The organism is Methylobacterium sp. 142-1Y, from assembly GCF_057747795.1.
Map to the genome: position 1 here is coordinate 4,356,205 of NZ_CM173224.1, position 111,923 is coordinate 4,468,127.

The following is a 111,923-nucleotide window of genomic DNA, read 5'->3' on the forward strand; positions in this document are numbered from 1 at the left end:
GTGGCGGGCTGAAGGCGGCTTTTGCGGTTCTATGTGAGATGATGTGGGTCGGGGCGAGCGTCGAGCGCATCGCCTCGTTGTGCGTATGGTGACGCGACGCCGCCTGGAGAAGGAAAAGGCGCGGGGGCTTTCCTCTCCCCGCGGGTGGAAAGAGAGCTGTGTCCCCGCTCAGGAGACGCAGCAGGCGGAGGCGAAAGCGGCGGTGAGGGGGCCTCGACGGGCGAGGCTCCTCCGGACACCCCCTCGCCCTCGCCCTCGCCTTTTGCGCTTCCTGAGCCCTTCGGAACTCAGGCCTCTTCCCGCGACGAAGTCGCGCTTGCCCGACTTCGTCCATCGCTTGCCGATTCCCGGCAAGCCCGGGATCTGTCGGGGAGAGGAGAAGGGCTGCGCCTTCGTGATGGCACCAGCTATCCCGGCCGTCGGCTGAGAATAGCGTGTTCTGAATCGACAACGTCGACACGACGCTGCGAAAAACCGGCCCCGCAGGGCCCAGCGCCTCAGCGCGCCGCCGCGATCGCGGCGATCAGGGTGCGCTTGAGGTCCTGCTGGCTGAACGGCTTCTGCACCACCGGGCGGTCGCGAAACGGCTCGCGGATGCCGGCGCCGCCATAGCCGGTGGAGAAGACCAGCGGCAGGCCGCGGCGCACGATCGCCTCGGCGACGGGGTAGATCGGCTCGCCGGCGACGTTGACGTCGAGGATCGCGACCACGAAGCTCTCGCTCTCGGCCATCTCGAGCGCCTTGCTCAGCCGGGCCGCCGGACCCACGACCTCGCAGCCGAAATCGACCAGCATGTCCTCCAGCAGCATCGAGATTGCCGCCTCGTCCTCCACCACGAGGACGCGGGCACCATTCAGGAGGTCTTCGCTTGTTTCCGTGCCCACGCCGGAGTTCTTTCCCTCAACGCCCCGAATCGAGGCCCGACCGACCTGTCCCTGCCGCGGCTTTGTCCGCTCGACCGTCAGGGGTTTCATCCGCCCGCAACCCATGCGAGTCAGCGCCGGCAGCCAAGACCGATCCCGACCAAGACCTGCGCCGGTGAGCCGTCGCCCGGAACGCCAGACATGTCAAGCGCACGGACCTGGGACGCGATGCAGCGGCTTCACGATACTCCCCACCCCTTGAATCGGAGGGCCCTGATCGCAGGGGGACTCGTCGGATTGGCCCTCTCGTCGACGGCGGCGCTGGCCGACCGGCCGGTCGTCGTCGCCTCGAAGGTGGACGGGGAGGGCGCCCTGCTCGGCCACCTGATCGTGATGGTGCTGCGGCGGCTCGGCGTGCCGGTGACGGCCCGGCTCCAGCTCGGGCCGACCCGCATCGTGCGCACCGCGCTCACCGCCGGCGAGATCGACCTCTACCCGGAATATACCGGCAACGCCGCCTTCTTCTCCGGAACCGATGCCGATCCGGTCTGGCGCCGGGCGGAGACGGCCTACGCGGCGGCGAAGGCCTTCGACGCCAAGAACGGCCTCACCTGGCTCAAGGCGGCGCCGGCGAACAACACCTGGCAGATCGCCGTGCAGGGGCGCCTCGCCCGGGCCGAACGCCTCGCCACGATGGCGGATTTTGCCGGCGCGGTCCGCCGCGGCCTGATCGAGCTCTGCGCCTCGGCGGAGTTCGTCGAGAGCCCGGCCGCCCTGCCGTCCTTCGAGCGGGCCTACGATTTCGTGATGCCGCGGGAGCGGATCGTGATGCTGCCGGGCGGCGATACCGCCGTCACCTTGCGGGCGGCGGCGCAGGGGATCAGCGGGGTCAATGCCGGCATGGTCTACGGCACCGACGGGGCGATCGCGGCCCTCGACGTCGCGGTGATGAGCGATCCGGCCGGGGCGCAGATCGTCTACGAGCCGGCGCCGGTGATCCGCACGCCGGTCCTCGCCCTTCATCCGGAGATCGCCCCCGCCCTCGATCGCCTCTTCTCCGGCCTCGACCTCCCGACCCTGAGGCGGCTGAACGCCGAGGTGGCGGTGGAGGGCGACACCCCGGAGGCGGTCGCCCGCCGCTACCTCGGAACCCTCGCGCCATGACGATCGATTCCGTGAAACGGCCCACGGCTTGGCCGTCCCCGCCGTGGCTCGCCGTGGCGATAGCGGGTCTCGCCGTCGCGGCCCTTGCCGGACTACCGTTCCTCACCCTGGCGCCGAACCGCCTGGTCCCCGGCAGCCCCGTCGGAAGTGGCGTCGCCGGGATGGCGGCGGGCGGGCTCGCGGTCGGTGCGGTGATGCTGCTCGCCGGTCCGGCGCGGCCGTGGCGTGCCTGGGCCGCCCTGGCGGCGGCTCTGGCCGCCTGGTGCGTGCTGCTCCTCGGCCTCGGGCAGGGCGCCGCCGGGCTCCTCGCAGGCCAGAAGCCGGCCGCCCGCGCCGCCCTCGGCTCGGGCGGGTGGCTCGCCCTCCTGGCGGTGGCGGGGCTCGCCGGAGAGGCGGGGAGGGCCGTCCTGCCGCGCCGGGGCGGCCTCATCGCCGCCCTGCTGCTCCTTGGCTTCACCGTTCTCTTCGCAGCGGCGGGTGTCCTCGATTCGCTGTCGCTGGCGGTCGAGTACCGGGCGCGGGCGGGGGCCGTGGCGGCGGCTTCGTGGCAGCATCTCGGGCTCGCCGGAGCTTCGCTCCTCATCGCGCTCGCCGTTTCCGTACCCCTGGCGCTCCTGCGCCTGCGCGACGGGCCGGGCGCGCGCCTCGTCGACGGGCTGGTGAGCGGGATCCAGGTCGTGCCGGCGCTCGCACTCTTCGCTGCCCTGGTGGCGGGTCTGTCGGGCCTGCTCGCCCTCGTGCCGGCGCTGCGGAGCCTCGGCCTGTCGGCCATCGGTCCGGTGCCGGCGGTGCTCGGCACCGCCGCCTATCTCTGCCTGCCGCTGGTGAGCGGGCTCGCCGCCGGCCTCGCGGCGGCGGACGCGGACGTGCTCGCCGCCGCCCGGGCGATCGGCCTCAACCCCCGCGAGGTGCTGCTGCGGGTGCGCCTGCCCCTCGGCGCGCCGGTGCTGATCGGGGCATTGCGGGTCGCGGCGGTGCAGAGCGTCGGGCTCGCCACCCTCGGCGGCCTCGTCGGGGCCGGGGGACTCGGGGCGCTGGTCTTCGAGGGCATGGCGCAATTCGCCCAGGACCTGATCCTGCTTGGCGCCCTCCCGGTGATCGGCCTCGCTCTCGCGGTCGATGCCGGGCTCGCGCTCCTCGGCGGCACCCGGGAGATGCCGGCATGACCCGTCCCCGATTCGCCCGCGCGCTCGTGCCGTTCGGGGTGGCCCTGTGCCTCGCGGTGCTCAGCCTGCCGGAGGTCGCCGGATTCGTGGTCCGTCTCCTCGGCCTCCAGGCCGGCACGCCGGTGCCGGCCGGTCGCCTCGCCTGGCTCGCCCGGCAGCATCTCGTCCTGGCGCTCGGCGGTTTCGTCTTGGCGGGTGGGGCCGGGCTCGGCCTCGGCATCCTGGCGACCCGCGTCGCCGGTGCCTCGTTGCGCGCCACCCTCGACACCCTGGCCGCCGCCGCCCAGGCCGCCCCGCCGGTGGTGGTGGTGGCGCTCGCCCTGCCGGTGCTCGGCTTCGGCGCGCCGCCGATCCTCCTGGCGCTCGCCGCCTACGGGCTGATGCCGGTGATGCGCGGCACCGTCGGCGCGCTCGCCACCGTGCCGGAGGAGGTGCGCCGGGCGGCGATCGGGATGGGGCTCACGCCGACGCAGATCCTGATGCGGGTCGAGCTGCCGCTCGCTGCCGGGCCGATCCTGGAAGCCTTGCGGGTGGTGCTGGTGCTGGCGGTGGCGACCGCCGCGATCGGGGCGCTCGCCGGGGCCCAGACGCTGGGCTCGCCGATCGTGGTCGGGTTGCAGACCCAGAACACCCTGGCGCTGGTCCAGGGCGCGGCGGCCGCGGCGGCGCTCGCCTTCCTGGCGGATGCGGCTTGGCTCGCCGCAGCGGCGGGCGTGAGCCGGCTGTTGCGGCGATAGAGGGCGAACGGGTGGCCTCGCCGATCCCGGGCAGGACCGGGCCCGGCGAGGACTTCTGGCGTTACGCCGCCAGCCCGCGCTTGCGCAGCAGCGGCCCCGTGCTCGGCAGCCGGCCGCGGAAGGCCGTGTAGGCGCTGCGGGCATCGCGCAGGTTCCCGGCACCGTAGACGTAGGTGCGCAGCCGTTCCGCGGTGGCGGGATCGAAGATGTCGCCCGCTTCCCGGAAGGCGTCGAAGGCGTCGGCGTCCAGCACCTCGGACCAGAGATAGCTGTAATAGCCCGCCGCGTAGCCTTCCCCGGCGAAGATGTGCTGGAAATGCGGCGTGCGGTGGCGCATCGCGATCTCGCCCGGCATGCCGATGCGGCGCAGCGACTCGGCCTCGAAAGCGAGCGGATCGATGCCGCCCTCGGCCTCCGGCGACAGGTGCAGGTCGAGGTCGACGATGGCCGACGCCGTGTATTCCACCGTGGCGAAGCCCTGGTTGAAGGTCCGGGCGGCGAGCAGCCGGGCCAGCAGGTCCTCGGGCATCGGTTCGCCGGTGCGGTAGTGGCGGGCGTGCGACCGCAAAACCTCCGGCTGTTCCAGCCAGTGCTCGTAGAGCTGGGACGGCAATTCGACGAAGTCGCCCGCCACCGCCGTGCCGGCGAGCATCGGATAGATCACGTTCGACAAAAGCCCGTGCAGGGCGTGGCCGAATTCGTGGAACAGCGTGCGGGCATCGTCGAAGGACAGCAGGGACGGCTCGCCCTCGGCCCCCTTGGCGAAGTTCATCACGTTGACGATGATCGGCGTGATCTCGCCGGTCAGGCGCTCCTGCGAGCGGAAGCCGCTCATCCAGGCGCCCGAGCGCTTGCTCGGCCGCGCGAAGTAATCGCCGAGGAACAGGCCGATCACCCGCCCGTCCCGGTCGGCGACCTCCCAGGCCCGCACCTCGGGGTGGTAGCGCGGCACGTCCGGCAGTTCGGTGAAGGAGAGGCCGAACAGGCGGTGCGCCGTGTCGAAGGCCGCCTGGATCATGCCTTCCAGCGGGAGATACGGCTTGATCTCGCCCTCGTCGAGGTCGTGCTCGCGGCGGCGCAGGCGCTCGGCATAGTGGCGCCAGTCGTGAGGAGCGAGGTCGAAATCGTGGCCGTCCTCGCGGGCGAGCGCCTGGAGCCGGTCGCGCTCGGCTTCGGCCCGGCGGCGGGCCGGCGCCCAGACCTCCTCCAGCAGGCCGACCGCGGCGTCGGCGCTGCCCGCCATCGTGTCGTCGAGGCGGAAGGCGGCGTAGCTCGAATAACCCAGCAGGCGCGCCCGCTCGGCGCGCAGGCGCAGGGTCTCGGTGATGATCGCCCGGTTGTCGGTCTCACCCCCGTTCTCGCCCCGGCGGAGCCAGGCGGCATAGGCGCGCTCGCGCAAGTCGCGCCGCGTCGAGAAGACCAGGAACGGGTCGATCAGCGAGCGCGACAGGGTGACGACGTGGCTGTTCTTCAGCCCGCGCTCCTCGGCGGCCCGGCTCGCTGCGGCACGCAGGAAGGGCGGAAGGCCGGCAAGATCGTCCTCGCCGGTCAGTTCCAGCGTGAACGCGCCCTCGTCGGCGAGCAGGTTCTGGCTGAACTGGGTGCCGAGCTCGGCGAGCCGCGATGCGATGGCCGCCATGCGCTCCTTGGATTCGGCGTCGAGCTCGGCCCCGGCGCGGCGGAAGCGCAGGCGGTAGCGCTCGCGCACCCGCTTCTGCTCGTCGGACAGGCCGTCCTCGGCGATCCCCGAGACTCGCGCCCACAGGTCCGGATTGAGGTAGATCGCGCTGCCGTGGCGGGCGAGCCGCGGCGACACCGCCCGCTCGACCGCCTGAAGCTCGGGATTGGTGTGGCTGCCGGTGAGGTTGAAGAAGGTCGAGGAGACCCGGCGCAGGGCCTGGCCCGAGCGCTCCATCGCCTCGATCGTGTTGGCGAAGGTCGCGGGCTCCGGATTGCCGGCGATCGCCTCGATCTCGGCGACGTGCTGGGCCAGCGCCCGCTCGAAGGCCGGCTCGTAATGCGCGGGCACGATGCGCTCGAAAGGCGGCAGCCCGTGCGGGGTGGTCCAGGCCGGCTCGGAGAAGGGGTTGGGCTCGTGCTCCGCCGTGACGCCGCGCATGCTGATCCTCTCGCTCGAAGGGCGGGCGACGATAGACCCTGGGGCGCGGGGCGCAAGCGCGGCAGGGCGCGCGAGCAGCACGAGTCGGGGGAACGGCCACGCTTGCCCATCCGTTGAGGAGCGGAACTGGGGAGGGGCGCGATGCCGGGGACGACGATGGGGCGGATCCTCGCCGCGCTGATGGCAGGCGCGATCCTGGCCGGTCCGGCCGCCGCCCAGGCACCGGGCGGTGCGCCGCCTCTGAGCCGGGTCCCGGCCGATCAGGTGCCGTTGCCGCCGCCCCGGCCCGAGGAGAGCAAGGAGCCTGTGGCCAAGGAGCCGGCTTCCAAGGAGTCCGCCGTAAAGGACGCGGTTCCGAAGGAGACCGACAAGGACACGCCCGTCCCCGAGCCGACGCCGCTGCCGCCCGAGCGGCCCGCCGACCTGCCCTCCGGCCCGGCGCCCACCCCCGCCACCCTCGTGCCCGACGATACCGCCTGCCTGCGCCGGCTCGAACGCCTGGGCGTCAAGGCCGAGTCGGTGGCGCCCCTCGCCGACGGGCTGTGTGGCGCGGCCAAGCCCCTGCGGGTGACGGTGCTGCCCGACGGCGTCCCGCTCAGCCCCGCCGCCACCCTCACCTGCGTCGCCGCGGAGGCGCTCGGCCGCTGGAGCACCGAGGTGCGGGTGATCGCCGAGCGGACCCTCTCGACGGTGCCGAAGACCGTCCAGATCGGCGGCTCCTACGAGTGCCGCGGCCAGAACCACGACCCGAGCGCCAAGCTCAGCGAGCACGCCTATGCCAACGGGGTCGACGTGATGGGTTTCACCTTCGAGGGACGGGCGCCGGTGATGGTGGGCGCGGTGCGGGAGGGCACGCCCGAGGCGGCTTTCGAGAACGCCGTCAGGGCCCGCGCCTGCGGCTTCTTCCGCACCGTGCTCGGGCCGGGCTCGGATGCGGCGCATGCCAACCACCTCCACCTCGACGAGCGCGAGCGCAATGCCGGCCACCGCCTGTGCCAGTGAGCGCGAAAAATCCGGAACGGGAGGCGGCATCCGGCGCTTTTAGGCCTGGCTGACATCGTGTGCGGGAGAGGGGCGGATGCGGAAGGCGGCGAGGCTCGGGGCAGCTCTGCTGGTGATGGGGTTGTCCGGCGCGGCCGGCGCCGCGGAGGCTCCCCTGACCCTGGAGGCGATCAACCAGGCGCAGTTCGGCGCCGGTGCGCCGGACAAGGATCAGGAGAAGAAAGCCGGCAAGAAGGAGACGGCGAAGGCTGCCGAGAAAGGCGCCGACCCGCTGACGGTGCGGGTGCAGGTGCTGCTCGACAGGGCCGGCTTCTCCCCCGGCGCCATCGACGGGCGCGACGGCGACAATCTGCGTGGCGCGCTCGCCGGCTTCGCCAAGGCCAAGGGCCAGTCCTTCTCCGGACGCCTCGACGAGGCCCTGTGGCAGGCCCTGTCCGGCACCAGCCAGGATCCGGCGGTGACCGAGTATACGCTGACCGAGCAGGACGTCGCCGGCCCGTTCGTGGAGGAGATCCCGCCGAAGATGGAGGAGCAGGCCGATCTGAAGGCGTTGTCCTACACCTCGCCGGCCGAGATGCTGGCCGAGCGTTTCCACATGAGCAAGGACTTCCTCGAGGCCCTCAACCCCGGCAAGCCGCTGACCAAGGCCGGGACGGTGATCACGGTCGCGGCCGTGCCGCCGATGGAGACAGGGCGCATCCCCGGCAAGGAATTGCCCGAGACGCCGAAGGTCACCCGCATCGCGGTCGACAAGGGCGCGCTCCAGGTCCGGGCCTATGGCGAGGACGGGGCGCTGATCCACCTCTACCCGGCCTCGATCGGCAGCGAGGAGAAGCCGGCGCCGAGCGGCGTCCTCAAGGTCGAGGGGGTCGCCTTCGACCCGACCTATACCTACAACCCGAAATACGCATTCCAAGGCGTCGAGGCGAAGCGCAAGTTCACCATCAAGCCCGGCCCGAACAACCCGGTCGGCCTGGTCTGGATCGACCTGTCGGGTAACGACGGCTACGGCATCCACGGCACGCCCGAGCCCGAGAAGGTCGGCAAGACCGAATCGCATGGCTGCGTCCGGCTCACCAACTGGGACGCGCGGGATCTCGCGAAGCACGTCGAGCGGGGCGCGAAGGTGGATTTCGGGAAGTAGGTGGGCTTTATCAATCTAACGCCCGCGTCGACCATACGCGACCACATGAGGCTTTGCGGAAGCGGGAGCGACGGCTGCCGCGCGTGGACCCTACCCCCTCTGCGGGGGAGGATGGACCCTGCGTCAGCAGGGGCCGGGAGAGGGTCAGCGCGACGGTGATCCAGATGGTGCCCGTCAGCACGGCCGCGACCTCTCCGGAAACGGCGTCCCCTCTCCCGGCCTGCTCCGCAGAGGGGGGGAGGGTTCGTGCGCGGCAACCGTCGCTCCCGCACGGCGCAACGTGTTGTCCTGTGCTCCCATCATTCCTGGCTCCGCCGCGCGGCCTCGTAATTACGAAGTAGGCTCCAGACAGTCGACGCGGAGTCCATCATCCAAAACAAAAACGCCGTGTCTGCGAGCGGATTCGGCTCGCAGACACGGCGTTGTGCGTGAGGTGGGTGAAAGAGCCCGATCAGGCCCCCTCGACCTCCCCGCCATCCCCCTCGACGTCGACTTCCGCCTCGCCCTCGCCCTCGATGTGCTCGACCGACACGACCTTCTCGGTCTTGTCGGTGTTGAACACCGTGACGCCCTGCGAGGCGCGGCCGACGACGCGGATGTCGTCGACGGGCACGCGGATCAGCTTGCCGGCATCGGTGACCAGCATGATCTGGTCGCTGGTCTCGACCGGGAAGGAGGCGACGAGGCTGCCGTTGCGGGCATTGACCTCCATCGCCTTGATGCCCTTCCCCCCGCGGCCGGAGGTCCGGTACTCGAAGGACGAGGTGCGCTTGCCGTAGCCGCGCTCCGACAGGGTGAGGACGAACTGCTCCGCCGCCCCCATGGCGATGTAGCGGTCCTGCTCCAGGTCGATCGAGGCCGCGGCCTCCTCGGCCTCGGGCTCCGGAGCCGCCGGCAGCTCGATCGCCTCGCCGGTGGCGCGGCGATCGGCATTGGCGCGTTTCATGTAGGCCTGGCGCTCCTCGGGCGAAGCCTCGAAGTGGCGCAGGATCGTCATCGAGATGACCCGGTCGTCCTTGGCGAGGTTGATGCCGCGCACGCCGGTGGAATCTCTTCCCTTGAACACCCGCACGTCGGTGACCGGGAAGCGGATGCACTGGCCCGCGCCGGTGGTCAGCAGCACGTCGTCGGCTTCGGTGCAGATCTCGACATGGACGATGTGGTCGCCCTCGTCGAGCTTCATGGCGATCTTGCCGTTGCGGTTGACCTGCACGAAGTCGGACAGCTTGTTGCGCCGCACGCTGCCGCTGGCGGTCGCGAACATCACGTCGAGCGTTTCCCAGGACGCCTCGTCCTCGGGTAGCGGCATGATGGTGGTGATGCGCTCCTTGCCCTGGTCGAGGGGCAGGATGTTGACGAGCGCCTTACCGCGCGCGTTCGGCGCCGCGAGCGGCAGCCGCCACACCTTCTCCTTGTAGGCTTGGCCCTGCGAGGAGAAGAACAGCACCGGCGTGTGGGTGTTGGCGACGAAGAGGCGGGTGACGAAATCCTCGTCGCGCATCGACATGCCGGCCCGACCCTTGCCGCCGCGGCGCTGGGCCCGGTAGGTCGAGAGCGGGACGCGCTTGATGTAGCCGGCATGCGACACGGTCACGACCATGTCCTCGCGCTGGATCAGGTCCTCGTCCTCGACGCTGGAATCCCAGTCGAGGATCTCGGTCCTGCGCGGGGTGGCGTATTCGGCCCGGACTTCCGCCAGCTCGTGCTTGACGATGCCCATGATGCGGGCGCGCGAGCGCAGGATGTCGAGGTAATCGGCGATCTCGTCGGCCAGCCGCTTCAGCTCGTCGCCGATCTCGTCGCGGCCGAGCGCGGTCAGGCGCTGCAGCCGCAGGTCGAGGATGGCGCGGGCCTGGGTCTCGGACAGGCGGTAGGTGCCGTCCTCGCGCAGGCGATGGCGCGGATCGTCGACCAGTGCGATCAGCGGCGCGATGTCCTCGGCCGGCCAGTCGCGGGACATCAGGGCCTCGCGGGCCGAGTTCGGATCCGGCGAGGTGCGGATCAGCCGGATCACCTCGTCGATATTGGCGACCGCGATGGCGAGACCGCACAAGACGTGCGCCCGCTCGCGCGCCTTGTTCAAGAGGAACTTGGTGCGGCGGGAGACGACCTCCTCGCGGAAGTCGATGAAGGCCTGGATCAGGTCCTTGAGGTTCAGAAGCTCGGGCCGGCCGCCGTTGAGCGCCACCATGTTGCAGCCGAAGCTCGTCTGCAAAGGCGTGTAGCGGTAGAGCTGGTTCAGAACCACGTCGGCGACGGCGTCGCGCTTCAGCTCGACCACGATGCGCATGCCGTCACGGTCGGATTCGTCGCGGAGATCCGCGATGCCTTCGACGCGCTTCTCGCGCACCAGATCGGCGATCTTCTCGACCAGCGAGGCCTTGTTCACCTGATACGGGATCTCGGTGAAGATCAGGGCCTCGCGCTCCTTGCGCAGTTCCTCGATGTGGGACTTCGCCCGCATGATGACCGAGCCGCGGCCGGTCATGTAGGCCGAGCGGGTGCCCGAGCGCCCGAGGATCGAGCCGCCGGTCGGGAAGTCCGGGCCCGGGATGATGTCGTTCAGGCCCTCAATGGTGATCGCCGGATCGTCGATCAGCGCGATGCAGCCGTCGATCACCTCGCCCAGGTTGTGCGGCGGGATGTTGGTCGCCATGCCGACCGCGATGCCGCCGGCGCCGTTGACGAGGAGGTTGGGGAAGCGGGCGGGCAGGACCGCCGGCTCGTCCTTCGACTCGTCGTAGTTCGGGTTGAAGTCGACGGTGTCCTTGTCGATGTCCTCGAGGAGGGCCATCGAGGGCTTCGCCAGGCGCGATTCGGTGTAGCGCATCGCGGCCGGCGGATCGCCGTCGACCGAGCCGAAATTGCCCTGGCCGTCGACCAGCATCAGCCGCATGGCGAAATCCTGCGCCATGCGGACGAGGGCGTCGTAGATCGACTGGTCGCCGTGCGGGTGATACTGACCCATCACGTCGCCGACGATGCGCGCCGACTTCACGTACTTGCGGTCCGGCAGGTAGCCGTTCTCGTACATGGAGTACAGGATGCGGCGATGCACCGGCTTCAGGCCGTCGCGCGCATCCGGCAGGGCCCGGCTGACGATCACGCTCATCGCGTAGGCCAGGTAGGACTGGCGCATCTCGTCGGTGATCGAGACGGGCTTGATGTCGGTCGCGGGCGGGGGGGCGCCGGTCGGGTCGTTCTCTGCCAAGGTCTGTCTCTCGTCGCGGCCCGCGCGGGCTCACACTCTCTTGCCGGACGGCTTAGCCGATTTGCGCCACCGGCACCAGTGTGAAGCGCGGAAGGCGAAGCAAATCAGCATCTTAGATGGGTGTTCCGGGGATGTTCCACAAGCCCGCCGGACTCCTGTGGACGAGTGTCCCGCGAAGTCGTTAGAGATTGGCAAAGGATGCGGGCTTCGCCAATCGCGCCCGCTGCGGGAGGCCGCCGATGGACGTCGTGATCTACCATAACCCGGCCTGCGGCACGTCGCGCAACGTGCTGGCGATGATCCGCCATGCCGGCATCGAGCCGCACGTCGTCGAGTACCTGAAGACCCCGCCGACGCGTGAGCTCCTGCGCCGGCTCCTCGACCGGGCCGGCCTGACTTTGCGCGAGGTGCTGCGCAAGAAGGGGACTCCTTACGCCGAGCTCGGCCTCGACGATCCGGCCCTCACCGACGACCAGCTCCTCGACGCGATCGCGGCCCATCCGGTCCTGCTCGAACGTCCGCTCGTCGTGAGCCCGCGCGGCGTGCGCCTGTGCCGTCCCTCCGAGCAGGTGCTGGACCTGCTGCCGCCGCCGCAGGGCGAGTTCTTCAAGGAGGATGGCGAGCGCGTCATCGACGAGCACGGGCGCCGGGTCGCCACGGCCTGATGATCCCGCTGATCCCGCACCGGCGGTGGCCGGTCATCTCAGCCCTCGGCATCGTGCAGATCTTCGCCTGGGGCTGCAGCTACTACCTGCTGACGGTGCTCGGGCCGTCGATTGCGGCGGAGACCGGCTGGGGACTGCCCTGGATCTTCGGCAGCCTCACCGCCGGGATGCTGGTGGCGGGCGCCGTCGCGCCGACCGCCGGCCGGATGATCGGCCGTCACGGCGGGCGCCCGGTGCTGGCCGTCTCGACCGGGCTGCTCGCGGTCGGGCTCGCCCTGCTGGCGCTGGCGCCGAACCTGCCGGTCTTCGGCCTCGCCTGGCTGGTGATCGGCGCCGGAATGGGGTCGGGGCTCTACGACGCCGCCTTCGCGACCCTCGGGCGGCTCTACGGCGCCGATGCGCGGCCGGCGATCACCGCGCTCACCCTGTGGGGCGGCTTCTCCAGCACCCTGTGCTGGCCGCTCTCGGCCTTCCTGCTCGCCCATCTCGGCTGGCGCGGCACCTGCCTGACCTATGCGGCGCTCGAACTCGGCCTGTGCCTGCCGCTGATCCTGCGGCTGGTCCCGCCGGCCGCGCCGCGGCCCCAGGCCAGGGGCGGCCGGTCCGAGGCGGTGTCGCTCGATGCGGCCGAGCGTCCGGTCTTCCTGGTCCTCGCGGCTCTCGTGACCTGCACCGGCATCGCCACCTCGATCTTTTCCGTCCACCTGCTGACCCTGTTGCAGGATCGCGGTCTATCGCTGGCGGCGGCCGTGTCGCTCGGCACCCTGATCGGCCCGTCGCAGGTCGGGGCGCGGCTCCTGGAAGTCGCCAATCGCAGCCGGCATCATCCGATCAGGACGCTCACCGCCGCGGTGGTGCTGATGGCGTTCGGGCTCGTGCTGCTGTGGGCCGGTTTCCTGGCTCCCGTCGTCGTGCTGATGATCTTCGGTGCCGGCAACGGGCTCTACTCGATCGGCCGCGGCACCCTGCCGCTCGCCCTGTTCGGCCCCGAGCGCTACGCGGCGCTGCTCGGACGCCTGGCGAAGCCGAACCTCGCCGCCCAGGCCCTCGCGCCCTCCGCGGGCGCCTACCTGATCGCCCATGCGGGTGCGGACGCGACGCTCCTGGCGCTGGCGATCCTCGGGATGATCGACCTCGCCCTCGTCGTCCTCCTGTGGCGGGTCCGCCGCCGCGGCGGAATGCCGGTCCGGATCGTCGACGAAAAGCCCCTCCCGCAGGGCGGAAGGGGCTGAGGCCGGCTGCGGCGCGCGTCCGACAAGCTTTTTTAGTGCGTGGTGATGTTCTCGCCCGCCGCAGCGGCGCGGCGGCGACGCGGCGCCGGCTTCGCCACGGCCTCGGCGACCTCGGCCACCGTCTTCGCGGCGGCGCTCTTGGTGGCCGGCTTGCGGGCTGCCGGCTTGCGCACGGGCTTGGCAGCGACCGTCTCCACCGGCGCTTCGATCACGGTCGGACGCGCCTGCTCGGCGAGTTCCTGCTCGGCCATGCGCCAGTAATGCTCGTCGCGGCCCGGCGCGCGGCCGTCCCGCTCCCACAGGGCATAGGCCCGCTCACGGATGCTCGTCTGGAAGTGATCCATCCCGATCTCCTCGATGTTCATGTGAGCGAACCATCGCGGGTCGTGGTTAAGGAACACCTAACGAAAAAATCGACGGAAACAGGCAAAGCGCGGGCGTCCCTTCTGCCACACCGGAGAGGGGAGAACCTGTGCCTCTGCTTTTCGTCGATCCGCTTCGTGCCGAAGCGGGGCCGGCAGACCGAGGAGAGACGGGCAGCGGGCCGGGGCATCCCGCTCGCGCAGGAGAGTCCAGCCCGCCGGTGACGCCGTCCGAGCGGGAGCGGCAAGAACGGCGTGACGGCCGCGACCCTGGACTCAGCCTCCGGGCCCGTCGTCGACCCAGGTCCACCCCGCGGCAGAGTCCCGGCCCCATGCCATGTAACAATGTTGCATTCTCTCTCGTGCGAGCCTAGGTGAGGCGCATCGTCGAGCCGGGAGTTTTTCGCGATGGGCAGGCTGGGGATCGGGATGCTGCTGGTGGCTTTGGGCCTGGCATGGACTGCGCCGGCGCGGGCGCAAGAGCCCGTCCGGCAAGAGCCCCTCCGGCAAGAGCCCCTCCGGCAAGAGCCCGTCCGGGTGGTGGCGACCTTCTCGATCCTCGGCGACCTCGTGCGGCAGGTCGGAGGCGACCGGGTCGCCGTCTCGACCCTGGTCGGGCCGAACGGCGACGCGCACAGCTTCGTGCCGGCCCCGGCCGACGCGCAGGCGGTGGCGGCTTCGCGCCTCGTCGTCGTCAACGGCCTCGGCTTCGAGGGCTGGATCGACCGGCTGATCAAGGCCTCCGGCACCAAGGCCAAGGTCGTCGTCGCCTCGAAGGGCATCGTCCCGATCGAGGAGGCGGATGACGGCCACGGTCACGACCACGCCGTCGATCCGCATGCCTGGCAGAACGTCGCCAACACCAAGACCTACGTCGCCAATATCCGCGACGGCCTGGCGAGCGTCGATCCCGAGGGCAAGGCGGCCTACCAGGCCAATGCGACCGCCTATCTGGCGAAGCTCGACGCCCTCGACGGGGAGGTGCGCACGGCGCTCGCCGGCATCCCGGAGGCGCGCCGGCGCATCGTCACCACCCATGACGCCTTCGGGTATTTCGCGCGTGCCTACGGCATGCGGTTCCTCGCGCCGCAGGGCGTGTCGAGCCAGAGCGAGGCCACCGCCCGCGACGTCGCGGCGATCGTCCGGCAGGTCCGCCGCGACAAGATCCCGGCGGTCTTCCTCGAGAACGTCTCGGATCCGCGACTGATGCAGCAGATCGCCCGCGAGAGCGGCGCCAAGGCCGGAGGCCGGGTCTTCTCCGACGCCCTGTCCGAGCCCAACGGGCCGGCCCCGACCTATCTCGAGATGATGCACCACAACGTGAAGGAGTTCGCGGCGGCGCTCAGCGGTTGAGGCGGCGCCTCACCGCAGGTCGAGGGTCAGGCTTCGGAACCGCTTGCCGTCCTTCGACTCCTCGCACGGCTTGCCGTCGGAGCCGAGCGCCTCGCCGTCGTCGCTCAGCACCTGGACCCGGTCGCCGGCCGGGGAGACCACCAGCGCCTCGGGCTGGAAGTCGGGGATCGTCGCAAAGGCCGCCGCGGCGCCCTCGACCCGGACGGGTTTGTCGGCCGGCTTGCCCGACCAGCGGTAGAGGTCGAACGGCTCGCCGCCGCCGCCCGCGCCGCCCGCGAGGATCAGGTAGGCCTTGGTCTCCGGCACGATGGCGAGGTCGCGGATGCCGCGGCCCTTCAGGTCGAGGGCGACCGGCGTGCCGAGGCGCGGGGCGGCGCCACTGATCGCCTCGGCCGGGTTCTCCAGCGGGACCAGCAGAGCGTTCGCGTCGGTGTCGAGCGGGTTGCGCAGGCCGAGCCAGAGCGACGTGCCGTCCGGGCGCGGCGCCATCCCCTCGATGTTGAAGCCCTTGCGCTTGGGATCGAGATCGTCCCGGGCCGGCACGTCGAGGCCGATCCGCGACGCGAACAGGGGCGACAGGGCGGCGAAGGCCGGCAGCAGGCCTTTGACCGCGTGGCCCCTCTGTACGAGGCTGGGCACGCCGCCCGATTCCGTGACCGTGAAGGCCGCGAGGCGGCCGCGGCCCGGGCTCTGCTTTCCGCCATGCCGGCGGCTGTGCGAGCCGAGCAGGTAGAGGTCGGGCCCGAGCCAGGTCGCGGATTCGAGGTCGGCCTTGCGGTCGTCCGGGGAGAGGGCGAGCGCGCCCGCAATATCGGCGCCGCCGAGCGGCAGCGCGCCGCCGCCGGCACCGGCCCGGTAGAGACCCACCACCGTTGATCCGTCATCGACCACCAGGAACCGGTCACTGATGCTGCCGCGCGGATAGGCGACCGCGCCGGAGGCCTCGCAGATCCCGCGATGCTCCAGCAGCGGGCCGATCGTCACCGGCTCGGCGGAGGCGACGGAGGCGGTGAGGGAGGAGGCCAGGATCGCGAGGAGCGGCAGGGGGCGGGGCATTCGGGCACCTCTCAAGGCCGGTTCGACGAGCGAGGCGTAACCCAGTGGTCCTTTCGATCTCCCACCCGCGACCTCATCCTGAGGTGCGACCGAAGGGAGCCTCGAAGGAGGGCTCCAGATGCCACTGCGATCCCTGGAGCCCTCCTTCGAGGTCAGCCCATCTTCGATGGGCCAACACCTCAGGATGAGGTCGTAGGTCTGGATTTTTTTGAAAACAGAAAGAGCCCGCCTCACCCCCCGGTCATCGGCGGGAAGAACGCCACCTCGCTCGCCCCGGCGAGCGGCGTCTCGGGCTTGGCGTGGACCCGGTCGATTGCGGCGCGGACCACGCCCTCGGTCTCGAAGGCGTAGGCGTATTCCTCGCCCCGGCCCTTGAGCCAGGCGACGAGGTCGGCGACCGTGGCTAACTCCGGCGGCAGATCGAGGGTTTCCTCCGGGCGGCCGATCCGCTCGCGGACCCAGGCGAAATAGACGAGCTTCATGGGAAAACCGCTCATCTCTCGTCGTCGATGACGTGGCGGATGCCGGAGCGCATATAGTCGTAGCCGGTATAGAGCGTCAGCGCCGCGGCGAGCCACAGCAGCACGAGGCCCACCGTGCCGTTGCCGGGCAGCACCCGCTCGCCGGCCGGGCCGGCGATCAGCACGCCGAGGGCCACGAGCTGCACCGCGGTCTTCCACTTGGCGACCCGGCTCACCGGCACGCCGACCTTGAGCTCGGCCAGGTACTCGCGCAGGCCCGAGACCAGGATCTCGCGGCACAGGATCACGATCGCGGCCCACAGCGACCATCCGCGGATCGTCCCGTCGGCACAGAGCATCAGGAGGCTCGCGGCGACCAGCAGCTTGTCGGCGATCGGATCGAGCATCCGCCCGAGTGCCGAACTCTGGGAATAGGTGCGGGCGACGTAGCCGTCGAGATAGTCGGTGATCGCGGCCGCGACGAAGACCGCGACGGCGATCCAGCGGGCGGTGTCGTCCTGGGGCCAGAACAGCAGCGCGACCACCACCGGGACCGCGACCAGGCGGCCGTAGGTCAGGAGGTTGGCGAGGTTCAGAGCCGTCGAGCGGCGTCGGGGCACGGCCACATTCATCGCCATCGGTGAAACCACGCGGGGGGAGGGGGCGTCAACAGAGCTGGGCTCCGACTCAAGGCTCACGCATCGCCTCCAACTCACGCATCCGCATGAAAAAAGTCGTAGACGGCGCGGGCCGTCGCGGCGTTCACCCCCGGCGTCCTGGCGAGATCCTCGAGCGCGGCGCGCTGGATCGCCTTCACCGTCCCGAAATGGTGCAGGAGTGCGCGCTTGCGCGTCGGCCCGATGCCGGGAATCTCGTCGAGGGGGTTCTTCACCATCTCGCGCTTGCGCTTGGCCCGGTGCGCCCCGATGGCGAAGCGGTGGGCCTCGTCGCGCAGCCGCTGGACGAAGTAGAGCGTCGGGTCCCGCGGCGGCAGCCGGAACGGCGCCTGGCCGGGCACGAAGAAGGTCTCGCGCCCGGCATCGCGGTCGCGCCCCTTGGCGATGCCGACCAGCGGCACGTCGGTCACCCCGACCTCGTCGAGGGCCTTGCGCGCCGCCTCGAGCTGGCCGCGGCCGCCATCGACCAGCACGAGATCGGGCCAGGCCGGGAAGGCGTCCGAATCGGCCGGATCGGGCGCGGTTTCCGGCTCCGCGGCCCCGCCCGCGGCGGCGGCGCGATCGGCCTCGGCCCGGTTGCGCGGATGCTCCTTCACCAGCCGGCTGAAGCGCCGTTGCAGCACCTCGCGCATCATGCCGTAATCGTCGCCGGGCTTCACCGCCTCGGACTTGATGGTGAAGGTCCGGTAGTGCGTCTTCATGAAGCCGGTGGGACCGGCGACGATCATCGCCCCGACGGCGTTCGTCCCCATGATGTGCGAGTTGTCGTAGACCTCGATGCGCCGCGGCGCCGACGCGAGGTTGAACGACGTGCCTAAAGCCGCCAGCAGCTTGCCCTGCGAGGCGGTGTCGGCGAGGCGCCGGGCCAACGCCTCGCGGGCGTTGCGGGCGGCATACTCGACGAGGTTCTTGCGCTCGGCGCGCTTCGGGCAATGGATCTCGACCCGGTTCTCGCTCTTCGTCGACAGGGCGGCGGCCAGAAGCTCCGCATCCTCGATCTCGTGCGAGATCAGAACCAGCCGGGGCGCCGGCTTGTCGTCGTAGAACTGGGCCACGAACGAGGCCAGCACCTCGGCCGGGCTCATGCTGCGGTCGGCCTTCGGGAAGTAGGCCCGGTTGCCCCAGTTCTGCCAGTTGCGGAAGAAGAACACCTCGATGCAGAACTGGCCGGCCTGCTCGTCGAGGGCGAAGACGTCGGCCTCCTCGATGCCTTGCGTGTTCACGCCCTGCACGCCCTGGATGGCGGCGAGCGCGGCGATGCGGTCGCGGTAGCGCGCCGCCTTCTCGAACTCCCAGGCCTCGGCGGCGGCCTGCATCTCGGCGGCCATCCGCTCCTTGATCGCGTTGGACTTGCCCGAGAGAAAGCCCCGCGCCTCGGCCGCCAGCCCGGCATAATCCTCGACCGAGATCTCCTTGGTGCAGGGGCCCGAGCAGCGCTTGATCTGGTAGAGCAGGCACGGCCGCGTGCGATTCTCGAAGTAGCTGTCCGAGCAGGAGCGCAAGAGAAAGGCGCGCTGAAGCGCGTTGACCGTGCGGTTCACCGCCCACACGCTGGCGAAGGGGCCGTAATAATGCCCGGCCCGGCGCCGGGCGCCGCGATGCTTGACGAGCTGGGGCGCGTCGGAATCGGCGGTCAGCAGGATGTAGGGCAGGGACTTGTCGTCCCGCATCAGCACGTTGAAGCGGGGCTTCAACTGCTTGATGAGGTTGGCTTCCAGCAGCAGCGCCTCGGTCTCGGTCGCCGTGGTGACGAACTCCATCGAGGCCGTCTCGGCGATCATCCGGGCGATGCGGTTGGTATGCGCCTGGCCCCGCGCATAGGAGCCGACCCGGTTCTTCAGGTTCTTGGCCTTGCCGACGTAGAGCACGTCGCCCTTGGCGTCGAACATCCGGTAGACGCCCGGCGAGGTCGGGAGCGTGGTCCAGAACCGGCGGATCACCGCCGTGCCGGCCTGGATCGCGCCCGCGCCGGCATCGAGGTCGAAGTCGATCTCGGGCGAGGCGTCGAGGGCGTCCACCGCCTCGTCGTCGTCCTCGATCGTGTCGAGGGCGTCGGGCGGCACGTCGTTCCCAGGCTGTCGGCTCATGCTGGCGATGTAGGCGGCCTGACCCCCGCTGGAAAGACCGTGCCTGGGCGCTAAAAGGCCATCCTTGGAAGAAGTCCCTTGCCCGCGCCGAGGATCCGCCGCTTGACCCCGCTCGCCGCATGACGCTCCGCGCCTGCCGGACGCCCCGACCCCGCCCGCTCCGGCACGACCTGCCGGCCGTGCGGGTGATCGAGAACGTCCTCTACCTGCCGCACAGCGACGCGCGGGGCCAGCCCTCGGCCTTGTTCGATGCCGCGCGCCGCTTCGTGCCCGAAAGCGTGGATCTCCGCGGCACCGGCACCACGCCGTCCTGGCAGCGCACCGACTGGCCGGAGGAATGGGCGGCCGGCCTGCCCGCGAGCGTGCCCGAGGCGCCGGAGGAGACCTACCTGTTCCTCGGCGGTGCCCATCTGCATTACGGGCATTTCCTGGTCACCACCCTGCCGCGGTTCTGGCCGCTCCTGCGGGCGCGGTCGCGAGCGCCGATCCTGTGCTACGCCCCGACGCAAGAAAGCCTCTGGCAGCCTTACCGCTTCGCCATCGACATCCTGATGCGGCTCGGTCTCACGGTGCGCGACATCCACGCCTTCGACGCGCCGATGCGGCTGCGCCGCGCCATCGTGCCGGCCCCTTCCTTCCAGGAAGAGGCCTTCGCCCACACGGTGTTTCGCGACCTGTGCCTGGCGATCGGGGCCGGCTGCTACGCCCCGGAGGAGGTCGATGCCGAGGACCGGCCGGCCTACCTCGCCAAGACGCGGCTTGCGGGCGGGGTGCGCCGGTTCACCAACGAGGCGGCGGTGACCGAGATCCTGGCGCGGGAGGGCGTCGAGATCCTGCACCCGGAGGCCATGAGCTTCTCGGATCAGGTCCGGCTGTTCGCGCGGCGGCGCGTGGTCGCCGGCTCCCTCGGCTCGGCCCTGCACACCGCGCTCTTCGCCCCGCCCGGCCGCCGGGTGGTGGCGCTGAGCCCCGGGCCGGCGATCAACCCGACCTTCCTGCTCGTCGACGCCCTGTGCGGCAATGCGGTGTCCTACCTCCACCAGCCGGGCACGGCGGAGACGGGGCCCGGCCACTCCTTCGGAAGCCAGCAGGCGCTGGCCGACCCGAGGACGGTCGCCGAGGGCCTGTTGCGGCGCATGGAGCGGAGGGCGGCCGCGCCGGCCTTGGGCCAGGGGGTATTGTCGGCGGCGTGGGGGCGGCTTGGGCGGATGGTCGGGCGTGGACCCGTCTAGATTCCACGCATCTTCCCGCCCATGACCTCAGAGTCCGTTTGATCTGGCCAACCGCATTGAAACCCTCAATGTCATCCCGGGTTCTCGTCTTCGACGAGCCCCGGGATGAGGTCGAGAGATGTCGGACTGTGCGTCGGATCGATCGACGCAATCTCTCAGGCAAACTTTCAAGATCAGGTCGTGGATCGGAGAAGATCTCGCCCGTCAGTCGAACAGCGCGTCGATGTCGGTCTGGTCGACGTGGCCCGGATCCTCGTCGAGCTTCGGCCCGTTGAGCAGGCTGCTCTCGTCGTCGATGCTGACGCCGCCGGCGCTCTCGCCCATCAGGTCCTTGAACGCGTCGAGCCCGCCCCAGGCGTCGATCATCCGGTCGATGTGGTCCTCGACGAACTTCAGCACGCTGACGATCTTGCTGATGCGCTGGCCGGTCAGGTCCTGGAAGTTGCAGGCCTCGTAGAGCACCACGGTGCGGTCGAGGATCGCGTCGACGTCGGATTGGTCCTTCAGCCCGCCGGTCGAGCGCAGCACCGAGGCGTGGGTCTCGATGTCCTCGACGGCGGCCAGGATGGTGGTGGTCGCCCGCTCGGTGGCGTCGACCACGGCATCCAGCTCGCCGGCCGCCCGTCGCACGCCCTTGCCGTCGAAATCCTGCCGGTGCAGCACCGCGATCTCGTGCTTAGTCCGGCCGATCGCGGCCTTCATCACGTCGAGCTCGGTGCGCATGCCGTAGATTTCGGCCATCTCGCGCCGGCAGGCATCGATCACATCGCCGGTGGTGCTCTGGGTCAGCCGCTTCAACTCGTTGACCGTCGCCAGGATCTCGGAGATCCGGTCGTCGTTGGCCGAGGCCGGCGGCGGGGCCGCCTCGGTGGAAGCATAGGAAACGCCGAGACTGTCCTCGATGCGGAAGCGCTTGTTCTTCATGGGTCCGAGAGAGCCTGCAACGAGAGCCTGCAACCGCGGCCGCGTCGCACGGCCCACACGGGCCAATCTCGCGAAGATTGATTGCGATTTGCTGAATGCCGCGCGAAGCGCGCGACCGCGGTGACGAAGGATTCACGATGCGGCCGAATTAATGATTCGCCGCAAGGATTTAGCGAAGCGCTCACCACCTTCGTTCACCGTCCGGTCTCTGGGCCCTGCTCTCCTCGTGCCATCGCCGGCGGCTCGGCCGGGCTTCGAGGACGGGTACGATGGTGGTGCGCGGGATGGTGCTGGCCGGGGCGATCGCGGCCGCTCTCGGGACGATGCTCGGGGCCCGTCCGGCCCTGGCACAAAGCGCGCCCGGGGCCTATGGCGGCGGCTTCATCGAGTACCTGATGACGGGGCAGGACCCGGGCGCCGTCGCCCGCCCCTTACGTCCGATGCCGGTCGCCCCGGACGGCACGATCCTGACCGGCCGCGGCTACGCCGCCGACGTCTACGGGCAGCGGCCTGCCTATGCCCGCAGCGCCGGATATGCGGCCGCCGGGTATTCGGGCGCTCAGGTCGGCTATGCGCCGGCCGCGCCCGGACTCGCCCTGCATTCCGGCGACCCGGTGCCGTCGCAGGTCTATGGGTCCCAGGACGTCTACGGATCTCAGGCCTATGCCCGGCCTCGGCCGCAGGCTTATCCTCAACAGCAAGCCTACGCTCCGCCTCAATCCTACGCCTCGCAGCCCGACCCGCTCGAGGCGCCGCGTGCCCGCCAAGCGGCGCTACCGATGCAGGACCCCGCCCAGGCGGCCCGGGAGGAGGGGATCGGCCGGGCGATGGATCCGCGCTTCCAGCGCCAGGAGGTCGCCTATGACGGCGGCCAGCGGCCCGGCACCGTGGTGATCGATACGCCGTCGCGCTTCCTCTACCTGGTGCAGCCCGGGGGCCGGGCCCTGCGCTACGGCATCGGCGTCGGGCGGCCGGGCTTCACCTGGTCGGGAATGAAGACGGTCAGCGCCAAGCGCGAATGGCCGGACTGGACGCCCCCCGCCGAGATGCTGCGCCGCCGCCCCGACCTGCCCCGCCACATGGCCGGCGGCCCCGCCAACCCGCTCGGCGCCCGCGCGCTCTATCTCGGCTCGTCGCTCTACCGCATCCACGGCACCAACGAGCCGCACACGATCGGCCAGTCGGTCTCCTCGGGCTGCATCCGGATGATGAACGAGGACGTCATGGACCTCTACGAGCGCGTCCCGGTCGGCGCCCGCGTGCAGGTGATCTGACGAAACGACGACCCGACCAACGAAAAAGCCCCGCCGCGTCTCCGCGGCGGGGCCTTTCGGTCAGGACGACGCGACCGGTCAGACCCAGTCGTCGCTGCCGCTATCGCCCATGTCGCCGTCGTAGGAGGCGTCCTGGAAGCCGGCATCGTCGCCGCCGAGCGGTGCGCCGAAATCCTCGCTGCCGCCCTGGTTGCCGAAATAGTTGTTCTCGACCACGGTCTCGCCGCCGCCCATGCCGGCGCCGCCGAGGCCCGCCATGCTGCCGAGCGAGGAATGCCCGCCCGCGAAGGCGTTGCTCAGCGCGCTGCCGAGCAGCATGCCGCCCGCCGCGCCCGCCGCCATCGGCAGGGCGGTGGCGAGGAAGCCGCCGCCGGCACGCTGCGGCGCCTGCGGCTGGCCGCCCCAGGGACCGCCCTGCTGCGGGGCGTAGCCGCCCTGCTGCGGCGGATAGCCCTGCGGGGGAGCGCCGTAGCCGGGCTGCTGGCCGTAGCCGCCGCCCTGGTTGCCCCAGGCGCCGCCGCCACGCTGCGGCGGCTGCTGCGGCTCGGGCCGCGAGCCGCCGCCGAAGATGCTGGAGAAGAAGCCGCCCCCGCCGGAGCCCTGGCCCGCCCCCTGGCCGCCGCGCTGGGCCTCCGCCCGGGCCTGCTCGAGCTGCTGGTTGAGGCTCTTGATCGCCTCCTCCTGCACGTAGACGAGCTGCGCCATGGCGTAGGGAGCGTAGGGCTGGGCGCGGATCTTGTCGGCGATGAAGCGCTCCGCGTCGGCATCGCGGGGCTGCTGCGCGGCCTGCTCCAGTCGCTGGAATATGCCGTTGATGACGTCGCGTTCTTCGCTGTTCATGGAGCCGTACTCCTTCGGTTGCCGGCGGGCGGGCCCGGCCCGGCGCCCACGAGATGGGAGGGGGGCCGGCATTTGTCACGGGGAGGGAACGCTCGAGCGGAGCATTTTCGCCCATACACTGCATTACGTTTTCGACAGGTCGTCTCATCCCGGACTACGCGCCGGGGCGCTCGCCGGCAGAGCCCGCCCGCGAGGCCTGCGCTTCCGGCCTGCGCCGGCGCGCCGGCTTTCTGGCGCCCGCATCCCCTGTTAAGGGGAGCGCCGACGCGGCCCGTGCGGGGGCCTGCGGGAGGAAAGAACATGGATCGCAAGACGGTCGGTGGCGTGTCGGTGGCCCGAGTGCTGCACGATTTCGTGGTCGAGGAAGCCCTGCCGGGGACCGGGATCGCCCCGGAGGCGTTCTGGAACGGCCTCTCGGCCCTCGTGCGCGACTTAGGGCCCCGCAACCGCGCCCTGCTCGAGACCCGCGACGCGATCCAGGCCAAGATCGACGCCTATCACCGCGAGCGGGTCGGCAAGCCGGTGGACGAGGCGGCCTACAAGGCCTTCCTCACCGAGATCGGCTATCTCCTGCCCGATCCCGGCCCGGTCCAGGTGCGCACCGACAACGTCGACGACGAGATCGCCACCATCGCCGGCCCGCAGCTCGTGGTACCGACCTCGAACGCCCGCTACGCGCTCAACGCCGCCAATGCCCGCTGGGGCTCGCTCTACGACGCGCTCTACGGCACCGACGCGGTGTCGGAGGAGGGCGGCGCGACCCGCGGCGGCGGCTACAACCGCACCCGCGGCGCCCGGGTGGTGGCGCGTGCCCGCGCCTTCCTCGACCGGACCGTGCCGCTCGCCGGCGGCCGCCACGCCGACGTGGTGACCTACGCGGTCGAGGGCGGCCAGCTCGTCGGCAACATGAATACCGGCGACACCATCCCGCTCGCCCGGCCGGAGGCCTTCGCCGGCTATCGCGGCAAGGCGACGTCGCCGACCGCTTTGCTGCTGCGCCATCACGGCCTGCACGTCGAGATCGCCCTCGACCGCACCCACCGGATCGGCCGTTTCGACGCCTCGGGCGTCGCCGACGTGCTGGTCGAATCGGCGGTCTCGACCATCATGGACCTCGAGGATTCGGTCGCGGCGGTCGATGCCGACGACAAGGTCGTGGTCTACCGCAACTGGCTCGGCCTGATGAACGGCACCCTCTCGGCGGCGGTCGAGAAGGACGGTAAGCGCTTCGAGCGCAAGCTCAACCCCGACCGGGTCTACACCGCCCCCGACGGCGCGGGCGAGGTCAGCGTGCCCGGCCGCTCGCTGATGCTGGTGCGCAATGTCGGCCACCACATGTTCACCGACGCGGTGCTCGACGAGTCGGGCGCCGAGGTGCCGGAGGGCATCCTGGACGCCGCCGTGACCGCGCTCATCGCGATCCACGACCTCAAGAGCGATTCGGGCATCCGCAACAGCCGCCGCGGCTCAGTCTACATCGTCAAGCCGAAGATGCACGGCCCCGACGAGGTCGCCTTCGCGGTCGAGCTGTTCAGCCGCGTCGAGGCGATGCTGGGGCTGACGCCCAACACCCTCAAGATGGGCATCATGGACGAGGAGCGCCGCACCACGGTGAACCTCGCCGCCTGCATCAAGGCGGCGGCGGAGCGGGTGGTGTTCATCAATACCGGCTTCCTCGACCGCACCGGCGACGAGATCCACACCTCGATGGAGGCCGGGCCGGTCATCCGCAAGAACGACATGAAAGGCACGCCCTGGATCAAGGGCTACGAGGAGAACAACGTCGATGTCGGGCTGGCCTGCGGCCTGCTCGGCCGGGCGCAGATCGGCAAGGGCATGTGGGCGGCGCCCGACGCGATGGCCGACATGCTGATGCAGAAGGGGGCCCACCCGAAGGCCGGCGCCTCGACCGCCTGGGTGCCCTCGCCGACCGCCGCGACGCTCCACGCGCTGCACTACCACGAGACCGACGTGAAGGCCCGCCAGCAGGAACTGGCGCGCCGGCCGCGCTCGGCCCTCGACGAGATCCTGCAGATCCCGCTCGCCCGCTCGAACTTCGCCCCCGACGACGTGCAGCAGGAGATCGACAACAACGTCCAGAGCATTCTGGGCTACGTCGTGCGCTGGATCGACCAGGGCGTCGGCTGCTCCAAGGTGCCGGACATCCACGACGTGGCCCTCATGGAGGATCGCGCGACCTTGCGGATCTCGTCCCAGCACATCGCCAACTGGCTGCATCACGGCGTGGTGTCGGAGGCCGAGGTGATGGAGACGATGAAGCGCATGGCGAAGGTGGTCGACCGCCAGAATGCCGGCGACCCGCTCTACCGCCCGATGGCGCCCGGCTTCGACGGCCCGGCCTTCCAGGCCGCCTGCGATCTGGTGTTCAAGGGCCGCGTCCAGCCCAACGGCTACACCGAGTACGTGCTGCACGCCCGGCGCCGCGAGGCCAAGGCCGCGGGCGCGCCGGCCTGAGAGAGGGGAGGGCGCCTGCCGCGGAACGCGGCGGCGCCCTGCCTCCGCTGCCGGACCAGGGGTCAGCAGATCGCGCTGGCATTCGACATGACGTCGATCGCGTGTCCGCGATAGGACACGCCCGAGGGGCTGATATAGCTCTTGACGAAGGCCGGCAGCACGGACGTGTAGCTGCTGGTGACGACCACGGCGGCTCCGATGTCGCCGTCCCGCATGATGTTGCCGGCCGAGGCGAGCAGGTCGGCATCCGTCATGGTCGTCCGTGTGCCCGAGCAGACTTTGATCGATCCGTTGTTTTTCTGGATCATGTACATGTCGATCGCCGCATTGGGGTAACGGACGAGCGTATTGGCCCGGCGCGTGATGTAGGCGTCGATCAGGTTCGACATGCAGCTCGAGCTCTGGCAGGTCGACATCGCCCGCGCGATGACGACGGAAGCCCGGTCGACGTCCCGCTTCGTGCTGACCATGAAGACGATGTCGTGCGTTCCCGCCATCATCAGCAGGGCGAGGCTGCCGATGATGGCGAACTCCACCGAAGCCGTGCCTCGGCGGGAGCGCAGGAACGTGTCGAGGCGGGCCGGCATCGGGCTCACTCACAGCTCTATCGGCGGAAGATGACCGAGTCCTTCGCGACCAGTTCCGGGATCAGCGGGATGATCCTCGGGGCCGCCATCGTCGCACGCAGCAGGATGACGTCCTGGCTCGCCCCCGTGTCGAAGGTGCTTCCGGTGATCGCGGTCGCCGCCGTCGGCACGTTCGGGAGCTTCATCGCCTCGATCTTGATTCCGGTGGTCTGGCTCAGGCAGTTTTCGCTGAATGCGATCCTGGCACAGAACTTGGCAGTATATCCCGACTTGTCCTGCGTCAGAAGCTCCGGCTCCGGGTCCGACGCCGTCTGATAGAGCGCGTCGCTGACGGTTTGCTGCAGGTAGCAATAGATCACGAATTGCAGCAACCCGAGCACGAGCATCACCAACGGAAAGGCGATCAGGGCGAACTCGACCGCCGTCGCTCCGGATCTGCATTTCAGCATCCTGGCTGCGGGCGTCATCGCCTGTACTCGGCACGATGGAGGCGGCATTACGGGCATGAATTCTGGCAGAAGCGCAGGTAATCGATCAGCCCGCCGAAACTGTCGTCGAGCCCGGCCGCCCGCCAGGAGATTCGGTATTCCTGCTTCTTGGTCACGCTGAATTTATAGCTTCTCTCGATCCAGGTTTTCGACCAGATGCAGACATCGGCCATATATTGCTTTACGTAATCGGGATTCGACGCGGCGGTCAATGATTGATCGTCCGATTTATATTGGCTCGTCTTGGGTTCCACCCAGAGTTCGATACGTCTCGTCTGGCCATCGAGCGAGACGGTGCTCACGCCCGCCGCATTCTTTGCGACATCGCCGTCGCGCGTCAGGCCGTCGGTGTCCTGCGGGTTCGAGCAGATGACGGTGTCGTTCGGGTACTGATACGCGCCGACGTTCTTTCGGGCCGTATAGACGTAGCGGATTTCGTAGGACCCGACCGGTAGATCGAACGTCATGTTGATCGACGAGTTCGTCGTCTGGTTCTTCTGAGCGCAAGCGGTTTTCTGCGCCGCCGTCTGGGTGCCGACCCTGTTGCTGCAATCGCTGTCCAGTTCGGCGAAGGATTGGCCGTACTGGACGCCGTCGCCCGTCGCGATGGCCGAGAGCTGATCCACCTCGACGCCGGCATTCGTCGTTCCCCAGGACTGTCCCTGGCAGAGCGAACTGGGGCAGTTCGCCTTCGACATCGTGCCGAACACGCCCCAGCCCCCGACCAGTTGCCCGGCATAGCCCTCGAAGGATTCCGACATCAGAACCGTCGGGGGACCGGACGAGGACGTGGCCTGGACCGCGCAGTCGCGCATGACGGTGAAATCGAAGCTGTCCTTGTTGAGGAATGCCTTGAAGAACAGCCCGACCGAGCCGTTCGCCACGACGTGGATGTTGCCCGGGCGGACCGTCAGCGGCGGGACGGTGAGGATTGCGGAGGAGACGGTGGGCGTCGCGGTGATCTGCGCCGTCGCCGACAAGTTTCGTTCCGAACCGTTCCTGTCGGCGTAGGACTGGACCGTCGCGACGTAGCCGTTCGGCATGCTGAGGCCGTTCAGGCTCTCGACATAGACCTCGGCCTGTCGGCAGCTCAGATCGGCGGCCGAGATCAGCCGCTGCTTGTACTCGACGGCCCTGGCGAGCTCGATGCTGCCGCCGATGCCCACCATGAGGATTGGCAGCAGGATGCCGAACAGGACCGTCGTGATCCCCGTCCGGTCGTCGAGGAATCGCGAGCGGCTCCCGGGATCGAAACGCATCCTTGTCTCCGCGAGCCGCCCTGTCCGGGTGCGCTGAATTTATTCACACAATGTGTTTATAATTTCTAATCAAACATTAAAGCCTGTGCGCGTATTTCGATGATCTGCGTACAAATTGCGTCAGTCCGTATCAGCCGCCCCGCGAGGCCACCCGGCCCAACCGCGGATTCCGGTCAGGTTCGGCCGGATATGCTTTCCAGCAGATTACTTTCGGACACCATATCACCAGGCCGCGTCGGCGGAGCTTTGCTCCGCACACGCGAGCGGAACCGCTTTTTTGCGTGAAGAAGCGATCAAATCGAAAGCGTATGACGCAAAACAGCGCCCGGCCACATCGTGGCCGGGCGCTGCGCGTCGTTGTCGCTCGCTCGAGCGGCCGGCGGCGAACCGGAACCCGGCCCGCCGCGCAGGATACGATGACCTAGAGCATTCCCCGATCGCATCGCAATCGCGAAGCTCTCTAGGTTATTGATTTTGCCGCATTTTCCGACGAACTGGTATCCACTTCGTCGAAAAACGCTCTAGAACGGGATGTCGTCGTCGAGGTCGTCGTAGCGCTTCTGGTTGCCGCCGCTCGAGGACGGGGCCGGGCGCCGCTCGCCGCCGCCGGAGGACGAGCGTCCACCGCTGCTGCGTCCGCCACCGCCGCCGCCGTAATCGCCGCCGCGGCTGATCTGGCCGCCGCCCATGTCGTCGCCGCCCATCTCGGACATGCCGCCCTCGGCCCCGCCGCCGCGGCCGTCGAGGATGGTCAGCTCGCCGCGGAAGCGCTGCAGCACGATCTCGGTCGTGTACTTCTCGACGCCGGACTGGTCCTGCCACTTGCGGGTCTGGAGCTGGCCCTCGACATAGACCTTCGAGCCCTTGCGCAGGTATTGCTCGGCGACGCGGGCCAGGTTCTCGTTGTAGATCACGACCGAGTGCCACTCGGTCTTCTCCTTGCGCTCGCCGCTCGCCTTGTCCTTCCAGGACTCGGACGTGGCCAGGCGCAGGTTCACCACCGGATCGCCGGAGGCCAGCCGGCGGGTCTCGGGGTCGCGCCCGAGATTGCCCACCAGGATCACCTTGTTCACGCTGCCCGCCATCGCGCTCTCCTCTCGTTCCATCTCACTCGGGCGCAAGCCCGGCCGACGCCGCGGACCACCGCTTCGGTTCCGCGAGTTGGGCCGAACAGGCCGGGACCGGCAAGGGCAGGGGCGCCGTTTTGCCCACTACACACATGCCGACGGCCGGAGTGTGTTCTACATTTGTTCTGAGGATGAGGCAAGCGCCGTCCGGGGCTGATCCGGACGGCGCGGACGTTCAGTCGAGCGCGTCGAGCGACTGGGCCACGTCGGCGATCAGGTCCTCGATCGCTTCGAGGCCGATCGACAGCCGTACCGTGTCCGGGCCGACCCGGGCGGCCTCCTTGTCGGCGGCGGGGAGCTGGCGGTGGGTCGTGGTCGCCGGATGGATCGCCAGGGACTTGATCTCGCCGATATTGACGAGGTGCGAGATCAGGTTGAGCCCGGTGATGAATGTCTTTGCCGCCGTCTCGCCACCCTTGAAGCCGACGGTGAAGATCGAGCCGGCGCCCATCGGGGAATACCGGTTCGCCATTTCTTCCCCGGGCTGGCCCGGCAGGGACGGGTAGCTGACCCAGGCGACCTTCGGATGGTCCTTCAGGAAGGCCGCCACCGCGCGCGCGTTGGAACAATGGCGCTCCATGCGCAGGGGCAGGGTCTCGGTGCCGGTGAGCGTCAGGAAGGCGTTCATCGGCGACAGGCCGGGACCGAGGTCGCGCAGGCCGAACAGCCGGCAGGCGACCGCGAAGGCGGTCTCGGGGAAGCGCTCGGAGACGACGAGGCCGTCGTAATCCGGCCAGGGTTCGTTGATCAGGTTGTAGCGGCCGGTGCCCTTCCAGTCGAAGCGGCCGCCGTCGCAGACGAGGCCGCCGATCACCGTACCGGAGCCCGACAGGAACTTCGAGGTCGAGTGGACCACGATGTCGGCACCGTGCTCGATCGGCCGGATCAGGGCCGGGGAGGCCAGCGTGTTGTCGACGACGAGCGGCAGGCCGTGCCTGTGCGCCACCGCGGCGACCCCTTCGAGGTCGATCACCGTGCCGCAGGGATTGACGATCGATTCGCAGACGATCGCCCGGGTCCTGTCCGTGATCGCCGCCTCGAAATCCTCCGGCGTCAGGCCGCGGGTGAATTGCGGTACCAGCTCGTAGCGGCCCTCCAGCCGGCGCATCAGCCCGAGCGAGCCGCCGAACAGCCGCGACGAGGCGACGTAGGCGTCGCCCGACTGCATCAGGGTCATCAGCACGAGCAGCATCGCCGACTGGCCGGAGGCCACCGCCACCGCCGCCTTGGCGCTCTCCAGCGCGGCGACCCGGCGCTCCAGGGCCGCGACGGTCGGGTTCGAGCCGCGGGAATACGAGAAGCCGGTCGCCCGCATGGCGAAGATGTCGGCGGCCTGCTCGTTCGATTCGAACACGAAGCCGTTGGTGAAGTAGATCGGCTGCGCCCGGGCGCCGGTGGCCGGGTCCGGAGCGGTGCCGGCATGGACGGCCCGGGTGGCGAAATGCAGCTTGGTCGGATCGGTCATCGGGGTCGTCCGTCGATAAGGTCGCTCAGGCGGCGCGGCGCACGGTGTCGTGGAGGGTCCGCACCAGGGCCGAGGGCGCGTAAGGCTTGGGGATGAAGCGCGCGCCCGGCGGCATGTCGTGCGGGCCGGGGCTGCCCATGCCGGAGACCACCAACACGGGGATGCGCGGCCAGCGCCGCGACACCAGGCGGGCGAGGGCGAAGCCGTTCATCGAGCCGAGCGGCATGTCGACGTCGGTCATCAGCAGCTCGACGTCGGGGCGGCTCTCCAGCACCTTGAGCGCATGGTCGGCGTGGGGGGCCTCCAGCACGGTGAAGCCGGCCTCCGCCAGGGTGTCGGCGGCCTCCATCAGCAGTAATCCGTCATCTTCGACGAGGAGCACCACGGGCGCCGCGTCGCAAGGAGAGGCAGGCCCCTCCGGCGGCAGGTCGTGGGGCGTTCGGTCCGGATCAGATGTCATCGCGGCCAATGCGGGCGGGGGGCGAAAGGTTGCTGCCTATGGGGCCGCATGCCGGGGGTCAAGCGTGGCCGGACGCGTCGCCGGACCGTGCGTCAGGGTGCCCCGCTGCCGGAACCATTCTCGAACTTCCTCATAGAAGACCACTCTGCCCCGTTCCGGCGACTGCCAGGCAGGCCCGTTCAGGCGACCTTTACACGGTCCCGTCCTGGTGACGGCTACGCAGTCCCATCCTGCATCGCCGCGAGCGGCGCTTCGAGGTCCATCACGACGCCCTCGGGCGGGAAGCGCAGGCTGACCCGGCCGCCGAAGCTGTGCACCAGGCTGCGCTGGATCAGCCGCGAGCCGAACCCCCCGCGGGTCGGCGGCGCGACGGGCGGGCCGCCGCTCTCCTGCCAGCGCAGACGCAGGACGGTCCCGGCCTCCTCCACGAGGTTCCAGGTGACGGCGACGCGGCCCGCCGGGCTCGACAGGGCGCCGTATTTCGCCGCGTTGGTGGCGAGTTCGTGCAGCATCAGGGACAGGGTCAGGACCGAGCGCGGCCCGAGGCTGACGCCGGGCCCGGCGGCGGCGAAGCGGCCGGCCACCGCATCGATATGCGGTGCCATCACCCCCGCGACGACCGCCGCGAGGTCGGCTTCCGCCCAGGCACCGCGGATCAGCACGTCGTGGGCGTCGGAGAGCGCCATCAGCCGGCCGTTGAACGCCTCCATCGCCACGTCGAGGGTGGGGGCGCTGCGCAGGGTCTGGGCGGCGACCGCCTGGACCAGCGCCAGGGTGTTCTTCACCCGGTGCGCCATCTCCTGCATCAGTAGGGCCTGCTGCTCCTCGGCTCGTTGCGCCTCGGTCACGTCGCGGGCGACCGCCAGCAGGCGCTCCGGGGCGCCGTCGGGCCCGTGGATGGCCGAGACCACCACGTCCCACCAGCGCAGATCGCCGCCATGGCCGGACGGGGCGCGGAAGCGGCCGGTGCGCCCGGCCCGCGCGGCGGCGAGCGCCACCTCGGCGGTCGTGCGGTCCTCGGGGTTCGGCCACGAGGCGGCCCAGGGCGTGCCGATGACCGGCGCATCGGCCTTGTCCACGGCGATGCGGCCGCCCTCGCTCAGCCACTGCACGGTCCCGTCGAGGGCGAGCACCTGGATGCCGTCGCGGCTCGCCGCCAGGAGCCGGGCGGTGAAGGCCTCGCTCGCGCGCAGCCGCGCGTTCAGCTCCTCGGCGGTGGCGAGGCGCGCCTCCCACTCGGCCGGCGAGCCGGAAAAGCCGGGCTGTCCCCATGCCTTCCGGGCCGGCCGGACATCCGGGACCTGTCGCGGCTCGAAGTCCCGGGACTCGATATCCCGGGATTCCCGGAGCAGGGCGCGCAGGCGGGCCGTCTCCTCGCGGATCGCGCGCCGACGCGCGGCCTCGTCGCGGGAGGCGCGTTCGGCGTCGGCGTCGTGGGCGACCATCGCACCAGCCTCCAGACCCGCTCCGGGCGGCATGCGTCCCGACCGGCGCGGATCGGCTCACCCGGCGCCGAAACTGAACGTGCCCAATAGATCACGGGACCAGGCTTGGCCGCAATGCTTGCGGGAATTTTTCCCTGTCCGCGCTCCCACAACGGCAGGTGCGCCGGCCGCGTGCGATCGTCGCGGCCGGTCATCCGGTGTCCGATCGATCGCTCCGCGATGCGAAAACCGGATCCCTGGCGGCTCAGGCGAGCGCCTGGTCGAGATCGGCGATCAGGTCGCGCGGATCCTCGATGCCGACCGAGAGGCGCACCACCTCCGGCCCGGCGCCGGCCCGGGTCTTCTGCTCGTCGGTGAGCTGGCGGTGGGTGGTCGAGGCCGGGTGGATCACCAGCGAGCGGGTGTCGCCGATATTGGCCAGGTGGGAGAACAGCTTGAGGTTCGAGACGAGCGCCACGCCGGCCTCGTAGCCGCCCTTGAGGCCGAAGGTGAACACCGCGCCGGCGCCGTGCGGGCAGTACCGCTTGTGCAACTGATGGTAGCGGTCGCTCTCCAGGCCCGGATAGCTGACCCAGGCCACCGCCGGGTGGCGGCTCAGGTGCTCGGCCACCGTCTTGGCGTTGTCGGAATGGCGCTGCATGCGCAGCGGCAGGGTCTCGATGCCGTTGATGATCAGGAAGGCGTTGAACGGCGACAAGGCCGGGCCGAGGTCGCGCAGGCCCAGGACCCGCACGGCGATGGCGAAGCCGAAATTGCCGAAGGTCTCCGACAGGACCATGCCGGCATATTCCGGCCGCGGCTGCGACAGCATCGGGTAGCGGGCGTCGCCCGCCCAGGTGAACGAGCCGCCGTCGACGATCAGCCCGCCGATCGAGTTGCCGTGGCCGCCGAGGAACTTGGTGGCCGAGTGGACCACGATGTCGGCGCCGTGCTCGAACGGGCGGATCAGGTACGGCGTCGCCATGGTGTTGTCGACGATGAGCGGGATGTTGTGGCGCTTGGCGACCGCCGCGATCGCCGCGATGTCGGTGATGACGCCGCCCGGATTGGCGATCGATTCGATGAAGATCGCCTTGGTGCGCGGGGTGATCGCCGCCTCGAACGACGCCGGATCGTCGGTATCGGCCCAGACGACGGTCCAGCCGAAGTTCTTGTAGGAGTGGTTGAATTGGTTGATCGAGCCGCCATAGAGCTTGTTGGCCGCGATGAACTCGTCGCCCGGCTGCATCAGGGCGTGCATCACCAGGAACTCGGCGGCGTGGCCGGAGGCCACCGCGACGGCGGCGGTGCCGCCCTCGAGGGCGGCGATGCGCTCCTCCAGCACCGCGTTGGTCGGGTTGGTGATGCGGCTGTAGATGTTGCCGAAGGCCTGGAGCCCGAACAGCGAGGCGGCGTGGTCCACGTCGTCGAACACGAACGAGGTGGTCTGGTAGATCGGCGTCGCCCGGGCGCCGGTGGCGGCGTCCGGCGCCGCGCCGGCATGGATCGCGAGGGTGTTGAAGCCGGGCTGGCGGTCGGTCATGGCGTCCTCGGGCGTCGGTTGTTGCGACGTGCTTAGGACCGGGTGGGCCGGAGGGTCAAGCGCCGCCGCAGGCCCGCTCGCCTAGTAAAACCGAACTTTTTGCTGTGCTGGCGGGCTTCTCGACAACTCGGTAGAAGCAAAGTCCACAAATCGGATGACTTGAGAAAAATCGATCTCGCTCGACCCGAGTGCCGGGCGGACGACGACACCTCGCCCGCCCAGGCACCCCTCAGCGATAATGCCGATGCCGGCGATGATCGTGATGATGCCGGCCACGCAGGTTCGTGCGGTAGGCGCGCCGGCCCGGATCGATGCCGAGCACGCCATTGACGCCGCCGACGGCACCACCCACTGCGCCTCCGACGATGCCGCCGACCGGGCCGGCGACGCGGTTGCCCTCGCGGGCGCCGCGCTGCATCCCGCCGGGAATACCCTGCGCCTCGGCTGTGCCGGTGAGTGCGAATGTCGAGAGGGCGAGAGCGGCAAGCAGCGCGAGCTTCATGATCGTCACTCCGAGGCGGCCGGCGGAAGCCGGCCCTTCGAAGCGATAACGGCCGAGCGGGGCACAAGGTGGCGGACGCCTTGCGCGATCCGCCACCGTCGTTACCGAAACGTCACAGGGCCGACGAGCCCGCGCGGCCTCAATGGTGCTGGTGCCCGCCCGCGGCCTCCGGCGCCGAGGCGCCGATGGCGCCGACCGCGAAGCGCACCGGCACCGTCCCGGCGCGGGCGAAGGTGAGGGTGCCGTCGAGCGTGTCGCCGGCCTTCACCGGGCCGGTCAGGTCCATGAACATCAGGTGGTAGCCGCCGGGCTTGAGCACCACGGTCTCGCCGGGCTTGATGACGAGGCCGGATTCGACAGGCGCCATCTTCGCCACGCCCTTGTCCATCGCCATCTGGTGCACCTCGCCGCGGGGTGCCAGCGGGATCGAGGCCGAGAGCAGCCGGTCGGGCTCCTTGCCGGTATTGGTCACCTGCAGGTAGCCGCCCGCCACCTTGGCGCCGCCCGGGGTCGCGCGGATCCAGGGCTGCTCGATGGTGAGGTCGCCGGCCTTGATCGACGTGGTGGCGGGGGACATGGAGGCGGGAGCCGCCGGCGCGGCAGTCGCGGCGGCCGCGACGATGCGCACACCCGGCGCCGGGGAGGAGAGGTCGCGGGCCGCCTGGCCGGCGGCCGGCACCTGGCTCCAGTCGGCGGTCGTGCCGTCGCAATCCTGGCGCACCGGGAAGTAGACAATGCCGCCCGGCGCGACCGCATCGGTGAGGCGGGCCTGGAACACGAACTCGTCGTACTGGTCGTCGGGCAGCGAGCCGCCGGTCCAGGAGATCGTCTTCACGCCCTCCGACACGGTGCCGTGATAGGACGGATAGGCGCGGCTGTAGGCCCCCTTGGTGGTGGCGAGCTGCCAGCCCGGCTTCGGCATCGGCTTTGCCGCGATCACGCCCTCGGGAATCGTGACGGTGACGCCGGTGGTCGGCTTGCCGTCGCAGCCATGGCCGATCTGGACTACGCCGCGATAGGTCTGGTTCGGGCCCGCCTGTTTCACGCCGAGCACGGCATGGGCGAAGGCGGGAGCGGCAAGGAGGGAGAAGGCGGCGGCGAGGCCGGCGCGAAGCGGGAAGGTCATGGAATCGGGTCCGAATGAGTCGCGGGACGGGGAGGGGGCAGCAGTGCTTGCCCGATGGACGTCACGCGACGGGGGGACCGCGGGCGGAAGCGGGCCGGGCGGGCGACGCATGCGCCGGAGCCGTTCCCGCCAGGGACCACGACAGGACGACCGCGATCCGGGGCGGCCAGGCCTCCGCTGACGCGGGGGCCGGTGGGGCGAGGGGGGTCGGACAGGCGAGCGTGCAGCAGGAATGGACGCGACCGAGCGGCTCGCTTCCCGCCGGAGCCTGATGCGTCTGGCAGAGGATGCCGGCGCTCGCCGCAGCCGGGCCGGGTGCGAGGCCGGTCAGGAAGGCTTGCAGCACGAGACCGTAGAGCGACAGCATCGCGGCGAGCGCGCGCCAACGCGCCGTGCCTGCCAATCCGTGCCGGAGATCGCTCATCCGCCCGACATAGCCGAGCCGATGCGGTTCCGCCACTTTCCGCGAGCCTGCCGGCCAGCGCGTGCGTTGCACAATTACCGCAGTCCACAGCCGAGCTCTGGTCTCCACGACGGCGCCCGCCCGGCGCCACATTCTGGCCCGCTCCTCATAGTGTCTTAACCGCATCCCGGCACCGTCACGGGCCATAGAATGGGGCGCAACACGGCATCCACGTCCGATTTGCCGTCGTCAGCGTCCCGCGTCACAGGTTCGAGAGCAGAATTCCCATGCTGACACGCGTTTCCCTCACCGGTTCGCTCGGCCTGGCTCTCCTGGCCGCCACCGCCCTTCCGGCCCTGGCGCAGCAGGACCGGGGCGGCGGGCTGGCCCAGGCCGAGTGGGCGCAGAACTACGATTCCGCCGCCACGATGCGGGTGCAGCGCTCCAATACGCCGATCCTGTCGCCCCAGACCCTGGCGGCGACCGAGCAGATGGTCGAGCGCTACCGCGACATCGTGGCCCGCGGCGGCTGGCAGGCGGTGGCGGGTGCCGAGCGCCTGCGCGTCGGCTCGAAGAGCCCGGCGGTGACGGCGCTCCGCCAGCGCCTGATCGTCTCCGGCGACCTCGACCCGGCCGCCGGCTCCTCGCCGGTCTACGATTCTTACGTCGAGGCCGGCGTGCGCCGCTTCCAGGCCCGCCACGGCCTGAACCAGACCGGCGCGATGAACGTCACCACCGTCCAGGCGATGAACGTCCCGGCGGACGTGCGCCTGCGCCAGCTCGAGCTGAACGCGGTGCGCCTGCGCTCCTATTCGGGCAATCTCGGCGAGCGCTACGTCATCGTCAACATCCCGGCGGCCCTGGTCGAGACGGTCGATGGCGACCACGTCGCGACCCGCCACGCCGCCGGCGTCGGCAAGATCGACCGCCAGTCGCCGATCATGAACGCCAAGATCCAGGAGGTGAACTTCAACCCCTACTGGACCGTGCCGGCCTCGATCATCAAGAAGGACCTGATCCCGAAGATGCAGAAGGATCCGGCCTATTTGACCGACAACAAGATCCGCATCTTCAACGGCGACCGCGAGATCCCGCCGTCGCAGGTCAACTGGCACTCGGACGAGGCGACCCGCTACCGCTTCCGCCAGGATCCGGGCGTCGACCTGAACTCGATGGGCTTCGTGCGGATCAACATCCCGAACCCGCACGGCGTGTACATGCACGACACGCCGGCCAAGGGCATCTTCGGCGACGATTTCCGCTTCGTCTCCTCGGGCTGCGTGCGCGTGCAGAACGTGCGCGAATACGTCTCCTGGATCCTCCAGGGCACCCCGAACGCCAACCCGGACACGATCGAGGCGATCATCCAGGGCGGCCAGCGGGTCGATGCCAAGCCGGTGGCGCCGATCCCGGTCTACTGGACCTACATCACCGCCTGGTCGACCCCGGACGGCCTCGTGCAGTTCCGCGACGACATCTACAAGCGTGACGGCGCCGGCGCCCCGACCGCCTCGATGGCCGCCGCCGCCGCCGGCCCGCGCAACTTCAACCCCGACGCACCCGACGACGACCGGACCAACTGATCGCCGTTCGACAGTCTGAATCGACGACGGCCCGGGCTTCGCGCCCGGGCCGTTTTCGCGTGAGTGGACGCCTTCATGACCCCCGATTCCGAATCCCGCCTCGACGCGCTGGAGACCCGCATCGCCCACCAGGACGCGACGATCGAGGACCTGAACCGCATCGTCACCGAGCAGTGGAGCGCGATCGACATCCTGACGCGGCACGTCGCCGCCCTGCGCGAGCGGGTGCGCGAGATGGCCGAGCGCCCGGCCGCGACCGGGGACGAGCCGCCGCCGCCCCACTACTGAAGTACAGCCGAAAAGATTTGTGACGCTGCTTTCAGTTTTTCTGAATCGCCGAGCGCTTGACGCAAATTGCGCTCAATCCTAGCTTCCGACCAAGGTCGAGACGGAATTGTCGCCCGCTGTCGTCCTATCAGGGCCGTGCAGCGAAGTCCGTAATCTAGATGCATGAGTGCGAGACGCATGAAGGGGGCACCCGCTTCACGTCCTGCACGATCGATGCTTCCGGATTCCGGGCTCCGCTGCGCAGCCACGGACAGGCACAGCAGGTGTCGGCTCCTGCACGCCGGTTCGGTTTGTTTCGCGCCCGGGTCGCGAGGTCTATGCTTCGCGCTTGGAGGGCAATGCCACGCACTTGGGGCTTGCTGCGGGGTCTTGCCGCCGCGGTCTTGCCGCAAGGTCGCAGCCGGGGGCGGCAGCAGATGTCGCTCACGGACAAATGTCCGGCGCTCCGGCCTTGGACTCCCCCGTCGCCCGCGTGTAGAAGCTGGCCGATCCCGATCCTTTACTTCCGCACCGGCGCTCCGTCCGGGCGGCTCCCGAAGAACCTCGAGGCCAACATGAGCGTGGGCACCGTCGCCAACACCCGGTCCAATTCGTTCTTCTCCGCGTCGCTGGCCGATGCCGATCCGGAACTCGCCCGCGCCGTCGCGCAGGAACTCGGCCGCCAGCAGCACGAGATCGAGCTGATCGCCTCCGAGAACATCGTCTCGCGCGCCGTGCTCGAGGCGCAGGGCTCGGTGCTGACCAACAAGTACGCCGAGGGCTATCCGGGCCGGCGCTATTACGGCGGCTGCGAGTTCGTCGACATCGCCGAGAACCTCGCCATCGAGCGCGCCAAGCGCCTGTTCGGCTGCGAGTTCGCCAACGTGCAGCCGAATTCCGGCTCCCAGGCGAACCAGGGCGTGTTCATGGCCACCATGCAGCCCGGCGACACCTTCCTCGGCCTCGATCTCGCGGCCGGCGGCCACCTCACCCACGGCGCGCCCCCGAACGTCTCGGGCAAGTGGTTCAAGCCGGTCTCCTACACGGTGCGCCGCGAGGACCAGCGCATCGACATGGAGCAGGTCGAGCGCCTGGCCCAGGAGCACAAGCCGAAGGTGATCATCGCCGGCGGCTCGGGCTATCCGCGCCACTGGGACTTCGCCAAGTTCCGCGAGATCGCCGACAGCGTCGGCGCCATCTTCTTCGTCGACATGGCGCATTTCGCCGGCCTCGTCGCCGGTGGCGTGCACCCGTCGCCGTTCCCGCACGCCCACGTGGTCACCACCACCACCCACAAGACCCTGCGCGGCCCGCGTGGCGGCATGATCCTCACCAACGACGAGGCGCTTGCCAAGAAGCTCAACTCGGCGATCTTCCCGGGTCTCCAGGGCGGGCCCTTGATGCACGTCATCGCCGGCAAGGCGGTGGCCTTCGGCGAGGCTCTTCAGCCCGAGTTCAAGCTCTACGCCAAGCAGGTGGTGGAGAACGCCAAGGCTCTCGCCGACACGATCATCTCGGGCGGCTACGACATCACCTCGGGCGGCACCGACAACCACCTGATGCTGGTCGATCTGCGCGCCAAGGAGCTGACCGGCAAGGCGGCGGAAGCCGCGCTGACCCGCGCCGGCATCACCTGCAACAAGAACGGCGTGCCGTTCGATCCGCAGAAGCCGACCATCACTTCCGGCATCCGTCTCGGCACTCCGGCCGCGACCTCCCGCGGCTTCGGCGTCGCCGAGTTCAAGAAGGTCGGCGAGTTGATCGTGCAAGTTCTCGACGGCCTGCACCGCGCCGGCGAGGCGGGCGACGCGGCCGCCGAGGAGAAGGCCAAGAGCGAGGTCCACGCGCTGACCGACCGCTTCCCGATCTACGGCTGAAGCGTAAGAGCTTGATCTCCCGGCTTCCCCTTCCGCCGGGAGCGCTCTAGAACACGCCCCTTCCGGGGCCGGTCCCACGCGGGACCGGCCCTTTTTCGTACCAGAGGAACGGGCGACCGATGCGGTGCCCCTATTGCGGCGGCCTCGACACGCAGGTGAAGGATTCCCGGCCGAGCGACGACAGCTCGGCGATCCGGCGCCGGCGGATATGCCCGGATTGCGGCGGCCGCTTCACCACCTTCGAGCGGGTGCAGCTGCGCGAGCTGATCGTGGTCAAGCGCTCGGGCCGCAAGGTGCCGTTCGACCGCGACAAGCTCCAGCGCTCGGTCGAGACGGCGCTCCGCAAGCGCCCGGTCGAGGCCGAGCGGATCGAGCGCCTGGTGAGCGGCATCACCCGCCGGCTCGAGAGCACCGGCGAGGCCGAGGTGACCAGCGAGGCGATCGGCGAGGCGGTGATGGAGGGGCTGAAAGGTCTCGACGACGTCGCCTATGTGCGCTTCGCCTCGGTCTACAAGAATTTTCGCGAGGCCCGCGACTTCGAGGAATTGCTCGGCCACCTCGCCGCCGGCGCCGCCCAGGCGGCCTCCGCCGACGAGGCTCCGGCAACCGAAGAGCCGGTGCCGCCGGCCCGGCGCCCGCGGAGCCGCGCGTCGTGAGTACCCGAGATCACGCCCGGGAGGAGGCCGACCGGCGCTACATGCGCCTCGCCCTCGCTCTCGGCCGGCGTCATCTCGGCCAGGCCTGGCCGAACCCGTCGGTGGGCGCGGTGCTGGTCGGCGGCCCGCCGGGCTCCGAGCGGATTCTCGCCCAGGGCGTGACGCAAGCGGGCGGCCGGCCCCATGCCGAGCGGGTGGCGCTCGCGGCGGCCGGGGAGGCGGCGCGCGGCGCCACCCTCTACGTCACGCTCGAACCCTGCTCGCATCACGGCCGCACCTCGCCTTGCGCCGACGCCACCATCGCGGCAGGCGTCGCCCGGGTGGTGAGCGCCATGGACGATCCCGATCCCCGGGTCGCCGGCCGCGGCCATGCCCGGCTCGCCGAGGCCGGCATCAGTGTCTCGGTCGGGCTGATGGGACCTGAGGCCGCGCGCGACCAGCGCGGGCACGTGACCCGGATCCTGCAAGGCCGACCGGCCGTCTTCCTCAAGCTCGCCCGCACGGCGGACGGCTTTGCGGCGGGCGGAGAGGGCCGGCTGATGATCAGCGGGCCGCAGGCCAATGCCGAGATTCACCTCCAGCGGGCCCATTGCGACGCGATCATGGTCGGCGTCGGCACGGTGCTGGCGGACGATCCCCAGCTCACCGTGCGCCTGCCCGGGATGGCGGCCCGCTCGCCTCTGCGGATCGTCCTCGATCCGTCCCTGCGCACGCCGCCGAGTGCGGGACTGGTGCGCACCAGCGCGACCGTCCCGACCCTGATCTTGTGCGGCCCCGACGCTCCAGCCGTCGCGGAGGCGGCGCTGACCGCCGGCGGCGCGGAGGTGGAGCGGGTGCCGCTCACGCCTGAAGGCCGCATCGACCTGCCGCAGGCCCTGCGGGTCCTCGGCGCCCTCGGCCTGACCCGGATCTGCTCGGAGGGCGGGCCGACGCTGGCCGACGCGCTCGCCCGCGAAAACCTCGTCGACGAATGCCTGCTCGTCACCGGCGATTGCGTTCTCGGCCAGCCCGGCCTGCCGGCGGTCGGCCCGAACCTCGCCGCGCGCCTCGCCTCCGCGGAGTTCGCGGTCGCGGAGGAATATCGGATCGGCACCGATCTCTTCACCTGCCACGCACGGAGCCCGTAGATGTTCACCGGCCTCGTCTCGGATGTCGGCCGCGTCGCCGCGGTGTCCGGCGATTCCAAGCTGAAGCGCATCGCCATCGACTGCGCCTACGATCCCGCCGGCATCCTGATCGGCGCCTCGATCGCCTGCTCGGGTCCCTGCCTCACCGCCGTGACCGTGACCCCGCGCGAGGGCGGCTGCACCTTCGAGGTCGATGCCGCCGCCGAGACCCTGGCCCGCACTACCGTCGGGACGTGGGTTCCGGGCATGCGGGTGAACCTGGAGCGCTCGCTGAAGATCGGCGACGAGCTCGGCGGCCATCTCGTCACCGGCCATGTCGACGGCCTCGCCGAGATCGTCGCCCGCGAGCCGGTGACGGGGCAGGCCGGCGAGGCGTCCCAGGCGAGGGAGAGTTGGGCGCCGAGCGAGCGCTTCGTGCTCCGGGCGCCCCCGGGCCTCTCGCGCTTCATCGCCGAGAAGGGCTCGGTCTGCCTCGACGGCACCTCGCTCACCGTCAACGGCGTCGAGGGCGACACCTTCACGGTGCTGCTGATCCCCCACACGCTGGCCGTCACCACCTGGGGCGAGCGCCGGGTCGGCGACCGGCTCAACCTCGAGGTCGACCTGATCGCCCGCTACGCGGCGCGGCTGACGGAGGCAAGGGCGGCGGTCGGGCCGGGCTGACGTCCGAAATCGGAAATCACGTGCCCGCCCCCAGGTGCCCGCCCCCAGGCGGGACAGCCGCGCGGCGAAAAAATCCGCCACCGCCTCGACCTTCGGCGGCCGCGCCCGCGCGCTCGGCGTGACGAAGGAGCGCGCGCCGCCCGGCGCCAGTCCGGCGGCAGGGCCTCCGGGCGCCCGTCGGCGAGGTAATCGGCCGCGATGAAGTCCGGGAGTTCGGCGATGCCGAGCCCGTCGAGCGGCACCGCAAGCAGGGCGTCGGCATGCGTCACCCGCGAGGGCCCGGCGGGGACGACGCTCGCCTCGCCGCCGTCCGGTCCGGCGAGTGCCAGACGCCCGCGCCGGGCCCGGTAGGCGTAGCCGAGGCAATGCTCCGGCCGCAGGTCGTCCGGATGTGCCGGCCGTCCGTGGCGCGCCAAGTAGGCCGGTGCCGCCACGACGAGGGCCGTGACCGGCAGGAGCCGCCGCGCGACGAGCGCGGAATCGGCCAAGGCCGCGATACGCATGGCCGCATCGCATCCCTCGCCTCCCGGATTCCGATGGGCCGGGTCGGCGAGGCGGAGGAGATCGCCAAGGCGGCCCTGTTCCTGGCCTCGGACGATGCGAGCTTCGTCAACGGCATCGAGCTGTCGGTGGAGGGAGGGCAGGCGCAGATCTGACCCCGCGCCATTCGGGCGAAAAATTCGCTGGGGGCTGGAACCGGAACGCGGCGTCCGCGTTCCACACGCGCGAGGCCCGAATGGGCTTGCAGGTTGGGCGCCGGACGCGGGTGTCCGGCGGCCCGAAACGTCATCCGATCCAAATCATCACGTTGCTCCAAGGAGGATGTGGTCATGAGGACCTTCGACTTCGCGCCGCTGTATCGCTCCACCGTGGGCTTCGACCGGCTGTTCTCGATGCTGGACCAGGCCGCGCGGCTCGAGCCGTCGACGCAGCAATGGCCGCCCTACGACATCGAGAAGGCGGGCGAGGACGCCTACCGCATCACCATGGCGGTAGCCGGCTTCTCGCAGGACGAGATCGAGCTGACCCAGCACGACACGACCCTGCTCGTAGCCGGCCAGAAGAAGGACAGGGAGGCTGAGCGCGACTACCTGCACCGCGGCATCGCGGCCCGCGCCTTCCGCCAGACCTTCAGCCTCGCCGACCACGTGAAGGTCACGGGCGCCCACCTGGAGAACGGCCTGCTCTCGGTCGAACTCAAACGCGAGGTGCCGGAGGCGCTGAAGCCGCGGCGCATCACCATCGGCGGCAGCCAGGCCGCCCTCGGGCAGGACAACGCGCCGGCCCGGATCGACGGCCATGCCGAGGGCCGCTCCAGGGCAGCCTGATTCGACGGCCGTCTGACCCCCGTTCGCCATTGACGAACAAACCCCGGAGGCCCCGCGCCCCGGGGGCCTGAACCCCTTCCCGTGCCCTGTGATGCACCATCAGGGAGGACGAACCGTGTCGACGATGGAGACGTCTTCTACCCCTGCCGGCCTCATCCCTGCCGGCCCGATGAACCCGCCTGCCGGCCAGCCCGCCTCGGTCGAGGCGTGGCAGGCCCTCGTCGCACCGGGCGACGTGTTCCGGCACCCGCGGGAGGTGCTGGCGCATCCGTTCCTGTCGCGTCCGGAAAAGCGCGCGATCCTGGCCTCCTGGGCGTCGGATGCCTGCGCCCTGGAGAATGCGCCGGGCCTGCGCTGCCTGACCGGCTGCCGGGCCGAGCCGGTCCCGGTCGATGCCGTGATCGAGGCGCTGGTCGAACTCGATCACGAGGTCCCACGCGGCCCCGGCGCGCGTCCGACGCGGCGGACATCTCCGCGGCGTCGCTCGCGCACCTCCTGGACATTCAGCTGGTACCCCCGCCCGGGCCGCCGGCCCGACGACGATGACGACCCGCCGCCGTGCCCTGCCACGTTCATGCCGGTACCGCGTCCGCGGATATCTCCTGACGCGACGGCGCGGGCGCTCCTCGTGCCGTCATAGGGGACATGGTGCAGCGTAGACCGGGATGGTCAGGCATGAGGTCGAGGCGAATCGCGAGTCGCCATACCGTCGCCGCATCGCGTGTGCGTGCCACCCAGGTTTACAGGCTCGTCCCGGCGAGCTGCGCCGTCAAAGCCGCGGCCCTCTGCAGCGCCGCGGCCACGAGGCTTCAGAATACTGCGCGTCCGGTACCTCGCCCTGGTTGCGGTGAAATGCGAGGCCGTCCTCGCCACTCTCCGCGAGAGCCCGTTCCAGTTCGTCGATCTGCGTCACAAGCGTCGGATGTCCGCACCGAGGAGAACACGCCGGGCCTGCACGTCCGGACAGACGGCCGGCAGCCCCGTTCGCCGGACGGCTTCACGCCTCCTCGTTCCGGCGGCGAGGTGGCCGGATCTTCGGAGCGGCGAGGCGGTGGGCCGCCGTCAGCGCGGACAGTAGTGTCGCCTCGTCGACGACCGTCAGGTCGCACCGCGTGGCGCCTCTCCGGCCCCAGCCGCCCGGGACGGGGCTGAAGGCGGCCGGCACCTGTTCGCAGAAGACATCGCGATGGTCCGAGTCGAACATCAGGTTGATGTCGTGACCCGCTTTGTCGAGCGTCGCGAAGGTCCTGCGTGGCGTGCGGAACGCCGTGCGATGGAAATGCGGCGCCGAGGTCACGGCCGGCAAGCCCATGACGAGCGCCTTCACACGGGCGATGTCGACAGCCATCGCGATGACCCTCTCCTCACACGGTGACGGATCGGCGCTCGGACTCCGCGTCCCGGTACTGACAGAATCGTAGCCGGTTGCCGAACGGATCCGTGACCTCCAGCGTCTCCCCCCAGGGAGCCTGCTCGATGCCGGGCCGCGCGTAGCCGTAACGCTTGTCCATCAATTCCCGATGATAGATGCGGAGGCCTCGCATCGGCACGAACACGGTGGAGCCCGGGCTGGAATCGCCGTGATGCTCGGAGAGGTGAAGCCGAAGACCCGCGCGGGCGACCTCCATGTAGAGCGGCAGGCCCGGTTCGAACCGGTGCTCGAAGCCCGGCGCGAAGCCGAGAAAGCCGCAATAGAACTCGCGGGCCTTGGCCTCGTCGAAGATGCGCAGCACCGGCACCGCCTCCAGGAAGGCGGGGCCGTCATCCGCAGCATGATCGAGTACGGCACAGGCCGTGTTCCAGTCGCTGTGGCCGAGTTCGGCGGCAACGAGTTCGAGGGCGGTGGCGTGCGGGACGGCGATGTCGCGCGCGGCCAGCGCGGCGCGCAAGCGCCTGGCCATGGCCTTCGCCTGATCGACGGTGGTCATCGTGATCTCCTCAAGCCGGTGGCGGCTCGTCGGCGCTCGCATTGCCGACCCGTCACCGGTCGAGGGACAGGCTGGGGGGATCGTCCACGATGCTTTCACCATCCCGTTCCCGGGGCGAGCGGCAGGCAGCATCGGCCCGGAGAACAGGCTATCCCACCACGCTATCGGATGCCAGGGACGCCGCTGGTCGTCCTCCGCCGGTCACGCCGTCGCGCCGTCGATGCGATTTGCTCTTTGGGGCTCGATGACGTCGATCGGTGAGGGGCGCCATCGTGCGATGACGCCCCTGCCTGTTCCACCACCCGCACGACAGGATGTGGGGATCGCAGGCGGATCGTCGGATCCGCCGTCGATCAGCTATGCGCCAGGATCGCCAGCAGCAGCAGGGCGATGATGTTGGTGATCTTGATCGCCGGGTTCACCGCCGGGCCGGCGGTGTCCTTGTAGGGGTCGCCGACGGTGTCGCCGGTCACCGCGGCCTTGTGGGCGTCCGAGCCCTTGCCGCCGTGATGGCCGTCCTCGATGTACTTCTTGGCGTTGTCCCAGGCGCCGCCGCCGGAGGTCATCGAGATCGCGACGTAGAGGCCGGTGAGGATGACGCCGAGCAGCATCGCGCCCACCGCGGCGAAGGCCTGGCCCTTGCCGGCAATGGCCTGGATCACGAAGAACAGGACCACCGGCGACAGGACCGGCAGCAGCGAGGGCACCACCATCTCCTTGATCGCCGCCCGGGTCAGCATGTCGACGGCGCGGCCGTAATCGGGCCGCTCGGTCCCCTGCATGATGCCGGGCTTCTCCCGGAACTGGCGGCGGACCTCCTCGACCACGGCGCCGGCCGCGCGCCCCACCGCCGTCATGGCGATGCCGCCGAACAGGTACGGGATCAGGCCGCCGAGCAGCAGGCCGACGACCACGTAGGGGTTCTGCAGCGAGAAGTCGACGGTGACGCCCTGGAAGAAGCGGTACTGGGTCGGTGACGCGTTCTTGATGAAGTAGTTGAGGTCCGAGGTGTAGGCGGCAAACAGCACCAGGGCGCCTAAGCCCGCCGATCCGATGGCGTAGCCCTTGGTGACCGCCTTGGTGGTGTTGCCGACAGCGTCGAGCGCATCGGTGGACTTGCGCACTTCCTTCGGCAGCCCCGCCATCTCGGCGATGCCGCCGGCATTGTCGGTGACCGGGCCGAAGGCGTCGAGGGCGACGACCACGCCGGCCAGCGCCAGCATCGCGGTGACCGCGATGGCGATGCCGAACAGGCCCGCCAGCGTGTAGGTGACGATGATGCCGCCCACGATGACGATCGCCGGCAGCGCGGTCGATTCGAGCGAGATCGCCAGGCCCTGGATCACGTTGGTGCCGTGGCCGGTGACCGAGGAATGGGCGATCGACTTGACCGGCCGGTAGCGCGTGCCGGTGTAGTACTCGGTGATGACGACGATCAGCGCCGTGATGACGAGGCCTGCCACCGCGCAGAGGAACAGGCTGAGCGAGGTGAAGCTGTCGCCGCCGGTGGTGGTGAAGCGGGTCGAGAAGCCGCCGAACATCACCATGTTGAGGCCCGCGATGGCGACGATCGAGAGCGCGCCGGCGCCGATCAGGCCCTTGTAGAGCGCCCCCATGATCGACTGGTTCGAGCCGAGGCGCACGAAGAACGTGCCGATGATCGAGGTGATGATGCAGGCCGCCCCGATCGCCATCGGGTAGATCAGCATCGTCTCAAGCACGTTGCGGCCCCCGACATCGACCTGGCCGGAGAAGAAGATCGCCGCCAGCACCATCGTGGCGACGAGGGTGACCGCGTAGGTCTCGAACAGGTCGGCCGCCATGCCGGCGCAGTCGCCGACATTGTCGCCGACATTGTCCGCGATGGTGGCGGGGTTGCGCGGATCGTCCTCGGGAATCCCGGCCTCGACCTTGCCGACGAGGTCGCCGCCGACATCGGCTCCCTTGGTGAAGATGCCGCCGCCGAGACGGGCGAAGATCGAGATCAGCGAGGCGCCGAAGCCCAGCGCCACGAGCGCGTCGATCACCTCGCGGCTCGCCGGGTTAAGGCCGGCGAAGCGGGTCAGGTAGGTGTAGTAGAGCGCCACGCCGAGAAGGGCGAGGCCGGCCACCAGCATGCCGGTGACGGCGCCCGACTTGAACGCCACCGAGAGACCGGCGCCGAGCGACTGCGCCGCGGCCTGCGCGGTGCGGACGTTGGCGCGCACCGAGACGTTCATGCCGATGAAGCCGGCCAGCCCCGACAGGACGGCACCGATCAGGAAGCCGACCGCTACCTTGATGCCGAGGAACCAGGCGAGGAGCACGAACAGCACCACGCCGACGAGCCCGATGGTGAGGTATTGGCGGCGAAGATAGGCCTGGGCGCCCTCGGCGATCGCGCCGGCGATCTCCTGCATGCGCTGCGTGCCGGCATCGCGCCGCATGACGTCGTTGATGGTGACGATGCCGTAGGCAACGGCGCAGAGGCCGCCCAGGATGATGAGCAGGAGTGCGGTCATTCTACCGTCCTTGATTGTCGGGCATTCCCGCGACGTCGGACGGCCGAGATGGCGAGCGGCCGTGAACGCGCGACGCAGGCCTCCCTCCCTGTTGAGCGGGCCCGCGCGCCAGCGCGGATCCACGCTCCTAGTCGTGCCAAACTTCGCACCCGAGCGCAAACGCTCCCAAGCTTCGTCCGCTTGAGACTTTCGACGCCGGTCGCCGGTCCTTCGGAACGACTCAGAAGTGGCTGAACGAGCCCGAGCGGAAACTGCGCACCGTGCCGTCGGCCGTGCGGAAGACCGGCGGGGTGCCGCCCTCCGTCACCGTGCCGATCTCGGTGAGCGGCAGGCCGGCCCGCTCCGACGCCTCGCGCAGGGCCGGCACCGAGGCCGGATCGGCCGCGCAGAGGATCTCGTAATCGTCGCCGCCGGTGAGCGCGGTGTCGACCAGGACCGGCATCGCCGCCAGGGCGCCCCGAGCGGCATCCGAGAGCGGAACCCGATCGATCTCGACCTCGGCGCTCAGGTTCGCCGCCCGCATCATCTTGGCGAGGTCGCCGACGAGCCCGTCGGAGACGTCCATCGCCGCGCGGGCATGGGCGCGCAGGGCCGGTGCGAGGGCGAGGCGGGCTTGCGGGTGCAGGTAGCGGTCGACCAGGGCGGCACGGGCCGGGAAGGACAATGCCTCGCCCCATGACGCTGCCGGCTTCTGCCGGAGCTTCAGGCCGAGCGCCGCGTCGCCGATGCTGCCGGAGACGAGCAGGCGGTCGCCGACCTGCGCCGCGTCCCGCCGCACCATCGTGCCGGCCGGCACCTCGCCCAGCGCCGTGATGCCGACGAGGGTGGAGCCCGCCGCCCGCACCGTGTCGCCGCCGAGCAGCGGGCAGCTCGCCAGCGCCGCCGCCTCGCTCAGGCCCGTGCAGAACTCGGCGAGCCAGGCCTCGTCCCAATCGTCCGACAAGGCCAGGGTGAGGAGGAAGCCCCGCGGCTCGGCGCCCTTGGCGGCGAGGTCCGACAGGTTCACGCCCAGCGCCTTGTGGGCGATCGAGGCCGGCGGGTCGTCGGGGAAGTAGTGCACGCCGGCCACCACCGCGTCGGTGGTCAGGACGAGGTCGTGGCCCGGTCGCGGCGTCAGCACGGCCGCGTCGTCGCGCAAGGACAGGCCGCCGGCGCCGGCGAGCGGCGCGAAGTAGCGGGCGATCAGCTCGTCTTCGGTAGGGCGGGGCAGGTCGGGACGTGCCATCGCGTGACGGTCTCGCGGAAGGGGGCGGATGGCGGACGCAACCGTGACCCGCCCGAACCTTGGCCGACAGCTAGAGCCCAGGGGGCCGAGGGCCACAACGATCTAACGGCAAAAACGGAAAATTTTCGTATTATTTCGTGTTCGTGCGCGTCCGCAGGGCACCGTTCCCGCGGCCTCAACCGGCGCGGGACCCCTTGGTGAAATCGTCGGGGCGCACGGCGCGGCCGACCTTGTCGAGCACCGCGTTGACGAGACCCGGCTCCTCGCCCTCATAGAAGCTGTGGGCGACGTCGACATATTCGGAGATCGCGACCTTCACCGGCACGTCGCGGCGGAACATCACCTCGTAGGCACCGGCGCGCAGGATCGCCCTCACCACCGCTTCGAGGCGGCGCAGGGGCCAGCCGGCGGCGAGGGCCGCGTCGAGCCGCTGGTCGATCGCGCGCTGCTCCTCGACGGTACCGCGCAGGAGGTCGCGGAAGAAGGCGGTCTCGGCCGGCGGGTGCTCGACCTCGTCGATGACCTGCCCGATCCAGAAGGCCTCGAACTCGGCCAGGGCGTCGATCACGCCCTTGCCGGAGATCTCCATCTCGTAGAGGGCCTGGACCACCGCGAGGCGGGCGCCGCTGCGCTCGGCGGGCTTCATCTCACTTGGTCTCCGGATCGCGGCGGGGGGTGAAGCCGATGGTGCGGTCCTGGCGGCCCGCATCCTGGGCCCGGCGCAGGGCCAGAACGGCGAGCGCCGCCTCCGCCGCGCCGCCGCCCTTGTTCATCTCGGCGACCCGGGCGCGGGCCTGGGCCTGGGCCTCGGTCTCGACCGTCAGGATGCCGTTGCCGAGCGGCAGGCGGAGCATGACCGAGAGGTCCATCAGCGCCCGGGCGCTCTCGCCGGCGACGATGTCGTAATGGCCGGTCTCGCCGCGGATGACGCAGCCGAGCGCCACCACCGCGTCGTAGGGCGTGTGGGCCCGGGCAGCGGCCTCGAGCAGGATCGCCACCGTCTGGGGGATCTCCAGCGCCCCCGGCACCGTCACCACCACCGCCTCGGCGCCGGCCTCCGCGATCGCGGCCTTCGCGCCGGCCAAAAGCTCGTCGGCGATGTCCTCGTAGTAGCGGGCCTCGACGACGAGCACCCGGGCTCCGGTGAGCTGGGGGCGGTCGGCTCCGCTGTCGCGGCGTGGCGTGACCATGGCGAACTTCTGCATCTCGAACGGGCACCGGCTCGCGTGCGGCCCGACGGGCCTTGCTGCGGTGCGTCACCGGTGGGGGAGGGGAGCACTAGACCAGAAGAGGGCCCTCCCACAAGGGCTTGCACCTCCGCAGATCGTCGCTCCTTGCCAACGGGCACCAATCCGGTCATCCCGGGCACCGGAGCCGGGTTCTCACACCCGGCCGTACCCCATTAGGGCCCAACAACAATCGGCCGGGAGGACATCGCCGTGACGACCGACATCGAAGCCCGAACCATCAGGCGCGTCAGCTGGCGCCTGATCCCGTTCCTGATCGTCTGCTACTTCGTGGCCTATCTCGACCGCGTCAATGTCGGGTTCGCCTCGCTGAGCATGAACAAGGACCTCGGCATCTCGGCCACGGCCTACGGCCTCGGCGCCGGCCTGTTCTTCATCACGTACTTCATCTTCGAGGTGCCGTCGAACCTGGCGCTGGAGAAGTTCGGCGCGCGGCGCTGGATCGCCCGCATCATGCTGAGCTGGGGCGTGATCTCCGGCGGCATGGCCTTCATCGGCGGCGAGGCCAGCTTCTACATCATGCGCCTGCTCCTCGGCGCGGCCGAGGCCGGCTTCTTCCCGGGCATCATCTTCTATCTCACCCTGTGGTTCCCGGCGGCCTACCGGGCCCGTATCGTCTCGCTGTTCATGGTGGCGATCCCGCTCTCCAGCGTCATCGGCTCGCCGATCTCCGGCATGCTGCTCGAACTCGACGGCGTGCTCGGATTCAAGGGCTGGCAGTGGCTCTACGTGATCGAGGCGCTGCCGGCGATCGTCCTGTCGGTGATGACCTATTTCTACCTCACCGACCGGCCGGCCGACGCCAAGTGGCTCGCCCCCGACGAACGCGCGTGGCTGGAGCAGACGCTCGCCGCCGAGGCCGCCCGCAACCCGCGCCAGGGCCATGTGCCGCTGACCCAGGAAATCCTCAACCCGCGGGTGCTCGCGATCGCGGTGGTGTATTTCGGCGCCGTGGCGCTGCTCTACGCCTTCGGCTTCTTCCTGCCGCAGATCTTCAAGGCCTTCGGGCTCACCAACGCCCAGACCGGCTTCGTGATGATCATCCCCTACGCCGTCGGCACGGTCGGCATGCTGTGGTGGGGCCGGCGCTCGGACGCCAAGAAGGAGCGCCGCTATCACCTCGCCGCGGCGCTCGCCTGCGCGTCGGTCTGCACCATCGGGGCCGCGCTCGTCGACGATCACATCATGAAGGTGGTGCTGTTCTCGGGCGCGGCTCTCGGCATCTTCGGCGCGCTGCCGATCACCTGGACGCTGCCGACCGAGACCCTGTCGGGGGCCGCCGCCGCCGGCGCCATCGCGGTGGTGAACTCGATCGGCAACCTGTCGGGCTTCGTCGCCCCCTACGCCGTCGGCGCGATCAAGGACTGGACCGGCAGCTTCACCGGCGGCCTGCTGCTGATCGCCTGCGCGGGCATCGTCGGCATGATCACGGTCCTGCGACTGAGCCAGACCGGCGCACCCGCGGCCCCGGGCCGCATCGGTGCTCCCGCCGAGTAGCACCGCACAACCTCGGGGCGGCCTTGCAAGGCCGCCCCGCACTCGAAAACACACTCGCCCGAAATCTGGAATTCCTCCGGATCCAGCCCCCTTTTCGCCCTTTATTCCGGGGCTTGACCGTGCCAGAGAGCTAGCCGCGCGGCGACGCCCGGTCGCATTGCCGCCATGAGTGGGGAGGTGCTTCGGTCCGCCAGGATCGGGGAACGACAACCCCGCCGACCCTTCCCGCGGGCCTCGACGCCTTGTTGCCGCGCGAGCGGCGGCCCGCGCCGTCAACGATTTTCGGGAGAGCCGGAACTTGGCCACCACCGTCGCCCCATCCGACGCCGCGCATCCCCACGGGTCGACCCGCCGGGACTTCCTGTTCCTCGCCACCGGCGCGGGCGCCGTGGTCGGGGCCGCCGCTCTGGCCTGGCCCTTCGTCGCCTCGATGGCTCCCGATGCCGAGACGATCGCCGCCGGTGCGCCGATCGACGTCGACCTGACGCCGATCGCCGACGGCCAGATCGTCAACGTGTTCTGGCGCGGCAAGCTGATCTTCGTGCGCCACCTCACCGAGAAGGAGGTCGCCGACATGAAGGCGGTCGCCCCGGCGAGCATGATCGACCCGGCGCCGTTCCTCGGCCGCGTGAAGGCGGGCCACGAGCGCTGGCTCGTGACCTACGGCAACTGCACCCATCTCGGCTGCGTGCCGATCGCCAATGCCGGCGGCCACGAGGGCTGGGGCTGCCCGTGCCACGGCTCGCAATTCGACGCGGTCGGCCGCGTGACCCGCGGCCCGGCGCCGATCAACCTGCCGATTCCGCCCTACGCCTTCCAGGGCGACACCAAGGTCCGCATCGGCGAAGCGGCCACCGCCTGATCCGCCGATCGTGAAACAACGCCAGACGCGGGCTGCCCCATGAGCGCACACGCCACAACCTACATCCCCAAGAGCCGCTTCGCGAAGTGGTTCGAGGCCCGGCTGCCGATCGCAGGCCTGGTCCATTCCTCGTTCATCGCCTTCCCGGTTCCGCGGAACCTGAACTACTTCTGGACGTTCGGCGCCATCCTGATGGCGATGCTGGGCTCGCAGATCATCACCGGCGTCTGGCTGGCGATGCACTACCAGCCCTCGGCCACCGAGGCGTTCAACTCCGTCGAGCACATCATGCGCGACGTGAATTACGGCTGGCTCCTGCGCTACATGCACGCCAACGGTGCCTCGATGTTCTTCATCGCGGTGTACGTGCACATGTTCCGCAACCTCTATTACGGGTCCTACAAGGCCCCGCGCGAGGTGCTCTACATCCTCGGCGTGATCATCTACCTGCTGATGATGGCGACCGCGTTCCTCGGCTACACCCTGCCGTGGGGCCAGATGTCGTTCTGGGGCGCCACCGTCATCACCAACATCCTGGCGGCGATCCCGATCGTCGGCGACACGATCCAGAGCCTGCTCTGGGGCGGCTACTCGGTCGGCAACCCGACCATCAACCGCTTCTTCTCGCTGCACTACCTGCTGCCGTTCATGATCGCCGGCGTCGTCGTCCTGCACGTCTGGGCGCTGCACGTCACCGGCCAGAACAACCCGACCGGCATCCCGATCAAGACCGGCAAGGACGCCGTGCCCTTCACCCCCTACGCGACCATCAAGGACGTGTTCGCGGTGGTGGTGTTCTTCGTCTTCTTCGCCTACTGGATCTTCCTGCAGCCGAACTACCTCGGCCACGCCGACAACTACATCCCGGCGAACCCCGCCGTGACGCCGGCGCACATCGTGCCCGAGTGGTACTTTCTGCCCTTCTACGCCATCCTGCGCGCGGTGCCGGACAAGCTCGGCGGCGTGGTGCTGATGTTCGGCGCGGTGATCATCCTGGCGCTGGCGCCGTGGCTCGACACCTCGCGGGTCCGCTCGGCCAACTACCGGCCGATCTACCGCCAGTTCTTCTGGGCCTTCATCTTCTGCTGCTTCCTGCTCGGCTGGCTCGGCTCGAAGCCCCCGGAGGGCGGCTACGTGCTGGCCTCGCGCATCGCCACCTTCTACTACTTCGCCCACTTCCTGATCGTGATGCCGCTGGTCGGCCTCTTCGAGACGCCGAAGCCCCTGCCGGGCTCGATCCTGGAGAGCGTCACCGGCCCGGGCAAGCAGGTCGGTTCCTCCGGCATGCCGGCCGGCGCGACGGCGGCGCCGCCGACCAAGGGCTGATGATGCCCCGGACGGGCGGATGCTCCACGCATCCGCCCGCTCCACGATCGCGATGAAGCACTAACGACGCCGTAAGGGGCATCGAGGGGAATGATCAGAACACGCGCTCTCTTGGCTGCCGCTCTCGCCGCGCTCCTGTCGGCCGGCGCCGCCTCGGCCGAGGACCACGGCCCGCTGCCGCACCGCGAGAAGTGGACCTTCTCGGGGATGTTCGGCACCTTCGACCAGGCGCAGCTGCAACGCGGCTTCCAGGTCTACCGCGAGGTCTGCTCGAACTGCCACAGCCTGAACTACATCCGCTTCCGCAACCTCGAGCAGGAAGGCGGACCCGACTTCTCCGCCGCCCAGGTCAAGGCGCTGGCGGCCGAGTACAAGGTCAAGGACGGCCCGAACGATTCCGGCGACATGTTCGAGCGGCCCGGCCGCCCGGCGGACAAGATCCCGGCGCCGTTCCCGAACGAGCAGGCCGCGGCCGCCGCCAATGGCGGCAAGGCGCCGCCGGACCTGTCGCTGATGGCCAAGGCCCGCACCTTCGCCCGCGGCGGCCTGTGGTTCATCATCGATTGGCTGCCCTTCATCGGCTATACCGAGCAGGGCCCCGACTACATCCACGCCCTCCTCAACGGCTACAAGGAAGAGCCGCCGAAGGACGTGACCGTGCCGGAGGGCGGCCACTACAACGAGTTCTATCCGGGCCACGTCATCGCGATGCCCAAGCCCCTCAGCGACGGTCAGGTGACCTACGCCAAGGGCGCCGACGGCAAGCCGGTCGTGCCGGAAACCGTCGACCAGTACTCGCGCGACATCACCGCCTTCCTGATGTGGACGGCCGAGCCCCATCTCCTGGCACGCAAGTCGCTGGGCCTGCGGGCGCTGCTGTTCCTGATGGTGCTGGCCGGACTGCTCTACTACGTGAAGAAGAAGATCTGGGCCGACGTCGGCGGCGAGACGCACGGGCTGCAGCCCGAGCTGCACAAGACCAGCTGACGCCAGACATCATCCCTTCCCGAGGCCCCGCAAGGGGCCTCTTTCGTTAGAGGAGACCTCTGATGGTCAAGGCCGTGCTCGGAGTGATCGGCGGGTCGGGCGTCTACGACCTGCCCGGGCTGGAGGACGTGCGCGAGGAGCGGATCGCCTCGCCCTGGGGCGAGCCCTCGGACGCGCTCCGCATCGGCCGCATCGGCGAGACCCGGGTGGTGTTCCTGGCCCGCCACGGCCGCGGCCACCGGCTGTCGCCCTCGGGCATCGACTACCGCGCCAATATCGACGCGATGAAGCGCGCCGGCGTCACCGACATCGTGGCGCTCTCGGCCTGCGGCTCGTTCCGGCAGGAACTCTATCCGGGCCTGTTCGTGCTCGTCGACCAGTTCGTCGACCGGACGGTCGGCCGGACCTCGTCGTTCTTCGGCAATGGCTGCGTCGTCCACGTCTCGATGGCCCATCCGGTCGGTCCGCGCTTGCAGGCCCGCATCCTTGAGGCGGCCGAGGCCGAGGAGATCGCGGTGAGGAAGGGCGGGACTTACGTCTGCATGGAGGGGCCGCAATTCTCCTCCTACGCCGAATCGCTGAATCACAAGGCGCAGGGCTACGACGTCATCGGCATGACCAACATGCCGGAGGCCAAGCTCGCCCGCGAGGCCGAGATCACCTACGCCACCATCGCGATGGTGACCGACTTCGATTGCTGGCACCCGGAGCACGACGCCGTCGACGTGGCCGCCGTGGTGGCGGTGGCGCGGGCCAACGCCGCGAAGGCCGCCCGCCTGGTGAGCCGGCTCGCCCGTGACTTCCCGGCCGAGCGCGAGCCCTGCCCGGCGGGCTCCGACCGGGCGCTGGACGGCGCCATCATGACCGCCCCGACCCACCGCGATCCGGCGCTGATGGCCAAGCTCGACGCGGTCTGCGCCCGGGTGCTGGCGGACCTGTAGCGCCGCCTCCATCGACGGCGGTGCCGCCGCACCTATATCCGGCGGCACTTCCAGCCTCGATCAGGTCTCGCGCGTGCCCGGATACCTGCCCTTCGCGGGCGCCCTCGCTCTCCCCGCCTTCGTCTGCGACAATTGCGGCTTCTGGCAGCGCCATTTCGCGGCGCCGCCGAGCTGCCCCATGTGCCTCGACGCGCGCCACGTCGTCCCGCAGGACGGCTGGCGTTTTCGCGATGTCGCGGAGGCGCAAGACTCGTTCCCGTGCCACTGGGCCGAGGTCGAGCCGGGGGTGTGGAAATTCTGGAACGAGCCGGTCACCGGCATCGGGCCGAGCGCCTACCTGATCGTCACGCCGAACGGCAACATGGGCTTCGAGGGCTGCCCGGTCTTCAGCGAGGCGGCGCTCGATCACATCGCCGGCTTGGGCGGCATGACGATTCTCTCGGCGTCGCATCCGCACAGCTACGGCGCGCTGCCCCAGCTCCAGGACCGCTTCGACCCCGAACTGTGCCTGCCGGCGGCGGACTTCACCTGGAGCGCGGCGCTCCAGGTCTCCTGGCCCTACGACGACGTCCTGGAGCCGCTGCCGGGTCTGACGCTCCACCGCACCGCCGGCCATTTCGACGGCCACGCGGTGCTGCACGATCGCTCCCGCGGCATCGTGTTCTGCGGCGACGCCCTGAAGTTCGAGCTGGACCCGCAGAATCCGCGCGAGGCGCTGACGATCTCGGCCCACAAGGCCTTCGTGCGCGGCGTGCCGCTGACCCATGCCGAGCTTACTCGCTACCGCACGGTCTTCGCCGCCCTCGACTTCCACCAGACCTGGACGCCGTTCGAGCAGGCGGCGAATGTCGGGCGGGCGGAGGTGCTGGCGCTGATCGACGCGATGCTGGCCGGGCGGCCGCACGCCTATCCGGTGCCGGTCGCCGAGCTGCACGCCGTTCCCTGACGGGGCCTCACAACCCGAACTGCGCCCCCGTATCCCCCGGCGTGACGAGGCTGCGGGCCCGGCTGCGGGAGGGCAGGAAGGGCAGGGCGGCGCAGGACGCCCCGACACTGTCGCAGAGCCGCTCGATCGCCCGCACGATCTCCGGCGGGCCGGCGACGTGAACGGTGTCGCTGCCGCGCAAGGTGGGCAGGTGGGCGGTGACGGGGCCGTGGCGCACATCCGCCTGGCCGCGGCGGTCGCGGCTCGCGGCGAGCGTGACCTGCTGCACGCCGGTGCCGCGCAGCCAGTCGAGGGCCGGGCGCATGTAGAGGTCGTCGGCATCCGCGGCGCCGGCCACCACCACCATCTCGCGGCCGGTCTCGATGTGGCGCGCCGCCCGGGCGATCGCCCAGATCGGCGCGAAGCCGGTCTCGGCGGAGACCAGCAAGAGGCGTCCGGGGCCGGGGCGGTACGGTGTGCCGCCGGCCGGGCCCTTGATCCGCACGGCATGGCCGGGATGCACCGCCTCGCCCAGAGCCGGGCCGAGCGCGCCGCGGTCGCGGCGCAGGTGGAAGACGAGTTCGTTGAGCTCGGTATTGCCGGCGACGCGCTGGGTCGGGCAGTAGGGCCGGGCCGGCAGCCCTGCGAAGGCGACCTCCACGGCCTGGCCGGGAGCGACGTCGAGGGTGCGCGAGACCGTGACCACCACTTCCATCACCGCCCCCGAGAGCGGCGTGGCGGAGAGCAGCGTGCCGGCGCGCTTGGCGGTGCGCAGGACGGCGAGGGCGGACGGGGCAGGGCCCGGCCGGGTGGCGACGCCCTCGCCGAGGCGGGGCCGGGCGCGGCTGGTGTTGCGCAGGCGCGGCAGAACCTCCTGCAGCACGGAATCCTGGATCACGCCGTCGCGGCCGGCCGCCACGTTCCGGGGCAGGGCGGCGTCGAGGGGCGTGTCGCCGGTCGCCACACGGACGGGCTTGCCGTTGACGACGAGCGAGCAGCGGGGGCTCATGGCCGTCTCCGTGCGACTGATCTGGCGGTGGAACGGGACGAGGGGCGAGCCACGCTCTCAGCGCGGCGCGAACAGCAGGCGCTCGACGAGCGAGGCCCAGCGGTCGCGGTCGGCACGCAGGTCTTCCTGCCGGTCCTCGCCTTCAGCCTGCTGGGTCGTCAACGCGGCGACCTGGGCCCGCAGCTCCGCGGCGGCCTCGCGCTCGGAGCGCAGCACGGCCTTCATCACCTTGTTCTCGGCTTCGAGCGTCGCGACGAGGTCGTCGATCTCCTCGATCTCCATCGCGTCGGGCGGGGGCAGCCGGTAGGGACGGGCCCCGATCCAGCCCGGCGGCAGAAGCAGGCGCCGCACCAGATCGAAATCCGGGCCGCTGCTTTCCTGGCCCGAGATGTCAAACGCCGCCTCGCCCATCGCCGCCTCTCCGCGCCTCGCGCCGTCCGGACCGCACCCCTTGAGGGCGCGCCGCATCCGATCACGGCCAGGCTGACGATGCTGCCGTCATGGTTAAGGAGCATTTAAACCGCACCGTCGCATTCGCGCGATTGACCCGGGGGAGCCGCCGACACACTCTCGCCTCCGTTGCCCGGAGCGGACGGCGATTCGCCCGCCCCGGAACCCACGGAGATCGCGATGCTGGACGGACGACGGGTGCTGATCGTCGAGGACGAGGCGCTGGTCGCCCTGGAGCTGACCGAGATCGTGACCGCCTCGAACGCCCACGCCGTCGGCCCGGCCCGCACCAACCGCGAAGCCCTGGCCCTGATCGACCTCGAGGCGATCGACGTCGCGATCCTCGACCTCAACCTCGCCGACGGCGAAGCGACGCCCACCGCCGAATGCCTGATCGCCAAGGGCGTGCCGGTTCTGATCTGCACCGGCGGCGTCCTGCCTCGGGCGATGCGGCTGATGTGGCCGGATCTGCCGATGCTCAGGAAGCCCCTGAACCCGGACCGGCTGGTGGAGGCTTTGGGGGCGTTGTGTGCGGAGCCGGTGGGCGGGGACCATCCCTGATCGGCACCGGCCGGGGGAACGGCCCGCCCGTTCGGGCGCCGGCCTCAGGGACGGGAGGCCGGCACGGCGGAGGACGTCCGGTGCAGGGCTTCCGGCGCCATCGCGGACGAGCCCCCGACCAGATCGCCGGTAAGATTTCCGGGGTGAGCGGACACCGCATCCAGCACCGACTTCAAGATGGACGCTTGCCACGCAAAGTAAGGGTTGAAAGTCAGCCGGGCGTGGGTCTTGTTCGCCTCGCGATACCCCCAGTCCGAGTACCAGACTTCCCCGCCGCGCTCGCAGGCCTGCAAGCCGGCCTCGTCCTGACCGTTCCAGCAGATGCGGGCGGTTCCGCGGTCGCCATACAGTCGGTTCGTAGGGCTGAACAGGATGCCCATATGCGAGAACTGGCTGATCCGCCATTCCGGCAGGCGATCGCTGCGGACGAGGATCCGTCCCTCGTCGCCTGGCTTCGCCGGCGTTTCGCCGTACCAGATCAGCCGGCTGGCCGGGTGAGGGAAGCGCTCGCGGAACGTGTCGAGCAGGTAGCCCGTATCCAGCACCGAGTCGTTGCGGGCCACGACCATGAAGACCGGCTTGTCGTAGGGCCGCTCGTCGAGGTGACGCCGCACCGCCTGGCTACTGCGATAGAATTGCGCGAAGCCGTTGGTCGGCACCGTCAGGTAGCGCACCTCGTTCTGAAGCGGCGCCCGCCCGCCCGGCGCGAGCAGCCACGGACGGATTCGGGCGAGCAGCGGCGTCGTCCAATCCAGAGGTACGTCCGACTTGAAGCCCGGTGAGAACAGCACGAGCCCGGCGACGGCGTCGTTCTCGTAGGCGTATTCCGCGGCGAGGTTGGCCCCGGTGGAGAAGCCGCCGAGATAGACCTGCCCGACATCGCGGCGCAAAGCCTCCGCCTGCTCGCGCACGACCTGCCGCCACTGCTCCAGATCGGCATCCAGCAGATCCTCCGGGCGGGTGCCGTGGCCCGGCAGGAGGAGCGTGCGCACGAGGATGCCGTTCGCAGCGAGATCCTGGGCCACGTCGTGGAAGGACCAGGGAGAATCCCCGAGGCCATGCACGAGAAGGATGCCCCTGGAGGGCGCCGCACCCCGCCCCGACACGGCCGGGCGCCATTCCCGCGGGGCGTTCAGGGCTACCGCACGCTCCGTCCCCCAGCGTGCCTGCAGACGGGCGAGAGCCTGCTCGCGGTGTGCGGTGAAGCTTGCGGGTTCCGTCGCGAGGCCGGAGGACCCAGCCTCCGCCTGCGCCCCCGCCGCGACCAGGACGGCGAGGAGCAAAGCCGTACGCAACCACTTCATCGGGCAGCTCCTCGACATGGACGCGGGCGAACGGGCAGGTCGGCGCCCGATGAGGCGTCATCGCTGGCGGTTTCGTCGCCCGGGAGCCGCAGGCCACTCTTCCGCGCTGCCAGAGGCCGTTTCCGTGCGAGGCCGCACAGGATCGACGGAGCCGGTATCCGCCGCTACGCCGCCTCGGGCGCCGCCCCCACCAGCTGCCTGGCCTGCAACACCGACATCGGCTCGCCGAACGCGAACCCTTGCGCGTAGTCGCAGCCGATCTCGGCCAGCGCCAGGGCGTCGGCCTCGGATTCCGCGCCCTCCGCCACGATCTCCAGGCCGAGTTCCTGCGCCATCCGGACGATCGACCGCAGGATGCCGGAGCGGCCGTTCGCCATCTGGCGCACGAAGGAGTGGTCGATCTTGATCGTGTCGAAGGGGAAGCGCTGCATGTAGGTCAGCGCCGAGTAGCCGGTGCCGAAATCGTCGAGGCACAAGCCCGCGCCCAATTCGTGGATGCGGGCGAGCATTTGCGCGGCGTATTCCGGGTTCTCCATCACCAGGGCCTCGGTCAGCTCCAGCTTGAGCGAGCCGGGGACGACGCCGGTGCGGGCGAGCACGGTCTTCACGTCGTGCAGGAGATCGTGGCGCAACAACTGGCGCGAGGACAGGTTGACGGACGCGAAGATCGGCGGCTCGACAACCAGCGCCTGCTGCCAGGCGGCGAGTTCGGCGGCGGTGCGCTCGAGCGCGAAGACGCCGAGATTGACGATGAGGCCGGATTCCTCGGCGATCGGCAGGAAGACCTGGGGGGCGACGCGACCGAGCCGCGGGTGGTCCCAGCGCAGAACCGTCTCGAAGCCTGCCACGGTGCGGTCCTCAAGGCGGACGATCGGCTGAAAAAGGACCTTGATCTCGTTGCGCTCCAGCGCCCGGCGCAGGTCGCTCTCCAGCATCATCCGCTCGCCGCGGTCGGAGCGCATGGTCGGACGGTAGACCTCGATCCGGTCGCCGCCCTGGCGCTTGCCGTTGATCATCGCGAGTTCGGCGTTCTTGACCACGTCGTCGCGTTTCACCACCGCGCCGGCCTCGTGGAGCGCCACGCCGATCGAGGGCGTCAGGAAGATCTCCCGGTCGGCATAGGTGATCGGCGTGGTGATCGCCCGACGGATGCTGTCGGCAAACGCAATGATCCGGTCGGGATCGCGCTCGGAGAGCAGGATGATCGCGAACTCGTCACCGGCGACCCGGGCCAGGGTGTCTTGCGGCCGCAGGAGCCGGTTGAGGCGGCGCGACAGGGTCAGCAGGATCGAATCGCCCGCCGAGAGGCCGATCGCGTCGTTGACCTGCTTGAAGCGGTCGATGTCGACCACGAACAGGGTCGGCTTGAGGCGCGGGTCCTGGCTCGCCAGCGCGAGGCCCGAGTCGAGCCGGTCGTTGAACAACTCGCGGTTGGGCAGGCCGGTGAGGTTGTCATGCACCGCGTCGTGCAGCAGCCGCTCCTCGGCGATCTTCGCTTCGGTCACGTCCGCGATGGTGCCGACGATGCGCACCACCTCGCCGTCGGTGCCGATCACCGGCCGCGCCTTGAGGCGGAACCAGTAGTAGGGGCCGGCCGCCGAGCGCAGGCGAAAATCCTGGGAGATGCGGCCGCGGCGCTCCTCGATCACCGTGTCGAGGGCGGCGGAGTAGCGCTCGACGTCGAAGGGATGGAGGAGGGAGAGCCAGTTCGCCTGCGGCCCCTCCAACGCCCCGCGCTTCAAGCCCAGTTGCCCCTCGATCTCGGGCCCGGCGAAGACCCGATCGCCCGGCACGTCCCAGTCGAAGACGACGTCGCCGGCACCCGTGAGCGCCAGCGCCCGGCGCTCGGTGTCGGAGACGAGGCTGTTGCCCAAGCCCCCGCCCGCGAAGGCGTGCTGGAGCACCGTGAAGCCGATCAGCATCACGATCAGCACGAGGCCGCCGATCAGCGCCGGCTGGACGAGGTCGTTGTGGAGCTGGCCGGTGATGGCGAAGCCCGCCGCCACCACCCAGGCGAGCAGCAGGAGCCAGGTCGGGACCAGCAGGATCGCCCGGTCGTAGCCGTTATGGATGGCGAGGTAGACCACCAGCAGCAGGCCGATTCCCGCCACCGTCGCGATCGAGATGCGCGCCACGCCCGCCGCCACCGGCGGATCGATGACGGCGAGGCCCACGAGGCCGCCGAGGAACAGGAGCCAGATCAGCGCGACGTGGCTGTAGCGCACGTGCCAGCGGGCGAGGTTGAGATAGGCGAACAGAAACACGAGCAGCGTCGCACCGAGCACGGCCTCAGCCGACGCGCGGTAGATCCGCTCGGCGGCTTCCGTCACCGGGAAGATGCGCTGGAAGAACCCGAAATCGATACAGGCATAGGCCAGCACCGCCCAGGCGAGGGCGGCGGCGGCCGGGAAGATGATGGCGCCCTTGACCACGAACACGATGGTCAGGAACAGGGCCAGGAGCCCGGCGATGCCGATGATGATGCCCTTGTACAGGGTGAGCCCGGTCGCCTTCTTGCGGTAGGCATCCTGGTCCCAGAGATAGACCTGCGGCACGTTGGGGGTGCGCAGCTCCGCCACGAAGGTGACCGTGGTGCCGGGATCGAGCGTGATGACGAACTGGTCGGCATCCGGGCTCTCGTCGCGCTCGGGGCGGATGCCCTGGCTCGCCGTGATGGCGGCGATGCGCGAGCCGCCGAGATCGGGCCAGACCACGCCGGAGCCGACGAGGCGGAAATGCGGGGCCACGAGAAGGCGGTCGATCTGCTCGTCGGTGTCGTTGGTCAGCGCGAACACCATCCAGTCCGGCCGCGCCCCGGTCTCGCGCGCCTTCACGGCGATGCGGCGCACGATGCCGTCCTTGCCGGGCGCCGTGGAGATCTGGATCAGGTCGCCGTCCGAGCGGTAGCGCTCGATCGCCGGGGTCAGGTCGATGGCCTGAGAATCGAGGGTGACGCGCACGGCCTCGACCGCGCGGGCCTCCGGCGTGGCGAGAAGCAGCCCGGCGAGGGCCGCGAGGCAGGCGAGGACGAGTGAATACGTGCGCAAGCTTCGGCGTCTTCCGACCGGACAGGGACGGCCACGGGGCGGCTCGGGGGAGGTGCCGGACCGTACTGACGCCCAAGCTTGCGGGCAAGGCGGAGGCCTCGGATCTCCCCTGCCGCCCGCGAGCGCGGCCGTCGACGGGCTTCGATCGCTCGCCTTTGCGGCCAAATCAAGTTGGGCGGACGGCATCCCGAGCGGTGCCGGCCGCCGACGCGCCCGCGAGGGGGACGACCTCCCAGCATTCCGGATGGCGCATCAGCTCGCTCAGGAACGCGAAGGTAAGCGCATGGGTCGGGCAATTCGCCACGATGCGCCCGAGGATCGGCCGGCCGGCGAGGGCGAGGTCGCCGACGAGGTCGAGGATCTTGTGCCGCACCGGCTCGTCGGGAAAGCGCGCCCCGCCCAGCACCCGGCCACCGAGCAGGATCGCGACCCGCCCGGGGCGGGCGCCGCGCAGCAGCGGCTCGCGGTCGCGCGGGTGCATCCGCTCTTCCGTCTCCGGGCCGATCGGGCGCCGGTGCTCCGGCCGGCCCAGGGCAGGGACGAGGCCGCTCTCGCGCACGGTCTGGGACTCGAAGGAGCGTGCCCAGAGCCGGTCCCGGGTCGAACCCGGCAGGAGCGTGCGGGCGAGCCGCGTCTTGAGCAGCGTGCGCCAGATCAGCGAGGCATTGCCGAAGCTGCGGCTTTCGGCGATCTCGGCCCGGAACGAGGCGGGGTCGATCGGGCCGGACCAGCGCAGCACGCCGAAACCCGGCAGCCGGTCGGTACTGACATCGACGCTGAAATCGTCGGCCGGCTCGGCGCGCAGGAACCCGTGCAGCCCGTCGACCTGGAAGGGCGCGCGGATGCGTAAGGCCTCGCGCGGCCGCTCCTGCGCCACCCGCCCGGCCGCATCGATCAAGGCGCACCAGCGCGCGGCCGAGCCGTCGAGGATCGGGATCTCGGTCCCCTGCACGGTGATCGCGGCATTGTCGATGCGGCACGCCGCGAGGCTCGCCATCAGGTGCTCGATGGTGCGCAGCTTGCGCCCCTGGCCGATATCGAGGGCGGTGCTCATCCGGCTCGCGACCCAGCCGGCAATGCCGGCCGGCACATCGGCGGAGATCCCCGAGCGCGGGCAGCGCACGGCGAAGCGTATGCCGTGGCCGGCCGGGGCAGGGCTCAGCGTCACCCGGGCGACCCGGCCGGTATGCAGCCCCGGTCCGCGCACCGACATGGTCCGGCCCAGCGTCGCCTCGTGCCACGCGCTGTCCGTGCCCTCGAACCCCATCGTTTTCGCCCGGCTTGTCGGCGAACGGCCGTCGCCGCCGCCCATGCTGTTCCCCAGGGCCCGACGCGGTCGTTCCGTGGGCGGGACGGCCGAGCGGCCGGTCTCGTCCACCCCGGCTCTACGCCGCGCAGGATCCGCCTCCGGGCGCTCGCGCGCTCGATTGCCGATCGGTTCTAAGGAGGCTGGTCGGGTACCGACACTCGACCGTTCGGCCTAGTTCATGCGAAGGCGACCGCAGACGAGAGGTCCCTCGTCGCTCGGAGCGTCGACGCTTCGACTGTCGATCGCATGCGGATCGCAACGGCAGGTGCGGCGCGGCGATCCTTCCCGACGCACCGCCGATTCGCCTTCCCCCAGAGGGAGGCCGGAACGGCCGGGAGGTGAGGCGACGGACCCCGATCCTGCCGCTGCCGCATGTAAGCGCTCGACCCGGCGCTTTACTGGGCCGCGACAGACACTAACTGTCCGTCGGGAACGACAGGACACTCGCGCTGCCGAGCTGCGGGCCGGAAGGGGGGCACGATGAATCCGCTGATCCGGAAGCTCGAACGGTTCACCCGCCTGAGCGACGCGGACAAGAGCCTCCTGCAGCAGGCCGCCACCGCCCGGATCGTCAATTACGACACGCACCAGGACATCATCGCCGAGGGCGAGGAGCCGACCGACGTCAACCTGATCCTCGGCGGCTGGGTCTGCCGCTACAAGCAGCTCGCCGATGGCGGCCGCCAGATCATGTCGTTCCTGCTGCCGGGCGACCTGTGCGACCTCAACATCTTCCTCCTGCGCCGGATGGACCACGCGCTGGGTACGCTCACCCCGGTGGCGGTCGCCAAGATCTCCCGCGATTTGCTTCAGACGATGCTGAACGCCGACCCGCGCCTGACCCGGGCCCTGTGGTGGGAGGTCCTGGTGACGGCGGCGATTCACCGCGAATGGCTGGTCAATATCGGCCGGCGCACGGCGCTGGAGCGCGTCGCCCACCTGCTCTGCGAGGTATATTTCCGGCAACAGGCCGTCGGCCGGGCGAAGGACGGCCGCTGCGAGTTGCCGATCACCCAGGTCGAGCTCGCCGATGCGCTCGGGCTCTCGGCGGTGCACGTCAACCGGACCTTGCGCGAGCTGCGCCTGTCCGGCCTGATCGACTGGCGGGACAAGGTTCTGGCGATTCCGAACATCGATGCCCTGACGGGGGTGGCCCGGTTCGCGCCAGACTACCTGCACCTCGATTTCGAGGGGGAGCGGTACGGCGCGGCGTGTTAGCGGCGAGCCACGAAAGGGCGTATTCGGTCGAAAGTCCGCTGAAGTCCAGGCGACGGACGACGCGGCCGTCTCCATCGAGGCGATGATGACTGGGCGGCTCGGATCGAGGGGTAAGCCGATGGCCGTCCCCCAGCGGAGCCGTTCGTCAAGAAGTGCAGCACTATCCTCCCCTTGCCGAGCCACAACGTCGGTGCCGGTCGCTCACGCCGAGGGCTCATGAATAGTCGCGTTATTATTTCTTCCATTAAGCGACACAAAAGTATAGATTTTTGATATTTAATTTATAAAAAGAAAATTTTGACAAATTTATTTTTCTATCTAATTTCTATATATCAAAACAACAATGCAAACGGCGGTCGCAATCTCGGAAATAGCATAGCTCAGGCGGCAGAGATATCAAAAATCACTATAGTGTGTCATCGTTGTACTCAGATAGGCGGTAAAATTTAAACGTAATAAATTTCGCTCGAACGTGATTTTTTGATTGCGAACCAACCATTCATAACCGTATGATTTGGCGGCCAATCGCTTAATCGAAGCGAAATAAACGGTGAGGGAGACTTCCAATGCGGCTGTCGACCATCATTGCCTGTGTCATCGTCGTAGGCGCAACTGCCGAAGCCAGATCGCAAACTCAGCCTCTGACACCGGAAAGCTACGCCGAGTTCAATCGTATCTTCGGCGCAACGGCTGGGCGCAGGGACCCGACTGCGATCAAGGCCGACCAAGCCAAAACTACCAGGCTCAAATTGCCGGGGTCGGGCAACAATCTGACGTTGGACACGTTCACGCCGCAAAATCTAACCAATAATTTTGTCGCCAGAGCAGATATCGCCCAGACGATTGCAAAATTGTCCACTCCTGCTTCGATCAACTCCCTACTTCAGCTCTCTATTTTGGCGCCAGGCAACAAAACACAGACGCCAGGCGCAAATGATTATTTTAGATTCTGGCATCACGTGTCTCTCGATGCAACCTCTGTCGATCACGTGCCAGGTATCGTCGCAGGCCCCGTCACCTATTACCAGCAAGTTGGCCCGCATCGATCCAGCCGAGCGATGGCGCTCGTCCATCTCGCGATGTTCGAGGCTGCGAACGTTTATTCCGGTGCCTACGACAGCATGATATATGGAGCTGGCCTGGATAGCTTCATCGAGCCGCCTGTTCACGGAGTGCCGTCAGACAAAAAGACCGCGGCCGCGATCCATCAGGCGGCCTACGAGGTTCTTGCATGGCTTTACCCCGGGTTGATCAATTCCCGGATTGCATTACCTCCCATCGACTGTAAAAATCTCGAAGATATCAATCTCGGAATATATGACTTCAACCTCAAAAGTTATCGTCAGTGTGCCGCGGAGATACTAGGTATAAATTCGGCCGATTACCAAGAGGGTGCTCGTATCGGAAGCTCCGTCGCTCAACGTATCAGGGCATTACGGGAGGATGACGGCTCAAAGCTCACCGAACCCCAATTCGGATCGGCAAAAACCCCTCAGATCAATCCGGTCGACGGAAAGCTGCCGCCGGCGCAATGGTCTCCGGACCCGGTCTCGAAAATCCAGACTGCCCTTGGCGCATACTGGAAGGAAGTCCGTCCGTTCGCGCTTGAGACGGCCGCATCGCTGCGCCCCGGTCCGGTCGCGGACACTGTCAAGAACAAGTTGCTCGAATCCAAATTGACGCTTTCCGACGCCCGATCGACGATTCCGTCGCTCGATGCCGTGTATGAGTGGGCGGCCGAGCCGCTCTACGATGCCAAAGGCAACCGCGAGCTGGCGGAAAAGTACCGGGATGGCAGGAGCATCGCACAGTTCTGGGCTTACGACGGCACTGCCGGCTTGTGCGCGCCACCTCGCTTGTACAATCAAATCGTCGATGCAGTCATCGAATCATCAAATATGCCGTCCGGAGCTGATTTTACGCCGATCCAATTGCGTCCAGGCGTTCAAATGACCGAAACCGCCGACCTTCTGCACCTCTATGCATTGGTCAACATCGCGATGGCGGATGCGGCGATCGCAGCTTGGGAAGCAAAATATCATTACCAAGTGGCTCGCCCTGTAACGGTCATCCGTCAGGCGCAGCTCAACGACTCGTCGGACAGCTTTCCGTCGCAATGGTTTCCGCTCGGTGCGCAGGTCAGCAATTCCGATGGCGGACTGAACATCACTCCTCCATTTCCCGCATATCCATCCGGTCACGCCAGCTTCGGCGGAGCCTTGTTCGGCGTTCTCAGGCAATTCTACGAGCCCGGCGGGCAATTCAAATTTGTCTCGGACGAATTCAACGGGTCGAATAAAGATGCACTCAATTATGTGCGGTGCGGCAAAGACGAAAATGGGAATATTACTGATCGGTTTACAAGCAAGAAATTCTGCCAAGATCGCATCATGACGATGACTTGTGCGGAACGAGAGAACGCTGATAGCCGATTGACCATGGGTGTCCATTATATCTTTGACGCGGATACGGGAATCGCGCTCGGAAATCAGGTCGCTCGGGCCGTCGTCACGAAAGTGCTGAAGCGAAAAGCAGGATCGGCTGTGCCGGCCGCGGACTTTTCCGCTTTCGTTTCCGATGGACCTCAAGACCGCAATCAAAAATCTTTGATCTGTCCCGACGTGACGTGGCCGGGTCCGTTGAGCGATCCCATGGACCCGAAGGTCGGGTTCGGTCCCTTCACCGCTGTCGCAGTCAAGCCTCAGTAAAGGTTGCACTGCCGATGCAGCGGTTCCGACCGGTGCATCGGCATCGATCGCAAGCGTCACTGATGACAGGACGGCGAAGACGGGCTCCGGACGCCCCACGGTGACTGAGGGGCACAGTCTTCGCCAGGAACCGTTCCAGTGAAGCGCCTTGCCGAAGGCGACCGGATTCCGGCGTCCTGCCCGATCGGTCTCGCTCCCGCCTGCCCGGGTGGGTTCTGCCCATCGACCTCTGCGATCGGAAGCGCCTCACCGCGCCCCACGCTTCAGATCATCCGCGATCAGCAGCGCACTTCGCCCATCCCCGGCCTCCGCCAGGCGGTTGCGGTAGACCTGCAGATTCTCGGTCACCCGCTGGACGTAGTTGCGGGTCTCGGTGAAGGGGATGCGCTCGACCCAGTCGACCGGATCGACGCCCGGGTTGCGGGGATCGCCATAGGCGTCGATCCACTTCTTCACGTTGCCGCCGCCGGCATTGTAGGCCGCGAAGGCGAGGATGTAGGAGCCGCGCCAATCCTCCATCAGCTCGCCGAGATGGGCCTGGCCGAGGCGGGCATTGTAGGCGGGATCGCTGGTCAGGCGGTCGGTGTCGAAGGCGGCGCTGACCCGGCGGGCGGTGCGCTGGGCCGTCGCCGGCATCATCTGCATCAGGCCGCGCGCGCCGACGCTCGATTGCGCCCGCGGGTCGAACTGGCTCTCCTGCCGGGCGATGGCGAAGACCATCGCGCGCTCGACCTGCGGCACGGCCGACGAGGCCTCGTAGGTCGGGATGCCGTTGGTCGGATAGGCGTGGCGGTCGAGCGGCAGGCCGCGCTGGACCGCGGTCTTGCCGATCGCCACGAGCGCCCGGGGATCGTTCAACGACATCGCGACGTCGCCGAGCGCGTTCAGCTCGGCCGGGTCTGTCAGGCGCTGGGCGAAATCCATGTAGAGCGGCAGCATCAGCTCCTTGATCCCGGCCGCCGCCAGCAGGCGCAGGGCCCGGACGGCGTTGCGGTTCTCGAAGGCGGTGCGGGCGGTCTCGGTGAGGGTGCTGCAGGGGCGCAGGGCCAGGGAGCCCTGGCCGAGCTTCGCCCGGGCGAGCTGGCCGTAATAGGCGATCGGCTGCGCGCTCGCGCGCTCGTAGAAGGCCCGCGCCTCGATCGTCTGGCCCAGGCTTTCGGCGGCGCGGCCCTGCCAGTAGGCGGCCCGCGCCACCGAGATCGGCGTCTCGGCGATGGCGGCGGCGGCGGCGAAATGCGTCGCCGCGAGGGTCGCCTCGTGCAGGAAGCGCAAAGCGATCCAGCCGGCATGGAACTCGGCCTCGATGCGCTTCTCGACCGAGCGGGCGCTGTGGTTGGCGGCGACCGCATAAGCCGTCTTCGCGTCGCCGGCATCGAGGAGCTTGCGGGCGACGATGCGGCGCTCGATCCACCACTCGTCGGGATCGGCCAGCACCTCGGGGTTGCGCGGCGCCTGGGCGATCACCGCGGCGGCCTCCGCCGGCTTGTCGAGGCGGCGCAGGTACTGGGCGCGGGAGAACAGGTAGGAGGAATCCTGGCGCAGGCTCGGCGGCACGGCGTCGAGGGTCGCCCCCGCATTCGACGCCTTGGCCTCGACGGCGCGGCGGGCCCGCACCAGGGTGCCGTAGGCCTTGCCGGCGTAAGCGGCGGCGCGGCCGGCGGTGTCCCAGTCCTCCTTCATCAGCGCCCGCTCCATGCGGTAGCGGTGATCGATCTCGCCGATGATGCCCGGGAAGGCGTCGAGGACCTTCAACTCGAGGGTGCGGCCGAACGTGTCCTCGCGCCACAGATCGCGGGCGAGGCCGGCGGCGTCCTCGGACAGGCCGTCGGCCTTGAAGGCGAGCGCCAGGGCGAACTTGCCCGGCGCGCTCTGCGGCCGGCGCGCGGCGAAATAGGCCCGTACCACGGACGGGGACTTGCGCTGCGAGAGCAGAGCCTCCTCGGCGCGGCGCCGGACCATGGCGCCGACCGGCCAGTCCGGATTGTCGCGGATGAACGCCACGGTGCGCTCGAAGCCGATGCCGGCCCCGGCCCGGATCGCCACCCAGTCGAGCAGGGCGCGGGCGGCCGGGTCCTTGAGTCCGTCGCGGAGGCGGTCGCCCTCGGCGACCTGGCCCCGCCGGTAGGCCTCGACCGCGCCGCGGAGCGCCGGCCCGTCGACCTCGGTGCCGAGAACCGGGCGGCCCGGATCGGGCACGCTCGGCACCGGGGCGGGCGGGTTGATCGCCGCGTCCGGGGCGGGGAAGGGGAGCGGCGCTTCCGGATCGGCGGCGGCGAAGGCGGCGGCGGTCGCGGGCAACCGCGCCTCGCCGGCGGCCGCGTTCCGGCGCAGGCCGTCCGCCGGGGCCGCGCCGTCGGCCGGCGTGAAAGCTGTGGACGGGACGAAGCCCTCGGCCTGCGAAAAGCCGTCCTCGCCGGTCCGCTCGACCGCGCGGGCCGGCATCGCCGCGTCGGCGGGCGGAGGAGCGACCGTCGAGCCGCCGAGTGCCGTCAGCGAGGTCAGCGCGGCGCCGGACACCGTGAGGGCGAGGACCGCGAGGCGGCGCCGTCGAGGCGAGAGCAGCATGGTTCCCGTTCCCCTGTGAAGCTCGAATGACCGGACGCCCCATGGTGGGAGCGCCGCGTTAAGAAGCGATTAACCCTGGCGCCGGGCGGTCGCGGAACGTGTGCGGGCGCCGGCGCGTTCGCGCGCGAAGTCCGCGCACACGGCGCCCGCGTGCCCGGAAGACGGCCGTGGGCCGGGGCCGGAGCGTTTGCGCAAGGGCGCCCGAGGCCCTATGTGTCGGACGCCGGACGGCCGCGTTGGTCCCCCGATGGTGGTTCCCTTGGTGACCCTCATGCGGGCCGGCCTCCCAACCAGATTTCCCGGGGGCGCCGCCCCGACCGGGCGAGGAACGCCAGCATGACGTCGACGCCAATCTCGCAGCGCCTGAGGGGCTCGCTCACCGCCCTGGTGACGCCGTTCCGCGACGGCGCGTTCGACGAGCACGCCTTCCGGGCCTTCGTGGCCTGGCAGATCGAGAACGGCATCCACGGACTGGTGCCGACCGGCACCACCGGCGAGAGCCCGACGCTCAGCCACGCCGAGCACGACCGGGTGGTCGAGGCCTGCATCGACGAAGCGGCCGGCAAGGTGCCGGTGGTGGCCGGCGCCGGCTCCAACTCCACCGCGGAGGCGATCGAGCGGTCCCGTCATGCGGAGAAGGCCGGGGCGGACGCGCTGCTCATCGTCACGCCCTACTACAACAAGCCGACGCAGGAAGGGCTGTACCAGCACTTCAAGGCGGTCAACGATGCGGTCGGCATTCCCATCCTGATCTACAACATCCCCGGTCGGTCGATCGTCGACATGAGCGTCGACACCATGAAGCGGCTCTACGAGCTGCCGAACATCGCCGGGGTGAAGGACGCCACCGCCAACGTGGCCCGGGTCAGCCTCCAGCGCCAAGCCATGGGCGAAGACTTCGTCCAACTTTCTGGCGAAGATGCGACCGCCTTGGGATTCATGGCGCATGGCGGCCACGGCACCATCTCGGTGGCCTCGAACGTCGCGCCGCGCCTCTGCGCCGACTTCCAGGAGGCCTGCCTCGCGGGGGATTTCCGCACCGCTCTCGGTCTCCAGGACCGGCTGATGCCGCTCCACACCCACCTCTTTTCCGAGACCAGCCCGGCGCCGACAAAGTACGCGCTCGCCCGTCTCGGACTGATGCGCGAGGAGCTGCGCCTGCCGATGGTGCCGGTGGGCGAGGCGACCCGCGCCCTCGTCGACGGTGCGATGCGCCACGCCGGCCTCACCAACGGCTGAAGCCGACCCTATCTACGCCGGGAGCCCCTTGCGGCTCCCGCCGCCCGCCTCCCGAGGACCTCCGCCGCCCGATGGCCAAGAAACCCGAGTCGAAGAACCGCGTCGTCGCCGACAACCGGAAGGCGCGCTTCAACTACGAGATCACCGACACGGTCGAGGCGGGCATCGCGCTGACGGGCACCGAGGTGAAGTCCCTGCGCGGCGGCAAGGCGACGATCGGCGAGGCCTTCGCCGGCCCCTCCGGCAACGACCTCCTGCTGTTCAACGCCTACATCCCCGAATATCTCGAGGCGAACCGCTTCAACCACGACACCAAGCGGCCCCGCCGCCTGCTGCTGCACCGGCGCCAGATCGACAAGTTCATCGGCGCGACCCAGCGCGAGGGGTACACGGTGGTGCCGCTGAAGATCTACTTCAACGAGCAAGGCCGGGCGAAGGTCGAGCTGGGGCTCGGGCGGGGCAAGAAGCTCCACGACAAGCGCGAGACGGCCAAGGAGCGCGACTGGCAGCGCGACAAGGCGCGGCTGATGCGCGCCAAGGGGTGAGAGGCGGCCCTCCGGCTTGCTTGGCACACGGTAGACGGCTGGTGCGACGCTCGCGATCGCCAGGCATTTCCCATCAGCGACCTCATCCTGAGGTGTCAGTCCATCACCGATGGACTGACCTCGAAGGAGGCTTCCAGGAATCACCGAGATCTCTGGAGCCCTCCTTCGAGGTCAGCCGATTTCCAATCGGCTAACACCTCAGGATGAGGTCGCTGGTGGGACTGGCGACGCAACCAGAAACCTATGTCGTGTGCCCCATGTCGTGTGCCTTGGGCCGGCACAACACGCCGCACTGTCTGCCCCGGCCAGCGCCCCTAGCTCAAACGGGTGCAGGCCAGCGCGGAGGCGCCGATGTTCGTCGAGGGAGGATGGCGGCCGCCCTGGGAGCCGCCGCCGCGCCCGCCCCAGCCTCGGCTCACGGGGCGCCAGGAGCGGACGCTGATCTGGATCATCGTCGTCAACGTGCTGCTGTGGTTCCTCGCCCCGGTCGGCGGCGCGACCGTGATCCACGCCGCCCTCGCGATGATGCAATAGGCGCGCTGCCGCAGCCCAGCCGCGCGCCGCCCCGAATTGCCGCCCCCCGACCCCCGTGCTAGCGCGACGTCCCACCCCACGGACGAAGCGAGCATCATGGCGCGGCGCCCCCTCCTCTCCGGCGACATGCTGCCGCTGCTCCTCCGGCTGTGGCGCGACTGGCTGCGCCCGCATGCCGGTACCCTCGCCATCGTGCTGGTGCTGATCGCGGTGATCGGCGTCGCCACCGGCTTCTACCCGACGCTGATCAAGGCCGCCTTCGACGCCTTCGACGCCAAGGATGCCGGGGCGCTCGCCTACGGCCCCGTCCTGGTGATCGCCGTCACGGCCGTCCGCGGCTTCGCACTGCTCGGCCAGACGGTGCTGACCAACCGGGTCGTCACCCGGATCGAGGCCGACATGCAGGCGGCACTCTACGGCCACATGATCGAGCAGGACCTGGCCCAGCTCGGCCGCGAGAGCCCAGCGAGCCTGACCCAGCGCTTCACCACCGACTTCGCCTTCATCAAGGAGGCGCTGACCCGGATCTCCACCGTGCTCCTGCGCGACGTGGCGATGCTGATCGCGCTCGTCTGCGCGATGATCTGGATGGACCCCTGGCTGACGATCGTCGCCGGGGTGACGGTGCCGTTCGTTGCCGGGCCGATCGCCCGGATCGGCAAGAAGCTGCGCCGCGTTTCGACCTCGACGCAGGAGCAGGTCGGTCTCACCGCGAGCCTGATCAGCGAGAGCCTGGCCGGAATCCGGGTCGCCAAGACCTACGGCCTCGAAGGCTATCTCAAGGGCCGCACCCACGACGCCCTCGACGAGGTGCGCCGCCTGAAGATGAAGGCCGCCAATGCCCGCGGGCGGCTCGACCCGCTGCTGGAGATCGGCGGCGGCCTCGCGGTCGCGGGCGTGCTCGCCTTCATCGGCCACCGCATCCTCTCGGGCGAGAAGAGCGTCGGCGACTTCACCGGCTACGTCGCGGCGCTCCTGCTCGCCGCCCAGCCGGCCCGGGCGCTCGGCAACCTCAACGCCATCCTGCAGGAGGCGCTCGCCGCCCTCTCGCGCACCTTCGCGCTGATGGACGAGGCGCCGACGATCCGGGAGAAGCCGGGGGCGCCGGACTTGGATGTCGCCGGCGGCGAGGTGCGGTTCGAGGGCGTGCGGTTCCGCTATCATGACGACGCCCCGGCGCTCGAGGGCATCGATCTCGTCGTGCCGGCGGGCCGCACCACGGCGTTGGTCGGCCGCTCGGGCTCGGGCAAGTCGACGCTCCTGTCCCTGGTGCCGCGGCTCTACGACGTGACCGAGGGCGAGGTCCGAATCGATGGCCAGGACGTGCGCGACGTGACGCTGGCCTCGCTCCGGCGCGCCGTCGCGGTGGTGTCGCAGGAGGTGGTCCTGTTCGACGACACGATCGCGCAAAACATCGCCTTCGGCCGCGAGGGTGCGAGCCGGGACGAGATCGAGGCGGCGGCCGAGGCTGCAGCCGCCCACGGCTTCATCACGGCGCGGGCGGAGGGCTACGATTTCCGGGTCGGGCCCGCGGGCAACCGGCTGTCGGGCGGCGAGCGCCAGCGCATCGCGCTCGCCCGGGCTTTCTTACGCGACGCGCCGATCCTGCTCCTCGACGAGGCGACCTCGGCGCTCGACGCCGAATCCGAGCAGCTGGTCCAGGCGGCGCTGACCCGGCTGATGCGGGGCCGCACCACGCTGGTCATTGCCCACCGCCTGTCGACGGTGCGCGACGCCGACCTGATCGTCGCGATGGAGGGCGGCCGGATCGCCGAGACCGGCACCCACGCGGCCCTGATCGCCCAGGGCGGCACCTATGCGCGGCTACACCGGCTTCAGCTCGCCGACGACCGGGAGCCCGCATCCGCGGCGCAGGCCTCGTGACGCCCGAGCGTTCGGGGGCGGCCGCGATCGAGGCCCCCGCCGGCCGGCGCCTCGCCGCGGGCGTCGGTTTCGCGCTGCTTGCCATCAGCCTGTGGGGCGGCTGGTTCGTCGTCACCCGGCGCACGGTGGGGGCGGGGGGCGTGCTCGGGCCCGCCGACCTCGTGGCGCTCCGCTTCGGCATCGGCGGCCTGCTGCTGCTGCCGGTGCTGCTGTTGCGCCTGCGCGGCCTCGACCGGAGAGCCTTCATCGACGGCGCCATCCTGTACGTGGCGCAGGGCGCGCCCTTCGCGCTCCTGATCTCGGTCGCGCTCCGCTACGCGCCCGCCGGCCACGGCGCGGCGCTCACGCCCGGCACGATGCCGCTCTTCGCCGCCCTCCTCGGCGTGCTGCTGCTGGGCGACCGGCCGGGCCGCCTGGCGCTGGCCGGCCTCGGGCTGATCGCCGCCGGGGCGCTCACCCTGGCGGGCGGCTTTCGCGATTCCGACGAACTGTTCGGCTACGGGCTTCTCCTCACTGCCGCCTTCCTGTGGGCCGCCGGCACGGTGCGGATGCGCCGCTCGCGCCTGACGGCGCTGGAGGCGACGGCGCTGATCTGCGTCGGCTCGCTCGTCACCTATATCCCGCTCTACCTCGCCTCGGGCCTGTCGCACCTTCTCGAGGCGCCACCGGCGGAGGTGGCGATCCAGGCCGTCTACCAGGGCGTGCTGGTGAGCGTCGTGGCGCTCATCGCCTTCAACCGCTCCCTGGCCCTGATCGGCCGGCGCACCCCGGCCTTCACCGCGCTCGTGCCGGTGATCGCGACGCTTCTCGCGATTCCCGTCCTCGGCGAGGTGCCCGATGCTCTCCACGTCGGCGCCATCCTGGCGATCGGGGCCGGTGTGCTGCTGACGACGCGGGGGTAAGGGTGGGACATCGACCGGTACCGCCTTCGGTCGTCATGGACTCTCGGCGGACAGAAAAAGGCGCGGGTTTCCCCCTCTCCCCGCGGGCGGGGAGAGGGCTGTGTCTCCGTTCAGGAGACGCAGCGAGCGGAGGCGCAGCCGAAGCGAGGGTGAGGGGGTGTTTCCGAAGGAGCCACATCCTGAAATACCCCCTCACCCCCGCCCTTCGGGCTCCCTGAGCCCCTTCGGAGCTCAGGCCTCTCCCCGCCCGCGGGGAGAGGAGAAAGCCCGCGCTACTTCTTTATTCAGGACATCTCCGCCGCGCGTAAATCCTGGAACGCCCATGATCCCTACCGCAACAGCGCCCGCGTCGCCTGATCGATCCCCTCCAGCGTCAGCGGGTACATCCGGTCCGAAAAAATCTGCCGGATCATCGCGTTCGACTGGGTGTAGCCCCACTGCGCCTGCGGCACCGGGTTGAGCCAGGCCACCTTCGGGAAGTGGTTCAGCACCCGCTCGAGCCAGACCTTGCCGGCCTCCTCGTTCCAGTGCTCGACCGAGCCGCCCGCCATCGCGATCTCGTAGGGCGACATAGCGGCATCCCCGACGAACACCACCCGGTAATCGGATGGATAGGTGCGGATCACGTCGAGGAGCGGCGTGCCCTCGGTGTGGCGTCGGCGGTTCTCCTTCCAGACCTTTTCGTATAGGCAGTTGTGGAAGTAGAAATGCTCGAAGTGCTTGAACTCCGAGCGGGCGGCGGAGAACAACTGCTCGGCTAGCTCCACATGCCAGTCCATCGAGCCGCCGACGTCGAGGAACAGCAGCACCTTGACGGCGTTGCGGCGCTCCGGCCGAAGCTGGAGGTCGAGCGTGCCGTGACGGGCGGTCTCGCGGATCGTGCCGTCGAGGTCGAGTTCCTCCGCCGCCCCGGTGCGGGCGAAGCGGCGCAGGCGGCGGAGCGCCAAGCGGATGGTGCGCGACCCGAGTTCGGCCGAATCGTCCAGGTCCTTGAAGGTGCGCTGGTCCCAGACCTTCACCGCGCGGAAGTTGCGGTTGCCGTCCTGGCCGATGCGGATGCCTTCCGGGTTGTAGCCGTAGGCGCCGAACGGCGAGGTGCCCCCGGTGCCGATCCATTTCGAGCCGCCCTGGTGGCGCCCCTTCTGCTCGGCCAGCCGCTCCTTGAGAGTCTCGAACAGCTTGTCCCAGCCGAGCGCCTGGAGCTGCGCCCGCTCCTCCTCGGTCAGGTATTTTTCCGCCAGCTTGCGCAGCCATTCCTCGGGGATGGCTTGCGGCTCCACCGCCTCGCCGACCGTGACCACGCCCTTGAAGACACGGCCGAACACCCGGTCGAACTTGTCGAGGTTGCGCTCGTCCTTCACCAGGGCGGTGCGGGCGAGGTAATAGAAATCCTCCACCCGCTGGTCGGCGAGGTCGCGGTCGAGGGCCTCGAGCAGGGTCAGGTACTCGCGCAGCGAGACCGGGACCTTGGCGGCGCGCAGCTCGGTGAAGAAGGACAACAGCATGGCGCCGATCAACGCGCCACGGCGCCCCGCGGTCAAGCCCCTTCGGCCTGGACCGCCGGGGCCTGTCGCCGCGCCTCCGCGGCGAGATTCCAGACGATGCCGCCGACGATCAGCCCGGCACCGACGAACAGCCACGGATCGAGCGGCTCGCCGTAGAAGCGCCAGCCGAGCACCGCGATCAGCGGGATGCGCAGGAAATCGAGCGGCATGACCAGGATGGCGTCGCCGCGCCGGTAGGCGCTGGTCAGGCACCAATGCGAGGTGAGCCCGGCGATGCACAGGATCGCCAGCGCCAACGCGTGGTGCCCCTCGAAGGCGTGGGCCGGCACGGCCGGATAGATCCGGCCGGCCACGAGGTTGAGCGGCAACTGGATCAGGTTCATCCAGAACAGGATCGACAGCACGCTCTCGGTCCGGGTCAGCGCCTTGGTGGCGACCGCCGTCAGCGCGAACATCACGGCGGCGGCGAGCACCACGAGGCTCGCCGGCTGCAACGCGGCGACGCCGGGCCGCAGTACCACCAGCACGCCGAGAAAGCCGAGGGCCACCGCCGCGACCCGGCTCGCGGTCAGCCGCTCGCGCAGGATCAGTACGGCCAGCAGCGTGACCCAGGCCGGCGTGGTGAACTCCAGCGCGAAGACGACGGCGAGCGGCAGCAGCGTCACGCCGTAGGACCAGGCGTAGTTCCCGCCCCAATGGACGAGGTTGCGGGCGAGATGCAGCCTCATGCGCCGGGCCGCCAGCGGCCGGCGGCGCAGGAGCGCGACCGTCCCGACGATCGCCACCCCGGCCGCCGCCCGGGCCGCCAGGATGTCGAACAGGCCGAGTGCCGGCGCCAGTTCTCGCACGGCGATGGCGGTGGCCGAGAACGACAAAAGCGCACCGGCCATCCACAGGACGACGGCGACGAGATCGGGGAGGGGTTTCACCGCGAGTCTTTTACGGCCACCGCACCGTCGGCGGCATCGACGACAGGATCGACGCGACGTTGCCGCCAGTCTTCAGGCCGAAGATCGTGCCGCGGTCGTAGAGCAGGTTGAACTCGACGTAGCGGCCGCGGCGCACCTGCTGCTCGTGGCGGTCGGCCTCGGTCCAGGGCGTGGCGAGGTTCCGCCGCACGATCTCGGGATAGATGCCCAGGAAGGCGTTCCCGACCTCGCGGGTGAGGGCGAGGTCGGCGGCCGGATCGCCGGTCCAGTGGTAATCGTAGAAGATGCCGCCGATGCCGCGGGGTTCGTTGCGGTGCTTGAGGTGGAAATACTCGTCGCACCAGGCCTTGTAGCGGGCGTAATCGGCGGCCGGGTGCCTGGCACAGGCCGCCTCGAAGGCGGCGTGGAACGCGACCGTGTCGGGGTCGTCCTGCTTGCGCCGTCGGTCGAGGACCGGGGTCAGGTCGGCCCCGCCGCCGAACCACGTCTTCGTCGTCACCACGAAGCGGGTGTTCATGTGCACGGTCGGCACGTGCGGGTTCCACGGATGGGCGATCAGCGAGATGCCGGTGGCGAAGAAGCGCGGATCCTCCGCCGCCCCGGGAATCTGGCCGCGGAACTCGGGGGCGAACTCGCCATGCACCGCCGAGACGTGGACGCCGCATTTCTCGAACACCCGGCCGCGCAGCATCGCCATGGTGCCGCCGCCGCCCGGCAGACCGGAATGGTCCTTGCGCTCCCAGGGCGTGCGCTCGAAGCGTCCGGGACCGCCGGCCTCGGGGTCGAACGGGCCGGTCGCCTCCTCCTCGATCCGCTCGAGGGCGGCGCAGATGCGGTCGCGCAGGGTCGAGAACCAGGCGGTCGCCTCGGTCTTGAGCGCGGCGATGTCGGGAGCGGCGTCGGTCATGCTCCTCTCATCCCATACCGGGGCGCCGGGGCCAAGGTCGGCGAGGCGTCAGAGGCTGCCGAGCTGGCGCAGGCCCTCTCCGAGAATCATCCCGGCCGCCACCGCCACGTTGAGCGAGCGCATGCCTGCGCGCATCGGGATCGTCACCCGTGCATCCGCATCGGCATGGACCGCGTCCGGCACCCCGGCCGATTCGCGCCCGACCATCAGGCAGTCGCCGTCCCGGAAAGTATGTGCCGTGTAGGGCACCGAGCCGGCGGTGGTGGCGAGCACCAGGCGGATCCCGGCCTCCCGCCGCCAGGCATCGAAGGCGGCGTAGGAGCGATGGCGGGTAATCGCGACGTGGTCGAGATAGTCGAGGCCCGAGCGGCGCAGGTGGCGGTCCGAGACGTCGAACCCCGCCGGCTCGACGATCTCGACCGCCACGCCGAGGCAGGCGGCAAGCCGCAGCATCGTGCCGGTGTTCTGGGGAATGTCGGGCTGGTAGAGGGCGAGGCGCAGCATGAGTCCGGGGGCATCCAGTCGATCGGCCCCTCATACGCCGGTCTTCGGCCTGCGGCATCGCCCCCCGGTTGGCGGATGGGGCGTGCCGCATAGCTGAGGACCCCGTCACCTTCGGGAAGCCCGCATGTTCCTCGACTGGCTCGAGCGCCGCATCGATCCCTTCGCCCCCTTCGAGGAGGCGCGTCGCCCGCCCAATACGGTGGCGGGCTTCGCCTGGTTCTACCTGCGGCCGGTGCGGGGCCCGCTGGCGATCCTGTTCGTGGTGGCGCTTGCCGCCGGCAGCGTCGAGGCCTCGCTCTACCTGCTGATGGGCTGGTTCGTCGACATCCTGGCCAAAACCGGCCCGGAGACCCTCTGGCGCGACCACGGCACCGGCTTGACGCTGGCCGCCGCCCTGATCCTGGTGGCGCGCCCGGTCCTGTCCTGGCTGCACGAGGTGCTGTCGAACCAGTTCGTGGTGCCGCAGACCACCAGCCTGATCCGTTGGCGCACCCATCTCTACACGCTCGGCCACGCTCTCTCGTATTTCCAGGCCGATTTCGCCGGGCGGCTCGCCAACCGGGTGACGCAGGTCGGGGTGGCGGTGCGCGAACTCGCCATCGTGGTCATCGACACGCTGCTCTACGTGGCGATCTTCGCGGTCACCGCGGTGAGCCTGTTCGGCTCGATCAGCCCGTGGCTGATGCTGCCGGTCCTGATGTGGATCCTGGCCTATGCCGGGCTCACCGCCTTTTTCGTGCCGCGCGCCAGGGCGCGCTCGCTCAAGGTCGCCGATACCCGCTCGGCCCTCGTCGGCCGCATCGTCGACAGCTACACCAACATCCTGACCGTCAAGCTCTTCGCCCGCGACCGGGAGGAGCGCTCGGCGGTGCAGGCCGCCACGACCGAGCACACCGACGCCTACCTGCACTCGTTCCGGCTCATCACCGCCGTCACCGCCGCGCTGTCGCTCCTCAACAGCACCCTGATCGTGGTGACCGCAGGCGTGGTGCTGGCCCTGTGGTCGCGCGGGCAGATGACCACCGGGGAGGGGGCGGCGGGCCTCGCCCTGGTGCTTCGGCTGATCGCGATGTCGGGCTGGGTGATGCAGACCGTGCGCGGGCTCTTCGAGAATATCGGCGTGGTGCAGGAGAGCATGCAGACCATCGCACTGCCCCACGCCCTCATCGACAGGCCGGATGCCCGCGACCTCGCGGTGACCGGCGGCGAGGTGCGGTTCGAGGGCGTGAGCTTCCATTACGGGCGTGACGATGCCGGGATCATCGAGGACCTGACCTTGCGCATCGCCCCGGGCGAGAAGGTCGGCCTCGTCGGCCCGAGCGGGGCGGGCAAGACCACGCTGACCTCCCTGCTCCTGCGCCTGCACGATCTCGAGGGCGGGCGCATCCTGATCGATGGGCAGGACATCGCGCAGGTGACCCAAGGGTCCCTGCGGCGGCAGATCGCCGTGGTGACGCAGGATACCTCGCTCCTGCACCGCTCGATCCGCGACAACATCGCGTATGGCCGTGAGGACGCGACCGAGGCGGAGATCGTCGCGGCCGCCAAGGCCGCGCATGCCGACACCTTCATCCGCGACCTCACCGACCACAAGGGCCGCGGCGGCTACGACGCCCAGGTCGGCGAGCGCGGCGTCAAGCTGTCGGGCGGCCAGCGCCAGCGCATCGCCATCGCCCGGGTGATCCTGAAGGATGCGCCGATCCTGATCCTCGACGAGGCGACCTCGGCCCTCGATTCGGAGGTCGAGGCGGCGATCCAGGGCTCCCTCGACCGGCTGATGCAGGGCAAGACCGTGCTCGCCATCGCCCACCGCCTCTCGACCATCGCGGCCCTCGACCGGCTGGTGGTGCTCGATCGGGGCAAGATCGTCGAGGAGGGCCGGCACGCCGACCTGGTCAAGGCCGGGGGGCTCTATGCCCGCCTGTGGGCGCGGCAATCTGGGGGATTTCTGGGGAGCGAGGAGGAGCGGGCGGCGGCGGAGTGACGGCCGCCGCGCGCGAACCCTCCTCCCTCTGCGGGGGAGGGTGGCCTGCGGAGCAGGCCGGGAGAGGGGAGCCCCGCTTCCGGAAATAACGAGACCGTTCTGACGGGCGCTTTGTCCTGAAGCGTCGCGCTGCCCCTCTCCCGGTCCTTGCTGACGCAAGGACCACCCTCCCCCGCAGAGGGGGGAGGGTCGAGCGTGGGGACTTTATCGTCGGAGGAAACCGAATGGGCCCTGATTGATTGACCTTCGCCCTGGATCATCGTCATGCAACGAGCCGACGTACGGATCCCAGACCATGGCCAGTCTAAGCGTATCACTCTCACAGCCCATCCCGGGATTATCCGGGATCGGCTGTGAGGCGTCCTCTTACCGCGCGTTGCCGAACGGCTCGAACTTGGTCAGGCCGCGCATCAGCTGGCCGAGGAAGGCCTGCTCGCCGCCGCTGGTCGGCGTGGTGCGGGAGATGAAGTCGAACACCTTGCCGTCCTGCTCGCCGTAGAGCGCCACGCGCTCGACCTTGAAGCCGGCATTGAAGTACACCGCCAGGACGCGCTGGTCCTTCGGGCGCTCGCCGATGAACATCACCGGGCGCTGGGTGTTCTGGCTGATGTAGTACCAGGACTTGTTGCCGACCGTGGAGACGGTGGTGGGCGTGCCGAGGAGCTGGAGCACCTGCTCGGCGCTGGCGCCGGGCCGCACCTGGGCGACGGCGGCATCGTCGATGATGTAGCCGTGCCGGAATTCCTCGCCGATCACGCAGCCCGCGGCCGACAGACCGATCAGGCCGGCCGCGGCGAGGCGGAGGAGCGACGGTGTGAAGCGGCGCGGCATCGAGACCTCGGAAGACGTAAGCGGGAAGTGTGTCGGACGGCCTGACGGCAGCCTTGCGCGAGAAGCGACCGCTGCCGTACCCCGGGGTTGTGGCGTTGGCAAGGCACGGCCAAGCTTCGGCCGCGGATGGTCCGTCACGGATGGGACGCGGCGCCGACGGCGCGGACCAGGGCATTTTCCGACGAGGCGAGAACCGGTACGTCGAAAGAAAATGCGGTAGAATCAAAGACCTGGAGCGGCGACCGGTTGCCAGGCGATCGGGCGCCGCTCGAAGTGGGAAGCGAGACTTTACACGATGATGCGAAACCCCTTCCGCCGCGAGGATGCCCGCCGGCGCGCCATCGAGGCGTTGCATATCCGCATCAATGCCGGGGCGCGGGTTCCGGCGCTCTACCTCGATCTCGGCGTGCCCGACACGGTGGAGGGCCGGTTCGAGGCCCTATGCCTGCACGTCGTCCTGGTGCTGCGCCATCTGCGCCGGCTCCCCGCCCCGGCGGCGGACATCGCCCAGGACCTCGTCAATTCGGTGTTCGCGCAGCTCGATTCGTCGCTGCGGGAACTCGGGGTCGGCGATATGGGGGTGTCGAAGCGGATGAAGAAGCTGGCCCAGGCGTTCTACGGCCGCGCCGCCGCCTATGACGCGGCCCTCGATTCCGGCGACCGCGCCGGCCTGGCGGCGGCGCTCGCCCGCAACGTGCTGGCCCGGGACGAGCCCGACGCGGCCAAGGGGCTCGCGGCCTACGTGGCGGCGGCGGATGCCGCGCTAGCCGGCACGGACCTCGACGCCCTGATGGCGACCGGCCCGGTGCTGCCCGATCCGGCGGGCTTTGCCGACCACGCGGCCTGACCGAAGGCCGTTCTCGCGAAGGCCGTTCCCACACCGGGAGGGCTGTCCGAGGAAATCCCATTGAAAATCGAACGCGGGATCCACTCTCCCATGTGGGCTAGCGGATTCACACTTCTCCTTCGAGAGCTAACCCTTTGTAAATATGCGCGCTTTCCCCTCCCCCTTGTGGGGAGGGGTTATGGGGATCGAAGATCCCGCGTGGGGGTGGTGCAGGAGGCACCGCTGCGCTCTATCCGGCACCACCCCCACCTCCAGCTCCTCCCCACAAGCTTGAGCGATCTCGGGCAAGCCCGAGATCGCCTGGGGAGGAGAGGCGCGCGACCTTCACCGGGAGAAGCTCTCGAACCGAGAAGTGTGAACACGCTAGCCCATGTGGGAGAGGGGAGACGCACCACGTCTCTCGCCGGACAGTCCTGCACACCGCGGGAAGCCCTTGCACCGCGGCGCGCCGCGACGCATCTCCAGGCGAGCCGGGCCCGACCGCGCGAGCGCCCCTCCGGGCCGCTGCGCCCGTTTCCTCGCCCCCACTCCCAGGATCCGAGAAGGAGCCCTTGATGACCCCCGACAGCGTCGGCCCGTTCTCCCGCCCGATCCTGGTCGAGCGCACCCTGAAGACCGGCCAGCCCGTCACCGTCGAGGCCAACGAGGAGGAACGCGCCGCGCTCGCCCGCGATTTCGGTCTGCCGGGCATCGCGCGGCTCACCGGCACCTTCCGGCTCTCGGGCTCGCTGCACCGGCTCCAGGTCACCGGCACCGTCGAGGCGGCCGTCACCCAGACCTGCAGCGTCACCCTGGAGCCGTTCGACGGCACCGTGAGCGAGGAGGTCGACGTCGATTTCGCCGCCCCCGACGCCTTCGCGGGCACGCCGGCCGAGGATGCCGACATCCCCGACCCGATCGTCAACGGCCGCATCGACCTCGGCAGCCTCGCCGCCGAGTTCCTGGCGCTCGGCCTCGACCCGTACCCGCGAAAACCCGGCGTCGCCTTCGAGCCGCCGGCGGAGGACGAGGAGGAGAAACCCTTCGCGGCGCTCCAGGGCCTCAAGGGCCAGAAGCCTGGGCAAGAATCCGGGAACGACGGCTGAGGACGGCCGCACCACGAAAAGACTTCAGAATTCGTTTGCGGCTTGGGCCCGGGTCGCTATTTTCCGCCGCGCCGCGGACCCCCTGTTCGCGCGTCCCCGGTGGATCCGAGAGGCTGTTCGACACCCCCATGTCCCAGAGAGTGCGCATCTCGCTCGACGCGATGGGCGGCGATCACGGCCCCTCGACGGTCGTGCCCGGTGCGGGGCTCGCCCGCGAGCGCCACCCCGAGACGACCTTCCTGATGTTCGGCGACGAGGCGGTGCTCACTCCCCTGGTCGCGGCCGAGCCGCGCCTGAAGGGCGCCGTCGAGATCCGCCACACCACCGTGGCGGTCGCCATGGACGAGAAGCCGAGCCAGGCGGTGCGCTCCGGCCGCGGCAAGTCCTCGATGTGGAAGGCGATCCAGGCGGTGCGCGACGGCGAGGCCGAGGCCGCGGTCTCGGCCGGCAATACCGGCGCCCTGATGGCGATGTCGAAGATCTGCCTCAAGACGATGTCGCATATCGAGCGGCCCGCCATCGCCTGCCTGTGGCCGACCGTGCGGGGCGAGAGCGTGGTGCTCGATGTCGGCGCCACCATCGGCACCGATGCCAACCACCTCGTCGACATGGCGGTGATGGGCGCCGCGATGGCCCGCATCGTGTTCGACCTCGACCGGCCGACCGTGGGGCTCCTCAACGTCGGCACCGAGGAGATGAAGGGCAACGAGGCGGTCAAGGAGGCCGCCCGGATGCTGCGCGAATCCGACCTGACGGGACTGGCCTATCACGGCTTCGTCGAGGGCACCGATCTCGGCCGCGGCACCGTCGACGTGGTGGTGACGGAAGGGTTCACCGGCAACATCGCGCTCAAGACCGCCGAGGGCACGGCCAAGCAGATCGCCGCCTACCTCAAGGGCGCGATGGGCCGCACCCTGATGGCGAAGATCGGCTACCTGTTCGCCCGCGGCGCCTTCAACGCGCTGCGCGAGAAGATGAACCCGAGCCGGGCCAATGGCGGCGTGTTCCTCGGCCTCGAGGGCATCGTCATCAAGAGCCACGGCGCCGCCGATGCCGAGGGCTTCGCCGCCGCCATCGACCTTGCCTACGATATGGCCCGCCACGACCTGATGCGGACGATCCGGGAACGCCTCGACGCGACGCCGGCTCAGGCCTCGGCGTAAGGAGGACGCATCATGACCCGCCTTCGCTCGGTGGTGCGGGGCTGCGGCTCCTACCTGCCGCGGAACACCGTCACCAACGACGACCTCGCCGCCCGGGTCGACACCTCGGACGACTGGATCATCCAGCGCACCGGCATCCGCCAGCGCCACATCGCCGAAGCGGACGAGACCACCTCGGTGCTCGGTATCAAGGCGGCGGAGCGCGCCTTGCAGGATGCCGGGATCGACGCCTCGACGATCGACCTCGTGATCTGCGCGACCTCGACGCCGGACCACACCTTCCCATCGACCGCGACGCAGATCCAGGCCGGGCTCGGCATCCGGACGGGGGCCGCCTTCGACCTCCAGGCGGTCTGCGCCGGCTTCGTCTACGCGGTCGCCACCGCCGACAAGTTCCTGGTGACGGGCGCTGCCACCCGCGCCCTCGTCGTCGGTGCCGAGACCTTTTCGCGGTTGCTCGACTGGGAGGACCGCACCACCTGCGTGCTGTTCGGCGACGGCGCCGGCGCCCTGGTGCTGGAAGCCCAACCCGGCGAGGGCCATTCCGGCGACCGCGGCGTGCTGACGAGCCAGCTCCGGGCCGACGGCCGCCACCGGGAAAAGCTCTACGTCGATGGCGGGCCCGGCTCGACCGGCACCACCGGCAAGCTGCGCATGGTCGGCAAGGAGGTCTTCCGCTTCGCCGTCGGCTCGGTGACCGACGTGATCGCGCAAGCCTTCGAGGCCACCGGCACCACCGCCGACGACCTCGACTGGTTCGTGCCGCACCAGGCCAACCGGCGGATCATCGAGGCCTCGGCCGACAAGCTCGGCATCGCCCGCGAGAAGGTGGTGCTGACGGTCGACCGCCACGGCAACACCTCGGCGGCCTCGATTCCGCTGGCTCTCGACGCGGCCTGCCGGGACGGCCGGATCAAGCGAGGCGACCTCGTGATGATCGAGGCGATCGGCGGCGGCTTCACCTGGGGCAGTGCCCTGATCCGCTGGTAGGCGAGACGGGTAGACCCACAAAGTATCCGGGAACCCGCCCGACGCCCGGTTGACCCGGCGCGCATCGCCGATTAGCGTGCGCGATCATAGACATACGTTAGTTCGCGATTCAGCCGCCGGGGGAGCAGCACGATGGCAGGCAAGACGGTCACGCGGGCCGATCTGAGCGAGGCCGTCTACCAGCGGGTCGGCCTGTCGCGGACGGAATCCGCCGCCCTGGTGGAGACGGTCCTGTCGGAGATCTGCGGCTGCCTCTCTGCCGGCGAGACCGTGAAGCTGTCCTCCTTCGGCTCCTTCGTGGTGCGCGACAAGGGCAAGCGGGTCGGCCGCAACCCCAAGACCGGTGTCGAGGTGGCGATCGAGCCGCGCCGGGTGATGGTGTTCAAGCCCTCGAACGTGCTCAAGGCCCGGATCAACGGCGACGCCGCTCCGGACGAAGACGACAGTTGAGCCCGCCCGGGCACCGCGCGGGCTGATTCAGGATCGGGCCGATGACCGGGATGCCGATCGAGGACGAGGACGTCTCGGAGCCCGGCGGCGCCGACGCCTCCAGTCGCGCCCTTCTGCCTGAGAAAGAACCCGGTGCCTTCCGCACCATCAGCGAGGTCGCCGAGGACCTCGACCTGCCCCAGCACGTGCTGCGCTTCTGGGAGACGCGCTTCACGCAAGTGCGCCCGCTCAAGCGCGGCGGCAACCGGCGCTACTACCGCCCCGACGACGTCGACCTCCTGCGCGGCATCCGCCGCCTCCTTTATGGGCAGGGCTACACGATCCGCGGCGTCCAGCGGATCCTGCGCGAGCGCGGCATGCGCTTCGTCCAGGCCGTCGGCCGCGGCGAGCAGGTCGCCCCCGCCTTCGTCGAGTCCGACCACGAGCCGGAGCCCGAGACCGCCCCGCCGCCGCTGGGGCGGGCGGACCGGGCGAGCCTGAACGCCGTGCTCGATGAGTTGCGGGCGTGTCGGCGGCAGCTCGCCCAGGCACGGCAGGGGCATGCACGTCAAACGACGGACGGCTGATTCGGATCGGGCGGCGCAAAATATGCGTATCCGGCCGGAGAACCGTCGCCCCGGCACCGCGTTACGCGCACATGGCCGACCCTCGCCGCCACGCTTCCCCGACCACCGAACTGATCGCCCGGCTGATGCGCATCGTGCGCACCTGCCCGGAAGCGACGGCCGATGTGCTCGAATTGGTGCTGCTGGTGAGCCAAATCGAGGCGATTCCGGTGGTCGACCGCGATTATCGCGATGCGAAACGGGTGATCGCGCGGCTGCGCCAGCCGCTCTGGGACATGACGCCCGACCAGCGCCAGGTGCTGCGCCAGGCCGCCGACACGATCCGCGACGCCTGCCGCCTGCGCGAGAGCGATATCCCGACGGATGCGATCGGCGATGCCGGCGAGCGGGCGCGGATCGAGCGCGGGCTCGCCTCGGCCCTTGCGGGCGAGTTCACGCCGGCCCAGATCGCACGGGTGACCGGCGCCGCCCTGGCGGTGCTGCAAGCGGCGACGGGCGACGAACCCGGGGAGAGCTAGGATGATCGGCGACTATCCGGTCGAGGGGCGCGGCTACTGGATCTGGCTCGGCGGGGTGGCCCTGCTCGGGCTGTTCAACCTGTTCGTGATGCTGGTTCTGCACTGACGGATTTACGCGCCGGAAACACGCCCCCGGCCCTCGACGGCACCGGGCCCGCTCCCCACATGCGGCCGGCATCCCCTTGGAGAGCCTGAAGCCCCATGACCAGCAATTTCCGCCCGACCCTGGCGCTCGCCGTCCTGATGGCCGCCGGGCCCGTGCTGGCCGCCGGCCCCGCTTTCGCGCAGGCCGCCAAGGTGCGCGAGCATTCCGTCGCCTCCGGCAAGCAGGTCCGGCTCGTGATGGTGCCGAACCTGAAGAAGGATTGCTCGCTCGGGCCGCAGCCCGAATTGAAGGTGACGAGCCCGCCCAAGAACGGCGCCCTGATCCAGCGCGCCGGCAAGGTGAAGACCCCCGCCACCTATCGCTGCCCGAACGCCGACGCCAACGTCCAGGCCCTGTTCTACGAGAGCAAGGCGGGCTTCACCGGCACCGACGAGGTGACGGTGGAGATCAAGGGCACCGACGGCAACGTGAGCACCCAGACCATCAAGCTCACCGTCGGGCCCGCGGGCTCCAAGGAGGGCCCGAAGGACGCGCCGAAGGACGGCGCGAAGAAAGACACGACCGACCTGTGACGGCGGTCGACACGACGATCTGACCCGGGATCCGAAACGAAGCGGGAACGGCGGCCTCGCGGCCGGCGTTCCCCTAGCGTCTCGCGGAGCAGACGACGACGCTCCGAGGGGTGTGGAAAAACCGGAACAGGCGTGTCCTTTACGGCACAGGGCCGGTCGCGCACCGGCTTTGGCATTGGCGGATCTGCAACTTTCCCGGCCGCCGCGGCACGCGCCTTGCCCGCAGCCGGCCTGCATACAGGCTCCTGGCCGCCTCCGCATCCCTCCGAACGTCGCCGCGCTGCGACAAACATGGGGATATCGATTGCATCCGAGGCGGGACAGGATGATCCTGGCGATGTCGTGAGGGTCCGGAATGCCAATGCCGTCAGCGAGCGACCTCTTTCAAACTTTCGCGCGCAGCTACGAGTCCCGTCGGGACGCGGAGCTGTCCCTGTCCGAATATCTCGAAGCCTGCCGTGACAATCCCCTGATGTACGCGAGTGCGCCGGAGCGCATTCTCGACGCGATCGGCAAGCCCGAGTTCATCGACACGGCGCGGGACCCGCGCCTGGGCCGGATCTTCATGAACCGGACCATCCGCACCTATCCCGCCTTTTCCGAGTTCTACGGCATGGAGGAGACGATCGAGCGGATCGTCTCGTTCTTCCGCCATGCCGCCCAAGGTCTGGAGGAGCGCAAGCAGATCCTCTACCTGCTCGGGCCGGTCGGTGGCGGCAAGTCCTCCTTGGCCGAGCGGCTCAAGGCCCTGATGGAGGTGCATCCCATCTACGTGCTCAAGGCCGGCAACGAGATGAGCCCGGTCTTCGAGAGCCCGTTGGTGCTGTTCGACCCCGAGACGATGGGGCCGATGATCGAGGAGCGCTACGGCGTGCCGCGGCGGCGCCTGACCGGGCTGATGAGCCCGTGGTGCCTCAAGCGCCTCGACGAGTTCGGCGGCGACATCTCCAAGTTCAAGGTCGTCAAGGTCAACCCGTCGCGCCTGCGCCAGATCGGTATCGCCAAGACCGAGCCGGGCGACGAGAACAACCAGGACATCTCGTCCCTCGTCGGCAAGGTCGACATCCGCAAGCTCGAGACCCTGAGCCAGGCCGATCCCGACGCCTATTCCTATTCGGGCGGCCTCAACCGGGCGAACCAGGGCATCCTCGAATTCGTCGAGATGTTCAAGGCGCCGATCAAGATGCTGCACCCCCTGCTCACCGCGACGCAGGAGGGCAACTATGTCGGCACCGAGAATATCGGCGCGATCCCGTTCACCGGCATCATCCTCGCCCACTCGAACGAGGCCGAGTGGCAGAGCTTCAAGACCAACAAGAACAACGAAGCCTTCATCGACCGCATCTACGTCATCAAGGTGCCGTACTGCCTGCGGGTGACCGAGGAACAGCGGATCTACGAGAAGCTGGTCTCGGGTTCCGAGCTGGCCACCGCCCGCTGCGCCCCCGGCACGCTGGAGATGCTGGCCCGGTTCTCGGTGCTCTCGCGGCTGCGCGAGCACGCGAATTCCAACGTCTTCTCCAAGATGCGGGTCTATGACGGCGAGTCCCTGCGCGAGGTCGATCCCCGCGCCCGCTCGATGCAGGAATACAAGGACACCGCCGGCGTCGACGAGGGCATGGACGGGATCTCGACCCGCTTCGCCTTCAAGGTGATGGCCGCCACCTTCAACCACGACACCACCGAGGTCTCGGCCGACCCGGTCCACCTGATGTACGTCCTCGAACAGTCGCTGCGCCGCGAGCAGCTGCCGCCTGAGACCGAGAAGCGCTACCTCGAATTCATCAAGGGTGAGCTGGCGCCGCGCTACGCCGAGTTCATCGGCCACGAGATCCAGAAGGCCTACCTCGAATCGTACCACGATTACGGCCAGAACCTGTTCGACCGCTACATCGACTATGCGGACGCCTGGATCGAGGACCAGGACTTCAAGGATCCGGAGACCGGGCAGCTGCTCAACCGCGAACTCCTGAACCAGGAGCTCACCAAGATCGAGAAGCCGGCGGGCATCGCCAACCCGAAGGATTTCCGCAACGAGGTGGTGAAGTTCGCCCTGCGCTCGCGGGCCCAGCATGGCGGGCGCAACCCATCCTGGACCTCCTACGAGAAGATCCGCGAGGTGATCGAGCGGCGGATGTTCAGCCAGGTCGAGGAACTCCTGCCGGTGATCTCCTTCGGCTCGAAGAAGGACAGCGAGACCGAGAAGAAGCACGGCGAGTTCGTCGAGCGGATGAAGGACCGCGGCTATACCGAGCGCCAGGTCCGGCGCCTGGTCGAGTGGTACATGCGCGTCAAGCAAGCCGGCTGAACCGCGATCGAACCACCACGGCCCGCGGGATCGTCTTCCGCGGGCCTGCCACCCAAGGAGCGGTGGCGGGGACTATGCCCGATACGGTATGATGGCGTGATCGGAGAGCGCGAAGCGGATGCACATCATCGATCGACGCCTCAATCCCGGCGGCAAGAGCCTGGCGAACCGGCAGCGTTTCCTGCGCCGGGTCCGCGACGTGGCCCAGCGCGCCGTGCGCGAGGCGGCCCGGGACAAGGACATCAAGGATCTCGGCAAGGACGGCAACGTCACCGTTCCGGTCGACGGGGTGCGTGAGCCGAAATTCACCCGCAACCCCTCGACCGGGATCAACGACCACATCCTGCCGGGCAACAAGACCTATATCGAGGGTGACCTGATCGAGCGCCCGCCGGGCGGCGGCGGGGGAGGGGGCGGCAGCGGCGAGGGCAGCGACGGCGGGGCCGACGGCGAGGACACGTTCCGCTTCGTCCTCACCCGCGAGGAATTCCTGGAACTCTTCCTCGAGGATCTCGAACTGCCCGATCTCGCCAAGCGCCGCCTCGCGGTGGTCGAGACCGCCACGCTACGCCGGGCCGGCTACACGGTGTCGGGCTCGCCCGCCAACCTGGCGCTCGGGCGGACCCTGCGCAACTCGCTGTCGCGGCGCATCGCGCTGAAGCGGCCCAAATCCGTCGAGATGGAGGCCCTGGCAGACGAAATCCGGGAACTGGAGGAGAGCCAGCCCGACGCGGTGGTCCTCGACGAATTGAAGGCGGAGCTGGAGCGCCTGCGCACCCGCTCGCAGCGCATCCCTTACGTCGATCCGATCGACCTGCGCTACCGTCGCTTCGAGCCCTATCCGCGCCCGGTGGCCCAGGCGGTCATGTTCTGCCTGATGGACGTCTCGGGCTCGATGACCGAGCACATGAAGGACCTCGCCAAGCGGTTCTACATTCTGCTCCACATCTTCCTGACCCGGCGCTACAAGCACGTCGAGATCGTCTTCATCCGCCATACCGACCACGCCAAGGAGGTCGACGAGGAGACGTTCTTCGGCTCGCGCGAGACCGGCGGCACGCTGGTCTCCTCGGCTTTGGTCGAGATGAAGCGGATCATCGCCGAGCGCTACAATCCCGAGGACTGGAACATCTACGCGGCGCAAGCCTCGGATGGCGACAACGTATCGAGCGACGGCGCCACGTCGCAGGACCTCTTGCGCTCGGCGATCCTGCCGGCCTGCCAGTACTTCGCCTATCTCGAAGTCGGCGACGAGGGCGGGCCGCGGGCGGGCTTCGTCGAGCACCGCACCACCTTGTGGCGCACCTACGAGCCGGTCTCGAAGACCAATTCGGTGCTGGCCATGCGCAAGGTCAACCACCGCCGCGACATCTACCCGGTCTTCCGCGAGCTGTTCGCCCGCAACAAGGCCGGGCAGGAGGCCGCGTCACCGTGACGACGCGCGGTCCTTGAGTCCGCGCGATTCGAGTTCAGGATTCGCATCCCGCCGGGGGATGCGTCCAGGCACCGGGAGGTCCGACGCCCGATGAGTTCCGCCACCTTCGGCGCGCGGCCCGCCGGCCCGGCCGTGATCGCCAAGAACACCCCGCTCTTCACCGGCAACGACTGGGATTTCGACACCATCCGGCGCATCCACGACGCCTGCGAGGCGATCGCCGGACCCGAACTCGGCCTGAGCTGGTACCCGAACCAGATCGAGATCATCACCGCCGAGCAGATGCTGGACGCCTATGCGTCGATCGGCATGCCGTTGTTCTACAAGCACTGGTCGTTCGGTAAGCACTTCGCCCAGCACGAGGCCGGCTATCGCCGCGGCCTGATGGGGCTCGCCTACGAGATCGTCATCAACTCCGACCCGTGCATCTCCTACATCATGGAGGAGAACACGGCGACGATGCAGACTCTGGTCATCGCCCACGCCGCCTTCGGCCATAACCACTTCTTCAAGAACAACTACCTGTTCCGGCAATGGACGGATGCGGAAGGCATCCTCGACTACCTCGACTTCGCCAAGACCTTCATCACACGGTGCGAGGAGCGCTACGGCCACAATGCCGTCGAGGCCGTGCTGGACGCCGCCCACGCCCTGATGAACCAGGGCGTGCACCGCTATCCGCGCAAGAAGCGCCCCGACCTCTCCTCCGAGCAGCGCCGCGAGCGCGAGCGCCACGAGCACCAGGAGAGGATGTACAACGACCTCTGGCGCACCCTGCCGGCCAAGACCCAGTCCGGAAAGCCGGACCCGGGGGCCGAGCGGCGCCGGGCGCTCCTGGAACTGCCGCAGGAGAACATCCTCTACTTCCTGGAGAAGGCGGCGCCGCGGCTGCAGCCCTGGCAGCGCGAGATCCTGCGCATCGTCCGCCACGTGGCGCAGTATTTCTATCCGCAGCGCCAGACCAAGGTGATGAACGAGGGCTGCGCCACCTACAATCACTACCGGATCATGACCCGCCTGTCGGAGACCGGGCAGATCAACGAGGCGGCCTACCTCGAATTCCTGCAATCGCATACCAACGTGATCCGCCAGCCGACCTACGACGACCGGCATTACGGCGGCCACAACCCTTATGCCATCGGCTTTGCCATGATGACGGACATCGCCCGCATCTGCACCGAGCCGACCGAGGAGGACCGGGCCTGGTTCCCCGACATCGCCGGCAGCGGCGACGCGATGGAGGTCCTTCGCGATGTCTGGGCGAATTATCGCGACGAGAGCTTCATCGCCCAGTTCCTCAGCCCGAAGCTGATGCGCCAGCTGCGGCTGTTCCACGTCACCGACGATCCGGACAAGCCGGAACTCCGCGTCGAGGCGATCCACGACGAGCGCGGCTACCGGAAGTTGCGCCGGGCCTTCGCGCGGCAATACGACGTCGCCTGGCTCGATCCCGACATCGAGGTGGTGGATGTCGACCTGGAGGGCGACCGCAAGCTGATCCTGCACCACAAGGTGCTCAACCGGGTCCTGCTCAACAAGGACGACGCGATGCGGGTGCTCCAGCACCTCGCCGATTTGTGGGGCTACGACGTCCTGATGAAGGAGGTCGATACCACGACCGGGGCGGTGCTCAAGGAGCATACGGCCAGCGCGCGGCCGACCTTCTTCTGAAGAATCGTCCGTTCCGACCTCGACATGACGACCACCCCCCACGTCATCCCGGGTTCTCAGCTACGCCGAGCCGAGTAATGACGTAGAGGGTGACAGCAAGAACGGTGAATTCCACCCTCTGCGTCGAGGAACGGCCTCGGACCCTTCAGCTCCTCGCCTGCTCGCGCACGGTCCGGGCCGCCTCGACCCCGGTGCGGGCGATCAGCCCGGGCAGGTCGTCGGCGGCGATGCCCTTCGCCGCGAGGTCGGCCCGCAGCCGGTCGGCCAGGGCCTCGTCGGGTGTCCGGCCTGCCGGGGGAGGGGTCGCGCCCGCCTCGACCAGGCGCCTCTTGTAGGCCTCCGCCTCGCTGCCGGTAAGGTGCAGGCGTTCGCACATCCAGGCGGCCAGCATCTTGTTGCGCCGCGCGAGCGCCAGGAAGCGCAGTTCCTCGTCGAGGGCGAACAGAGCCTCGGCGGCCCTTTCCCGTTCGTCGAACAGCGTGGTCATGGGGTGATCTCCGCGGATGTGCTGCCCCCTGACGGAAAGTGGCATCGGCCGCCCGTGTGAACCAGGGTCTGCCCCATCACGAAGCCCGTGATCACGAGAGGAACGAAGGCGGCGACCGGTACGTTGCCGGGGCACATCGGTACCCCACGGGAGCATGACCATGGCCGACGACAAGAACCTCCGGGCGCTCTTCCTGCACCAGCTCAAGGACACCTACTTCGCCGAGAACGCGATCCTGAAGGCGCTGCCGAAGATGGCGAAGGCCGCCCGCTCCGAGGAGCTGCGGGGCGCCTTCGCCGTCCATGTCGAGGAGACCCGCGAACAGGTGAAGCGCCTCGATCAGGTGTTTCGGATCGTCGGCGAGAAGCCCGAGGGCGTCACCTGCAAGGCGATCCAGGGCATCATCGCCGAGGGCGAGGAGGTGATGCAGGAATTCGCCGGCAGCGAGGCGCTCGATGCCGGCCTGATCGCCGCCGCGCAGGCCGTGGAGCATTACGAGATCACCCGCTACGGCACCCTTCTGGCCTGGGCCAAGCAGTTGGGGCTCGGCGAGGCCGAGAGCCTGATCAAGGAGACCTTGGTCGAGGAGGAGAACACCGACGAGCTCCTGTCCGAGCTCGCCGAGGAGGCGGTCAACCCGGCCGCCGCGTAACCGCTCAAGGCTCCCATGCGTTCTCCGGTGGGGGGTGACGCCATGCCGGAGATCGCCGGGATCCTCGAGACGGTCCTCTACGTCGACGACCTCGCGCGGGCGGCCGCGTTCTGGGGCGGGCCGATGGGCCTGCCCTGCCTCCACGAGGACCATCGGATGCGGGCCTACGACGTCGCCGGGCGCGGCGTCCTGCTGCTGTTTCCCCGCGGCGGCTCGCTGCACGCAATTCCGACGCCCGGCGGGACCATTCCGCCGCATGACGGATCGGGCCCGCTGCATCTCGCCCTGGCGATCCCGGCCGATGCGCTGGAGGAATGGGAGCGGCACCTCGCGGCACACGGCATCGCCATCGAGGGCCGCACGACCTGGCCGCGCGGCGGCGTCAGCCTGTACTTTCGCGATCCCGACGGTCACCTGGTGGAACTGGCGACGCCGGGATTGTGGAAGGGCTATTGATCCGTCCCCTTCGCCGTCCAGTGCTGCCCGTCATAGGCGAAACGCTCCGGCTGGCAGGCGAGGGCCGAGAGGCCGGCGAGCGCCGGGTCGGCGATGGTGATGACGCAGGTCGGAATCTGCGTCATCCGGTCGGCGAAGGGCGGCTTGTGCTCGAAGGCCTGCCGGAAGGCGCCCTCGTTCAGCACGTCGAGGATCCGAGGCACGATGCCGCCGCCGATATAGACCCCGCCGGTCGCCAGGAAGGTGAGGGCGAGGTCGCCGCAGAGCCGCCCGAGCAGCTTGGAAAACACCCGCAACGTGCGCTGTGCCGCCGGATCCTCGCCCGACATTCCGCGCTCGGTGATGTCCTTCGGGTCCAGCTCAGCCCCGCCGAGCCCGGCATGGAGCCGGGTGAGGCCGGGGCCGGAGAGGAGCGATTCGACGGTGATGCGGCCCTCGATCCGGGAGAGATGCGGCCAGAACGCGAACTCCTCCGCGTCGCTCGGCCCGAAATCGGTGTGGCCGGCCTCGGTCGACACGATGGCGAGTTGCTTGCCGTAGGGCACGAGGCCGGCGGCGCCGAAGCCGGTGCCGGGGCCGAGCACCAGGCGGGCGCCGCCGTCGGGGCAGAGGGTCGGGCCGATCTGCTCGAGGATCGAGCGGTCGCGCCCGGCCGGGTCGAGATCGGCGGCGCCGGCCGCGACCGGCACGTAGTCGTTGACGATCCGGCAACTCGCGAGGCCGAAATCGCGGCCGATCCGCTCGCCCTCGATCACCCAATGGGCGTTGGTGAGATGCACCGCCGGCCCGTCGACCCGGGCCGCCACCGCCAGGATGGCCGAGCGGGGCGGGGCAACCTTGCTTTTCGCCAGGGCATCGCGGATCGCCGCGCTCGGATCGGGATAGGCGGCGGTCTTCTCGTGGGCGAGGACGACCGGCGCGGCCCCCGGCGTCTCCTGCACGGCAAAGCGCGCATTGGTGCCACCGATATCGCCGAACAGGACCGGGAACTCGAACATGGCCGCCGCCTCGCCTCCGGAGCACTCACGGCTTCCGGTTATAGCGCCGCGGCGGCCCCGGTCGACGGGTTCACTCGCCTTCCATGCGGCCGACCTGCTTCATCGCCTGCTTCAGGGCGAGCAGGCGCCGGTCGCGGTCGCGAAAAAGCTCGGCCGGGTCGCGCCCGCCCCAGTCGAAGAAGCCCTTGCCCGCCATCACGCCGGTGCGCCCCTGCGCCACCAGTTCGTCGACCGCGTCCGAGCGGGTGCGCGCCGGCGGCGGGCTGTAGCTGGCATTGGCGAGCGCGTGGCGCAGCAATTCGATGCCGGTGAAATCCGCCTTGGCGAGGTGGCCGAGGATCGGGATGCGCAAGGCCAGCCCGTGGATGATGGCGTCGTCGATCTCGCGAGCCGAGGCCACGCCCTCGTCGAGGAGGTGATAGACCTCTGCCGAGATCGCGGACTGGATCCGGTTGGCGACGTAGCCCGGGATGAAGCGCTTGAGCACGATCGGCACCTGGCCGAGGCCCAGCACCAGCTGGCGCGCCTCCTCGATCACCGCCGGATCGGTGTGGGGTCCCGGCACCACGTCGACGAGGTCGACGATGTAGGGCGGGGTGTACCAGTGCATCACCAGGGCGTTCCGCTGCCGGCCCTCCGGGATCAGCGGGAAGACGTCGAGGTAGCTGGTGTTGCTGGCGATCCGGGTGTCCGGCGCGCAGAGCCGGTCGAGCTCGGCGAACAGGGTACGCTTGGCCTCGGGATTCTCGGTGATCGCCTCGATGACGAGGCTCGCGCCCGCGACGGTTGCGGCGAGATCGGGTTCGAGGCGGATGGCTTGCGCGGCGCGTTCCGGCGTCCAGTCGGCCGAGACGGCGCCGGCCTCGCGCAGGGTGTCGAGGGCCGAGGCGATCAGGCCCGGCACCCGCTCCAGGGTCTCCGGCCGGCTGTCGGTCAGCCGCACCCGGTGCCCGCCCAGCGCCAGCACGAGGGCGATGCCGTGCCCCATCAAGCCGGCCCCGATGACCGCGATCTCGCTCATGGTATCCTCCCGTATGGATTGTCTGTCGTGGCTTCGAGCGATTCGCGGCAACTCTATTGCCCCACCCGCGCCCTCATCCTGAGGTGCTGCCGCTTGCGGCAGCCTCGAAGGAGGGCTCCAGAAGCCTCTGTGGTCCCTGGAGCCCTCCTTCGAGGTCGGTCCATCTCCGATAGACTGACACCTCAGGATGAGGTGAGAGGATGGGAGGAGCCCTTCGATCTCGCTCACACCGTGGCGATCGGCGTCGTCGGCGAGCCGACCGCTCCCGGCAGCCGCAGGGGCGGCGCCGTGAGGAGGAAGCGGAAGCGGCCATTCGCCCGCAGCCAGGTCGCGAGCGGGGTGAGGTGCCACAATTCGCCGAGATTGACCCCGAGCCGGAACAGGCAATGCTCGTGGAGAGGCAGGGTCGCGCAGCAGCCGTCCCCCGGTAGAGCCGGATGGACCTCGACGGCGTAGTTGTCGGCGATCAGCGCGCAGAGCCCCGAATCGGTGATCCAGTTCAGGAGCTTGCGGTCGCGTCCGTCGAGGCCGGCGCAGAGGTCGTGGACGACGGCCGGATCGGGATTGCGGTTCATGCCGAGCAGCCGTTCGGCAAAGCCCGTATGCAGGCAGACCATGTCGCCGGGCTCGACCACGACCCCGTCGGCGTCGAGGATGCGGCGGAGTTGATTGTAGCCGACCGCCACCCGCGCATCGCCGAGATGGGCGTGGAGATCGATCAGCACGCCCCGGCCCTGCATGCCGCGCTCGGCCAGCCGCTCGATGCCGAGCGCCTGGGCGCGGGAGGGGGCGCCCGCCTCCTCCGCCGTCGCCGGTCCGGTGATGTCCGAGCCGGCCCGGAAGCCGTTATAGTAGACCGGGCGCGGGGTGCCGTCGCCCTCGACGTCGAACAGCGAGCCGACATGGGCGAGGCTGTCCCACTGCGTCGAGTATTGCAGGTGCAGCACCGCGAGATCGTCGCTGATGACGTCGGTGGCGTCCGGCACCTCCTCGCAGACCGGAAAATTCATGTTCGGCCGTCCGCTCGCCCGCACCGTCGGGCGGATTTGCGGTGCGTGGCGGCGGGGGTTCAGCACGTTGCCGCCCGGGAAGTCGAGGGGCAGGCTGAGGCAGAAGGTCAGGCCCTCCCGCACCTCGGCCGCGCCCTGGCGCACCTTCTCGGGGGTCAGCAGGTTGAGCCGGCCGAGCTCGTCGTCGGGGCCGAAATCGCCCCAGGTCGAGCCCTCCGGGCGGCGGCGCCAGCGCAGGGTCATGAATGTAGCCCTCGCCGCTGGCGCTGCGAGGGCGGTCCGCCGCCCGCGCGGCGGCGCGCTGTCGCGCTCGCCGATGGCCGGGGGCCGTTCGATTGCAGTGTTCCGGCCATCGGGGTCATTTCTTCACCAGGGGACAGCGGGAGGCGGACAAGGGCTGGAAGGCCTGTTCGCCCGGAATCGTGGCGACGCGCTTGTAGAGGTCCCACGGCCCCTTCGATTCTTCGGGCTTCTTGACCTCGAAAAGATACATGTCGTGGATCATGCGGCCGTCCTCCCGGATGCGCCCGCCCCGGGCGTAGAAGTCGTCGACCGGCATCTCGCGCATCGCCTGCATCACCGGCGCGGTCTCGTCGGTGCCGGCCTTCCGGACCGCCTTCAGGTAGTGCATCACCGTCGAGTAGACGCCGGCCTGGGACATGTTCGGCATCTTGCCGACCCGCTCGAAATACCGCTTCGACCAGGCCCGGGTCTCGTCGTCGAGATCCCAGTAGAAGCCCTCGGTGAGGAGCATACCCTGCGTTGCCTTCAGCCCCAGGCTGTGCACGTCGCTGATATAGACCAGCAACCCTGCGAGCTTCTGCCCGCCTTGCGTCAGGCCGAACTCGGCGGCCTGCTTGATCGCGTTGGTGGTGTCGGCGCCAGCATTGGCGAGCCCGACCACCTTGGCGCCCGAACCTTGCGCCTGGAGCAGGAAGGACGAGAAATCGGCGTTGTTGAGCGGGGCCCGCACGCTGCCCAGCACCTTGCCGCCATTCGCCTTCACCACGGCGCTCGCGTCGCGCTCGAGGTCCTGGCCGAAGGCGTAGTCGGCGGTAACGAAGAACCACGAATCGCCGCCCGCCTTGACGGTGGCAAGCGCGGTGGAATGGGCCAGCGCGTAGGTGTCGTAGGCCCAGTGGACCGAGACCGGGGAACAGGCCTCGTTGGTGAGCCGCACCGAGCCGGGACCGTTGAACACGATCACCTTGTTCTTCGCCTTGGCGATGTCGGCGGCGGCGAGCGCGGTGGCGGAGGCGGCGATGTCCAGGATCGCGTCGACGCCGCCGGTATCGAACCAGGCCCGGGCGGTGGCCGCCGCGATGTCCGGCTTGTTCTGGTGGTCGGCGACCACGACCTCGATCGCGGCGCCCAGCACCGTGCCTCCGAAATCCTCCACCGCCATGCGGGCCGCCGCGGCGCTGCCGGGCCCGGTCACGTCGGCATAGGGCCCCGACATGTCGAGCAGGAAGCCGAGGCGCACGACACCGTCGGAGATCCTGGCCGAGATGCCTGCGGGGGTCTTCGGGGGATTGCCGGCAGGCGCCTGCTGCGCGCAGGCCGCCCCCTGCCACACCACGGCCAGAGCCGCCGCCAGAAGCGTTGTCCTCACCCGGTCCGTCCTTCGTCGAAGACGTTCGTTCGTGCGGTACGCCGTCGAGGGCGCCCGGGTGCATGGTCCGGACAAGGGGGCCCGGTTGTCAACTGCGGAGGAAGCGGCCGGTGCTGAAAAACCGGTATGGCCCCGATGCCGTCAGGCCGCCGGCCCGGCTCCCTCCGCAGCCCCGAGCCAGGGCTGGGCGTTCACCATCCCGACCCGCCAGCCCGCCCCGTCCGGGCCGGCATAATGGTCGAGGCGGGTGAGCGAGCAATTGTCGATCGCGAAGGCGAGGCCGCCCTGGGCCCCGAGATTCAGCGCGAGCGCGATCGCCGCCCGGATCGTGCCGCCATGGGCCACCGCCACGATGTCGCTGCCGCGATGCTCGGCGGTGAGCTCGGCGATGGCCGCGTTCACCCGCGCGCACAGCTCCGAAAAGCTCTCGCCCCCCGGCGGGCGCTCGTCGGCGGGGGCGAACCAGTAGCTCGCGGCTTCAGGCTGGCGCTCGGCGAAGAAGCGCGTCCGGTCCTGGCCCTGCCACTCGCCGAGATTCTGTTCGGCCAGGGCCGGCAGGGCCGTCAGGCGGGGGACATTGCCGTCCACCGTGAAGTCGCCGGCCTGCCACAGGGCCTCGGCGGTCTGGCGGGTGCGGCCGAGATGGCTCGCGACCCAGACCGCGCCGCGGGGCAGGACCGGAGCGAGGCCGGAGAAGACGTGGGCGTCGCTGCAATCGCACGCGATGTCGCTGCCGCCGTAGATGCGGCCGCCATCGCTCCGTACGGGGGCGTGACGCACCCACCACCAGCGGGTGCGGACGAAGGAGGTGGGGGTCGAAGCGCTCATGCTCCGTCATAGCGCGAATTGCCACGCCGGCGAACACTCCCCATAGCTGCGGCACCCGAGACGGAGCGAACGGATGGACGAGGCGGAGAACGGCATGATCTACGGCGCGGACATCCCGTTCGCCCGGCTCTGCGGCATCGAGGCGCTCGCCGTCGTCGAGGGGCGCACGCGGCTGCGACTGGAACTGGGACCGCAGCACGGCAACAACCTCGGCATCGCCCATGGCGGCATCCTCTGCACCCTCCTCGACATCGCGATGGGCACGGTGGCCCGGCTCACCGCCGGCCGGCCGGTGGTGACCCTCGACATGCAGACCCGCTTCCTCTCGCCCGGGAACGGGGTGCTCGTGGCCGAGGGGCGGGTGACGCGGGCCGGCCAATCGATCCTGTTCTGCGATGCCGAGATCCGCGACGAAGCCGGGCGGGTGGTGGCGACCGCCACGGGGGTGTTCAAGCCGGTCGGCGCCAAGGGGTAGGCGGAGTCTCGGCATCGGCCGCAGATGTTTCTCGGATGTTGCGGGTTCCCCTGGCGGCGCCGGGAGCCATGTTCGCGGGCACAGGTCGGTTTGCGAGCCGGAAGGGCCTCGATGACGCGTTCCCTCAGCCCCCGCACCGCCCCCGGCGGCGTGATCGAAACCGACGTGTCGGCCCGGCTCGACCGGCTGCCCTGGGGCCGGTTCCACACGCTGGTGGTGCTGGCGCTCGGCATCACCTGGGTGCTCGACGGGCTCGAGGTGACGCTGGCGGGCGCGCTCGCCGGTGCACTGAAGGCGAGCCCGACGCTCCGGTTCTCCAATGCCGAGATCGGGCTCGCCACCTCGAGCTACCTCGCCGGCGCGGTGCTCGGTGCCGTCGGATTCGGGTGGCTGACCGACCGGCTCGGGCGGAAAAAACTCTTCTTCATCACGCTCGCGGTCTACCTCGCGGCCACCGCCGCCACCGGCCTGTCCTGGAACCTGTGGAGCTTCTGCGTCTTCCGCTTCCTCACCGGCGCCGGCATCGGCGGCGAGTACACGGCGATCAACTCGACCATTCAGGAACTGATCCCGGCCCGCGCCCGCGGCTGGACCGACCTCGTCATCAACGGCAGCTTCTGGCTCGGCGCGGTGCTCGGCGCCGGCACCTCGCTGGTCGTGCTCGACCCCGCCCTGTTCGGGCCGGATCTCGGCTGGCGCGTCGCCTTCGGGCTCGGCGCGTTCCTCGGGCTCGTCATCCTGTTCTTGCGCACCTGGATCCCCGAGAGCCCGCGCTGGCTGATGACCCATGGCCGGCACGAGGAGGCCGAGGCGCTGGTCGCCGGGATCGAAGCGCGCTTCCGCAAGGAGGGCCACGTCCTGAGCGACGGCCCGTTCCCGAAGGCGCGGCTGCGCCAGCGCAGCCACACGCCGCTCTCGGAGGTGGTGTCCGCGCTCAAGGCCTACCGGCAGCGGGCGGGGGTGGGGCTCGCGCTGATGTCCGCCCAGGCCTTCTTCTACAACGCGATCTTCTTCACCTACGCGCTGATCCTGATCGACTTCTACAAAGTGCCGGCGGACGGGGTCGGCTGGTACATCCTGCCCTTCGCCGCCGGCAACTTCCTGGGGCCGGTGCTGCTCGGCCGTCTGTTCGACACGCTCGGCCGCAAACCCATGATCGCCTTCACCTACGGGATGTCGGGCGTGCTGCTGGCCTTGAGCGGCTGGGCGTTCCAGCAGGAGATCGTCACCGCGACGACCCTGACCTTATGCTGGATGGCGGTGTTCTTCTTCGCGTCGGCTGCGGCGAGTTCGGCCTATCTCACGGTGAGCGAGGTGTTTCCCCTCGAGATCCGGGCGCTCGCCATCGCGCTGTTCTACGCGGTCGGCACCTCGGTCGGGGCGGTCGGGCCGGCCCTGTTCGGGGTGCTGATCGAGGGCCATTCGCGCAACGCCATCTTCGGCGGCTACCTGCTGGCATCCGTGCTGATGATCGCCGCCGGGGTGGTGGCGGGAATCTGGGGCGTGGCGGCGGAGCGGAAGTCCCTGGAGGATGTGGCGCGGCCGTTGGCGGCGGAGGAGTAGGCGCGCAGACCGAACACGCAGGGGACGGCTCAAGCTCGGCCGTTCCGGCACGAGAGACGCGTTACGATCGCGGCTCTCGTTGAGCTTGCCCAGATCTTTGATTGTGCCGCATTTTCTTCGACGAACCGGTATCCGCTTCGTCGGACGATGCTCTATTCTCATCAGGAAGTTGCACTGGCGCCGCGTGACGGAAGCGGGCACTGTCGTCACTTGCCCATCAGACGGCGCGATCGGCAGTTGAAGTAAGGCAGTCATTGCAAAAAATTATACGCAACCGGGAGGAAACGTCATGCCGGCTCCGACCACGCAGAATTTCTTCGACGCCTCGAACTGGGTCTACGGCTATAGCGACAGCAACGCGCTGCCGCCGATCCCGGTCGGCTTGACGCCGTTCTATTACAAGACCGATCAGTTCGATTCCGGCCTGCTTCCGAGCGGGTTTCACGGCGCGGCCTTCCTCATTCCCGGCGTCCCGCCGCAGGTGATCATCGCCTTCGAGGGCACCGACGTCTCGGGCCTCGACACGAGGCCCGACTTCCTGCTGGCGCAGCTCGAAGCGGATGTGAGCCTCTTCGTCGGGGTCGTCCCGCAGGCCTTGCGCGACGCGGCGGCCTTCACCCAGGAGGTGCTCGCCGCGGCGAACGCGCAAGGCATCCAGGCCGGCCAGGTCCACCTCACCGGCCATTCCCTCGGGGCCGCTGCGGCGTCCTACGCCTCGACGCGCACGGGCCTCGACGGGACGACCTTCGCGGCGCCGGGGCTTCCCTCCAACGCGGTCCCGTTCGGCGGCGCCGGCACCCTGACCAACTACGTCGATTACGGCGATCCCGTCGGGAATTACAGCGCCACCCCCAACAACATCGAGGACGGATTCCTCTATTCCAACGCGATCCGGCGCGTCGGCGATCCGCGCTACATCGGGGACATCCTGGATTCCGGGCTCCTCGCCGCCGCCGCGGCGTCGGCGGCGCCGGGCAATCCCGATCCGGTGCGCGCCGCCGGTCTCGTCGGGCTCGGGGCCCTGGCGGCGGAGTATCATCCTCTCACGAATTACGGCGAGGACCTGAACCTCCTCCTCACCGATACGCCCGTGCTGGCCGATGGCAGCCGGATCGTCTCCGGCAAGGACTACGCCCAGTTCTACGGCGACATCATCGACCGGAATTTCCTGGTCGGCGATGCGTTCTACGCCATCCACAATCCCGACGTGCGCGAAGCGGGCATCGATGCGGAGCGGCATTACGACCAGTACGGCTGGCGCGAGGGCCGCGACCCCGACGCCTTCTTCTCCACCACCGGCTACCTCGCCGCCAATCCGGACGTCCGCGCGGCGAACGTCAACCCGCTGCAGCATTTCGACCAGTATGGCTGGCGGGAGGGGCGTGATCCGTCGGCGGAGTTCGACACCGGCCTCTATCTCAAGAACAACCCGGACGTCGCCGCGGCCGGGATCGATCCTCTCGCCCATTACCTGCAATACGGCCGGGCCGAGGGCCGGGAGATCGACGCCGCCATCGGCCCGGCCGCCTCGTTCACCCACGGGTCGTTCGACGCCGAATATTATCTCCTCGCCTATGACGACGTGGCGGCGGCGGCCCTGCGCAGCGGCGGCGATACGCTCGACTACGCCTACCGGCATTACGAGCAGTATGGCTGGCGCGAGGGGCGCGATCCGAACGCGCTCTTCGACACCAAGGGCTACCTCGCCGCCTACGGGGACGTGAAGGCGGCCGGGATCGACCCGCTGATGCACTACGACGTTTACGGCTGGAAGGAGGGCCGCGACCCGTCGAAGGGATTCGATACGACGGAATACCTCGCGGCCTACGGCGACGTCGCCCAGGCGCGTATCGATCCGCTGACCCATTACCTGCAATACGGCGCCCTCGAAGGGCGCTCGACCTTCGGGGATGGCACGTTCGGCGCCGGCGCCACCGGCTGAACGGACCGGCTCCGTCCCCCCGCGGCGGGGGGCGGCGCTACCGCAACAGATCTCCGACTCCCGCCCAGATCCCCGCCGCCACCTCGCCCGCCGGCACCGCCCGCGCCAGCCCCGCCGCCTGCCCGGCCCAGGCCTGCATCCGGCCGATGTCGCCCGCCTTCACCGCCGCCTCGCGCATGCCCTGCGTCAGGCCGCGCTGGACCGGGTAGGGGGCGGGCGCCGGGGCATCCGGCTCTGCCGCCGCCGCGACGTAGTCCGTCGCGAGGCTGCGGCCGGTGCGGCCGCTGAAGGCGCGGGTGAGCCGCGTGTCCTCGGGGCGGGCGCGGCCGAGGGCGTGGCTCCAAGCGGCGGGGATCCCTGCCTCGGGGCAGCGCAGGAAACCGGTGCCGACCTGGACGGCGCTGGCGCCGAGGAGCATGGCCGCCGCGGCCCCGCGGGCATCGACGATGCCGCCGGTGGCGACGACCGGGATCCTCACCGCATCGACCACCGCCGGCAGCAAGGCCATCAGGCCGACCGCGCGAGCCTCGGCCTGCCCGGCCAGGAAGCTCCCGCGATGGCCGCCGGCCTCGGCGCCCTGGGCCACCAGTGCGTCGGCGCCGGCTGCCTCGGCGGCCAAAGCCTCCGCCACCGTCGTGACGGTGGCCCACCAGGCGATCCCGCGCGCTTTCAGCCGCGCCACGACATCCGGCGGGTAGAGCCCCATGATCGAGGAGACGATGCGGGGCCTGGCCTCGATCACCGCCGCGCACTGGGCCGCGAAATCGGGCGGCGCGGCGTCGCCGGCCTCCGGCGGCACCGCCGGGCCGAACCGGCCGAGGAAGGTGCGCAAGGCCGCCTCGTGGTCGGGGTCGCGGGCGGGGGCGGGATCGGGAATCCACAGGTTGATCTGGAACGGGCCGGCCTCCCGCACCGCATCGGCCCAGGCCAGGATCGCCGCGGGCTGCATCAGAAGCGCCCCGCAGGCCCCGAGCCCGCCGGCCCGCATCACCGCGACCGAGAGCGCCGGCGGGCAGGCCCCGGCCATCGGGGCGAGGAGGAGCGGCCGGCGCAGGCCGTAGGCGGCGGCGAAGGCGTCCGCGCGGGCAAGCGCAGGGTGGCGGGCGGACAGGGTGGCCGACATTGCGGGGCTCCGACCTGAAAACACTCTCCGGCCGCATCGGACACCGGGCGTCCCCCGGCCGCAAGCGTCCACCGCACGGGTGCCACGCGGGCGACGCAGCGTCCGCCGATTGACTTCGCACCCGCACAACGCCATATGGCGGATTGCAGCGTCAGCGGCCGATCGCGGTCCGCTCGAGAGGGCTGCGTGACGGATTTCGCCGCGGCACCTGCGCGGCAGGCCCGGCCCTCTCTTAATCGCTCGTCCCTCGGATCGCCCCATCACGCGGGTGGTCTCCTGACATCGGATCGCGATGAAGGCCGCGCCTTGCGCGCGCCTTGCGGCGATCCCGCTGCCAAATACCAAGAAGATTCACTTGACCCAGTTCACCGATTTCGGCCTCGCGGCGCCGATCCTGAAGGCGCTCGCCCAGGCCGGCTATGTCACGCCGACCCCGATCCAGGCCCAGGCGATCCCGCCGGCCATGCAGGGCAAGGACCTGTGCGGCATCGCGCAGACCGGCACCGGCAAGACCGCCTCCTTCGCGCTGCCGATCCTGCACCGTCTCGCCAGCGAGAGCCCGTCCAAGCCCGCGCCGCGCCGCGGCTGCCGCGTGCTGGTGCTCGCGCCCACCCGCGAGCTCGCCAGCCAGATCGCCGACAGCTTCAACGAGTACGGCCAGTTCCTGAAGCTCACCACCACGGTGGTGTTCGGCGGCGTCACGATCGGCCGCCAGGAGCGGGCGCTCGCGGGCGGCGTCGACGTGCTGGTCGCTACCCCGGGCCGGCTGCTCGACCTGATCGACCGCCGCTCGCTCACCCTCGACGGCGTCGAGTACCTCGTCCTCGACGAGGCCGACCAGATGCTCGATCTCGGCTTCATCCACGCCCTCAAGCGGATCGTGAAGCTGCTGCCGGCCCAGCGCCAGAGCCTGTTCTTCTCGGCCACCATGCCGAAGAACATCGCCGGCCTCGCCGACCAGTACCTGAAGAACCCGGTCCAGGTCGCGGTGACCCCGGTCGCCACCACCGCCGAGCGGGTCGACCAGAAGGTCGTCTTCGTGCCGACGGGCTCGAAGCAGTCGCTGCTCGCCACCATCCTGCGCGACGAGGCGATCGACCGGGTGCTGGTCTTCACCCGCACCAAGCACGGCGCCGACCGCGTGGTGCGCGGCCTGGAGCGCGACGGCATCGGTTCGGCGGCGATCCACGGCAACAAGTCGCAGCCGCAGCGCGAGCGGGCGCTCGCCGCCTTCCGCGCCGGCACCTGCCGGGTGCTGGTGGCGACCGACATCGCCGCCCGCGGCATCGACGTCGACGGCGTGTCCCACGTCGTCAACTTCGACCTGCCGAACGTGCCGGAGGCCTACGTTCACCGCATCGGCCGCACCGCACGGGCCGGCAAGGACGGTCTGGCGATCTCGTTCTGCAACGACGAGGAGCGCGCCTACCTTCGCGACATCGAGCGCCTGACCCGCCAGAAGGTGCCGGTGATGGCAATCCCCGAGGGCTTCGTGCCCCCGAGCCGCGAGGAGGCGGCGCAAGCGGTGGCCGAGGCCGAGCGCGACCGTCGCCAGCCCGGCTCGGGTCCGCGCGGCCAGCGCCCCGGCGGCGGTCGCCAGGGCCAGCAGCCCGGCGGCCAACGCCAGGGCCGCCCCGGCGGTGGCCAGGGTCAGCCGCGTCACGGCGCCGGCCGGCCGCAGGAGCACCGCGAGCCGCGCGCGCATGAGGGTCGCGGCGGGCAGGATACCCGCGGCGGGCAGCATGAGGGCCGTCAGGGTCGTCCGCAGGGCCAGGGCCGTCCTCAGGGCGGCCAGCGCGCCGACGGCAACCGCCAGCAGCGCCCGGCGGGCGGGGCCAACCGCGACGGCCGCTCGATCGGCTGGCTCGACCGCGCCCCGCGCTGATCGGCCCGATCCGCGTTGAAGACTTCGAGGCCCGCGCTTCTGGACAGGAGCGCGGGCTTCTCGCGTTCGGGGGTTACTTCAGCGCGGTGCGATCCGCCAGCGGATCGTCACGCCGGCGGAGAACGTCACGACCGCCGGCGGGATGATCTGGGCGACGCGTGAGCGCGGCATGTCGGCGTAGCCGTCCGGCGGCGAGGCTTCGCCGTCGGTGATCTCCGTGATCTCCACCAGCTTCAGGTCCGCGGCCTCGGCGTAGATACGCGCCTGCTCGCGGGCATCGAGCACGGCGGCGCGCCGTGCCTCGTTGAGGGCCTGGCGCTCCGAGGCGACCGCGTAGGTGACCTTGCGGACCTCGACGATTCCGCTCGCCGCCAGCCGGTTGACCGCGTCGTCGACGCTTCCGACGGATGGGACGGTCAGGGTCATTTCCGTGATGGCGGTGAACGGTTGATCCGGCGGCTTCGGGTTCGGGTTGTCGGCCGTGCGGTACGGCTCGGATGCCCGGTTCAGGCGAAAGACGCTTTTCTCCACCGTCACGCCGGCGGTCTCGAGCGACTTGAGATTCTCCTGCGTGCGCCGGGTCGGTTCTCGATGCGCGTCCACCGCGCCGTCGAGGGTCTTTCCCCGGGTGACGATCGCGATGTCGACCCGCGCGAGATCCGGCTTGCCGGCGAACTGGCCCGTCCCGCGGACGGAGAGGACGTTGCCCCGTCGCGGCGCCTCTGACGCATCCTGAGCGGAGGCCGGCACGATCATGACCATCAGCAACGGCAGCACGGTGAATCGCATGGGGACCGATCTCCGCCGGGACAGCGACCCGTCGCGCCCGGCCGGAGACAGGGACGTCCGACATGACGGCGGGATGATGACGGCTCCTCAGGCCCTCGCACGCCCTCCTGCCTCTCGGCGTTGTCGTCCATCCGCACGGCCCCATCTGTTGCCGTGACACATCATGGCAGGAGACCGGCGATGCGCTTCGAACTCTATCGCGACGGCAAGGGCGAGTGGCGCTGGCGCCTGCGGGCCGAGAACGGCGAGGTGGTGGCCGATTCGGGCGAGGGCTATGTCCGCCGCGAGGATTGCGAGCACGGCATCGCGCTCGTGAAGGGCGCGACCAACGCCCGGGTCGTCGACATGACGCTCAAGATGGCCTGACGGCGGCAGCCGACTTCATGCCGCCTCGGACCCGAGCGTCCGGATGTCGGCACCAGCTGCGAGCGCTACCGACGCGTCGAGGATTTCCAGGGCGACGAGCCGGCCGTCCGCGTCGAAGTCGAGGATAAGGCCGGGCCTGACCTCCTCGCTCTCGACGACCTGTGCGTCGGCGAAACGCACGTAAAGAGCGTCGGCTTCGTCGTCATACCGCAGTTTCACGTCACTCGCCTCCGCCGGTCCAGGAACGTCGTCACAACGATGCAGCCCTCGGGCACTGGTCTGTATACCACGCAAAGGATGCGACCGCCGCATTCTGGAATCGCCGCGAAGGCCTGGAGAAGGGTCGGGTCCCTTACATCCGACTCGATCTGGTCGGGCTGACGGACCGTTCGTTCGACCCACTCGGAATCCAAACTCCGTTCCCCCATCACCGTTCGGGCATGGGCCGTGTACGTGAATTGCATCTGCCGATCGTCTCCTGGCGGGACAGCCACGGACCGACAGTAGCAACACGTTGTTAAGCATCGACCCACGTTTGGGGCGCTCGTCCGACGCGATCCGCGCACGGGAAGGCGCAACGCTTTTCCGCTCCCGTGCGTTTCTGCCGTCCATGCCTCCCTTCGGAGGCCCGCACGAACGAGGGACCCACGTGCTGAAGACCGTGATGCTGGCCGCTGGCCTGATCCTGGGTGGCGTTGCCGCCATGCCGCAGGGTGCCACCGCCGCTCCCCTGACCGAGACCGCCGCCGCGCCCGACGTCTCCGCGGTTCCGACCGCCTGGGCCCAGTACGGCTATTACGGCCGCCACCGCCATTGGGGACCACGCCACGGCTATTACGGCCACCGTCGCCATTTCGGCCCGCGCTACGGCTTCGGCGGCCCGCGCCACTGGGGCCACCACCGGGGTTGGGGACCTCATCGCGGCTGGGGCCACGGCCCGCGCGGCTATTACCGCGGTTTCTGAACCGTTGCGCCCGCCGGCCGCCCCATCCGGGGCGGCCGTGCCATAGTATCGCCCCATCTATGACCTTGGCTGTAAGGGCTTGGCCGTTCCGGCGGCCGGGCTTGGCGTCACGAGCGGGTCCAGTCAAAGGGCGGGCCCGCCCCACAACCAAGGGGAACCGGAATGTCGCACAGCATCGCGGAGCGCCGTCGGCGCGTCGAAGCGCAGCTTCAGGACTACGAGCGGACCCTCGCCGAGATCCGCTCCTCGGCGGGCCTTGGGGCCAACAGCCGCGCCCTCCAGCTCCAGCATGCCCGCCTGATCTCCCAGGCGCGCACCGAGCTAGCGTCGCTGGACGTCGAAGAGGCCAGCCTCTAGAGAGCTTCACGATCGCGTTGCAATCGCGAAGCTCTCTAAGTCCTTGTTATGCCGCATTTTCTGCGACGAACCGGTTTCCACTTCGTCGAAAAATGCTCTAGCAGCCGAAATCCTCCGGTCCCGCGGTCCTGCGCGGGACCTTTCCTATGCGGCTTTCTCGAGGAGAGTGCGGGCCGCGTCGTACAGGTCTACGACATCCTCCGGATAGATCCGCATCCCGGGCGCCGCCAGCTCCGCCCGCGACCACCAGCGATGCTCGGCCAGGGCCTCGATCTCGTCGGGCGTCCAGCCGTCGCGGGAGAGGGGAGCGGGTCCGGCCCGCATCGCGAAGAAGCGCTCGCGCGCACTGACCCACTCGCCGTTCATCAATTGCATCGTGAA

105 protein-coding genes and 1 pseudogene (2 of these 106 only partly in view) are annotated in these 111,923 nt (G+C 69.6%); 56 read left to right on the forward strand and 50 right to left on the reverse strand.

Annotated features, from left to right (window positions below):
• A protein-coding gene (locus AC3AOF_RS19900) for a hypothetical protein (RefSeq protein ID WP_236989237.1) crosses the window boundary here: on the forward strand, positions 1-12 show its end. The gene continues 204 nt to the left of window position 1, outside the view; the window shows 12 of its 216 coding nt (coding positions 205-216); its start codon lies off the left edge, out of view; its stop codon occupies positions 10-12.
• Between the two features lie 485 nt (positions 13-497).
• On the opposite strand, the gene AC3AOF_RS19905 is transcribed toward AC3AOF_RS19900, so the two are convergent.
• Complete coding sequence (locus AC3AOF_RS19905; RefSeq protein ID WP_442919353.1) at positions 498-809, reverse strand: response regulator; 312 nt, start codon at positions 807-809, stop codon at positions 498-500.
• 282 nt (positions 810-1,091) lie between these two features.
• Here AC3AOF_RS19905 and AC3AOF_RS19910 point away from each other — a divergent pair, with 282 nt between their 5' ends.
• The 3 genes from AC3AOF_RS19910 to AC3AOF_RS19920 are packed head-to-tail and all read left to right on the forward strand — an operon-like array spanning position 1,092 to position 3,930.
• Positions 1,092-2,027 carry a glycine betaine ABC transporter substrate-binding protein gene (locus AC3AOF_RS19910; protein ID WP_488349020.1) on the forward strand — a complete coding sequence of 312 codons (936 nt, stop codon included), beginning with the start codon at positions 1,092-1,094 and terminating at the stop codon, positions 2,025-2,027.
• A complete protein-coding gene (locus AC3AOF_RS19915) occupies positions 2,024-3,193 on the forward strand; it encodes an ABC transporter permease subunit (RefSeq protein ID WP_488346282.1) in 1,170 nt (389 codons plus the stop codon). Before AC3AOF_RS19910 ends, AC3AOF_RS19915 begins: the two co-directional genes overlap by 4 nt.
• A complete protein-coding gene (locus AC3AOF_RS19920; RefSeq protein ID WP_488346283.1) occupies positions 3,190-3,930 on the forward strand; it encodes an ABC transporter permease subunit in 741 nt (246 codons plus the stop codon). The genes AC3AOF_RS19915 and AC3AOF_RS19920 overlap by 4 nt, the downstream gene beginning before the upstream one ends.
• 61 nt (positions 3,931-3,991) lie before the next feature.
• Here AC3AOF_RS19920 and AC3AOF_RS19925 read toward each other — a convergent pair whose 3' ends face one another.
• On the reverse strand, positions 3,992-6,049 hold the full coding sequence (locus AC3AOF_RS19925) for a M3 family metallopeptidase (RefSeq protein ID WP_488346284.1): 2,058 nt from the start codon (positions 6,047-6,049) through the stop codon (positions 3,992-3,994).
• Positions 6,050-6,190: 141 nt separating this feature from the next.
• Here AC3AOF_RS19925 and AC3AOF_RS19930 point away from each other — a divergent pair, with 141 nt between their 5' ends.
• Positions 6,191-7,051, forward strand: coding sequence for an extensin-like domain-containing protein (locus AC3AOF_RS19930; protein ID WP_236989231.1), 861 nt, complete (start codon positions 6,191-6,193; stop codon positions 7,049-7,051).
• Between the two features lie 76 nt (positions 7,052-7,127).
• A complete protein-coding gene (locus AC3AOF_RS19935; RefSeq protein WP_488346285.1) occupies positions 7,128-8,195 on the forward strand; it encodes a L,D-transpeptidase family protein in 1,068 nt (355 codons plus the stop codon).
• A gap of 451 nt (positions 8,196-8,646) precedes the next feature.
• Here the strand turns inward: AC3AOF_RS19935 and gyrA are convergent, their stop codons facing one another.
• Positions 8,647-11,406, reverse strand: coding sequence for a DNA gyrase subunit A (gyrA, locus tag AC3AOF_RS19940; protein WP_488346286.1), 2,760 nt, complete (start codon positions 11,404-11,406; stop codon positions 8,647-8,649).
• A gap of 239 nt (positions 11,407-11,645) precedes the next feature.
• Between gyrA and arsC the strand changes: the two genes are divergently transcribed.
• Complete coding sequence (gene arsC, locus AC3AOF_RS19945; protein WP_236989228.1) at positions 11,646-12,071, forward strand: arsenate reductase (glutaredoxin); 426 nt, start codon at positions 11,646-11,648, stop codon at positions 12,069-12,071.
• Positions 12,071-13,303 carry an MFS transporter gene (locus AC3AOF_RS19950; protein ID WP_488346287.1) on the forward strand — a complete coding sequence of 411 codons (1,233 nt, stop codon included), beginning with the start codon at positions 12,071-12,073 and terminating at the stop codon, positions 13,301-13,303. Before arsC ends, AC3AOF_RS19950 begins: the two co-directional genes overlap by 1 nt.
• Positions 13,304-13,335: 32 nt before the next feature.
• Here the strand turns inward: AC3AOF_RS19950 and AC3AOF_RS19955 are convergent, their stop codons facing one another.
• Positions 13,336-13,647, reverse strand: coding sequence for a DUF2934 domain-containing protein (locus AC3AOF_RS19955; protein WP_272913260.1), 312 nt, complete (start codon positions 13,645-13,647; stop codon positions 13,336-13,338).
• 426 nt (positions 13,648-14,073) lie between these two features.
• Between AC3AOF_RS19955 and AC3AOF_RS19960 the strand changes: the two genes are divergently transcribed.
• A complete protein-coding gene (locus AC3AOF_RS19960; RefSeq protein WP_236989226.1) occupies positions 14,074-15,018 on the forward strand; it encodes a metal ABC transporter substrate-binding protein in 945 nt (314 codons plus the stop codon).
• A gap of 9 nt (positions 15,019-15,027) precedes the next feature.
• Here the strand turns inward: AC3AOF_RS19960 and AC3AOF_RS19965 are convergent, their stop codons facing one another.
• The 4 genes from AC3AOF_RS19965 to uvrC form a co-directional block, all read right to left on the reverse strand.
• Positions 15,028-16,074, reverse strand: a complete 1,047-nt coding sequence (locus tag AC3AOF_RS19965) for a DUF3616 domain-containing protein (protein WP_488346288.1) — start codon at positions 16,072-16,074, stop codon at positions 15,028-15,030.
• Positions 16,075-16,304: 230 nt separating this feature from the next.
• On the reverse strand, positions 16,305-16,556 hold the full coding sequence (gene moaD / locus AC3AOF_RS19970; RefSeq protein WP_488349021.1) for a molybdopterin converting factor subunit 1: 252 nt from the start codon (positions 16,554-16,556) through the stop codon (positions 16,305-16,307).
• 11 nt (positions 16,557-16,567) lie between these two features.
• The gene (pgsA, locus tag AC3AOF_RS19975) at positions 16,568-17,167 is read right to left on the reverse strand and encodes a CDP-diacylglycerol--glycerol-3-phosphate 3-phosphatidyltransferase (RefSeq protein WP_236992732.1); all 600 of its coding nucleotides are present in this window, start codon (positions 17,165-17,167) and stop codon (positions 16,568-16,570) included.
• An 80-nt stretch (positions 17,168-17,247) separates the two neighbouring features.
• The gene (uvrC, locus tag AC3AOF_RS19980) at positions 17,248-19,299 is read right to left on the reverse strand and encodes an excinuclease ABC subunit UvrC (protein WP_488346289.1); all 2,052 of its coding nucleotides are present in this window, start codon (positions 19,297-19,299) and stop codon (positions 17,248-17,250) included.
• A gap of 119 nt (positions 19,300-19,418) precedes the next feature.
• Between uvrC and AC3AOF_RS19985 the strand changes: the two genes are divergently transcribed.
• Complete coding sequence (locus AC3AOF_RS19985; RefSeq protein WP_488346290.1) at positions 19,419-20,531, forward strand: glycosyltransferase family 61 protein; 1,113 nt, start codon at positions 19,419-19,421, stop codon at positions 20,529-20,531.
• A gap of 204 nt (positions 20,532-20,735) precedes the next feature.
• On the opposite strand, the gene AC3AOF_RS19990 is transcribed toward AC3AOF_RS19985, so the two are convergent.
• Complete coding sequence (locus AC3AOF_RS19990) at positions 20,736-21,455, reverse strand: protein phosphatase CheZ (protein ID WP_236989223.1); 720 nt, start codon at positions 21,453-21,455, stop codon at positions 20,736-20,738.
• Positions 21,456-21,778: 323 nt separating this feature from the next.
• On the opposite strand from AC3AOF_RS19990, the gene AC3AOF_RS19995 reads away from it, so the two are divergent.
• Positions 21,779-22,729, forward strand: coding sequence for a L,D-transpeptidase (locus AC3AOF_RS19995; RefSeq protein ID WP_488349022.1), 951 nt, complete (start codon positions 21,779-21,781; stop codon positions 22,727-22,729).
• 78 nt (positions 22,730-22,807) lie between these two features.
• On the opposite strand, the gene AC3AOF_RS20000 is transcribed toward AC3AOF_RS19995, so the two are convergent.
• Positions 22,808-23,569, reverse strand: coding sequence for a DUF2076 domain-containing protein (locus AC3AOF_RS20000; protein WP_236989221.1), 762 nt, complete (start codon positions 23,567-23,569; stop codon positions 22,808-22,810).
• Between the two features lie 300 nt (positions 23,570-23,869).
• Here AC3AOF_RS20000 and AC3AOF_RS20005 point away from each other — a divergent pair, with 300 nt between their 5' ends.
• Positions 23,870-26,044 carry a malate synthase G gene (locus AC3AOF_RS20005; protein WP_488346291.1) on the forward strand — a complete coding sequence of 725 codons (2,175 nt, stop codon included), beginning with the start codon at positions 23,870-23,872 and terminating at the stop codon, positions 26,042-26,044.
• Between the two features lie 62 nt (positions 26,045-26,106).
• On the opposite strand, the gene AC3AOF_RS20010 is transcribed toward AC3AOF_RS20005, so the two are convergent.
• The 11 genes from AC3AOF_RS20010 to AC3AOF_RS20060 form a co-directional block, all read right to left on the reverse strand.
• A complete protein-coding gene (locus AC3AOF_RS20010) occupies positions 26,107-26,631 on the reverse strand; it encodes a TadE/TadG family type IV pilus assembly protein (RefSeq protein ID WP_236989219.1) in 525 nt (174 codons plus the stop codon).
• A 17-nt stretch (positions 26,632-26,648) separates the two neighbouring features.
• Positions 26,649-27,098 carry a TadE family protein gene (locus AC3AOF_RS20015; RefSeq protein ID WP_236989218.1) on the reverse strand — a complete coding sequence of 150 codons (450 nt, stop codon included), beginning with the start codon at positions 27,096-27,098 and terminating at the stop codon, positions 26,649-26,651.
• 29 nt (positions 27,099-27,127) lie between these two features.
• Complete coding sequence (locus AC3AOF_RS20020; protein ID WP_488346292.1) at positions 27,128-28,378, reverse strand: TadE/TadG family type IV pilus assembly protein; 1,251 nt, start codon at positions 28,376-28,378, stop codon at positions 27,128-27,130.
• Between the two features lie 521 nt (positions 28,379-28,899).
• Positions 28,900-29,463, reverse strand: a complete 564-nt coding sequence (gene ssb / locus AC3AOF_RS20025; protein WP_236989216.1) for a single-stranded DNA-binding protein — start codon at positions 29,461-29,463, stop codon at positions 28,900-28,902.
• Positions 29,464-29,680: 217 nt separating this feature from the next.
• Positions 29,681-30,970 carry an O-acetylhomoserine aminocarboxypropyltransferase/cysteine synthase family protein gene (locus AC3AOF_RS20030; RefSeq protein WP_488346293.1) on the reverse strand — a complete coding sequence of 430 codons (1,290 nt, stop codon included), beginning with the start codon at positions 30,968-30,970 and terminating at the stop codon, positions 29,681-29,683.
• 25 nt (positions 30,971-30,995) lie between these two features.
• The gene (locus AC3AOF_RS20035; protein WP_236992731.1) at positions 30,996-31,319 is read right to left on the reverse strand and encodes a response regulator; all 324 of its coding nucleotides are present in this window, start codon (positions 31,317-31,319) and stop codon (positions 30,996-30,998) included.
• 326 nt (positions 31,320-31,645) lie between these two features.
• Positions 31,646-32,875 carry a sensor histidine kinase gene (locus AC3AOF_RS20040; protein ID WP_488346294.1) on the reverse strand — a complete coding sequence of 410 codons (1,230 nt, stop codon included), beginning with the start codon at positions 32,873-32,875 and terminating at the stop codon, positions 31,646-31,648.
• Between the two features lie 244 nt (positions 32,876-33,119).
• Positions 33,120-34,397, reverse strand: coding sequence for an O-acetylhomoserine aminocarboxypropyltransferase (locus AC3AOF_RS20045; protein WP_488346295.1), 1,278 nt, complete (start codon positions 34,395-34,397; stop codon positions 33,120-33,122).
• Between the two features lie 229 nt (positions 34,398-34,626).
• Positions 34,627-34,899, reverse strand: coding sequence for a hypothetical protein (locus AC3AOF_RS20050; RefSeq protein WP_236989212.1), 273 nt, complete (start codon positions 34,897-34,899; stop codon positions 34,627-34,629).
• A 139-nt stretch (positions 34,900-35,038) separates the two neighbouring features.
• Positions 35,039-36,025, reverse strand: a complete 987-nt coding sequence (locus tag AC3AOF_RS20055) for a copper chaperone PCu(A)C domain-containing protein (RefSeq protein WP_488346296.1) — start codon at positions 36,023-36,025, stop codon at positions 35,039-35,041.
• 61 nt (positions 36,026-36,086) lie between these two features.
• Positions 36,087-36,485 carry a hypothetical protein gene (locus AC3AOF_RS20060; RefSeq protein WP_488346297.1) on the reverse strand — a complete coding sequence of 133 codons (399 nt, stop codon included), beginning with the start codon at positions 36,483-36,485 and terminating at the stop codon, positions 36,087-36,089.
• Positions 36,486-36,715: 230 nt separating this feature from the next.
• Between AC3AOF_RS20060 and AC3AOF_RS20065 the strand changes: the two genes are divergently transcribed.
• The 6 genes from AC3AOF_RS20065 (at position 36,716) to AC3AOF_RS20090 (ending at position 42,601) form a co-directional block, all read left to right on the forward strand.
• Positions 36,716-38,011, forward strand: a complete 1,296-nt coding sequence (locus AC3AOF_RS20065; protein WP_236989209.1) for a L,D-transpeptidase family protein — start codon at positions 36,716-36,718, stop codon at positions 38,009-38,011.
• Positions 38,012-38,086: 75 nt separating this feature from the next.
• The gene (locus AC3AOF_RS20070) at positions 38,087-38,299 is read left to right on the forward strand and encodes a SlyX family protein (protein WP_488346298.1); all 213 of its coding nucleotides are present in this window, start codon (positions 38,087-38,089) and stop codon (positions 38,297-38,299) included.
• A gap of 554 nt (positions 38,300-38,853) precedes the next feature.
• Positions 38,854-40,155, forward strand: coding sequence for a serine hydroxymethyltransferase (gene glyA, locus AC3AOF_RS20075; protein ID WP_236989207.1), 1,302 nt, complete (start codon positions 38,854-38,856; stop codon positions 40,153-40,155).
• Between the two features lie 119 nt (positions 40,156-40,274).
• Positions 40,275-40,811: a transcriptional regulator NrdR gene (nrdR, locus tag AC3AOF_RS20080; protein ID WP_236989206.1), complete on the forward strand. Its 537-nt coding sequence runs from the start codon at positions 40,275-40,277 to the stop codon at positions 40,809-40,811.
• A 41-nt stretch (positions 40,812-40,852) separates the two neighbouring features.
• Entirely contained in the window at positions 40,853-41,938 is a 1,086-nt protein-coding gene (gene ribD, locus AC3AOF_RS20085; protein ID WP_488349023.1) for a bifunctional diaminohydroxyphosphoribosylaminopyrimidine deaminase/5-amino-6-(5-phosphoribosylamino)uracil reductase RibD, read from the forward strand.
• Positions 41,939-42,601: a riboflavin synthase gene (locus AC3AOF_RS20090; RefSeq protein WP_488346299.1), complete on the forward strand. Its 663-nt coding sequence runs from the start codon at positions 41,939-41,941 to the stop codon at positions 42,599-42,601. It abuts the gene before it with no gap.
• On the opposite strand, the gene AC3AOF_RS20095 is transcribed toward AC3AOF_RS20090, so the two are convergent.
• Positions 42,553-43,104, reverse strand: coding sequence for a LysR substrate-binding domain-containing protein (locus AC3AOF_RS20095; protein ID WP_488346300.1), 552 nt, complete (start codon positions 43,102-43,104; stop codon positions 42,553-42,555). The genes AC3AOF_RS20090 and AC3AOF_RS20095 overlap by 49 nt on opposite strands.
• Between AC3AOF_RS20095 and AC3AOF_RS20100 the strand changes: the two are divergent.
• The 3 genes and pseudogenes from AC3AOF_RS20100 to AC3AOF_RS20110 all read left to right on the forward strand — a co-directional run.
• Positions 43,105-43,257 (forward strand): annotated as a pseudogene (locus tag AC3AOF_RS20100) (SDR family oxidoreductase); the annotation flags it as partial.
• Positions 43,258-43,431: 174 nt separating this feature from the next.
• Positions 43,432-43,929: an Hsp20 family protein gene (locus AC3AOF_RS20105; RefSeq protein ID WP_236989203.1), complete on the forward strand. Its 498-nt coding sequence runs from the start codon at positions 43,432-43,434 to the stop codon at positions 43,927-43,929.
• 124 nt (positions 43,930-44,053) lie between these two features.
• Positions 44,054-44,569: a hypothetical protein gene (locus AC3AOF_RS20110; RefSeq protein WP_236992729.1), complete on the forward strand. Its 516-nt coding sequence runs from the start codon at positions 44,054-44,056 to the stop codon at positions 44,567-44,569.
• Positions 44,570-44,926: 357 nt separating this feature from the next.
• On the opposite strand, the gene AC3AOF_RS20115 is transcribed toward AC3AOF_RS20110, so the two are convergent.
• The 6 genes from AC3AOF_RS20115 to ribH form a co-directional block, all read right to left on the reverse strand.
• Entirely contained in the window at positions 44,927-45,277 is a 351-nt protein-coding gene (locus tag AC3AOF_RS20115) for an MmcQ/YjbR family DNA-binding protein (protein WP_488346301.1), read from the reverse strand.
• A 16-nt stretch (positions 45,278-45,293) separates the two neighbouring features.
• Positions 45,294-45,857, reverse strand: a complete 564-nt coding sequence (locus tag AC3AOF_RS20120; RefSeq protein ID WP_488346302.1) for a glyoxalase superfamily protein — start codon at positions 45,855-45,857, stop codon at positions 45,294-45,296.
• 353 nt (positions 45,858-46,210) lie between these two features.
• Positions 46,211-48,358 carry a sodium-translocating pyrophosphatase gene (locus tag AC3AOF_RS20125; RefSeq protein ID WP_236989200.1) on the reverse strand — a complete coding sequence of 716 codons (2,148 nt, stop codon included), beginning with the start codon at positions 48,356-48,358 and terminating at the stop codon, positions 46,211-46,213.
• Between the two features lie 220 nt (positions 48,359-48,578).
• The gene (gene thiL / locus AC3AOF_RS20130) at positions 48,579-49,583 is read right to left on the reverse strand and encodes a thiamine-phosphate kinase (RefSeq protein WP_236989199.1); all 1,005 of its coding nucleotides are present in this window, start codon (positions 49,581-49,583) and stop codon (positions 48,579-48,581) included.
• 175 nt (positions 49,584-49,758) lie between these two features.
• Positions 49,759-50,229: a transcription antitermination factor NusB gene (gene nusB / locus AC3AOF_RS20135; protein ID WP_048432729.1), complete on the reverse strand. Its 471-nt coding sequence runs from the start codon at positions 50,227-50,229 to the stop codon at positions 49,759-49,761.
• A 1-nt stretch (position 50,230) separates the two neighbouring features.
• On the reverse strand, positions 50,231-50,773 hold the full coding sequence (ribH, locus tag AC3AOF_RS20140) for a 6,7-dimethyl-8-ribityllumazine synthase (protein WP_236992727.1): 543 nt from the start codon (positions 50,771-50,773) through the stop codon (positions 50,231-50,233).
• 249 nt (positions 50,774-51,022) lie between these two features.
• On the opposite strand from ribH, the gene AC3AOF_RS20145 reads away from it, so the two are divergent.
• The 6 genes from AC3AOF_RS20145 (at position 51,023) to AC3AOF_RS20170 (ending at position 57,389) form a co-directional block, all read left to right on the forward strand.
• Positions 51,023-52,327, forward strand: coding sequence for an MFS transporter (locus tag AC3AOF_RS20145; protein WP_236989198.1), 1,305 nt, complete (start codon positions 51,023-51,025; stop codon positions 52,325-52,327).
• Positions 52,328-52,625: 298 nt separating this feature from the next.
• On the forward strand, positions 52,626-53,189 hold the full coding sequence (petA, locus tag AC3AOF_RS20150; protein ID WP_236989197.1) for a ubiquinol-cytochrome c reductase iron-sulfur subunit: 564 nt from the start codon (positions 52,626-52,628) through the stop codon (positions 53,187-53,189).
• A 39-nt stretch (positions 53,190-53,228) separates the two neighbouring features.
• Positions 53,229-54,515: a cytochrome b gene (locus AC3AOF_RS20155; RefSeq protein ID WP_488346303.1), complete on the forward strand. Its 1,287-nt coding sequence runs from the start codon at positions 53,229-53,231 to the stop codon at positions 54,513-54,515.
• A gap of 90 nt (positions 54,516-54,605) precedes the next feature.
• Complete coding sequence (locus tag AC3AOF_RS20160; protein ID WP_488346304.1) at positions 54,606-55,502, forward strand: cytochrome c1; 897 nt, start codon at positions 54,606-54,608, stop codon at positions 55,500-55,502.
• Positions 55,503-55,564: 62 nt separating this feature from the next.
• The gene (locus AC3AOF_RS20165) at positions 55,565-56,443 is read left to right on the forward strand and encodes an S-methyl-5'-thioadenosine phosphorylase (RefSeq protein WP_488346305.1); all 879 of its coding nucleotides are present in this window, start codon (positions 55,565-55,567) and stop codon (positions 56,441-56,443) included.
• Between the two features lie 73 nt (positions 56,444-56,516).
• A complete protein-coding gene (locus AC3AOF_RS20170) occupies positions 56,517-57,389 on the forward strand; it encodes an MBL fold metallo-hydrolase (protein ID WP_488346306.1) in 873 nt (290 codons plus the stop codon).
• Between the two features lie 7 nt (positions 57,390-57,396).
• On the opposite strand, the gene AC3AOF_RS20175 is transcribed toward AC3AOF_RS20170, so the two are convergent.
• Both AC3AOF_RS20175 and AC3AOF_RS20180 read right to left on the reverse strand, forming a co-directional pair.
• Complete coding sequence (locus AC3AOF_RS20175) at positions 57,397-58,377, reverse strand: ferredoxin reductase domain-containing protein (RefSeq protein WP_488346307.1); 981 nt, start codon at positions 58,375-58,377, stop codon at positions 57,397-57,399.
• A 57-nt stretch (positions 58,378-58,434) separates the two neighbouring features.
• Positions 58,435-58,788, reverse strand: coding sequence for a hypothetical protein (locus AC3AOF_RS20180; protein ID WP_236989191.1), 354 nt, complete (start codon positions 58,786-58,788; stop codon positions 58,435-58,437).
• Between the two features lie 219 nt (positions 58,789-59,007).
• On the opposite strand from AC3AOF_RS20180, the gene AC3AOF_RS20185 reads away from it, so the two are divergent.
• Complete coding sequence (locus AC3AOF_RS20185; protein WP_488346308.1) at positions 59,008-59,388, forward strand: response regulator; 381 nt, start codon at positions 59,008-59,010, stop codon at positions 59,386-59,388.
• A 44-nt stretch (positions 59,389-59,432) separates the two neighbouring features.
• Here the strand turns inward: AC3AOF_RS20185 and AC3AOF_RS20190 are convergent, their stop codons facing one another.
• The 3 genes from AC3AOF_RS20190 to AC3AOF_RS20200 form a co-directional block, all read right to left on the reverse strand.
• Complete coding sequence (locus tag AC3AOF_RS20190) at positions 59,433-60,692, reverse strand: alpha/beta hydrolase (RefSeq protein WP_488346309.1); 1,260 nt, start codon at positions 60,690-60,692, stop codon at positions 59,433-59,435.
• A 164-nt stretch (positions 60,693-60,856) separates the two neighbouring features.
• Positions 60,857-63,739, reverse strand: a complete 2,883-nt coding sequence (locus tag AC3AOF_RS20195) for an EAL domain-containing protein (protein ID WP_488346310.1) — start codon at positions 63,737-63,739, stop codon at positions 60,857-60,859.
• Between the two features lie 166 nt (positions 63,740-63,905).
• On the reverse strand, positions 63,906-65,006 hold the full coding sequence (locus tag AC3AOF_RS20200) for a UDP-3-O-acyl-N-acetylglucosamine deacetylase (protein ID WP_488346311.1): 1,101 nt from the start codon (positions 65,004-65,006) through the stop codon (positions 63,906-63,908).
• 522 nt (positions 65,007-65,528) lie between these two features.
• On the opposite strand from AC3AOF_RS20200, the gene AC3AOF_RS20205 reads away from it, so the two are divergent.
• Entirely contained in the window at positions 65,529-66,266 is a 738-nt protein-coding gene (locus AC3AOF_RS20205) for a Crp/Fnr family transcriptional regulator (RefSeq protein WP_236989187.1), read from the forward strand.
• Between the two features lie 566 nt (positions 66,267-66,832).
• Entirely contained in the window at positions 66,833-68,974 is a 2,142-nt protein-coding gene (locus tag AC3AOF_RS20210) for a vanadium-dependent haloperoxidase (RefSeq protein WP_488346312.1), read from the forward strand.
• 246 nt (positions 68,975-69,220) lie between these two features.
• Here the strand turns inward: AC3AOF_RS20210 and AC3AOF_RS20215 are convergent, their stop codons facing one another.
• Entirely contained in the window at positions 69,221-71,539 is a 2,319-nt protein-coding gene (locus tag AC3AOF_RS20215) for a lytic transglycosylase domain-containing protein (RefSeq protein ID WP_488346313.1), read from the reverse strand.
• Between the two features lie 336 nt (positions 71,540-71,875).
• On the opposite strand from AC3AOF_RS20215, the gene dapA reads away from it, so the two are divergent.
• The 5 genes from dapA to AC3AOF_RS20240 all read left to right on the forward strand — a co-directional run bounded on the left by dapA (position 71,876) and on the right by AC3AOF_RS20240 (position 76,643).
• Positions 71,876-72,778, forward strand: a complete 903-nt coding sequence (gene dapA, locus AC3AOF_RS20220) for a 4-hydroxy-tetrahydrodipicolinate synthase (protein WP_488346314.1) — start codon at positions 71,876-71,878, stop codon at positions 72,776-72,778.
• Between the two features lie 71 nt (positions 72,779-72,849).
• Entirely contained in the window at positions 72,850-73,323 is a 474-nt protein-coding gene (gene smpB, locus AC3AOF_RS20225) for an SsrA-binding protein SmpB (protein ID WP_236989183.1), read from the forward strand.
• A gap of 351 nt (positions 73,324-73,674) precedes the next feature.
• Positions 73,675-73,857: a hypothetical protein gene (locus tag AC3AOF_RS20230; RefSeq protein WP_488346315.1), complete on the forward strand. Its 183-nt coding sequence runs from the start codon at positions 73,675-73,677 to the stop codon at positions 73,855-73,857.
• A 96-nt stretch (positions 73,858-73,953) separates the two neighbouring features.
• On the forward strand, positions 73,954-75,741 hold the full coding sequence (locus AC3AOF_RS20235; RefSeq protein ID WP_488346316.1) for an ABC transporter ATP-binding protein: 1,788 nt from the start codon (positions 73,954-73,956) through the stop codon (positions 75,739-75,741).
• Positions 75,738-76,643 carry a DMT family transporter gene (locus AC3AOF_RS20240; RefSeq protein ID WP_236989180.1) on the forward strand — a complete coding sequence of 302 codons (906 nt, stop codon included), beginning with the start codon at positions 75,738-75,740 and terminating at the stop codon, positions 76,641-76,643. Before AC3AOF_RS20235 ends, AC3AOF_RS20240 begins: the two co-directional genes overlap by 4 nt.
• A gap of 329 nt (positions 76,644-76,972) precedes the next feature.
• Here AC3AOF_RS20240 and AC3AOF_RS20245 read toward each other — a convergent pair whose 3' ends face one another.
• From AC3AOF_RS20245 to AC3AOF_RS20260, 4 genes are read right to left on the reverse strand one after another with little or no spacing between them, the layout of a single operon-like run.
• Positions 76,973-78,148, reverse strand: coding sequence for a vWA domain-containing protein (locus AC3AOF_RS20245; RefSeq protein WP_488346317.1), 1,176 nt, complete (start codon positions 78,146-78,148; stop codon positions 76,973-76,975).
• 32 nt (positions 78,149-78,180) lie between these two features.
• Positions 78,181-79,077 carry a DMT family transporter gene (locus AC3AOF_RS20250; RefSeq protein ID WP_488346318.1) on the reverse strand — a complete coding sequence of 299 codons (897 nt, stop codon included), beginning with the start codon at positions 79,075-79,077 and terminating at the stop codon, positions 78,181-78,183.
• Positions 79,078-79,087: 10 nt separating this feature from the next.
• Entirely contained in the window at positions 79,088-79,984 is an 897-nt protein-coding gene (gene hemF / locus AC3AOF_RS20255; protein WP_488346319.1) for an oxygen-dependent coproporphyrinogen oxidase, read from the reverse strand.
• Between the two features lie 48 nt (positions 79,985-80,032).
• On the reverse strand, positions 80,033-80,488 hold the full coding sequence (locus AC3AOF_RS20260) for a tRNA (cytidine(34)-2'-O)-methyltransferase (protein ID WP_236989176.1): 456 nt from the start codon (positions 80,486-80,488) through the stop codon (positions 80,033-80,035).
• A 124-nt stretch (positions 80,489-80,612) separates the two neighbouring features.
• Between AC3AOF_RS20260 and AC3AOF_RS20265 the strand changes: the two genes are divergently transcribed.
• A complete protein-coding gene (locus AC3AOF_RS20265; RefSeq protein WP_488346320.1) occupies positions 80,613-82,472 on the forward strand; it encodes an ABC transporter ATP-binding protein in 1,860 nt (619 codons plus the stop codon).
• Between the two features lie 366 nt (positions 82,473-82,838).
• Here the strand turns inward: AC3AOF_RS20265 and AC3AOF_RS20270 are convergent, their stop codons facing one another.
• A complete protein-coding gene (locus AC3AOF_RS20270; protein ID WP_093569933.1) occupies positions 82,839-83,303 on the reverse strand; it encodes an outer membrane protein assembly factor BamE in 465 nt (154 codons plus the stop codon).
• Positions 83,304-83,598: 295 nt separating this feature from the next.
• Between AC3AOF_RS20270 and AC3AOF_RS20275 the strand changes: the two genes are divergently transcribed.
• The 11 genes from AC3AOF_RS20275 (at position 83,599) to AC3AOF_RS20325 (ending at position 95,014) form a co-directional block, all read left to right on the forward strand.
• Positions 83,599-84,150, forward strand: coding sequence for a ubiquinol-cytochrome C chaperone family protein (locus AC3AOF_RS20275; protein WP_236989174.1), 552 nt, complete (start codon positions 83,599-83,601; stop codon positions 84,148-84,150).
• Between the two features lie 554 nt (positions 84,151-84,704).
• Entirely contained in the window at positions 84,705-85,235 is a 531-nt protein-coding gene (locus AC3AOF_RS20280) for a YceD family protein (protein WP_488346321.1), read from the forward strand.
• A 128-nt stretch (positions 85,236-85,363) separates the two neighbouring features.
• Complete coding sequence (gene plsX, locus AC3AOF_RS20285; protein WP_236989171.1) at positions 85,364-86,398, forward strand: phosphate acyltransferase PlsX; 1,035 nt, start codon at positions 85,364-85,366, stop codon at positions 86,396-86,398.
• Between the two features lie 12 nt (positions 86,399-86,410).
• Entirely contained in the window at positions 86,411-87,388 is a 978-nt protein-coding gene (locus AC3AOF_RS20290) for a beta-ketoacyl-ACP synthase III (RefSeq protein ID WP_236989170.1), read from the forward strand.
• Between the two features lie 132 nt (positions 87,389-87,520).
• Positions 87,521-87,838, forward strand: coding sequence for an integration host factor subunit alpha (locus tag AC3AOF_RS20295; protein ID WP_236989169.1), 318 nt, complete (start codon positions 87,521-87,523; stop codon positions 87,836-87,838).
• Positions 87,839-87,879: 41 nt separating this feature from the next.
• On the forward strand, positions 87,880-88,404 hold the full coding sequence (locus AC3AOF_RS20300; protein WP_488346322.1) for a MerR family transcriptional regulator: 525 nt from the start codon (positions 87,880-87,882) through the stop codon (positions 88,402-88,404).
• Positions 88,405-88,475: 71 nt separating this feature from the next.
• Positions 88,476-88,922, forward strand: a complete 447-nt coding sequence (locus AC3AOF_RS20305; RefSeq protein WP_236989165.1) for a hypothetical protein — start codon at positions 88,476-88,478, stop codon at positions 88,920-88,922.
• 201 nt (positions 88,923-89,123) lie between these two features.
• Positions 89,124-89,600 (forward strand): 4-aminobutyrate aminotransferase, encoded by a 477-nt coding sequence (locus AC3AOF_RS20310; protein ID WP_236989164.1) that lies wholly within the window; start codon positions 89,124-89,126, stop codon positions 89,598-89,600.
• A gap of 355 nt (positions 89,601-89,955) precedes the next feature.
• On the forward strand, positions 89,956-91,908 hold the full coding sequence (locus AC3AOF_RS20315) for a PrkA family serine protein kinase (RefSeq protein ID WP_203158813.1): 1,953 nt from the start codon (positions 89,956-89,958) through the stop codon (positions 91,906-91,908).
• A gap of 118 nt (positions 91,909-92,026) precedes the next feature.
• Positions 92,027-93,343, forward strand: a complete 1,317-nt coding sequence (locus AC3AOF_RS20320) for a YeaH/YhbH family protein (protein WP_488346323.1) — start codon at positions 92,027-92,029, stop codon at positions 93,341-93,343.
• A 90-nt stretch (positions 93,344-93,433) separates the two neighbouring features.
• Positions 93,434-95,014, forward strand: coding sequence for a SpoVR family protein (locus AC3AOF_RS20325; RefSeq protein ID WP_488346324.1), 1,581 nt, complete (start codon positions 93,434-93,436; stop codon positions 95,012-95,014).
• Positions 95,015-95,159: 145 nt separating this feature from the next.
• Here AC3AOF_RS20325 and AC3AOF_RS20330 read toward each other — a convergent pair whose 3' ends face one another.
• The gene (locus AC3AOF_RS20330) at positions 95,160-95,501 is read right to left on the reverse strand and encodes a DUF1476 domain-containing protein (protein ID WP_488346325.1); all 342 of its coding nucleotides are present in this window, start codon (positions 95,499-95,501) and stop codon (positions 95,160-95,162) included.
• A gap of 160 nt (positions 95,502-95,661) precedes the next feature.
• Between AC3AOF_RS20330 and AC3AOF_RS20335 the strand changes: the two genes are divergently transcribed.
• Positions 95,662-96,153: a YciE/YciF ferroxidase family protein gene (locus AC3AOF_RS20335; protein WP_488346326.1), complete on the forward strand. Its 492-nt coding sequence runs from the start codon at positions 95,662-95,664 to the stop codon at positions 96,151-96,153.
• A gap of 42 nt (positions 96,154-96,195) precedes the next feature.
• Positions 96,196-96,609, forward strand: a complete 414-nt coding sequence (locus tag AC3AOF_RS20340) for a VOC family protein (RefSeq protein WP_488346327.1) — start codon at positions 96,196-96,198, stop codon at positions 96,607-96,609.
• Here the strand turns inward: AC3AOF_RS20340 and AC3AOF_RS20345 are convergent.
• From AC3AOF_RS20345 to AC3AOF_RS20365, 5 genes are all read right to left on the reverse strand, one after another.
• Positions 96,603-97,607, reverse strand: coding sequence for a glucokinase (locus tag AC3AOF_RS20345; protein ID WP_488346328.1), 1,005 nt, complete (start codon positions 97,605-97,607; stop codon positions 96,603-96,605). The two genes, AC3AOF_RS20340 and AC3AOF_RS20345, sit on opposite strands and share 7 nt — an antisense overlap.
• A 70-nt stretch (positions 97,608-97,677) precedes the next feature.
• Positions 97,678-98,628: a 3-hydroxyacyl-CoA dehydrogenase family protein gene (locus AC3AOF_RS20350; protein ID WP_488346329.1), complete on the reverse strand. Its 951-nt coding sequence runs from the start codon at positions 98,626-98,628 to the stop codon at positions 97,678-97,680.
• A 224-nt stretch (positions 98,629-98,852) separates the two neighbouring features.
• Complete coding sequence (locus AC3AOF_RS20355; protein WP_488346330.1) at positions 98,853-99,881, reverse strand: cyclase family protein; 1,029 nt, start codon at positions 99,879-99,881, stop codon at positions 98,853-98,855.
• 115 nt (positions 99,882-99,996) lie between these two features.
• Entirely contained in the window at positions 99,997-101,250 is a 1,254-nt protein-coding gene (locus tag AC3AOF_RS20360) for an ABC transporter substrate-binding protein (RefSeq protein ID WP_488346331.1), read from the reverse strand.
• A gap of 141 nt (positions 101,251-101,391) precedes the next feature.
• On the reverse strand, positions 101,392-102,078 hold the full coding sequence (locus AC3AOF_RS20365; RefSeq protein ID WP_236989154.1) for a histidine phosphatase family protein: 687 nt from the start codon (positions 102,076-102,078) through the stop codon (positions 101,392-101,394).
• A gap of 73 nt (positions 102,079-102,151) precedes the next feature.
• Here AC3AOF_RS20365 and AC3AOF_RS20370 point away from each other — a divergent pair, with 73 nt between their 5' ends.
• The 3 genes from AC3AOF_RS20370 to AC3AOF_RS20380 all read left to right on the forward strand — a co-directional run bounded on the left by AC3AOF_RS20370 (position 102,152) and on the right by AC3AOF_RS20380 (position 106,058).
• A complete protein-coding gene (locus tag AC3AOF_RS20370) occupies positions 102,152-102,553 on the forward strand; it encodes a PaaI family thioesterase (RefSeq protein WP_236989153.1) in 402 nt (133 codons plus the stop codon).
• A gap of 111 nt (positions 102,554-102,664) precedes the next feature.
• Positions 102,665-104,116: an MFS transporter gene (locus AC3AOF_RS20375; RefSeq protein WP_488346332.1), complete on the forward strand. Its 1,452-nt coding sequence runs from the start codon at positions 102,665-102,667 to the stop codon at positions 104,114-104,116.
• Positions 104,117-104,405: 289 nt separating this feature from the next.
• On the forward strand, positions 104,406-106,058 hold the full coding sequence (locus AC3AOF_RS20380) for an alpha/beta hydrolase family protein (RefSeq protein WP_488346333.1): 1,653 nt from the start codon (positions 104,406-104,408) through the stop codon (positions 106,056-106,058).
• Positions 106,059-106,095: 37 nt separating this feature from the next.
• Here the strand turns inward: AC3AOF_RS20380 and AC3AOF_RS20385 are convergent, their stop codons facing one another.
• Positions 106,096-107,181, reverse strand: coding sequence for an NAD(P)H-dependent flavin oxidoreductase (locus AC3AOF_RS20385; protein ID WP_236989150.1), 1,086 nt, complete (start codon positions 107,179-107,181; stop codon positions 106,096-106,098).
• A 355-nt stretch (positions 107,182-107,536) separates the two neighbouring features.
• Between AC3AOF_RS20385 and AC3AOF_RS20390 the strand changes: the two genes are divergently transcribed.
• Positions 107,537-109,066: a DEAD/DEAH box helicase gene (locus AC3AOF_RS20390; RefSeq protein ID WP_236989149.1), complete on the forward strand. Its 1,530-nt coding sequence runs from the start codon at positions 107,537-107,539 to the stop codon at positions 109,064-109,066.
• A 78-nt stretch (positions 109,067-109,144) separates the two neighbouring features.
• Here the strand turns inward: AC3AOF_RS20390 and AC3AOF_RS20395 are convergent, their stop codons facing one another.
• Complete coding sequence (locus AC3AOF_RS20395; RefSeq protein ID WP_236989148.1) at positions 109,145-109,855, reverse strand: SIMPL domain-containing protein; 711 nt, start codon at positions 109,853-109,855, stop codon at positions 109,145-109,147.
• 180 nt (positions 109,856-110,035) lie between these two features.
• On the opposite strand from AC3AOF_RS20395, the gene AC3AOF_RS20400 reads away from it, so the two are divergent.
• Positions 110,036-110,221, forward strand: a complete 186-nt coding sequence (locus tag AC3AOF_RS20400) for a YegP family protein (RefSeq protein ID WP_048432187.1) — start codon at positions 110,036-110,038, stop codon at positions 110,219-110,221.
• A 15-nt stretch (positions 110,222-110,236) separates the two neighbouring features.
• Here the strand turns inward: AC3AOF_RS20400 and AC3AOF_RS20405 are convergent, their stop codons facing one another.
• Positions 110,237-110,440 (reverse strand): DUF2283 domain-containing protein, encoded by a 204-nt coding sequence (locus tag AC3AOF_RS20405; protein WP_236989147.1) that lies wholly within the window; start codon positions 110,438-110,440, stop codon positions 110,237-110,239.
• The gene (locus AC3AOF_RS20410; RefSeq protein ID WP_272913257.1) at positions 110,437-110,685 is read right to left on the reverse strand and encodes a DUF4258 domain-containing protein; all 249 of its coding nucleotides are present in this window, start codon (positions 110,683-110,685) and stop codon (positions 110,437-110,439) included. Before AC3AOF_RS20410 ends, AC3AOF_RS20405 begins: the two co-directional genes overlap by 4 nt.
• Before the next feature lie 185 nt (positions 110,686-110,870).
• On the opposite strand from AC3AOF_RS20410, the gene AC3AOF_RS20415 reads away from it, so the two are divergent.
• On the forward strand, positions 110,871-111,185 hold the full coding sequence (locus AC3AOF_RS20415; RefSeq protein ID WP_236989146.1) for a hypothetical protein: 315 nt from the start codon (positions 110,871-110,873) through the stop codon (positions 111,183-111,185).
• A gap of 162 nt (positions 111,186-111,347) precedes the next feature.
• Complete coding sequence (locus AC3AOF_RS20420) at positions 111,348-111,542, forward strand: hypothetical protein (protein ID WP_236989145.1); 195 nt, start codon at positions 111,348-111,350, stop codon at positions 111,540-111,542.
• A 144-nt stretch (positions 111,543-111,686) separates the two neighbouring features.
• On the opposite strand, the gene AC3AOF_RS20425 is transcribed toward AC3AOF_RS20420, so the two are convergent.
• Positions 111,687-111,923, reverse strand: the 3' portion of a protein-coding gene (locus AC3AOF_RS20425; protein ID WP_488346334.1) for an NUDIX hydrolase. 228 nt of this gene lie beyond the right edge of the window; the window shows 237 of its 465 coding nt (coding positions 229-465); its start codon lies beyond the right edge, outside the window; it ends in the stop codon at positions 111,687-111,689.

Coding starts and splice junctions, on each gene's coding strand:
- AC3AOF_RS20040 (WP_488346294.1), bottom strand. CDS start 32,875: ATGGTCGCCCACGACGCCGACGCCGAACGCGCCTCCCGCGACGAGGCC.
- AC3AOF_RS20110 (WP_236992729.1), top strand. CDS start 44,054: ATGGAGACGTCTTCTACCCCTGCCGGCCTCATCCCTGCCGGCCCGATG.
- AC3AOF_RS20270 (WP_093569933.1), bottom strand. CDS start 83,303: ATGCCGCGCCGCTTCACACCGTCGCTCCTCCGCCTCGCCGCGGCCGGC.
- AC3AOF_RS20375 (WP_488346332.1), top strand. CDS start 102,665: ATGACGCGTTCCCTCAGCCCCCGCACCGCCCCCGGCGGCGTGATCGAA.
- AC3AOF_RS20070 (WP_488346298.1), top strand. CDS start 38,087: ATGACCCCCGATTCCGAATCCCGCCTCGACGCGCTGGAGACCCGCATC.
- moaD (WP_488349021.1), bottom strand. CDS start 16,556: ATGAAGCTCGTCTATTTCGCCTGGGTCCGCGAGCGGATCGGCCGCCCG.
- AC3AOF_RS20300 (WP_488346322.1), top strand. CDS start 87,880: ATGACCGGGATGCCGATCGAGGACGAGGACGTCTCGGAGCCCGGCGGC.
- AC3AOF_RS19915 (WP_488346282.1), top strand. CDS start 2,024: ATGACGATCGATTCCGTGAAACGGCCCACGGCTTGGCCGTCCCCGCCG.
- AC3AOF_RS20090 (WP_488346299.1), top strand. CDS start 41,939: ATGTTCACCGGCCTCGTCTCGGATGTCGGCCGCGTCGCCGCGGTGTCC.
- AC3AOF_RS19965 (WP_488346288.1), bottom strand. CDS start 16,074: ATGCCCCGCCCCCTGCCGCTCCTCGCGATCCTGGCCTCCTCCCTCACC.
- AC3AOF_RS20320 (WP_488346323.1), top strand. CDS start 92,027: ATGCACATCATCGATCGACGCCTCAATCCCGGCGGCAAGAGCCTGGCG.
- AC3AOF_RS20210 (WP_488346312.1), top strand. CDS start 66,833: ATGCGGCTGTCGACCATCATTGCCTGTGTCATCGTCGTAGGCGCAACT.
- glyA (WP_236989207.1), top strand. CDS start 38,854: ATGAGCGTGGGCACCGTCGCCAACACCCGGTCCAATTCGTTCTTCTCC.
- pgsA (WP_236992732.1), bottom strand. CDS start 17,167: ATGAATGTGGCCGTGCCCCGACGCCGCTCGACGGCTCTGAACCTCGCC.
- thiL (WP_236989199.1), bottom strand. CDS start 49,583: ATGGCACGTCCCGACCTGCCCCGCCCTACCGAAGACGAGCTGATCGCC.
- AC3AOF_RS19960 (WP_236989226.1), top strand. CDS start 14,074: ATGGGCAGGCTGGGGATCGGGATGCTGCTGGTGGCTTTGGGCCTGGCA.
- AC3AOF_RS19995 (WP_488349022.1), top strand. CDS start 21,779: ATGCTCGGGGCCCGTCCGGCCCTGGCACAAAGCGCGCCCGGGGCCTAT.
- ribD (WP_488349023.1), top strand. CDS start 40,853: ATGCGCCTCGCCCTCGCTCTCGGCCGGCGTCATCTCGGCCAGGCCTGG.
- AC3AOF_RS20000 (WP_236989221.1), bottom strand. CDS start 23,569: ATGAACAGCGAAGAACGCGACGTCATCAACGGCATATTCCAGCGACTG.
- AC3AOF_RS20295 (WP_236989169.1), top strand. CDS start 87,521: ATGGCAGGCAAGACGGTCACGCGGGCCGATCTGAGCGAGGCCGTCTAC.
- AC3AOF_RS20410 (WP_272913257.1), bottom strand. CDS start 110,685: ATGCAATTCACGTACACGGCCCATGCCCGAACGGTGATGGGGGAACGG.
- AC3AOF_RS20275 (WP_236989174.1), top strand. CDS start 83,599: ATGATGCGAAACCCCTTCCGCCGCGAGGATGCCCGCCGGCGCGCCATC.
- AC3AOF_RS20345 (WP_488346328.1), bottom strand. CDS start 97,607: ATGTTCGAGTTCCCGGTCCTGTTCGGCGATATCGGTGGCACCAATGCG.
- AC3AOF_RS20010 (WP_236989219.1), bottom strand. CDS start 26,631: ATGCCGGCCCGCCTCGACACGTTCCTGCGCTCCCGCCGAGGCACGGCT.
- arsC (WP_236989228.1), top strand. CDS start 11,646: ATGGACGTCGTGATCTACCATAACCCGGCCTGCGGCACGTCGCGCAAC.
- AC3AOF_RS19925 (WP_488346284.1), bottom strand. CDS start 6,049: ATGCGCGGCGTCACGGCGGAGCACGAGCCCAACCCCTTCTCCGAGCCG.
- dapA (WP_488346314.1), top strand. CDS start 71,876: ATGACGTCGACGCCAATCTCGCAGCGCCTGAGGGGCTCGCTCACCGCC.
- AC3AOF_RS19955 (WP_272913260.1), bottom strand. CDS start 13,647: ATGGATCACTTCCAGACGAGCATCCGTGAGCGGGCCTATGCCCTGTGG.
- AC3AOF_RS20115 (WP_488346301.1), bottom strand. CDS start 45,277: ATGGCTGTCGACATCGCCCGTGTGAAGGCGCTCGTCATGGGCTTGCCG.
- AC3AOF_RS20315 (WP_203158813.1), top strand. CDS start 89,956: ATGCCAATGCCGTCAGCGAGCGACCTCTTTCAAACTTTCGCGCGCAGC.
- plsX (WP_236989171.1), top strand. CDS start 85,364: ATGTCCCAGAGAGTGCGCATCTCGCTCGACGCGATGGGCGGCGATCAC.
- AC3AOF_RS20335 (WP_488346326.1), top strand. CDS start 95,662: ATGGCCGACGACAAGAACCTCCGGGCGCTCTTCCTGCACCAGCTCAAG.
- AC3AOF_RS20280 (WP_488346321.1), top strand. CDS start 84,705: ATGACCCCCGACAGCGTCGGCCCGTTCTCCCGCCCGATCCTGGTCGAG.
- AC3AOF_RS20230 (WP_488346315.1), top strand. CDS start 73,675: ATGTTCGTCGAGGGAGGATGGCGGCCGCCCTGGGAGCCGCCGCCGCGC.
- AC3AOF_RS20355 (WP_488346330.1), bottom strand. CDS start 99,881: ATGACCCTGCGCTGGCGCCGCCGCCCGGAGGGCTCGACCTGGGGCGAT.
- AC3AOF_RS19985 (WP_488346290.1), top strand. CDS start 19,419: ATGACGCTCCGCGCCTGCCGGACGCCCCGACCCCGCCCGCTCCGGCAC.
- AC3AOF_RS20310 (WP_236989164.1), top strand. CDS start 89,124: ATGACCAGCAATTTCCGCCCGACCCTGGCGCTCGCCGTCCTGATGGCC.
- AC3AOF_RS20395 (WP_236989148.1), bottom strand. CDS start 109,855: ATGCGATTCACCGTGCTGCCGTTGCTGATGGTCATGATCGTGCCGGCC.
- AC3AOF_RS20105 (WP_236989203.1), top strand. CDS start 43,432: ATGAGGACCTTCGACTTCGCGCCGCTGTATCGCTCCACCGTGGGCTTC.
- AC3AOF_RS20365 (WP_236989154.1), bottom strand. CDS start 102,078: ATGAGCGCTTCGACCCCCACCTCCTTCGTCCGCACCCGCTGGTGGTGG.
- AC3AOF_RS20340 (WP_488346327.1), top strand. CDS start 96,196: ATGCCGGAGATCGCCGGGATCCTCGAGACGGTCCTCTACGTCGACGAC.
- AC3AOF_RS20095 (WP_488346300.1), bottom strand. CDS start 43,104: ATGCGTATCGCGGCCTTGGCCGATTCCGCGCTCGTCGCGCGGCGGCTC.
- AC3AOF_RS20370 (WP_236989153.1), top strand. CDS start 102,152: ATGGACGAGGCGGAGAACGGCATGATCTACGGCGCGGACATCCCGTTC.
- AC3AOF_RS19930 (WP_236989231.1), top strand. CDS start 6,191: ATGCCGGGGACGACGATGGGGCGGATCCTCGCCGCGCTGATGGCAGGC.
- ribH (WP_236992727.1), bottom strand. CDS start 50,773: ATGGTCACGCCACGCCGCGACAGCGGAGCCGACCGCCCCCAGCTCACC.
- AC3AOF_RS20165 (WP_488346305.1), top strand. CDS start 55,565: ATGGTCAAGGCCGTGCTCGGAGTGATCGGCGGGTCGGGCGTCTACGAC.
- AC3AOF_RS20260 (WP_236989176.1), bottom strand. CDS start 80,488: ATGCTGCGCCTCGCCCTCTACCAGCCCGACATTCCCCAGAACACCGGC.
- AC3AOF_RS19950 (WP_488346287.1), top strand. CDS start 12,071: ATGATCCCGCTGATCCCGCACCGGCGGTGGCCGGTCATCTCAGCCCTC.
- AC3AOF_RS20065 (WP_236989209.1), top strand. CDS start 36,716: ATGCTGACACGCGTTTCCCTCACCGGTTCGCTCGGCCTGGCTCTCCTG.
- uvrC (WP_488346289.1), bottom strand. CDS start 19,299: ATGAGCCGACAGCCTGGGAACGACGTGCCGCCCGACGCCCTCGACACG.
- AC3AOF_RS20350 (WP_488346329.1), bottom strand. CDS start 98,628: ATGAGCGAGATCGCGGTCATCGGGGCCGGCTTGATGGGGCACGGCATC.
- AC3AOF_RS20200 (WP_488346311.1), bottom strand. CDS start 65,006: ATGGGGTTCGAGGGCACGGACAGCGCGTGGCACGAGGCGACGCTGGGC.
- AC3AOF_RS20245 (WP_488346317.1), bottom strand. CDS start 78,148: ATGCTGTTGTCCTTCTTCACCGAGCTGCGCGCCGCCAAGGTCCCGGTC.
- AC3AOF_RS20015 (WP_236989218.1), bottom strand. CDS start 27,098: ATGACGCCCGCAGCCAGGATGCTGAAATGCAGATCCGGAGCGACGGCG.
- AC3AOF_RS20125 (WP_236989200.1), bottom strand. CDS start 48,358: ATGACCGCACTCCTGCTCATCATCCTGGGCGGCCTCTGCGCCGTTGCC.
- AC3AOF_RS20215 (WP_488346313.1), bottom strand. CDS start 71,539: ATGCTGCTCTCGCCTCGACGGCGCCGCCTCGCGGTCCTCGCCCTCACG.
- AC3AOF_RS19920 (WP_488346283.1), top strand. CDS start 3,190: ATGACCCGTCCCCGATTCGCCCGCGCGCTCGTGCCGTTCGGGGTGGCC.
- AC3AOF_RS20160 (WP_488346304.1), top strand. CDS start 54,606: ATGATCAGAACACGCGCTCTCTTGGCTGCCGCTCTCGCCGCGCTCCTG.
- AC3AOF_RS20005 (WP_488346291.1), top strand. CDS start 23,870: ATGGATCGCAAGACGGTCGGTGGCGTGTCGGTGGCCCGAGTGCTGCAC.
- AC3AOF_RS20055 (WP_488346296.1), bottom strand. CDS start 36,025: ATGACCTTCCCGCTTCGCGCCGGCCTCGCCGCCGCCTTCTCCCTCCTT.
- AC3AOF_RS20205 (WP_236989187.1), top strand. CDS start 65,529: ATGAATCCGCTGATCCGGAAGCTCGAACGGTTCACCCGCCTGAGCGAC.
- smpB (WP_236989183.1), top strand. CDS start 72,850: ATGGCCAAGAAACCCGAGTCGAAGAACCGCGTCGTCGCCGACAACCGG.
- ssb (WP_236989216.1), bottom strand. CDS start 29,463: ATGGCGGGCAGCGTGAACAAGGTGATCCTGGTGGGCAATCTCGGGCGC.
- AC3AOF_RS20420 (WP_236989145.1), top strand. CDS start 111,348: ATGTCGCACAGCATCGCGGAGCGCCGTCGGCGCGTCGAAGCGCAGCTT.
- AC3AOF_RS20385 (WP_236989150.1), bottom strand. CDS start 107,181: ATGTCGGCCACCCTGTCCGCCCGCCACCCTGCGCTTGCCCGCGCGGAC.
- AC3AOF_RS20035 (WP_236992731.1), bottom strand. CDS start 31,319: ATGGAGGCCGCCGACACCCTGGCGGAGGCCGGCTTCACCGTGCTGGAG.
- AC3AOF_RS20045 (WP_488346295.1), bottom strand. CDS start 34,397: ATGACCGACCGCCAGCCCGGCTTCAACACCCTCGCGATCCATGCCGGC.
- AC3AOF_RS20155 (WP_488346303.1), top strand. CDS start 53,229: ATGAGCGCACACGCCACAACCTACATCCCCAAGAGCCGCTTCGCGAAG.
- AC3AOF_RS20325 (WP_488346324.1), top strand. CDS start 93,434: ATGAGTTCCGCCACCTTCGGCGCGCGGCCCGCCGGCCCGGCCGTGATC.
- AC3AOF_RS20190 (WP_488346309.1), bottom strand. CDS start 60,692: ATGAAGTGGTTGCGTACGGCTTTGCTCCTCGCCGTCCTGGTCGCGGCG.
- AC3AOF_RS20265 (WP_488346320.1), top strand. CDS start 80,613: ATGTTCCTCGACTGGCTCGAGCGCCGCATCGATCCCTTCGCCCCCTTC.
- AC3AOF_RS20305 (WP_236989165.1), top strand. CDS start 88,476: ATGGCCGACCCTCGCCGCCACGCTTCCCCGACCACCGAACTGATCGCC.
- AC3AOF_RS20120 (WP_488346302.1), bottom strand. CDS start 45,857: ATGACCACCGTCGATCAGGCGAAGGCCATGGCCAGGCGCTTGCGCGCC.
- AC3AOF_RS20380 (WP_488346333.1), top strand. CDS start 104,406: ATGCCGGCTCCGACCACGCAGAATTTCTTCGACGCCTCGAACTGGGTC.
- AC3AOF_RS20235 (WP_488346316.1), top strand. CDS start 73,954: ATGGCGCGGCGCCCCCTCCTCTCCGGCGACATGCTGCCGCTGCTCCTC.
- AC3AOF_RS20050 (WP_236989212.1), bottom strand. CDS start 34,899: ATGAAGCTCGCGCTGCTTGCCGCTCTCGCCCTCTCGACATTCGCACTC.
- AC3AOF_RS20290 (WP_236989170.1), top strand. CDS start 86,411: ATGACCCGCCTTCGCTCGGTGGTGCGGGGCTGCGGCTCCTACCTGCCG.
- AC3AOF_RS19935 (WP_488346285.1), top strand. CDS start 7,128: ATGCGGAAGGCGGCGAGGCTCGGGGCAGCTCTGCTGGTGATGGGGTTG.
- AC3AOF_RS20175 (WP_488346307.1), bottom strand. CDS start 58,377: ATGAGCCCCCGCTGCTCGCTCGTCGTCAACGGCAAGCCCGTCCGTGTG.
- nrdR (WP_236989206.1), top strand. CDS start 40,275: ATGCGGTGCCCCTATTGCGGCGGCCTCGACACGCAGGTGAAGGATTCC.
- nusB (WP_048432729.1), bottom strand. CDS start 50,229: ATGAAGCCCGCCGAGCGCAGCGGCGCCCGCCTCGCGGTGGTCCAGGCC.
- AC3AOF_RS20180 (WP_236989191.1), bottom strand. CDS start 58,788: ATGGGCGAGGCGGCGTTTGACATCTCGGGCCAGGAAAGCAGCGGCCCG.
- AC3AOF_RS20330 (WP_488346325.1), bottom strand. CDS start 95,501: ATGACCACGCTGTTCGACGAACGGGAAAGGGCCGCCGAGGCTCTGTTC.
- hemF (WP_488346319.1), bottom strand. CDS start 79,984: ATGACCGACGCCGCTCCCGACATCGCCGCGCTCAAGACCGAGGCGACC.
- AC3AOF_RS19990 (WP_236989223.1), bottom strand. CDS start 21,455: ATGAAGAACAAGCGCTTCCGCATCGAGGACAGTCTCGGCGTTTCCTAT.
- AC3AOF_RS20020 (WP_488346292.1), bottom strand. CDS start 28,378: ATGCGTTTCGATCCCGGGAGCCGCTCGCGATTCCTCGACGACCGGACG.
- AC3AOF_RS20030 (WP_488346293.1), bottom strand. CDS start 30,970: ATGACCGATCCGACCAAGCTGCATTTCGCCACCCGGGCCGTCCATGCC.
- AC3AOF_RS20185 (WP_488346308.1), top strand. CDS start 59,008: ATGCTGGACGGACGACGGGTGCTGATCGTCGAGGACGAGGCGCTGGTC.
- AC3AOF_RS20400 (WP_048432187.1), top strand. CDS start 110,036: ATGCGCTTCGAACTCTATCGCGACGGCAAGGGCGAGTGGCGCTGGCGC.
- AC3AOF_RS19905 (WP_442919353.1), bottom strand. CDS start 809: ATGCTGCTGGAGGACATGCTGGTCGATTTCGGCTGCGAGGTCGTGGGT.
- AC3AOF_RS19910 (WP_488349020.1), top strand. CDS start 1,092: ATGCAGCGGCTTCACGATACTCCCCACCCCTTGAATCGGAGGGCCCTG.